Source organism: Streptomyces sp. NBC_01433, assembly GCF_026340105.1.
Lineage (GTDB): Bacteria > Actinomycetota > Actinomycetes > Streptomycetales > Streptomycetaceae > Streptomyces.
The window spans coordinates 227,740-319,762 of record NZ_JAPEPM010000006.1 but is presented as its reverse complement, the minus strand read 5'-3'; the positions used below and the strand labels follow the sequence as shown (position 1 = coordinate 319,762).

Annotated in this window: 93 protein-coding genes and 1 tRNA gene (1 of these 94 cut by a window edge); 76 read left to right on the top strand and 18 right to left on the bottom strand. The window is 68.5% G+C overall.

All coding sequences use genetic code 11. From position 1 onward, the window contains the following. The first annotated feature begins 1,834 nt into the window (after positions 1-1,834). Positions 1,835-2,578 (top strand): hypothetical protein, encoded by a 744-nt coding sequence (locus OG413_RS45045; protein ID WP_266815840.1) that lies wholly within the window; start codon positions 1,835-1,837, stop codon positions 2,576-2,578. A gap of 115 nt (positions 2,579-2,693) precedes the next feature. Here OG413_RS45045 and OG413_RS45040 read toward each other — a convergent pair whose 3' ends face one another. Beyond that, positions 2,694-3,158: a hypothetical protein gene (locus OG413_RS45040; protein WP_266815839.1), complete on the bottom strand. Its 465-nt coding sequence runs from the start codon at positions 3,156-3,158 to the stop codon at positions 2,694-2,696. Between the two features lie 455 nt (positions 3,159-3,613). On the opposite strand from OG413_RS45040, the gene OG413_RS45035 reads away from it, so the two are divergent. The 14 genes from OG413_RS45035 to OG413_RS44970 all read left to right on the top strand — a co-directional run bounded on the left by OG413_RS45035 (position 3,614) and on the right by OG413_RS44970 (position 13,087). Then, positions 3,614-4,729, top strand: a complete 1,116-nt coding sequence (locus OG413_RS45035; protein WP_266815838.1) for an RNA ligase — start codon at positions 3,614-3,616, stop codon at positions 4,727-4,729. A 97-nt stretch (positions 4,730-4,826) separates the two neighbouring features. Continuing rightward, a complete protein-coding gene (locus tag OG413_RS45030; protein ID WP_266815837.1) occupies positions 4,827-5,732 on the top strand; it encodes an AAA family ATPase in 906 nt (301 codons plus the stop codon). Positions 5,733-6,249: 517 nt separating this feature from the next. Continuing rightward, the gene (locus OG413_RS45025) at positions 6,250-6,510 is read left to right on the top strand and encodes a hypothetical protein (RefSeq protein WP_266815836.1); all 261 of its coding nucleotides are present in this window, start codon (positions 6,250-6,252) and stop codon (positions 6,508-6,510) included. Continuing rightward, positions 6,507-6,788, top strand: a complete 282-nt coding sequence (locus tag OG413_RS45020) for a hypothetical protein (protein WP_266815835.1) — start codon at positions 6,507-6,509, stop codon at positions 6,786-6,788. Before OG413_RS45025 ends, OG413_RS45020 begins: the two co-directional genes overlap by 4 nt. A gap of 43 nt (positions 6,789-6,831) precedes the next feature. Next, complete coding sequence (locus OG413_RS45015) at positions 6,832-7,191, top strand: hypothetical protein (protein WP_266815834.1); 360 nt, start codon at positions 6,832-6,834, stop codon at positions 7,189-7,191. Between the two features lie 56 nt (positions 7,192-7,247). After that, entirely contained in the window at positions 7,248-7,700 is a 453-nt protein-coding gene (locus OG413_RS45010; RefSeq protein WP_266815833.1) for a hypothetical protein, read from the top strand. A 1-nt stretch (position 7,701) separates the two neighbouring features. Next, positions 7,702-7,971, top strand: a complete 270-nt coding sequence (locus OG413_RS45005) for a DUF3263 domain-containing protein (RefSeq protein ID WP_266815832.1) — start codon at positions 7,702-7,704, stop codon at positions 7,969-7,971. A 553-nt stretch (positions 7,972-8,524) separates the two neighbouring features. Beyond that, positions 8,525-8,686 (top strand): hypothetical protein, encoded by a 162-nt coding sequence (locus tag OG413_RS45000; RefSeq protein WP_266815831.1) that lies wholly within the window; start codon positions 8,525-8,527, stop codon positions 8,684-8,686. 89 nt (positions 8,687-8,775) lie between these two features. After that, positions 8,776-9,063 (top strand): hypothetical protein, encoded by a 288-nt coding sequence (locus tag OG413_RS44995; protein ID WP_266815830.1) that lies wholly within the window; start codon positions 8,776-8,778, stop codon positions 9,061-9,063. A gap of 123 nt (positions 9,064-9,186) precedes the next feature. Beyond that, positions 9,187-9,522: a hypothetical protein gene (locus OG413_RS44990; RefSeq protein ID WP_266815829.1), complete on the top strand. Its 336-nt coding sequence runs from the start codon at positions 9,187-9,189 to the stop codon at positions 9,520-9,522. 239 nt (positions 9,523-9,761) lie between these two features. Then, complete coding sequence (locus tag OG413_RS44985) at positions 9,762-10,604, top strand: hypothetical protein (RefSeq protein WP_266815828.1); 843 nt, start codon at positions 9,762-9,764, stop codon at positions 10,602-10,604. Positions 10,605-10,788: 184 nt separating this feature from the next. Continuing rightward, positions 10,789-11,556, top strand: a complete 768-nt coding sequence (locus tag OG413_RS44980) for an RNA ligase family protein (RefSeq protein WP_266815827.1) — start codon at positions 10,789-10,791, stop codon at positions 11,554-11,556. A 126-nt stretch (positions 11,557-11,682) separates the two neighbouring features. After that, positions 11,683-12,129, top strand: a complete 447-nt coding sequence (locus OG413_RS44975) for a hypothetical protein (RefSeq protein ID WP_266815826.1) — start codon at positions 11,683-11,685, stop codon at positions 12,127-12,129. A gap of 262 nt (positions 12,130-12,391) precedes the next feature. After that, the gene (locus OG413_RS44970; protein WP_266815825.1) at positions 12,392-13,087 is read left to right on the top strand and encodes a hypothetical protein; all 696 of its coding nucleotides are present in this window, start codon (positions 12,392-12,394) and stop codon (positions 13,085-13,087) included. A gap of 137 nt (positions 13,088-13,224) precedes the next feature. Here the strand turns inward: OG413_RS44970 and OG413_RS44965 are convergent, their stop codons facing one another. Continuing rightward, positions 13,225-13,863, bottom strand: coding sequence for a hypothetical protein (locus tag OG413_RS44965; RefSeq protein WP_266815824.1), 639 nt, complete (start codon positions 13,861-13,863; stop codon positions 13,225-13,227). 3 nt (positions 13,864-13,866) lie between these two features. Beyond that, positions 13,867-16,563 (bottom strand): DnaB-like helicase C-terminal domain-containing protein, encoded by a 2,697-nt coding sequence (locus tag OG413_RS44960; RefSeq protein ID WP_266815823.1) that lies wholly within the window; start codon positions 16,561-16,563, stop codon positions 13,867-13,869. Positions 16,564-17,052: 489 nt separating this feature from the next. Between OG413_RS44960 and OG413_RS44955 the strand changes: the two genes are divergently transcribed. The 3 genes from OG413_RS44955 (at position 17,053) to OG413_RS44945 (ending at position 18,847) form a co-directional block, all read left to right on the top strand. Continuing rightward, positions 17,053-17,493, top strand: coding sequence for a hypothetical protein (locus tag OG413_RS44955; RefSeq protein WP_266815822.1), 441 nt, complete (start codon positions 17,053-17,055; stop codon positions 17,491-17,493). Between the two features lie 357 nt (positions 17,494-17,850). Next, complete coding sequence (locus tag OG413_RS44950; protein WP_266815821.1) at positions 17,851-18,540, top strand: hypothetical protein; 690 nt, start codon at positions 17,851-17,853, stop codon at positions 18,538-18,540. Between the two features lie 106 nt (positions 18,541-18,646). Then, positions 18,647-18,847, top strand: a complete 201-nt coding sequence (locus OG413_RS44945; RefSeq protein WP_266815820.1) for a hypothetical protein — start codon at positions 18,647-18,649, stop codon at positions 18,845-18,847. 941 nt (positions 18,848-19,788) lie between these two features. On the opposite strand, the gene OG413_RS44940 is transcribed toward OG413_RS44945, so the two are convergent. The 12 genes from OG413_RS44940 to OG413_RS44885 all read right to left on the bottom strand — a co-directional run bounded on the left by OG413_RS44940 (position 19,789) and on the right by OG413_RS44885 (position 31,441). After that, positions 19,789-20,784, bottom strand: coding sequence for a hypothetical protein (locus OG413_RS44940; protein ID WP_266815819.1), 996 nt, complete (start codon positions 20,782-20,784; stop codon positions 19,789-19,791). A gap of 286 nt (positions 20,785-21,070) precedes the next feature. Next, the gene (locus OG413_RS44935; protein WP_266815818.1) at positions 21,071-21,586 is read right to left on the bottom strand and encodes a hypothetical protein; all 516 of its coding nucleotides are present in this window, start codon (positions 21,584-21,586) and stop codon (positions 21,071-21,073) included. 74 nt (positions 21,587-21,660) lie between these two features. Beyond that, positions 21,661-22,380, bottom strand: coding sequence for a VWA domain-containing protein (locus OG413_RS44930; RefSeq protein WP_266815817.1), 720 nt, complete (start codon positions 22,378-22,380; stop codon positions 21,661-21,663). A 139-nt stretch (positions 22,381-22,519) separates the two neighbouring features. Continuing rightward, positions 22,520-22,930, bottom strand: coding sequence for an SsgA family sporulation/cell division regulator (locus OG413_RS44925; RefSeq protein WP_266815816.1), 411 nt, complete (start codon positions 22,928-22,930; stop codon positions 22,520-22,522). A 355-nt stretch (positions 22,931-23,285) separates the two neighbouring features. Beyond that, positions 23,286-25,604: a hypothetical protein gene (locus OG413_RS44920; RefSeq protein ID WP_266815815.1), complete on the bottom strand. Its 2,319-nt coding sequence runs from the start codon at positions 25,602-25,604 to the stop codon at positions 23,286-23,288. Positions 25,605-25,656: 52 nt separating this feature from the next. Continuing rightward, entirely contained in the window at positions 25,657-26,175 is a 519-nt protein-coding gene (locus OG413_RS44915) for a hypothetical protein (RefSeq protein ID WP_266815814.1), read from the bottom strand. Between the two features lie 2 nt (positions 26,176-26,177). Further along, a complete protein-coding gene (locus OG413_RS44910) occupies positions 26,178-26,873 on the bottom strand; it encodes a hypothetical protein (RefSeq protein WP_266815813.1) in 696 nt (231 codons plus the stop codon). Beyond that, a complete protein-coding gene (locus OG413_RS44905; protein ID WP_266815812.1) occupies positions 26,873-27,454 on the bottom strand; it encodes a hypothetical protein in 582 nt (193 codons plus the stop codon). The genes OG413_RS44910 and OG413_RS44905 overlap by 1 nt, the downstream gene beginning before the upstream one ends. A gap of 105 nt (positions 27,455-27,559) precedes the next feature. Next, the gene (locus OG413_RS44900) at positions 27,560-29,773 is read right to left on the bottom strand and encodes a hypothetical protein (protein WP_266815811.1); all 2,214 of its coding nucleotides are present in this window, start codon (positions 29,771-29,773) and stop codon (positions 27,560-27,562) included. Between the two features lie 267 nt (positions 29,774-30,040). Next, entirely contained in the window at positions 30,041-30,241 is a 201-nt protein-coding gene (locus OG413_RS44895; protein ID WP_266815810.1) for a hypothetical protein, read from the bottom strand. A gap of 166 nt (positions 30,242-30,407) precedes the next feature. Further along, on the bottom strand, positions 30,408-30,794 hold the full coding sequence (locus OG413_RS44890) for a hypothetical protein (RefSeq protein WP_266815809.1): 387 nt from the start codon (positions 30,792-30,794) through the stop codon (positions 30,408-30,410). Continuing rightward, the gene (locus tag OG413_RS44885) at positions 30,791-31,441 is read right to left on the bottom strand and encodes a WhiB family transcriptional regulator (RefSeq protein ID WP_266815808.1); all 651 of its coding nucleotides are present in this window, start codon (positions 31,439-31,441) and stop codon (positions 30,791-30,793) included. Before OG413_RS44885 ends, OG413_RS44890 begins: the two co-directional genes overlap by 4 nt. Positions 31,442-31,578: 137 nt before the next feature. On the opposite strand from OG413_RS44885, the gene OG413_RS44880 reads away from it, so the two are divergent. The 11 genes from OG413_RS44880 to OG413_RS44830 all read left to right on the top strand — a co-directional run bounded on the left by OG413_RS44880 (position 31,579) and on the right by OG413_RS44830 (position 46,894). Continuing rightward, a complete protein-coding gene (locus OG413_RS44880; protein ID WP_266815807.1) occupies positions 31,579-32,418 on the top strand; it encodes a GntR family transcriptional regulator in 840 nt (279 codons plus the stop codon). A 1,140-nt stretch (positions 32,419-33,558) separates the two neighbouring features. Continuing rightward, positions 33,559-35,247 carry a hypothetical protein gene (locus OG413_RS44875; protein WP_266815806.1) on the top strand — a complete coding sequence of 563 codons (1,689 nt, stop codon included), beginning with the start codon at positions 33,559-33,561 and terminating at the stop codon, positions 35,245-35,247. Between the two features lie 1,131 nt (positions 35,248-36,378). Next, a complete protein-coding gene (locus OG413_RS44870) occupies positions 36,379-37,314 on the top strand; it encodes a hypothetical protein (protein ID WP_266815805.1) in 936 nt (311 codons plus the stop codon). Positions 37,315-37,422: 108 nt separating this feature from the next. Next, positions 37,423-37,707 (top strand): hypothetical protein, encoded by a 285-nt coding sequence (locus OG413_RS44865; protein ID WP_266815804.1) that lies wholly within the window; start codon positions 37,423-37,425, stop codon positions 37,705-37,707. Then, positions 37,704-38,813 carry a conjugal transfer protein gene (locus OG413_RS44860; protein WP_266815803.1) on the top strand — a complete coding sequence of 370 codons (1,110 nt, stop codon included), beginning with the start codon at positions 37,704-37,706 and terminating at the stop codon, positions 38,811-38,813. Before OG413_RS44865 ends, OG413_RS44860 begins: the two co-directional genes overlap by 4 nt. A gap of 34 nt (positions 38,814-38,847) precedes the next feature. After that, positions 38,848-39,168 (top strand): hypothetical protein, encoded by a 321-nt coding sequence (locus tag OG413_RS44855; RefSeq protein ID WP_266815802.1) that lies wholly within the window; start codon positions 38,848-38,850, stop codon positions 39,166-39,168. Beyond that, complete coding sequence (locus tag OG413_RS44850) at positions 39,165-39,776, top strand: hypothetical protein (RefSeq protein ID WP_266815801.1); 612 nt, start codon at positions 39,165-39,167, stop codon at positions 39,774-39,776. The genes OG413_RS44855 and OG413_RS44850 overlap by 4 nt, the downstream gene beginning before the upstream one ends. Before the next feature lie 30 nt (positions 39,777-39,806). Continuing rightward, positions 39,807-42,407 (top strand): ATP-binding protein, encoded by a 2,601-nt coding sequence (locus tag OG413_RS44845; RefSeq protein ID WP_266815800.1) that lies wholly within the window; start codon positions 39,807-39,809, stop codon positions 42,405-42,407. Next, a complete protein-coding gene (locus OG413_RS44840) occupies positions 42,404-45,094 on the top strand; it encodes a hypothetical protein (protein ID WP_266815799.1) in 2,691 nt (896 codons plus the stop codon). Before OG413_RS44845 ends, OG413_RS44840 begins: the two co-directional genes overlap by 4 nt. Positions 45,095-45,180: 86 nt before the next feature. Continuing rightward, positions 45,181-45,834, top strand: coding sequence for a hypothetical protein (locus OG413_RS44835; RefSeq protein ID WP_266815798.1), 654 nt, complete (start codon positions 45,181-45,183; stop codon positions 45,832-45,834). Between the two features lie 10 nt (positions 45,835-45,844). Continuing rightward, positions 45,845-46,894: a bifunctional lytic transglycosylase/C40 family peptidase gene (locus tag OG413_RS44830; RefSeq protein ID WP_266815797.1), complete on the top strand. Its 1,050-nt coding sequence runs from the start codon at positions 45,845-45,847 to the stop codon at positions 46,892-46,894. A gap of 287 nt (positions 46,895-47,181) precedes the next feature. Here OG413_RS44830 and OG413_RS44825 read toward each other — a convergent pair whose 3' ends face one another. Continuing rightward, positions 47,182-47,640 (bottom strand): hypothetical protein, encoded by a 459-nt coding sequence (locus OG413_RS44825; protein WP_266815796.1) that lies wholly within the window; start codon positions 47,638-47,640, stop codon positions 47,182-47,184. A gap of 259 nt (positions 47,641-47,899) precedes the next feature. On the opposite strand from OG413_RS44825, the gene OG413_RS44820 reads away from it, so the two are divergent. From OG413_RS44820 to OG413_RS44780, 9 genes are all read left to right on the top strand, one after another. Beyond that, positions 47,900-48,427: a hypothetical protein gene (locus OG413_RS44820; protein WP_266815795.1), complete on the top strand. Its 528-nt coding sequence runs from the start codon at positions 47,900-47,902 to the stop codon at positions 48,425-48,427. Between the two features lie 18 nt (positions 48,428-48,445). Next, positions 48,446-50,827 carry an ATP/GTP-binding protein gene (locus OG413_RS44815; protein WP_266815794.1) on the top strand — a complete coding sequence of 794 codons (2,382 nt, stop codon included), beginning with the start codon at positions 48,446-48,448 and terminating at the stop codon, positions 50,825-50,827. After that, the gene (locus OG413_RS44810) at positions 50,824-51,864 is read left to right on the top strand and encodes a replication-relaxation family protein (protein WP_266815793.1); all 1,041 of its coding nucleotides are present in this window, start codon (positions 50,824-50,826) and stop codon (positions 51,862-51,864) included. The genes OG413_RS44815 and OG413_RS44810 overlap by 4 nt, the downstream gene beginning before the upstream one ends. A 71-nt stretch (positions 51,865-51,935) precedes the next feature. Beyond that, positions 51,936-53,267: a ParB/RepB/Spo0J family partition protein gene (locus tag OG413_RS44805; protein WP_266815792.1), complete on the top strand. Its 1,332-nt coding sequence runs from the start codon at positions 51,936-51,938 to the stop codon at positions 53,265-53,267. Continuing rightward, a complete protein-coding gene (locus OG413_RS44800; protein WP_266815791.1) occupies positions 53,264-54,406 on the top strand; it encodes a DUF4417 domain-containing protein in 1,143 nt (380 codons plus the stop codon). The genes OG413_RS44805 and OG413_RS44800 overlap by 4 nt, the downstream gene beginning before the upstream one ends. Before the next feature lie 2 nt (positions 54,407-54,408). Continuing rightward, on the top strand, positions 54,409-55,887 hold the full coding sequence (locus OG413_RS44795; protein WP_266815790.1) for an amidoligase family protein: 1,479 nt from the start codon (positions 54,409-54,411) through the stop codon (positions 55,885-55,887). 62 nt (positions 55,888-55,949) lie between these two features. Next, entirely contained in the window at positions 55,950-57,479 is a 1,530-nt protein-coding gene (locus OG413_RS44790) for an amidoligase family protein (RefSeq protein WP_266815789.1), read from the top strand. Positions 57,480-57,494: 15 nt separating this feature from the next. After that, on the top strand, positions 57,495-58,037 hold the full coding sequence (locus OG413_RS44785; protein WP_266815788.1) for a hypothetical protein: 543 nt from the start codon (positions 57,495-57,497) through the stop codon (positions 58,035-58,037). A gap of 2 nt (positions 58,038-58,039) precedes the next feature. Then, positions 58,040-59,644 carry an amidoligase family protein gene (locus OG413_RS44780; RefSeq protein WP_266815787.1) on the top strand — a complete coding sequence of 535 codons (1,605 nt, stop codon included), beginning with the start codon at positions 58,040-58,042 and terminating at the stop codon, positions 59,642-59,644. Between the two features lie 85 nt (positions 59,645-59,729). Here the strand turns inward: OG413_RS44780 and OG413_RS44775 are convergent, their stop codons facing one another. Continuing rightward, complete coding sequence (locus OG413_RS44775; protein WP_266815786.1) at positions 59,730-60,665, bottom strand: hypothetical protein; 936 nt, start codon at positions 60,663-60,665, stop codon at positions 59,730-59,732. 151 nt (positions 60,666-60,816) lie between these two features. Next, positions 60,817-61,254: a gamma-glutamylcyclotransferase family protein gene (locus OG413_RS44770; RefSeq protein ID WP_266815785.1), complete on the bottom strand. Its 438-nt coding sequence runs from the start codon at positions 61,252-61,254 to the stop codon at positions 60,817-60,819. A 476-nt stretch (positions 61,255-61,730) separates the two neighbouring features. Here OG413_RS44770 and OG413_RS44765 point away from each other — a divergent pair, with 476 nt between their 5' ends. From OG413_RS44765 to OG413_RS44580, 38 genes are all read left to right on the top strand, one after another. Further along, positions 61,731-62,240, top strand: a complete 510-nt coding sequence (locus OG413_RS44765; RefSeq protein ID WP_266815784.1) for a hypothetical protein — start codon at positions 61,731-61,733, stop codon at positions 62,238-62,240. A 46-nt stretch (positions 62,241-62,286) separates the two neighbouring features. Beyond that, the gene (locus tag OG413_RS44760; RefSeq protein ID WP_266815783.1) at positions 62,287-62,718 is read left to right on the top strand and encodes a hypothetical protein; all 432 of its coding nucleotides are present in this window, start codon (positions 62,287-62,289) and stop codon (positions 62,716-62,718) included. Further along, positions 62,715-63,515: a hypothetical protein gene (locus tag OG413_RS44755; protein ID WP_266815782.1), complete on the top strand. Its 801-nt coding sequence runs from the start codon at positions 62,715-62,717 to the stop codon at positions 63,513-63,515. The genes OG413_RS44760 and OG413_RS44755 overlap by 4 nt, the downstream gene beginning before the upstream one ends. Before the next feature lie 314 nt (positions 63,516-63,829). Further along, complete coding sequence (locus tag OG413_RS44750) at positions 63,830-65,245, top strand: hypothetical protein (protein WP_266815781.1); 1,416 nt, start codon at positions 63,830-63,832, stop codon at positions 65,243-65,245. Between the two features lie 36 nt (positions 65,246-65,281). Then, complete coding sequence (locus tag OG413_RS44745) at positions 65,282-66,064, top strand: hypothetical protein (RefSeq protein WP_266815780.1); 783 nt, start codon at positions 65,282-65,284, stop codon at positions 66,062-66,064. Between the two features lie 587 nt (positions 66,065-66,651). Continuing rightward, positions 66,652-67,422: a hypothetical protein gene (locus OG413_RS44740; protein ID WP_266815779.1), complete on the top strand. Its 771-nt coding sequence runs from the start codon at positions 66,652-66,654 to the stop codon at positions 67,420-67,422. 72 nt (positions 67,423-67,494) lie between these two features. Next, positions 67,495-67,656, top strand: a complete 162-nt coding sequence (locus OG413_RS44735) for a hypothetical protein (RefSeq protein ID WP_266815778.1) — start codon at positions 67,495-67,497, stop codon at positions 67,654-67,656. 39 nt (positions 67,657-67,695) lie between these two features. Continuing rightward, the gene (locus tag OG413_RS44730) at positions 67,696-68,991 is read left to right on the top strand and encodes an N-6 DNA methylase (protein ID WP_266815777.1); all 1,296 of its coding nucleotides are present in this window, start codon (positions 67,696-67,698) and stop codon (positions 68,989-68,991) included. A gap of 222 nt (positions 68,992-69,213) precedes the next feature. After that, on the top strand, positions 69,214-69,792 hold the full coding sequence (locus OG413_RS44725) for a hypothetical protein (protein ID WP_266815776.1): 579 nt from the start codon (positions 69,214-69,216) through the stop codon (positions 69,790-69,792). A gap of 680 nt (positions 69,793-70,472) precedes the next feature. Then, positions 70,473-71,690: a hypothetical protein gene (locus OG413_RS44720; RefSeq protein WP_266815775.1), complete on the top strand. Its 1,218-nt coding sequence runs from the start codon at positions 70,473-70,475 to the stop codon at positions 71,688-71,690. Between the two features lie 84 nt (positions 71,691-71,774). Next, positions 71,775-72,137, top strand: coding sequence for a hypothetical protein (locus tag OG413_RS44715; RefSeq protein WP_266815774.1), 363 nt, complete (start codon positions 71,775-71,777; stop codon positions 72,135-72,137). 287 nt (positions 72,138-72,424) lie between these two features. Further along, complete coding sequence (locus OG413_RS44710; protein ID WP_266815773.1) at positions 72,425-73,234, top strand: YgjP-like metallopeptidase domain-containing protein; 810 nt, start codon at positions 72,425-72,427, stop codon at positions 73,232-73,234. Positions 73,235-73,371: 137 nt separating this feature from the next. Further along, positions 73,372-74,040: a hypothetical protein gene (locus OG413_RS44705; protein WP_266815772.1), complete on the top strand. Its 669-nt coding sequence runs from the start codon at positions 73,372-73,374 to the stop codon at positions 74,038-74,040. Between the two features lie 68 nt (positions 74,041-74,108). Then, positions 74,109-75,155, top strand: coding sequence for an N-6 DNA methylase (locus tag OG413_RS44700; protein WP_266815771.1), 1,047 nt, complete (start codon positions 74,109-74,111; stop codon positions 75,153-75,155). Then, on the top strand, positions 75,152-76,048 hold the full coding sequence (locus tag OG413_RS44695; RefSeq protein WP_266815770.1) for an N-6 DNA methylase: 897 nt from the start codon (positions 75,152-75,154) through the stop codon (positions 76,046-76,048). The genes OG413_RS44700 and OG413_RS44695 overlap by 4 nt, the downstream gene beginning before the upstream one ends. Before the next feature lie 112 nt (positions 76,049-76,160). Further along, complete coding sequence (locus OG413_RS44690; RefSeq protein ID WP_266815769.1) at positions 76,161-76,595, top strand: hypothetical protein; 435 nt, start codon at positions 76,161-76,163, stop codon at positions 76,593-76,595. 95 nt (positions 76,596-76,690) lie between these two features. Continuing rightward, entirely contained in the window at positions 76,691-76,927 is a 237-nt protein-coding gene (locus tag OG413_RS44685; protein WP_266815768.1) for a hypothetical protein, read from the top strand. A gap of 139 nt (positions 76,928-77,066) precedes the next feature. Beyond that, positions 77,067-77,774, top strand: coding sequence for a hypothetical protein (locus tag OG413_RS44680; RefSeq protein WP_266815767.1), 708 nt, complete (start codon positions 77,067-77,069; stop codon positions 77,772-77,774). 76 nt (positions 77,775-77,850) lie between these two features. After that, complete coding sequence (locus OG413_RS44675) at positions 77,851-78,720, top strand: hypothetical protein (protein WP_266815766.1); 870 nt, start codon at positions 77,851-77,853, stop codon at positions 78,718-78,720. After that, positions 78,717-79,706 carry a DUF4007 family protein gene (locus OG413_RS44670; protein WP_266815765.1) on the top strand — a complete coding sequence of 330 codons (990 nt, stop codon included), beginning with the start codon at positions 78,717-78,719 and terminating at the stop codon, positions 79,704-79,706. The genes OG413_RS44675 and OG413_RS44670 overlap by 4 nt, the downstream gene beginning before the upstream one ends. A 132-nt stretch (positions 79,707-79,838) precedes the next feature. Then, positions 79,839-80,207 (top strand): hypothetical protein, encoded by a 369-nt coding sequence (locus OG413_RS44665; protein WP_266815764.1) that lies wholly within the window; start codon positions 79,839-79,841, stop codon positions 80,205-80,207. Between the two features lie 38 nt (positions 80,208-80,245). Continuing rightward, positions 80,246-80,692, top strand: a complete 447-nt coding sequence (locus OG413_RS44660; protein WP_266815763.1) for a hypothetical protein — start codon at positions 80,246-80,248, stop codon at positions 80,690-80,692. Between the two features lie 412 nt (positions 80,693-81,104). Next, on the top strand, positions 81,105-82,319 hold the full coding sequence (locus tag OG413_RS44655) for an IS110 family transposase (protein WP_266815762.1): 1,215 nt from the start codon (positions 81,105-81,107) through the stop codon (positions 82,317-82,319). A 184-nt stretch (positions 82,320-82,503) separates the two neighbouring features. Then, a complete protein-coding gene (locus OG413_RS44650) occupies positions 82,504-82,998 on the top strand; it encodes a hypothetical protein (RefSeq protein ID WP_266815761.1) in 495 nt (164 codons plus the stop codon). Further along, complete coding sequence (locus OG413_RS44645; protein WP_266815760.1) at positions 82,995-83,366, top strand: hypothetical protein; 372 nt, start codon at positions 82,995-82,997, stop codon at positions 83,364-83,366. The genes OG413_RS44650 and OG413_RS44645 overlap by 4 nt, the downstream gene beginning before the upstream one ends. After that, on the top strand, positions 83,363-84,148 hold the full coding sequence (locus tag OG413_RS44640; protein WP_266815759.1) for a hypothetical protein: 786 nt from the start codon (positions 83,363-83,365) through the stop codon (positions 84,146-84,148). The genes OG413_RS44645 and OG413_RS44640 overlap by 4 nt, the downstream gene beginning before the upstream one ends. Then, a complete protein-coding gene (locus tag OG413_RS44635; protein WP_266815758.1) occupies positions 84,145-85,062 on the top strand; it encodes a hypothetical protein in 918 nt (305 codons plus the stop codon). Before OG413_RS44640 ends, OG413_RS44635 begins: the two co-directional genes overlap by 4 nt. A 63-nt stretch (positions 85,063-85,125) precedes the next feature. Then, entirely contained in the window at positions 85,126-85,794 is a 669-nt protein-coding gene (locus OG413_RS44630; protein WP_266815757.1) for a hypothetical protein, read from the top strand. Positions 85,795-86,102: 308 nt separating this feature from the next. Continuing rightward, positions 86,103-86,176, top strand: a tRNA-Ile gene (locus OG413_RS44625). A gap of 75 nt (positions 86,177-86,251) precedes the next feature. Further along, complete coding sequence (locus OG413_RS44620) at positions 86,252-86,533, top strand: hypothetical protein (protein WP_266815756.1); 282 nt, start codon at positions 86,252-86,254, stop codon at positions 86,531-86,533. Between the two features lie 198 nt (positions 86,534-86,731). Continuing rightward, complete coding sequence (locus OG413_RS44615) at positions 86,732-87,106, top strand: hypothetical protein (protein WP_266815755.1); 375 nt, start codon at positions 86,732-86,734, stop codon at positions 87,104-87,106. A 41-nt stretch (positions 87,107-87,147) separates the two neighbouring features. Continuing rightward, positions 87,148-87,591 carry a hypothetical protein gene (locus OG413_RS44610; protein ID WP_266815754.1) on the top strand — a complete coding sequence of 148 codons (444 nt, stop codon included), beginning with the start codon at positions 87,148-87,150 and terminating at the stop codon, positions 87,589-87,591. A 70-nt stretch (positions 87,592-87,661) separates the two neighbouring features. Next, positions 87,662-88,957, top strand: coding sequence for an ATP/GTP-binding protein (locus OG413_RS44605; RefSeq protein ID WP_266815753.1), 1,296 nt, complete (start codon positions 87,662-87,664; stop codon positions 88,955-88,957). Positions 88,958-89,077: 120 nt separating this feature from the next. Next, positions 89,078-89,587, top strand: a complete 510-nt coding sequence (locus OG413_RS44600; RefSeq protein ID WP_266815752.1) for a DUF6283 family protein — start codon at positions 89,078-89,080, stop codon at positions 89,585-89,587. Positions 89,588-89,641: 54 nt separating this feature from the next. Beyond that, entirely contained in the window at positions 89,642-89,866 is a 225-nt protein-coding gene (locus tag OG413_RS44595; protein ID WP_266815751.1) for a hypothetical protein, read from the top strand. 197 nt (positions 89,867-90,063) lie between these two features. Beyond that, positions 90,064-90,441 carry a hypothetical protein gene (locus tag OG413_RS44590; RefSeq protein ID WP_266815750.1) on the top strand — a complete coding sequence of 126 codons (378 nt, stop codon included), beginning with the start codon at positions 90,064-90,066 and terminating at the stop codon, positions 90,439-90,441. 290 nt (positions 90,442-90,731) lie between these two features. Next, positions 90,732-91,703: a hypothetical protein gene (locus tag OG413_RS44585; RefSeq protein ID WP_266815749.1), complete on the top strand. Its 972-nt coding sequence runs from the start codon at positions 90,732-90,734 to the stop codon at positions 91,701-91,703. After that, positions 91,700-92,023, top strand: partial view of a hypothetical protein gene (locus OG413_RS44580; protein WP_266815748.1) — the 5' portion only. Its footprint extends 396 nt past the window's final position; the window shows 324 of its 720 coding nt (coding positions 1-324); it begins with the start codon at positions 91,700-91,702; its stop codon lies off the right edge, out of view. The genes OG413_RS44585 and OG413_RS44580 overlap by 4 nt, the downstream gene beginning before the upstream one ends.

Here is a 92,023-nt window from a genome sequence, read left to right as displayed (position 1 = left end):
CCGGCAACATGACGCGCCGTCACTTCGCGACGGAATGTTGTTGCGTTGCTCCGCAACGCCGAGGAGAACGGTGGGCCGGAGTTCGTTACTCTCGATGGTTCTCTGTCGGCCGGCGGCGGGTCTCGGTTTCGGGGTCCGGGGTGCTGGCCGGTTTGGTCTGTGTGCCTCTGACGTGTGTTTTCGCTGGTCAGTGGCTGGCGTTGTTGTTCTCGGTGGGCCCCGCGTCGCCCTCCGGGCTCCTTGGTCCCGCTCTGTTGTGGTTACAGTATGGCAGCAACAAGAGTGGGTCCGCAACTTGCCGGGCGCCGATGCTTTCTGACGGTCCATCATAAACACACAATGCGGCGGATCACAAGTGGTCTACACCAAATTACTTACCGATGGGTTCGGATGGCACCTGAAAATACATTTCCAGACCCACGGCGAAGGAATCTGACGGGCATTCACGAAAAGCCAGCAATAAGCCGCAGTACGGCATCACTTATTCACCGTCATAACCCGTAACAGAAAGCGTAACGGATCGGGCCCGAAATGTGTTACGTAACGTCCCTCGAATTCGACACGTAACACCGGGCCAAAGCTGCGGAATTCACCTCCGCGCGCACCGCGGCCGAATTCCGGCCCGACGAACCACACCCGGCCCAGGACACGCACCGGACACCGAACGGACCCGAACACCCCACCACCCCCGCACGGCAGCAACCGCACCGCACCCCGGGCTCCGGCGGCAGCTCCAGCACCAGCGGACCACGCGGCGCGCACGACGGCCAGGACCGACAGCCGAGCGCAGGCCGCGGAGCAGCACGAGCAGGCACGGCCCCGGCGGCCGCCGGCCCGGCAGAGCCACCGCGCGAGCCGGGCCGGCGGGAAGCGACCTCGGGCGAGACCACAGCAGTCCACGACCCACCCGACGGCACAGAAGCCGGTGAGCACCACCGCACAACCAGCAGCCACCAACGACCCGGCACCGAACCGGCCAACCGGCCGACGGCGTCCCGGCCCTCACGCTCCAGGAGACCCGGCCGCCACCCGGCACCACAACCCGCAGGCAGACCCCCCAAAGCGACCCCAGCACCACCAGCACCACACCCTCGACAAGCCCCAGACCCCGGGCGTCCGGAGCCGGCGGTCGTCGTCGAGCCCACCAGTGTTCGGTGATGTTCGGTGAACGCCACCGAACATCACCGAACACCAGCAGGCACCAGGACAACAGCCCAGCACCACGACCGCGCGAGGGCGCGGCGGGCGGGGCGGCCCGGAGCGGCGCGGCGGGCCGGCGGCGCGCGGCGCGGCGGGCGCGGCGCGTCGGGGGTGTGGGGCGCGGAGCGGCGGGCTCGGACGGCGAGCAGGCGGGGCATCTGGCGGCTCGGGGCTCGGGGCGGAAGCACGGGGGCGGCGCGGGCGGGGCGGGGGCGACGCGCGGGGCGGGGGCGACGCGCGGGGCGGGAGTATGGGGAGCGGCGCGCACGGGGCGGGGACGGAGGGGACGGCGGGCGGAGCAGCGGAGGGGCGGCAGCCGCAGGCGGCGGACGCAGGGCGGCGGGCGGGGGACGGCTACCAGACTCAAAGCAAGTTGCTTAATTGATTTTATTCGGGTAGAGTCAACGCTGTTGGGGGCGAGTCCCCCAAGGGCGGCACGGCAGGTCGTAGCCTCGTTCGATTCGAGGCGTTCCCCTGGAGGGGAGTGGGGTTCGATTCCCCTTCACCACGGTGGCAAAAAGGGAGATATCCCGCGCAGAGAGGTTCGAATCCCCTCCCGCCCACAAACAAACCCGGCTCTCGGGCGGGCATGCATCTCGCAGGTATGACAGGAGACCCAATGGATCGCCGACCAATGACGCAAGCACCTACGGCAGCCCTGACGCACCGCCAGCCCCAGGAAGACAACACGCCTATCCAGACGATGCCCTTGAACGCCAACGGACACTCACTGCCAGGTGCGAGCGAGGTGACGGTTATTCAGCTCGAAGGTCACGAGCCCCTGGTCTCAGGCCCCAGCCGCTGCGCCATCTGTGGCATCTATCCGAAACTGCGCGTCACCGATGATTCCGTCGAGGTGCAGGACCCCTGCCCCTACCCGAACGGCATCACCACTGACATCACCCTCATTGTGCCGTCCGGGAAGCTCCTCGTCACCGACGACCTCCGCCCCGTCTACGACTGGCAGGACGACGCGGCGGCCGACTACAACACGGCCCTCGGTCAGGCGCAGGTGGTGGAAGCCATGGCCGCCATTGGTTGCGCCTACGGCCCAGTCCGCAACAGCTGCCCCGGCCTGTATCGAACGGGACCGGACAGTTACATCATCGCCAGTCCGAGGTGCGACGAGGACGACAACCCGTCGCTTCCCGAGGACACGTGCCTGGCGAGCATCTGCACCGACCTGTGGGCCTACTCCATCGCCGACTTCGAACACTGGAAGGCTCAAGGCGGCAACCCCGACGAGCTCGGCTGGTCCGACTCCGTCATTGACGTTGCGCCGGGGACGTACCGGTTCACCCACCACACCGGGGAGCACGGCTTCGATCACTATGCCGACGAAACCGTGATCTTCGCGCACATCAAACGCCTCACCTGACCAAGAGGCCAGCCTGCTGGTCTGCACGAAACTGACCTGGGGATTCGTCACGCGTGTCAAGGGCCGATCGGCGCCACGTGTCAGTGCGTCAGCAGACGCTCAGCAGTCGGGCTTGTCAGTAGTTGTGGGCGCGCGGACTCTGGGTCGGCGCCGCCAGCGGCACGCGCAGCACCTCAACGGTCGGGCAGGTCAAGCGAAGTCCACTCACGTCACCAACGCCACCACGTTCCCGTCCATAGGCCAAGAATGAACAACGCTCATCCATCTCAGATCCAGCGACAGCAAAACGACGAACGACCACTGACATTTCCGCGCAGCCCATCACGGCCTCACTGAGCGGGTCGAAGCTCACGACGTCCAGCTGGGCGACACCATCGGCTTCCGCTACACCCTCACCAAGACCCGTTACGGATTCCAGGGCATGGCGCCCCTGGGTACGGGCCCCGGCTCCGCGCGCACGATCCTGGTGCGCGGCACAGTCACGGGAGAGGACCGGATCATGACCCGCCACGGGAACAACCACGACGAATTCATGGATGGGCTGCGATTCCCCCTCGCAGGTGCCACGTGGATGGACCAAGACGGCAACTCTGGGATGCTCACCGCGGCCGTGACCACAAGCTGGCTCACTAGCGTGCGGCGCGCCCCCAGGAGCACCCGGTGCAGGGGGTGCGGCATGGCCCTCGCGCAGCACTGTCAGGACTGCCGCCGAGCTGTCTGCCCGGTCTGTGACGAATAGCCGCCCAGTTCATCCATGTGTGCTGCCGGCCGGCAGCCGGATCACCCCGCAGGCGCGCCAGCCAGGTCACCGGGTGCCCCGGAAGATGGTCGACCACGTCGCGGGACTGTCCCGGCGTTCGGCCTGCGCGCGGCGGGGCGGAGCCCGGAAGATGCCAACACCCCGAAATGTAAGTTGCTTAATTGCTTTTACTTGCGTAGTGTTGGCCTTGTTGCAGCAACACCAACCCCTTTTACGCGGACCTCAGATGGGTTCCACCTGGCCTTGGGCTGGGGAATGACTGGAGTGAAATCGCCGTGACCTACCTCGACATGCTGATACCGCCGGATGACCTCGCCTCGGCTCTTCGGGACCGCCACGTCACTCGGAAGCAGCACCCTCATCTGCCGCTGTCGATCCTCACCTACGCGCCGGTCTGCCAGTACGAGAACCTGTGGAATGACGTCACCATGCGGTGCCGAGGGCTCGTGGTTGATGATGAGAGCGGCGCGATCGTTGCGTTGCCCTTCCCGAAGATTTTCGTGACGACGATGCACAACCACGGGCTTGCGTTCGCCCCTCCGTTGCCCGCCGAGCCCTTCGAGGTGTTCGAGAAGGCCGACGGTTCCCTGGCGATCGTCTTCAACTACCGAGGCAAGTGGTACGCGGCGTCGAAGGGATCGTTCATCTCCGGCCAGGCCCAGTGGGCGCAGGCCGTTCTGGACCGATCCGACACCAGCCGTCTGGACCCGACTCTCACCTATCTCGCCGAGATGATCTTCCCGGGGAACCGCATCGTTATCGACTACGGCACGCGTGAAGACCTGGTTCTGCTCGCAGCCTTCCGCCCGGCGGACCTCGGGGAGGTTCCGCTGGAAGTCGCTGGCCGCCACTGGGAGCCGATCGGCCCCACGGTGCGCGCCTGGGGTCTGTCAGACTCGGTGGAGACTCTGGAGCAGCTCGTTGCGGCGAACAGCACGGTGGACGGCGACCTCGTGAGCGGCACCGAAGCCGAGGGCTACGTCATCCGCTTCGCTTCCGGGCTGAGGGCGAAGGTGAAGCTCGCCGACTACCTGAAGATCCACGCACTGTTCACCGGCACCAATGAGCGCACCGTGTGGGAGGTCCTCGCCGCCGGGAATGATCCCGCGGACCTCTTTGACCAGGTGCCTGACGAGTTCCGTGACTGGGCCCACCGAGTCGCCGACAAGATGCGTGCGCAGGTCTCCGATTGGATCGCCGAGGCCACTGCGGCGTACCAGGAGATCGGGCACTTGAACGAGCGGAAGGAGTTCGCTCTGCAAGCGGTCAACTCGCCCTACCGGGCGGCGCTGTTCCGCCTGTACGAGGGCCGGGACATCACCGCGCTGGCGTGGAAGGAGGTTCGCCCTCGCGGTGACGCTTCCCCGTACAGCAGCGGCGACGAGGGCTGAGCAGCCCTCCCCGAAGGCGGGCCATGGTGACCGCGCCGTGGCCCGCCCGGCACCCCCGCCTCCCCTTCTTCCTCTATCTCATCCAGGAGCTTTGGCTATGCCAACCGTCCACGTCATGTCCGGCCTCCCCGCCTCCGGCAAGAGCACCTTCGCACGGAAGCTCTCCGCCGATTCCGCTGGCCGCGTCCTTCGCATCAACCTCGACGATCTGAGGGCCATGATCGGCCACGACGGGTCCTGGACCGGGGCGCATGAGCGCACCGCCCTCGACATGCAGGACGCCGCCGTCAGCGCCGCCGTCGACGCGGGCTTCGACGTGGTCGTCGACAACACGCACCTCACACCGCGGATTCCCGCCCGTCTGAAGACCGTGGTCGCCGGACGGGCCACCTTCACCGTCCACGACTTCACCCACGTGCCGGTGGACGAGTGCATCCGTCGCGACGAAGCCCGCTCCAGCTCCGTAGGAGAGGCCGTCATCCGGCGTCTGGCAGGCACGCACGCCAAGGCCACGAAACGTGGCTGGCGGCTCACCGGGGACTGGCTCAACGACCGGCTGGCGCCCACGCCCTACGTTGCGGACCCGTCACTGCCCTCCGCAGTAATGTGCGACATCGACGGCACCCTCGCCCTCATGGAGGAACGAGGCCCGTACGACTTCACGCTCTGCGGCACGGACCGCCTCAACGCACCAGTCCGCAATGCCCTGGTAGCCCTGCAGGCCTTCAACAGTGACCGCATCGTCTTGCTATCGGGGCGCAGCGAGGACTTCCGCGAGCAGACCGAAGCGTGGCTCAACCGTCACTCGGTTCCGTACGACGAACTGTGGATGCGGGCTTCTGGGGATACCCGCCGCGATGACATCGTGAAGAACGAGCTCTTCGACGCTCACGTCCGGCGCAGGTTCAGCATCCGTGTCTCCCTCGACGACCGGGACCGTGTCGTTGCGCTGTGGCGGCGTATGGGCATCCCCACCTGGCAGGTCAACTACGGCAACTTCTGACCAGCGACCAACAGCCGCGCCGCCCCCATCCGCCTCCTGTGAAGTCCGCCCCGCCCCGGGCGGACTTCACAGGAGGCGCAGTGACCGGCGAACAGCGCCGAGCGATCCCGAACACCGCGCGCGGGCAGCGGGCAGGCACGGCCGGCGAGCGAGCTGCATCTTGATCATGGCTTCACCCCACCCCGTTCCGGAGCGTTTCGCAGGCCGGCCTCGCGCCGTCGGATCGGTAGTGCCCTAAATCTCCGTGGTCCATGGCGGGGCGGACGGCGGACAGGCGGGGACGCAAATACAAGTTGCTTAATTTGATCTATTGCAGTAGATTTGAAGTTACTGGATGGCGAGGCCGCCCGAAGGTGGCATGACAGGTCGTAGTCCCGTTCGATTCGGGGCGTTCCCCTGGCCGGGGAAGTGGGGTTCGATTCCCCTTCACCATGGTGGCAAAAAGGGAGAATTCCCGCGCAGAGGGGTTCGAGTCCCCACCCGCCCACAAGAAAACGATCTGGAGGATGGAGCAGTCATGGCAGTACTCAACTACCGCACCGGCCCCTGGTCCCCCGATGAGAATCGGCCGTTCCCGCGCCGTCGCGGCGAGAGCAGGCGCAACCAGCGCCGCTCCGCCCGCCGCATGGCCAAGCGCGCCGAGGCGCGCCTTGCCGCAATCGAGATCCGAGAGAACGCCTCCGAGACCGAAGCGTGGAACCCCCGTGCGGTAGCCGTCGCGACCCGGCTGGTGCAGAGCACTACCACCAGCACCGTGCTGACAGGAGGTCGGGTATGACTGGTCCGGATGGCCATGGACTCACCCCGGGCGGCGACGCCACGCCGGAGACGGTGTTCAACCTGAACGGCGTGGTGAGTCTCGACGACCACCCGTCGGGCGAGAGGCGGGTGATGTTCGAGGCCGATCAGATTTCGGCAGGGCTGCGGAACATCGCGGACCGTTGGGACTTGCAGCGGATGCTCGGCACCCCGGCCTCCGACCCGGTGGCCGATCTGCGCCGGATGGCGGATGCCCTTGACGCGAAGATCGCGCAGCTCAGGGGACTGGCGGACTGACGTGCCGAACACCCGGCACCATCACCGAACGGGAAAGATCACAATGGACAGCAGGGCGCAGCTCAGCCACGTGAGCTGGACACATACTCTGGGCATCTTGCGAGGTGCCGCCGAGGGCAACGATGCGAAGTACAACCACACGCTCGGGGGGTATGACAGGCACGTCCGGCCGCTCGTGGACGCGGGCCTGGTGGCCTGGCTGGCCGATGGCGAAGAGCCGGAGAACGACAGCTTCGTCCGAACCACCGAGGCGGGACAGGCCTTCTACGAGGAGTACCTGACCGGGTTGCCCGCGCACACGGTGTGCAGGTCCAACGCCTGGGTCGATATCCCGGAGATCGATCGCGCCACCACTGCCCTCGCCGCTGAGTATGAGCAGCGCGTCCAGGGCGGTGACGTGTGATGACCGGAGGAGCGCGCAGGCTGCTCATTGACCCGTACGCCTTCGTTGTCCGCCGCATGTTCCTGGAGTTCCTCCCCCTCGCTGCACCGGGTGAAGCGATGTGGGGCGAGGAAGGGCACGCGCCGGCCGAGCGCAGGTCTCTGGCGCAGTTGTTCAGCTTCGAATGGCTTGGGGACCCGGGAGTGAGGCTTACGGACCAGCTGTCGGCGATCTTCGCCGAGCTGGGATTCTGCCGCATCGGTGCCGCGGGCGATCAGCGGCAGATGTGGGGGGAGTCGAACGGCACCCCTGATGCCGCGGGGTCTCCTCTGGAGCGCGCGGTGCGTCAGCTGCACTGGGACATGGTGGTGGAGGGGACGCTGAACGAGACGAAATCGGTCAGCTTTTCCGGACCCGACCACTTCGTGCCAGATGTGCACCAGAAGCTCGCTGACTGGTTCGTATCCCTGGGCTATCCGGGTGCCCTCGACATCACGCAGGGCCGGCCCGAGCTCCGTGAGCTGCCCTGACATGAGCAAGAGCCAGTCTCCCCTGGAGTCCGTCGGCGGGCAGTCGCTGACTGAGCAGGAACGGCAAATCCTCGACGCCCAGGCTCGCCTGGCGGCACTGCCCGCCGGGCCGCGTGAGCGTCTCATCCGTGAGCAGCTCGGCATGAGCCCGACCCGGTATTTCCAGACGCTCAATGCTCTGCTCGACTCAGTGCAGGCACTGGAGTACGCCCCCGTAACGATCAACCGTCTGCGCCGTGCCCGTGAGGACAGTCGAAGGAAGTACTGGTGAGCTGCCTCAAAGACCATCTCCGCGCAGGCCGCGCTTCGTCCCGTACCTCTGAAAGACCTTGATCATGGCTTCACTTCGCCCCGTCCCTGTTCCTGAGCGTTGTGCAGGTCGGCCTCGCGCCGGCGGCCTGGTCGTCCCCTGGATCTCCGTGGTTCATGGCGGGTCAGCTCCGGCTTGGTTGCCGGGGGCCGACCGCGGACATGCCGTGTTCGGCAGTCTCGATCCGCATCGTGTGCGACGCGCCTTTCTAGAGCGGCTGTGCCAGACCTGCGGGCAGCCGCTGGAAGAGCGGTGTTTCCTGATCGTCAGGCCCGCCGACGTCGAGCGCGGCTACGCACCCGAACCCGCGCTGCACCCGGAATGTCAGCCCTACACGGCGTCTTCCTGTCCCATGCTGAACGGCACAGCGACGCAGTACCGTGAGCGTCCAGCTCTCGCCGGACATCCCGCAGGCCGGCGCTGCTCAGATCCGAGCTGCCCATGTCCCAGCCTCGCCCCCAACAGCGGTCACGCTGCGCGCAGCGGTCGACCGGCTGACCGGTACGAGGCGTGGATGATCTCGACCGCCAGGTACGAGGTTGTCCGTAGCGATGCGGTCGAGCCGCTGGGCATCCGGCTTGATGTTCCTGTCCTGCGCACGCGGCTGCTGCGGGAGGCGGCCCTGCCGCGCGAGGCAGTCAGATTTCTTGCGGCGCTCAGGGAACTAGACCTCTAGTCTAGTTGCTTAATTGGATTTACTGGCGTAGAGTCTCTCTTGTCAGGGAGAGCCGCCCGCCCGACATCCCCCCCTTTTCAGGAGCCACGATGACTGAGGTCACCCTTCCCGCGACCGCCACCCAGGCCATACCGAGCGTGTGGATCCTTGAGGCTGGCGAACGACAGGAGGGCGGCAGCATCAAAGGGGTGTACACCGACCGGGATCTTGCGCTCGACGACTTCCTCATGGAGGTTCGTGACCTTGCTCGTCGGTTCGGCCTGAACGTGGACCAGTCCGGAGAAGACCCTGACACCAAGTCCCTCTACGCCGAGGGCGGTTGCGACTGGATCTCTCTGACCCGCTACCCGGTCACGACCCGCCTTCAGCTCAGCTGACGTCGCCTGAAGGAGCAAGCCCCACCCGTCCGGGCACGGAGATCCCGGACACCATGCCCGTGGGGCCGAACAGCCCACACCCCCGGCAGCCGAACCACACTCCGCACTTTCCAGAGGTTTTTCGTGTACTACGAAGACGAAACGACCGCCGATGCGCTTCAGGCGTGGTCGGACAACCGACGAGAGGCCGACCTGGAGCAGGCCGCGATGGAAGCCCTGGGCGACCAGCTGGACGCCCACGAGCAGGCCGGGTTCTGCGTGCACCAGAGTGCCGTCGGCCACCTCGTCGTTCCCTTCTATGAGGAGCAACAGGGCCTCCGGCCTGGCCAGTACCGGTGTAGGGGTGGCTGCGGTTCCCTCTTCCGCGACTTTCACGAGTGGGCCGACGCGAGTCGTGACCCGTTCAGCTCCCCCGTCCGTATCCGTCCGGTAGGCCCCACAGCAGGTCTCGGCAGCTGACTCACCGGTCCCGACCGGAAAGAACCTCCCGCCGCACTTCCACCCTTGAGGAGTTGTCCATGCCCGCCATCCCTCCGCTTCCCCGCCACAAGAGCGACCCCCTGCCCCGCGACCGGTTATGACCACCCGGCCCTCCAGCACCGCGCCCCGGCGCTCCGGCTCTCGACAGCCTGGAGCTCCGGGGTGCGGTGCTGCCACTCCCTCCCCACCGCCCCCTCTTCTACCTGAGGACTCTTCTCATGATCACGCTTCATCAGTTTGTCGCTTCCGCTCTCGGGGAGGGTGCCTCGTTGCAACTCCCTGGCGGTGCGCAGGTCCCCGTGGCGCGCGCGGCGGTGCTGGAGCTGTACGCCACTGCGCTCCAGGACCACCGCGCCTATGGTCTCTACCGACACGGACACGTCGAGGACTGGACGGTGAGCGTCGATCTCGCACATGTCGACGTCGACGTCGCGGTCGTCATCGGTCCGGCCGGCCTGCGGTACATGCTGCCCAACACCCCTACCCATGAGGTCGAACGGCTCTGTCCCGTCCTCGGCTGCGACCAGGACCGGCCCAAGCACCCATCAGCCTCCTGCCCTGACCACGCGTGCGCGGGCCCCGAAGGAGACGGGCCGCTCTCGCAGGGCACGCCAGCCGGCGCAGCCTCTTCGGGAAAATGCGGCGTCGGAGGGGAGCCGGAGGGCGGGGCGTCGGGCGAGCAGCATGGTCTGCGCGAAGTCCGCCCCGCTGGACGCGGCCGGGAGGTGTCGCGCCTGCTGACCGAGGTGCGCACGGTCTTGTCGCGGGCCGTCTCTGCGCTTCCGGCCGGACCGACGGAACCTCTCTACGAGGCGGACGGCCGCCGCCCCTTGTACAACGACCGCGACCAGTGGGTGCGGGCCTACGACCCGGATCACGACGCGGTCCACGCCGCCCTGCGGGACGTCATCGCGCTGCTGGCACCGTGGCAACGCACTGGCCGACCCGAAGGCACCGAGCAGCAGCGTCAGGCCCGGCTGGAGGTCGTTCGATGCGCGTGCGGACGGATCTGGGCGGGACGCGTCGGCAACGGTCACGTGACGGGCCCGGCCACGCACTGACCGGCGGACCACCAAGTCCCGCGCCTGCATGCGGGGGTCACGGAACGGCTGCCTGAATCGTCTGGGCCGCCACATCAACACCCGAGAGATATTGCTTAATTGGATTTACTGACGTAGAGTTTGAGTTGTTGGAGCGCGGGAGTGCTTCAACACCCCCTACCGATCACGCCCCCTGGAGCACCCCATGCCCGTCGCGGACCTCGATCTCAACGCGCTCAACTCGGCGACCAAGTACCCGTCGATCTTCACCTACCACGAGCTCGCACAGGGGGGCAGGCTGATCGAGAAGGCCACCGCCTTCACCGGTGACGTCATCCTGACCGAGAAGGTGGACGGCACCAACGCGAGGATCATCAGCCTCCCCGGCGGCGACTACCTCCTGGGGAGCCGCGAGGAACTGTTCTACGCACGCGGTGACAGGGTCTGGAACCCCCGGCTCAGCATCGTCGATGCTCTCCGCCCGCTCGCCGAGCGGATCACTTCGCCCGACACCGGGGCCGTCGTGTACTACCTGGAGGTCTACGGCGGCCAGAACATCAGCCGCGCGAGCGGCGAGTACACCAGCGGGCAGACCGTCGGGCACCGCCTCTTCGACGTAGCCACCATCCAGCCCTCCACCATGGAGCAGCCGCGCGCTGCGATCGCCGCGTGGCGGGACAACGGCGGTCAGGACTTCCTCACGGAGGACGAACTCACCACGGTCGCGAAGACCGAGGGCATCGAGCTGACGCCGCGCCTGGCCACGGTCGCGGGGAGCGAACTGCCCACCGGCATCGAAGAGATGCAGGCCTTCCTCGACCGGCACATGCCGACCACTCTCGTGGCTCTGGACCCGGACGTCAGCGGCCGCTCCGAGGGCATCGTTCTGCGCACCTCGGACCGCTCCGTGATCGCCAAGGCCCGGTTCCAGAACTACGAGCGCACCCTCCAGGTCCGGAACAAGCGCCGCTGACCGCCCCGTGCCCGCCCCGCCCCGCCACTGGGGCGGGGCGGGCACGGCCCCGAACGCTCCAACGACCGCGCCCGGCTCACTGCGCGAAGCTCCGGTTTCCGCTCCAGAACACGGAAAGACCTCACCATGCCCAGCAACCCCGCACCCGAGTCGGCAGCGTCCACCGCAGGCGCGATGCTGCTCGACGCGCTCGCCGCGTACGACGTCAGGGCCCACTCCGATGCCATCGGCATGACCTACGCCGTGGCCTTCGAGCCTGACACCCCGTCGTGGAGGGTCCGCTCCAGTTTCCACCTGTCTGTGGGCGACCGGGCTTCCTCGGTGGAACACGCACCCGCCGCGCACACGGGATGGACCGTGTTCGTGCACGACGACCAGGGCGAGCCCCTCGGTGATCCGCTGTACATCGCAGGCGACGGTGACCTCGTGGACTGCGCCGCCGATTCAGCTGCTGCCGCGATGCTCATGGCCGACTACCTCACCGCGCCCGTCTCTCGACACTGCGACTGCTACTCGCAGGAGCGGTACGGGCAGCGGCACGACCGCGAGTGCAACCGGTACCGAAAGCCATGACCCCGCTCGCAGCGAACACGCTCCGCACACCGCGCGGAGGTACGGGCCATCGACGACAACACCCGGTTCCTGACCAGATCAACGAGTCTGGTCCAGTCGCGTGCAGGGCCGGCACCGCCGCCGGCGAGCGCGGCCACTCCGTATACGGCCGCTGCGCCCGGGGAGACTGTCCGGCGCGCGCCAGCGTGCATGAGCGAACGACCTGAGGCGCTTGTGCACGCCACCCTCCCCTCCCCCCATTTCGTCGTACCTGGAGACACCCATGGCCGCCCCCCTGCCTACCTTCACCTTCGCCGTGGAACTTCCGCTCGTCACCGAGGTCAAGGCTGCGAACGTCGTCGCCGCCAATGAGGTCAACGACCGGGCCTGCGCCCAAGTGCTGTCGGCCGTGCGGGACACGGCTAAGGCCGCCGCCCCGTCCGTCACGCTCAGCGTGGGCAGCGACGAGGACATCCTTGCCCCGCTCGACGACGCGGGTGGCCCCGTCCCTCACCGCACGGGCACCTACTCCCTCTACGGGCACATTCCTCTGCAAGCAGCGGTGTGCGCCCCGGACGCCGTCACAGCCCGCCGCAGGTACCAGCGGGTCCGGGCCCGCGTGTTGTCGGTCCTGCGCGCGGAGTTCGCCACCGCCAACCCTGGCATGTGGTTCTACGTCGGGCCCGAGCCCGCCCGGCTGACCCGCGTGAACGGCAGCACCGCTTTCACCAAGTGCGAGGACTGTCCGCTCGGCGAGGAGCCCGGCTACGTTGTCGACGGCCGGTGCACCCGGGACGACTGCCCCGGCTACTGCATCAACGAGTGGTGCCGCGGCAAGATGGGCGGCGGCTCGGAGGACAAAAAGTGCGGCGACTGCGCTGACCGCCGGTACTCCCACGAGGAAGACGACCGCGAAGCCCGCCAGCGCCACGCGGCGAGCGACCCCGGAAGCTGCCCCGTCTGCCGCAACGAGACCTGACTCATCCAGCGAGGGCATCTGAGCGACAGAACGGACGCGAGGCGGGGCGGGAGGCATGGCCTCCCGCCCCGCCTCGCCATGCCCTGCGCGTTACCGGGCCGGCAAGCCGACCTGCGGCGCCACGAGCACCAGGTCGGTCACGCGCCGAGGCCGACGTAGGAGACGTAGGTGTAAGCGCCCCAGTCGCTATCGAGATCGGCGATGACGTCGTCCCAGATCTCTTCCATTTTCTGCGTGTCGCCGTCCCTCATGGCGTCCACCGCCTCGTCCCAGATGTAGCGGACGTTCGGCAGGAAGCGGTGCGCCTGCTCGCCCTCAAGGTTCGGGCGCCGCGCGTTCTCCTCGACAAAATCCTGGTTGACGGGGTGGATCTCGATGGACGTACCGCGACCACGGTTGTTCAGGTGCTGCTTGAACGCCCCCAGGTTGTTCAGAAACCGATCGGTACGCAGGCCCCAATACGCGGTGTCGATCTTCTCCCTGTTCGAGGGCAAGGGCTGCTGCGTTCCGTCGAACCACTTCTTCATCGTGCGCGGCGTCACGTCGACGCCGGCGTCAGCCATGGCCTGCCGGCCTGCGTCACTGTCGAGGTAGTTCAGCCTCGCGTTCAGCCCGCGGTTCGTGGTGACAGGGGAACGGATGCCCCCCTCACGGATCTGACGTGACAGGGCCTCCTCCATTGCCGCGCCCAGAGCCGCCCCGCCGCGCACGTTCTCCGGGGATCGGTTCGCGCCGAGGCGACCGAAATTACGCCAGCCGCTGTCGTCGTACGGCATGGGTTAATTCCCTCCGAGGGTGTAGAGGCGCTTCATTTTAATCTCACCGGGCATCCGGCCTTCTTTCCAAATCTGTCGCCAGTCACCGGAGAGATGAATCTCGTCAACACCAGCGACCTGCACCAGAGTAAGGCCTTCCCGATAGGCTCGGTGGGCTTTCAGCCAGAGGCTTGCGAAGGCCTGCGACCGGATGATGTGAACCCAGTCGGCTCGGCGGAGTTCCTGGTTCTTTCCCGATTCACCGATCGTCGAAGTGAATCGGGAGTACATGGCCTTGACGTATTCCTCCGTGGCCTTGTCGTTGCTCTGGACGGCCTCGGTCCGGGACTCGTTCAGGATTCGGCGGAACTTTTCCAGTAGTGCCTCCGTACCACCCGAGGTCCACGACTCCAGGATGTGAGGCGGCTCGGAGAGACCAAGTTCGTGGCACCGGATCAGCAGTCGTACCGTGGCCTCGTCCAGCAGGTACGGGCCCGGCTCGACCCGGCCGCCCAGTGGGTTCGGGAGGTCCTCGTGATGCCATTCGAAGTGGTCAACGCGGTGGATGCCTGACTCGCCCGAGAGGTAGCCGCGCTCATGGTGACGCAGTGCACCGATCGGCAAGTACGTCTTGAACGCCGACAGATACGCACAGTTGGTGTCAAGGGCCGTCACATCGAGGGCGGCCTGCAGACCCTTCTTCACCGCGGTTCGCAGTGACTCATTGCGCCACTTGTGGCGCCCTTCCCAGATTTGATCCGATTCTTTCTGTGAGGGCTTAGAGAGGAATTCCAGAGGTTCCGGGTAAACGGAATGCTCGTAGGTGGCGCCCACACGGGAGAGTTTGAACAGCGCCATGGCGTCCGGCACCGCCTTGCGCTTGAGCAGCTTGACCGCTTCGTCGATGTCCCCGCCGGTCTCCTGGAGCGCCTGGTCCACGGCGGCCGCGATCTTGTTGGTGAAGAAGGTGTAGGTCCGGCCGCGCTTCACGTTCCCGCTGTCCTCCGGCGGGACCGTGTTGTCCTGAAACGCTTCCGAGACGTCCTCGGCCTCGGCCACAAGTTCGGGCTCGGGCTCGGGCTCAGTGCGTTCGGTCACGGTGGCCGATGCCGCGGGGGCTGGGGCGGCAGTCGGTGTGATGCCGGCCGGCGCCTGCGGGCTGGCCGGGGCAGTGCTTCGTCGGGCCTTGTCGAACGCGGCCAGAGCCGTGCCCAAACGCTGTCCCTCGTCCGTCTCGGGCATGTGGGGTCCCTGGGCGGCCAGAGCGGCGACCGTCTGGCGCAGCACTTCGAGATCCTGTTCGTCACCGGCTGCACGCGCCTGGGCGAGGGCAGCGAGCGTGCCGTTGAGACGCGCTGAGATTCCGGTGGAGGCGCCGGAGGTGAACGGCTTCGCCGCGGCCAGCAGGTCGGCCTCCTCGACGGAGTCGACAGGCGCGTCGGCAGAAGCCTCGGCGACCGGAGCCTGCGCGGTGGCGCCGGCCAAGGGGGTTGTGGTTGGGGCTTCCTCGGCCTCAGCGGGGGTGTCGGTGAAGCGGGCGCACGCGAGGTCGGCGCGCAGCTCCACGGTCGACAGAATGCCGAAGTCCCGTTCGGCGTAGGTCACCTCGGCTCGCTCATCCTGCCTGGTCACGGTCAGGGTTACGTCCGCATCCAGCGCGGTGAGCAGGGCTTCTTCGTCGGTGTCGACTGCGGCCACCACGGGCACCCGGAGGACTCGGGCGAGCTGGGCGAGGGCTTGGGCGGCCGCCGGCAGGTCGCTGCCGGAGAGCGGGACGAGAGGGTCGGGCAGGCGCTGCAACCGGTCCACGACGATCAGGGCCAGGCCCTCGATGTCCCTCGCGGCCTCTGAGATGTCAGCGGCCCGAAGTCCCGTGCCGTCGTCGATGTGCCACACGGTGCCGGCGAGTGCTTGCAGCTTCTCGGCGACCGCGGCCGCGGTCTGCTGCTCCTGGTCCGTGAGCTGGTTGAGGCGCAGCCTGCGGTAGTGCACGGGGCCTTCTGCCGCGATCACCCGCATCACGACGTCCGTGCGTGTCAGTCCTGACGCCGCGTACAGCACGGGAAGCTGACGGTGGAGTGCTGTGTGCCGGGCAGCTGCCGCGGGGAGCAGCGACGCCCCGGCGTTGGGGGCACCCGCCACCAGGGTCAGTTTGCCCGGCAGAAGCCCGCCCACGGCCGCGTCCAGGGTGGTGAGCCCGAACTGTGCCGCGTCCTGTGGCCGGCTTTCGGGCTGTCGCGCCGCCAGTACTTCCCCCAGCACGTCCCCGAACGCGGCCAGCGGCCGCTTCCCTTCGCTGCCTCCGGGTGCAGGGGCAGACTCGGGCGTGTCCGCGTCGTGGGCAGTGATCACCCCACCAGCGACCGAAGCGACTGACTGCTCGGCATCGTTGGGCTGTTGGTCGGGGACCTCGGCCGACGACACTGCCGTGTCGGCCCCAGGGGGTTCAGGCACCCGCACCGGGATGCCGTCGGAAGAGACGAGCCGGGCGTCGACCAGGACCGCGAGGGGCGTTGCGTCGGCCCGATCCAAAATCACCTGCGGCACGCCGGCGGCGCGACCGTCCCCGGCCGCGTCCCGGACCAGGTCGCCCAGCTTGGGCCGTGCTGCGGTACGCAGCCAGGCCGGCCAGTTCCGCAGGCGGGCGTGCGCAGACGTGTCCAGGCGTCCGATGGGGATAAGAGCGGCCCGGAAGAGGTGGCCACGGGCGCGTTTGGCCACCACCGTTACGACCCCGTTCTCCTGGGCCAGTTTGACCAGGTCGTAGAGGCGGACGCGTGCCGTCGACACCTGCAGCTCTTCAGGAGGGCCGGACGGGCAGGAAGCTGCGACAGGAACACGCGCTTCCGACTCCTCCGGCGCGGGAACAGACGCCATCACTACTCCAGACATAGAACCGGGGCGCGCCGACCTCATCGGGGCTTGTGCAGGGCCACACCCACTACTGGCAGCGCTCACAACGACCCGTACCGAATCGTGCACTGCATACGTAACAGTAGACCGTTCACCAAGAACTTCGCAGCGTAAACCCGTAACAAACTTCGATTGAGGGGCGAGACGGCGTCACGTGGACACGTAACGCTTAGACGATGAACACCATTCGCATATTGCTTAATTGGTTTATTGACAGTAGAGTTGAGACATGAGCCGGAGGGCAGGGGGAGAGCCCCCAGCCACTCCGTCAGAGCCCCGAACAAGAGGAGCAGGACCATGCAGATCACCATGCCGTGCGGACTCGGCATCGGCCCCGGCGGTCAGTGCAGCACCGGCATGTGCTTCAACGCGGCCACCCGTGTACTGGAGCACCACGAGGACACCGGCATCTTCCGGTCCGGCGCCTACTGTCTGCCGTGCCTGGGGAGCAAGGTCCGGCCCGCCGCCGAGGTTGAAGCGGCCGACGAGCGCGACATCCGGCACGGGGACACCGGCGGCATGAACGGTCTGCCCGACGATCGGTGGAAGATCCGAGGCTTCGCCCCCGACGAGCGGGCGGAGCTGGAGGCCATCCGCGACGGCAAGCTCCTCAGCCTGTACGTGAAGCCCGGCGTGTTCGTCTGGGCCACCGCAACGGAAGTAGAGGCGGACCGCGCACGCCGTCGCGCCGAAGAGGCAGCGGAGCAGGACCGGATGCGCAACCGCTTCCGCCGGTAGACGGCACGGCCGGAGGGGGCCCCGCCGCAGGGCGAGACCCCCTCCCGCGCACCGGCGGGGTGAATTCACCCCCACAATGTTAATTGCATAATTGTTTTTACTGGCGTAGACTGTTGCTGTAGCCGGCCGCGGCCACGTCAGCCACCCCACCACCAGGAGAGGAGCCGGGAAGTTGCGGAAGTGCCTTCACTGCGACACGAACAACGGCCCCCAGGACAAGCACTGCATGGTCTGCGACTCGCCCCTTCCCGCCTCCCGTGTCCGCATCAACCTGACGGCGCGCAGGTCGCCGGCCCGGCACGACCGCCCCGGACGCTGACCCAGCCGTCGCGGCACAGAATCAGGAGCTCACGCCACATGATCACCACCACCGAGACACTGCCCCTCCAGACCAACGGGCACAAATTCCCTGGGGTCAACGAGGCGGAGGTGATGTGGTTCGACGGCACACCGTTCGTACAGACCACGCTCAACTGCGTTGTCTGCGACATGTACCCCAAACGGCAGGTCGTCGACAAGGCCGTCCATGCGCTTGGCCCTTGCCCCTACCCGGACGGCATCACCACCAAGATCACCCTGAACGTGACGTCCGGGAGGATCATCGTCGCGGCCGACCTGCGCCCCGTCTACAACTGGGACAGCCACGCGGTCGCCAGCTACAACTCCGCTCTCGGGCAGGCCCAGGCATCGGAGGCCATGGCCGCGATCGGTTGCGCCTACGGCTTCGTTCTCCACGGAGCCGGTCTGTACCGGACCGGCCGGGACAGTTACATCATCGCCAACCCGGAACGTAACGAGTACGGCGAACCTGTGCTCCCTGAGGGCGACCGCCTTGCGGGAATCAGCGGCGCTCTGTGGGCCTACTCCATCGCAGACTTCGAACACTGGAAGGCCCGAGGCGGCGACCCCGCCACATTCGACCGGCCGCACACCGTCGTGGATGTGCCGCCGGGGACGTACCAGTTCGTCAACCACCAGGGGGAGCGCGACTTCGTGGCCGACTCTGCCGACACCGTCATCTTCACGCACGTCGAGCGCATCGGCTGAACCTGTCAGTGCCCCAGGGGAGGATTCTCCCTGGGGCGCAGCAGCAGGGCACCCTTGTACGGGCGGCGAATTCACCGCCCCGCCAGTGAGACCGGAGGTTCGCAGTATGCAGACGCTCAGCGCCGGCCCGTGGCGTCGATGGGCTTTGTTCTGGGGCGTGCCGTGCGCGGTCGTCGCGCTCGGAACCGTGTGGCTCGCCGTGGCGATAGGCGTTCGTTCGACGCCCGCGACCGCCGTGGTGATCGTCGTGTCCCTCGGTGCTCTCTTCGCCTTCGTCCTGTCCATGCCCCGGCGCGGCGGGGGGTGATCTCTCCTCCCCGCCCCTCCCGCCCCGCCTCGATCGGCCGCTCACTCTGAGCGGCCTTTCGCATGTCCGATTTGTCCGCGCGGGCTCAGCCCGCCCCACCCGCCCGGCGACGGGCGCCGCACCCACCACACCCGCCGACACCCCGTCCGCCATCGCCGCAACACCCGAAGCCCCTACCGAATCCAGCACCCACCCCAAGACCCTCACCCTCCACGACACCACTCCCAACCGCCTCACCTGACCACCTCTCCGTTCTCAACTCACCATGTCCCCTTCGTCAATCCGCTCTGCTCCACTCCGCTCCGCTGCTCTGCTCCGCTCTTCCTCTCCTCTTACTCCTCCTCTTCAACTCGCCGGCTTCGCTCACCCCTTCTCGCATTCTGTTCCTGGCCAACTAACCCTGTAGGGAAGTAGTCGGCGTCAGAGAAACCACGAAAAGGGCCCTCTGACCTGCGGTTTTGCCCTCTTGAGGAGGGGACGCCGACGCGACTCGGGATGCGACCCGGAGCGCGACCCGGGGCGCGACTCGGGATGCGACCCGGGGCGCGACCCGGGGCGCGACCTCCTCGTTGCTGCCCACGGGAGGCCCGTTCCGCTGGCGACTGCGCCACTGCTCGACGGTCCTTGACGGATAGAACGCCCTTCCTCGGGTCCTCCGGAGGCGAAACCTCCCCCCGGGGGCCGTGGCACAGCCAGGGGTGAAATCACCCTCGCGTCTGCTCTTGGGAGCTGGCGAGGAGGGGCGGGTGATTCCACCTCCCCCCTGGAACATGCGCCTGCCGTCCAGGGGGGTGATCCCGCCCCCGTGGTCGGCATGCCGGAATCGGGGGCGGAATCACCCTTCCTGCGGAGTCACCCTCCCTGGCGGGCGGGCCGCCGGCTCTCCGGAGCAGTGCGAGATCGGAGGGGTGAATCTTCCTCGGCGGACCGCTGAGGAACGCTCACTGAAGCCCGGGGTGCTCTGTCAGATCCTCTGGACGCAGGCAGAGGCAGAGGTTGCGCTCGCCGTGGCCGTAGGTGTAACCGTGGCCGAGACACTCAGAGCAGGCCGGGTCATGCGCCTGCGGGACACCTTCGGTGCAGTCGACCGGTTCAGCCCAGACGGGTACGAAGATGCCGTCTCCTTGATCATCCCAGGTGAGGGTGGCCATGACAACGCCGTCTCCGCCGCAGCCACCGGGGCAGTCCAGGTCGTGCTGCTGCCGGTCGTCGTCCTCGTGGTGCGCTGCGTGGTAGGCCTCCAGCAGGTAGCGGCGGGCACCCTCGTCACTCGTGCGCGGCCGCCCGTCGAGACCTCGTACGTGGTGGCCGGCAGATACTGCGGCCTGTGCAGCGCCACGGTCGGCGGGCGCGAGCGCGGCGGCGCTCCACAGCAGGAGGCCGCGGGCGATCTGGTATTCGCGCAGTTGGGCGCTCGCCTCCGCAAGCCTGCCTTGGTTCCGGCAGTCCTGGGCCACGGTGTACGCCCAGAGCATGGTGCGGATGAGTCGGGACTCCGGCGGGCCGTGGAAGTTCAGTCCGTCCGGCTCACTGGCCGGGGCCGCCGCGGGGCCGTCCGTCCGCGGCAGCGGTGCGATGTGGCCGTGCAGGGCGGCATAGGCGGTGCGCAGGTAGGCGATACCGGAGAGACGAGTGGTCGGCAGGTGGAAGCCGTCATGCGCGAGGAGGTTGGTTCCCAGCCCGCGTGCGGCCTCGTGGACCTCCGGGTCACGCGCTCCACGGGTGGCGAGGACGTCGTACAGGGCGCCGAGATGAATGAGGTGGGCACGCCCGATCCGGTGGACCTGGTCGTCTCGGAATGCGTCCGGGCGCTCGAATGTGGCGTCACGCTGCAGGTGGGCCCAGCGGGCTTCGAGGATCATGCGCTGGACGGAGGGCCGCTCCTGGGCGTACGCAGCGACGGCGTACTCCGGTAGATATGTCGGCAAGATGGCCATGGGTGTCGCTCCTGATCTGTCGGAGGGAGGTCGGCGGTGAGCAGGTGGGGGTGGCGATGCTGTCGAGTCGCCCGCGATCGTGGTGAGGGCGACTCGCGTTCGGGGCGTTGGTGGTTCGTGTGCGGCTGCCCGCGCCGGGCGCAGGTCGTGCGTGCGAAGTGGTCGCCGGCGCGTCGGCGGAGGTGCCTGCGATCGAGCGCCAGGAGGGTGGGCCTGATGTGTGTGCCGAAACGGCCGGCCCGGTCGGCGAAGGGCGCGGCCGTGCCGCGCCCTTCGCCGACTCGATTCAGAAGGAGTCGCCGACGGCGACGCTGTTGTACTCCTCGTACGTCACGGTCTCCCAGTCGGTTTCCTTGCCGTCCTGGAGCTTCAGCTCCCACTTCCCCGGGGTCTTGTAGCCCTTGAGCACAGGGATCGTGACCGTTCCGCACGGCCTGCGGCCATCGCCCTTCTCCGGTGTGCGCGGGGTGGTCTTGTCCTTGCTCTGGGGCCCGTCCGGAACCGGGGCGGGCTTCACCGGAGCCGGCTTCACCGGAGCGGGCTTCGGTGGAGCGGGCTTCGGTGGAGCGGGCTTCGGTGGAGCGGGCTTGGTGAGGCTGCTGCGAAGGGTCTGCGTGCGCGTGGCGCGGCATGGAGCCGGTCGTTGGACCTTCTCGTAGATCGGGCCCTGCGCGGATCGGCTGCGCTTCTCGATGACCTTGCCGTGGTCCAGGTCGACGTCGTCGGCGCATCCGATGAGGGTGAAAGCGGCGGTGACGGCAGCAGCGGTCGCGATGACCGCCCGTACGGTGGTGGAGTGCAAGGGATGTCCTTAAGGGGTTGCTGCGGTGGGGGCGGGGCGGCCGTGTGGTCGGCGCTCGGCCGCCCCTGCATGTGTCAGGCCCGGGGAAGACCGGTGACGAGGCGGCTGTAGAGCTCGGCGTTGGAGAGATCCAACGGGTTGTAGCCCACGGCGCTGACGCCGACGTTGCCCGGGAGGCTGGAGAGGACGCCGAACTGCCGCTCCTCACCGAACGGGACGAACTGCCAGCGAATGTTCTCGTCCTGCGTGGACTCGAGAAACTCCCGGGTTGCGCGCTCGTCGTGAGGCGCTCCGTCCGTCTGAAAGGCGACGAAGGCGGGGATGGAGGCCTTGAAGGCGCTAGACGCGCGGTAGTGCTTGCGGACCGCTTCCATCGCCGGGCGGTACTTCGTGCCGCCCATGGTGCCCAGGGAGTTGTGGAGTTCGGCGATGCGGCCCTGATGGCCGCCGAGCTGCACGTCGACGAATGCCTGCGGGCGCCGGAACATGCCGCCTCGCCCCAGGGAGTGCATCGTGTCGGAGAAGAAGCCGACCGGGACCTTACCGTCGTCGTCGAGGTGCGCGGAGAAGCTGAGGATCTGGTCGCTCAGCCTCTGCACGGCCCCGTTCTTGAAGAATTCCAGCATGGAGTACGAGCGGTCGACCACGAGATAGACGGCGGCGCGCCTGCCGATGAGGTCGACTTTGCGGAGGCTGGTTCCGGCGTCCTTGTACATGTCGATGAGGTCGGGCGCGGTACCGGCGACCTTCTCGAGGCTGATGGCCGAAGTCTTGTGGAGAGAGTGGATGGTCATGAGTGGACTCCTTGCTGGAGACAGTGGCGATGTGTCACGCGTAGAGGTGCGTTGTGCGGCCCCCGTGTGACATGGCGACGCGAAGTTTCTTGAGCGGAAGCCGATGTTGGCTTTCGTCGGCCCGAGGTGTGGCGCGCCGTCAGTGGGCCAGCAGCTCGTCGAGAAGGCTGTCGATGTCGACGGCGGAGGACTCGTGGCCCGCCGGGACTTCCTTGTAGGTCGAGTCGAGCCATGCCTTGAGGGGCGCGGTAGCTCCCTCAAGGCATGCGAGGCCTTCGGGGGACTCCAGCACGATGCGGGTCCGGGCGTGGTTGTCGCCAATCGGGGTGATCTTCACATCCCCCATCCCGGCGGGGCCCACCATGCCCTGGGCCAGCAGTTCGCGGGCGAATGTCCACCGGACCACCTCGTCGGGTGAAACGTCGAAGGTGAACTGAACGGCATAGGGGTCGGTGGTGAGGTAGTAGAGCCGGACGGGGACGGGAACCGTCGTGTCCGGCCCGGCCACGAGCATCATGTGGGTCTTGGTTTCCAGGCCGGGAAAGCCCATGGGAAGTCCTGTTCTTCGGCAGAAAGCCCGCCAGGTGACGGGTGGGCGGCAGAGAAGGCCACGCCCAGCGATATTCAAAGACTACATACTCATTTCCAATTAAGCAATATGCATTACGGGTTGGTTCATCTGCTTCCCTCCCGCGACAGGCTGCTCAGGCACTCGCCCGTCCCATCTGGCCGGCCGCCCCCGACGGGTGCCGCCGGCGTGACGCAGGCGGGGGTAGACCTTGAACGGTCTGAACGGTCCTTGCAGGTCAACTACGGTTTCCGATCGCACCGACCATCGGCCTTGATCGGTCCTTCCAGCCGATCAAGGCCATTCATGAGCCGATGGCGGCCGATCCTCCGGCCGATCACCTCAGGTCCTCGACCGCCTCCTCCAGGGCCGACAGGTAGAAGCCGCGGGGAGCGCCGTCCAGCTCCCTGATCCGCTCGGACGACAACTCGACCTGCGCCGCGTCCAGCTCGCGCCGCACGGCCTTGCCGAGTTCCCGGATCCGGTCGATGTCGCTCTTGTCGTCCCAGCGCCCCCAGCGGTCCGCGTCGTGGGCCCGCAGGTGGGGGTGGAGCTGGTCATAGGTGAGGAAGGCAGGGTCCTTCTCCCGCGTGAAGGCCTCGCGCAGGACGCGGACGAAGTCCGGGAGCCCGACGGAACGGTGCTGGCCCTCGGCGGGGGCGTCCGCGGCGAGGAAGTCGATGAGCCCCTGCCACTCGTCGACGAGCCCAGCCTCCGTCAGGGTGTACGTGAGGTCTGGCAGACCTGCTGCGGCGCGTTCGGCGCCGATCTGCGCCGCGTACGCGGCAGTGACTTCGCGGACCTTGTAGCGCACTGGACGGTCGGGTACTCCGGGCAGGCCCTGCGCGTAGAGCTGGCCGGCGTCGTTGACTTCCGTGTGCGTGGCCGCCCGCAGGAGGTCGGCTCGGTAGCCCTCGGCGAGCGCGCCGCCGCCCAGGAGTTCGGTGACGTCCACGCGGCGGCAGGAACCCAGGAGTTTGCCGGACAGCTTGGGGCCGACCGCTTCGCCGAGCCAGTCCTTCGTGCCGAACTGGCTTCCGCCGATCACCCAGATCGCCTCTTTGCGGCCGACCAGGAGCAGCCGGATGAGCAGGGCTTTCGCCTGGGCCGAGAGCTGGGCCCATTCGTCGACGAACACGACGATGGCGGGGTGTTCGGGCGAGACCCGCCACTTGTTGCCCCATCCGTAGCGGGCGCGGAGCCGTGCGCGGGCGGAGCACAGCGTGAGGAGGAACTGCAGTGTCGCGACGATCTTCTCGTCGTCCATGCAGGCGTTGAGAGTGATCGCCTCGCCGAGATCGCCGACGCCCGTTCCGACCGGATCGAGGTTGAAGGCAGCGGCGTCCCGGCAGGCCGTGACGACTTCGGCCATGGCCAGCATGACGCCGGACTTGCCGGCGCCGGAGTCGGCGACCATCAGCAGCATCAGCCCTGCGAGGGCGAAGAAGAGCGGCTTGGCGTCCATCGAGACGCCGTAGTCGGCCGGCTCGGTGATCGACATGGAAAGCGGTGCCCGGTACGGCACGTCGCCGACCAGTTCCGGGCTGAACGGCGAGCGCTGCATCATGCGGACGGTGCAGGCTTCGCCCGCATCCGGGTCGCCCTCGATGAGCAGGCCGTTGCGGCGCAGCCTGAGGAGGGTGATCAGCCCCTTGTAGGTGTCGTCCTTGTTGAGGTCGTCGGGGGTGCCGGTGTTGAACGTGGCGCGGGCGGACCACCCCCACGCTTCCTTGGTGACTTCCGTGACCTGGTCGACGTCCTGGCGCTCGTGCAGCAGGGCGCGGCGGAGCGCTTCGCCGGCCTCCTCGGGAGTGGTGGCCTGGGCGATCGGGAACGGGGTGAGGTCCTCCTGCGGGTCGTTACCACCGGGGGTGCCGGAGGTCACGGTGCTCTCCAGGGCGGGCGGGGCCAGCTCGGGCAGCAGCAGGTCCTCGGGGATGGGGCGTTCGACGAGTTCGAGCGGGTGATACGTCAGCCACCAGCCGCCCGCGGCCAGCAGCGGGGCAGCGCCGAGGAGGCTTGACGGCGCACTGGCGGCAACGGCGCCAGCGGCGCCGAGGATCGGAACAAGGGTGCTGAAGCGGCCGAACGCCCTGAGGGAGCGGGCCCTGCGGATCTGCTCGTCGGTGGGTTGCTCGGCGGTGAAAGGGACCGACTGCAGTGCGGCGAGTCCGTTGCGGCGCCGACGGAGCTCCAGGCTGAGGTTGCGGATGGTCTGCTTCTCCGAGGCGTCGAGGCCGTACGCCGCGGCGTCCTCGAGCCTGTGTCGCATCCTGTTCTCCAGGCGGCGGACCGCGGTGCGGGCTTCATGCCGGCGGGCAAGGTCGGCTTCGAGGGGCTTGTTGATGATGCGGCGTCGGATCTCGTCATCGGACATGTAGCCGGCGCGCAGCCAGTGCCGGGCCGCGGACAGGGCGTGCCGCAGGCCGGGTAGGACGTGTCCGGCAATGGCGCACGCGGCCGTGCGGGCGCAATGAGCGACCCGGCGGGCTGCGGCCCGGAGTTGCCGCAGCCGGGGGGTGTTCGGGGCGGTTCGCGGCGCCTGCTCCCCTTGCTGGGGGCCCGGGTCGTCATCGTCGACGAGCTCGGCGAACACGAGCTCGCCGAACGGAGCCAGCTCGGTGCTGTCCGGGGGATTGCGGGGGCGTCGGGGCATGGGACGCAGGGCTCCTTGAGGGCGTGGGTAGCAGTGTCCGTGAGGCGGGTGGTCAGCCGCCGAAGGCCCACAGACCCAGGTTGTTGCCGGTCAGGGTGGTCGCGCTGACGACCATCCCCATGAAGCCGAGCGAAGTGCCGAAGCTGATGGCGATGAGGCTGCCCCCGAGCATCTCCTTCCAGTCGACGGGCTTCCAGTTGGCCGCGTACAGGGTCACGAGGTAGTAGGTGATTCCGCACAGGCCGATCGCGGCCCCTCCTGCGGACACGGGTGTGACGGCCGTTCGTGGCGGGCGGGCGTTCACCGTCGCGCCGGCGCCCTCCTCGGCGGCGGTCTGGCCAAGGAAGTTCATGCCGGCGCGCAGGGCTCCGGCGGCCTCGCCGAAGAGCCCGCGGGAGTTGACCGTCACCAGCAGGACGAAGAAGAAGACCAGCACGAACGTCTTCTTCTTGCGCAGCACCTTCTTCTTGAATCCGGCGAAGACTGCCGTCAGGGCCATCGCGCCGAACAGGAGCGCGCCGAAGCCGGCGTTGGCGGGCTGGTTGTCGAAAATGTCGATGGCGAGGTACATGATCAGGCTCCGGTAAGAAGGCGCACGAGGGCACGCCAGGTGATGATCAGCAGGCCGGAGACTCCGGCCCAGATCAGCGGGCGGGTGATGATCCAGCCGAGACGGGAGCAGATGAGGCGCCAGGTCAGCTGACCTGCTCCTTTGGCCACCGTCAGGGCCGCACTGCACAACAGCCCGATCGGGCCGCCGACGAGCGTGCCGATGCAGACCGCGCCGGCGACCGTCAGGACCGCGCCCGTGGGGATCAGGAGTGCTGCGAGGCCGTAGCCGGTGAAGGCGTCTGCGGCCCAGCGTGAGGCGGGAGCGCCCTGGATGGGGACGATGTTGGCGACGGCCAGGCACAGGAGATTGCGCGGCAGTTGCAGTCGGCCCCAGTCGACCGGGTTGCCTTCGGAATCGACGCTATTCGTGCGCTCGATCACTGCGGCCAGCAGGTCTGTCCAGCCCAGGCCGAACGCCGCGCCGACGGCCTTCTCGACTCCGCGGCTGACCACCTCGGTGAGATCGAGGTCCGTGCCTGCGGTGACGGAAGGGGGGTCGTGCGGTGGCTCAGGCGGAGGGACCGCCCCGGTGACGGCGCAGCGGGCCAGTACGGGGTCGGCCAGGCTGCAGGTATCGCTGAGCGGGCAACCGGCGCAGCAGCCGTCAGCGGCCGGGCCCGACGGCTCCTTGCCTCGGTGGATGCGCGAGGAGGACATCACTGTCCCCCGGCCTTGGTGCCCGTGGAGGCGGGCCGGCCGTCGGGACGGCGAAGCCCGGTGGCCTGCGGTGTCGGCGCCCGGCCCCCGACGAGGTACAGCGCCGGCCTGCTGCGCTCTCGCTGCGCGCTGGCGGTGGCACCAGCCGCGGCGTCGGACCGGGGCGGAGCGTCGGCCCGCTGATGGTGGTTGCCGACTGCGGGAGCAAATCCCGGGGGCAGCGCGGGCAGAGAACCGCCGTGCGGGGAAACGGTCCTGCTGGTGGCGCTACTCGTAAGTGTCTCCTCGGCGAGCGGCGTGGGGGCGGAAGCCGAAAGCAGGTGGTCCCTCCAGGACGCGTAGACGGAGTCTTCCCACTGCTGGCCCTCGCGCGAGGCGCGCCGCGCATCCCGCTGGCGGCGCGCGAGGCGTGCACGGCGTGCGGTCTCCTCCAGGCGGTCGGCGCGCTCGGAAGCTGATTCCCGGACTCCATAGCGGGTCTGCGCGAGCTGGTGGTCGTCGCCGGCGATCAGCCATTGCAGGCTGTTCAGAAGCCGCCGGCTGTGCAGCTGCCTTCGCCGGAGGCGGTGGTGGGTCATCATGTGCGGACTCCCGTGTGTGGAGGAGGGAGACCCGGCCGGGCCCTGGAAAGCGGGCCGGGTCTCCCGGTCTTGGTGCTCCGAGCCAGCAGGCGGCTGGAGCAGCGGTCAGACGCCTGCGAGCTGCTGGGCGGCGACCTTCGCCTTGGCGTTGAGGTAGTTGGCGATCTTCAGCGCGCGGTCGTCGGCGATCGTTTCTCCGTTGGAGCGCACCTCCTCCGAGATGCTCCGTTTGCTCAGTGGCTGCTTCTTGGTGCGGAGGCGTTCCACCGCGGCGCGTTCCTTGTCGTCGAGCACCACCTCGTCCTCGTCTCGTTCCGCACCACTGGTGCGCTCGCGCTCGTTCCGGGCGTTCGTGCCATTCCGTTCCGGGTGCTCCGGCGTGCCACCCGGCGCGTTCCGTGCCGGTGCGGTGGGTGTTCCGCCGCGTTCCGCGGTGCGGCCTCCAGGTGTCGAGGCCATCGGCGCCCGTTCCGTTCCAGTGCCGCCCGGAACGGCACCAGGGGGTGCGGAGCGGAACGGAACGCCGGGAAAGTCCTGCTCAACGGAGGGGTGCCCGAGCGGAACGAATGCTTCGGACCGCCCCGTTCCACCCGGGGTCGCGCTCATCGCAGGGTCTGGGGCGTGTTCCGTTCCATTCCGGTCCTCCCACGCTCCGCCGGGCGGCACGTACGGCGCGTTCCAGATGGTGTGGAACGCGGGAATGGCCGTCGGACCGGCGCCGTGGTGCAGGCCGGCGGTCACAACGCGAGGGATCACGATGCGGTGCCGTGCCAGACCGGAACGGACCGCTTTCCGGTCCGTCAGGGCGACGCCGGCGGCGTTCCAAGCTCGTTCCAGTGTGGACAGCGAGCCGTTCTCGATCGTCAGCGACCAGGCTGTCCAGGCCCGGACCGGGAAGCGGATCCAGCGGATCAGGCCGATCTTCGGCCGTGCCCGGGAGACCAACCCCTGCTCTCGCAGGTACTGGCGGTGGACCAGGGAGGCGTACAGCTCCCACAGCACCATGCCGACGATGCTCATCGTCGCAAACGCGACGGAGGCCTGCGTCGGCTTTCCCCCGGGGCCGCAGTGGTGGGCGTAGTTCATCGCGGCCGCGCCGGACGCGAATACCCACGTCATGATCCGGTAGATGGTTCCGGAGTCGCCCTGCTGCCTGGCCTGGTGGTACATCCAGCCGGTGAAGGCCGTCGTCAGCTCCCACGCAGCGGCGAACCCGAGGGCGAAGACGGTCCACCAGCCGAAGGCCTCCTTGGCGTAGTCGGTCTGGGACCACCAGGCCACTGCCATCGGGGCGAGGATCGGGCCGGCGACGAGGACGCGGCGTGCCTGGTTGCGTACGAGTTCCCGTGCCCACTGGCGTACCTGGCCCAGGCGGTGGGCGAGGGTCGGGCGCCCCTTGGCCTGCTTGTGCTCACGCCGAGCCGTCGATCGCTGCTGACGGCCCTGCTGACGCCTGTCCTTGCGCTCCTGCCGGCGCGCCGTGCGCGAATGGGCCCGCTTCCAGGCGTCTTGGGCTTCGGTGAGCAGCCGGTGGGCCTCTTCCTCCATTTCCTTCGCTGCTGTCTCACGGCTGGTCGCCTGCTCAGATACCTCGGTGGCCCGCTTCTCGGCCGACGCGACGGTCGCGGCCGCGGTCTTGCTCAGCTCCTCGGCATCACGGACGGATCGCTCCCGGTCCGCCCTGATGTCCGCGGCCGCCTGCCGGCGCAGCCCGGCCGCGGCCTCGGCCGCTACCTGGCGGATACGTTTCGCCTCCTCGTCGGCGGCACGCAGGCGGGCACTGGCTTCTTCGGCGTCACGGCGGGCTGAACGCTGAAGCTGCTCGGCCTGGAGCCGGGCACCTGCGAGCTCCTTGCCGGCGCGCTCCTGCGCTGTCTCACACACCGTCCGCGCCTGGGCGGTCGCCTCTTCGACGAGGCGCCTTCCGTCCGCTTCCGCGGCGGTTCGGATGTCGGTTGCTGCGCGACGGGCTGCTTCCTTGGCTGCTTCCGCCTGGGCGGCGGCGTCGGCCGCGACAGCCGAACTGGCCTGCCGGGTGCGCTCCTGGAGCTCATTGGCTCGGTGTTCCGCGTCCTCGCGCACACGGCCAGCCTGTTCCTCGGCAGCTGCCACGAGGGCCTTGGCCTGCGCTGCCGCAGCGGCCTTGGCGTCGCTGGACGTCTCCTTCGCCAGTCCGACGATGTCGGCTGACCGGTCACGTGCGTCGGCGTAGAGGGCCAGGATCTCGAAGGTGTCGACGGCGTCCAGGGCGCCGCTGGGGCTGTCCGCAGGCTGTGGCGGGGGAGCCTGGCGGCGTCGACGACGGGAATTCTTGCTCACCGTCGGACTCCTTCTTCATGTCGTCGCGTGTGCCCGCGACCGGATCGGGCGGGCACCGCGTCGGGGCGGTGGTCGTGGTGGTGGGGCGTTGGCGAGGCGACGGTGGTCTCCGGTCCGCGGTGGAGCTGGCCGACCGTTGCGGTCGCGTGGGCTGCTGCATCTCGTTCAGGTCCTGCGGGTCTGCGGCCCGGGGGTAGTCGAAGAGCGCGCGGTCCAGGTCCTCCTCGTTGGCCATCGGGCTGTCCAACGGCGGGTACGTCGGGCTGCTCATAGGGCGGCCGTCCTGCGTCCGAGGGCGTACAGACGGGCGCACATCCCGTTGTTGTGGGCGTCGGCCTGGTCCTTGTATCCGTAGCGGGCCAGCAGGCTGGCAGCGATGCTCAACTGGCAGGTGGACGGGCGGCGTAGCCGTCCGCTGTGGATTCCACGCTTGTGCTGGCGGCTGCTCTGGTTCTCGGTGGGAGTCATGGCGGCTACTCGCAGAAGTGCTGGAAGGGGTAGTGGCCTCCGTATGAGGCGCAGTAGTACAGCGGTTGCTGCTCGTGTCCGAAGAGGATCGGGACCACGGGGGGTTGTCCTCACTGCGGCGTGGTGGGAGCGCGAGCGCCCGGAACAGGTGGCGTGTGCGAGGTCGTCAGCCGGTTCCGTTCGCGTCGGGGTGGTGCTCGGCCGCCTCGTTCTCCGGCGCAGCCGGGAGGGAGTGCCGGCGGCCCGGGCGGTTGCCGGGGTGAGCCTGCGCCGCTTCGGCGTTGCGGGCGGTTGCGTCCGTGGCCGGCGAAGCGGCCGGCTGGCGGATCCAGTCCTGGTAGGCATCGGCCTCGATGCGGGCCTGGCGCCACAGGACGAGGAGGATGCCGACGAGCGCGGCCGGTGCGGGCTCTGTTCCGGTCTGCGGGATGGGCACGAGGACCATCGGCATCTCGGACTTCGCTTGCAGGGCCTGCACCAGGCGCAGGTTGAGGGCGCGAAGCTGGGCGATCTCGGAGGGGGCGCCGCCATGCGGTGTGGTGTGGTCCGTCATGCGGCCCACCCCGTCGCGCGCCGGTGCTGGCCCTGCAGTTCCTTGAGACGGCTGACCGCGGCCCGGGTGTCGGCGTGGTTCTTGTTCCGGTACTTCGGTTCGACGGAGAGGCCGATGTGGGTGCGGGCCAGGGTCTGGACCTCGCGGGCCGCAGTCAGCCGCTCGGCACGCTGCTCGCCCGGCGCACGGTCTCGGCCGCGAGCCGCGGACAGCCTCATGGTCTCGGCGGCCACGCGGGCCAGCTGGCTCTCCTCGGTGGTTCCGCCGCGTACGGCCAGGTCCCGGGGCTCCTCGGGGTAGCGCAGTGCGAGCTCGAGGCAGGCTGCGGCAATCGGGCAGGGCGCGCAGTACTGGGCGATGGTGCGCTCGCGGCGCTCGCGCCACTCCTCGTCCTGCTCCTCCTCGCGCTGGTAGAAGGCGTTCACGTCGTTCGTGTCGCTGCAGCGCCCGAACTGCCGGACGGCGTCGTTCAGCTGCGGCTCGCGCATCTGGCCGGCGACGGCGTGTCCGTCGGGCCCGGCGAGGTAGCCGGCGCCGGCGAGCTCGGCGACCGGGTAGGAGGAGGCGAGTTCGCGGGCGACATCGTCGGTGAGGCGGATCTGGTCGGTGGCGCCCTGCGTGGGGCGGGCGGCTGTCATGCTGGTCATTGCGTCGTCTGTCCTTCGTGACGGAAAAAGGGAAGGGGCGGCGTGCTCCACCACGGCCTTCGAGGGCTCTATCCCTCGGAGGCCGTTTGCGTGGAACACACAGATTTGGACTCCCTGGGGTACTCCAGGTAGTCCAGATGGTGCATTGCTTTGCGGATCTCGTCAAGAGGCAACCGGCGAAAGCAGTCCAGGCCTGCTCATCCCGGCCCTTGCCCGTGCGGCAGTATGTGCGCATGGCCTTGACCCCAACCGACAGGCGCAGCCTCGCTGACAGCCTGCGTGCCGAGATCTACAGCGGCGAACCCGACCGCTCGCCCGGCACGGTCCTGTCCGGGCGCAAGCTCGCTGAACACCTGGGCTGCGCGCGCAAGACTCTGATCGGGGCCATGGAGATCCTGGAGCAGGAGGGTCTGATCAGGCGGCTCCCCAAGGTCGGCTACATGATCCTGACCCCTGCCGCCGCCTTCGAGGCCCGCATCGACGAGCACGGCCACGTCCACCCCGTCCTCGAGCAGGCCGGCGACACTGTCGAGGTGGTGACCACCGCGGTACAGAAGGCGCCCGACCATGTGGCGGCGGCACTGGGTGTGCCGCCGGAGACGAGCGTGGTGCTGCGGCAGAGCGTCCTGAGCAGGTCCGGTTCCCCCTGGGCGATCCGCGAGATGTACATCCCCCGCGGCATCGCCGACGTCGCCCGGCGTCTCCTGGAGGCGGATCTCGTCGACGAGGCAGCGGTCATGACCGAGGCCGGCCTGGCGGAGACGGCACACCAGCACACCACCTCGGCGCGCCTGGCCACGGACATCGAGTCGGCGCTGCTCAAGTCACGCACCGCCGTGGCGCTTTCGGTCCGCCGGGTGAGCTACAGCGGAGAACAGGCGCGGAGTTGTGATTTCATGAATATTCGCGCAGATAGAGTGGCTTTGACCGATTGGTCCGGTCATGTACCCAACTGTGGTGAGTCTGACGTGAAGTGACCGCTGATCAGCGCGACGCGCGGTCTGTACCGGTCCGCCGACAGGCTGTGCACTTCCGTTGCCGTTGGGGATAGGGTGACCATCGATTGATCTACTGCTAGCCCTGACAACACGATGCCCCCGGACCTTGAGCAAGTCCGAGGGCGTATATCGAGTTCGAGAACCGAGTAAGGCGGTGTCTCGTGGTGGAGCGTACCCGCACCCACACGCAATTGCACAGTCAGCCCGGCTTCCGCGCTGCGTCCAAGACGCCGACGGACCGGGGCTTTTTGCTGTGCGGACACCGCTTTTCGCGCCCATCGCTCATCGCCCTCATCAAGGAGGGCGGCATGTCGTAGAGAGTCCGGGCGGGCGCCCCCTTAGCAGGGAGCGCTCCTCGCCCTTCCGCGCCGGTTCGGAGTTAGCAGCTCCTCTGCCGGCCTTCACCGCTCTCTCGGAGTATCCAGCTCCGTTCGAGCGAAGAGCCAGACCGCTTGGTCTGGATGATCACTGCCTCCCAGCAGCAACGGCCCCGAAAGGCCTCAGGCCCGAAGGCCCTCATTCATCTCTGGAGCGAACCAGAGTGAACGGAGTACATCTTGCAGTACCGCCATGGCTTTTGTCAGCTCAGCAGCCCTCCAAGGGCACCGTTCTCGGCCATTCGCCCCGCAACTGTCACCTCGGCGTCACATGTCGTGACAGCTTTTTCTCCTGATAGGTCAGGTGTGGCCCGTTTGTGCGGTTCTGTGCCGTGGGTGACGGCGGCTCGCAGCCGCAGCCTGCTGACAGCAGCTGATCCGCTGTGCCTGTCGCCGGGCCGCGCCAGCTGAATCCGCCCCCTCGGCCACAGATCCGGACAAGGGGCTCTGCCCCTGCATTCCGCATCTCAGCCAAGGGCTGTTCGCGCTCTGCTGCACGGCACACGCCGACTGTCAGCAGGCGGGCTTCGGCACATCGCGTGCCTTGAACCCCGCCGGGGTCGACACCCCTCTGACCGCAGCCGAGCCCCTGGTCCTATCTGCAAGGCCGTCCTCTCCGCGTCCCGGAGGGGACGGCAACTCGAAGCGCGTCGTCGACGGGTCGTCACCCCGCCGGCTGCGCGCCGGGGGAAGCGTGTCCAGTTCTCTGCTTTTCGCCACAACCGATCCACCCGGTCCGGCAGTGCCGGAGCAGGCCCCGGGAACGGCCTGCCTACCCGGCGGCAACAGGGCCGTACGACGCCAGCGCGTCAAGGTGCCGATGCGCCTGGTGGAATCCGCGCACTACGAGGACGTGGCGCTCACCGTCTACATGAAGATCAAAGCGCTCGGGCAGCGTCCGGAAGGCTGCACCGCGGGAGCGACCGTTCTCGCCTCTTACCTCGGCCTGTCGTGTTCCTCCGTCGAGCGTGGCATCGCGCAGCTGCGCAGGCCGGGACCGGATGGGGTGGTCGAACTTCCCTTCAACCAGCGGCGGTCGCTGCCGGGCGGGTCCGGGACGACAGCCCGGCGTCGGGTGCGCCCGATGCACCGGGACGAACTCTTCATCTGGCTGCCTGTCGCCGCCTGCGAAGACCTGTCCCCGCGGCAACTGCGGGCGTTCGCGGTGCTCTGCTTCGCCCAGGTCCAGCGCATTCCGCTCACCGAGCCAGAGCTCGCCGGCTACCTGCACCACCACTCCGGTGCGCGCGCGGGAGCTGCATTGTCCGTGACGGCCACGGGCAAGGTCATCGACGCGCTCGAGGCTGCAGGCTGGGTAACGGTTCAGCGCCGGGCAGGGGCGCACGGGCGGCATCAGTTCATCGCTCACGACGTCCCCCCGGCGCCGAAGGCCGACGTCTCTTCCGCCGCGGAGGCCGAAGCCGCGGCCGATCCCTCTTCGTCGTTTGATGAGGGATCGGGTCCGCAACTTGGTGAAGGATCGCTCGCGACTAGGGAAGACCAGAGTACTGACCGACCTGATGACGAACGCCGCCTTGTCTCACCCGCCGTAGGCGAAGTACAGGTGGGTAAGGGCGCTTCGGCTGTGGATAACTCGCCCCAGAAGCCTGCGGATGAAGGACTCGGGGCAGGTTTCGCGCTGCGCGCGGGCCAGGAACGAACCGGCTCCCCCACGCAGAACGACCAAGCGCACCGGAATCGCTACGACGGCCCAGCTCTGACACTGCACCCGCGGATCACCGGGGTCCTCGAGCCCGTTCGGGTGCTCTACGAACGCGCCAACACGTTCATGCAGCGGCGGATCGCCCGCGAGGTCGGACGCCAGCTCGATCTCGGATACGAACCCGACCGGCTCCGCCAGCGTCTGAACAACCGCTTCGCGGGTGTGCTGATGTCCGAGATCGGAGACCCCGCCCGGTGGTTGATGGGCGTCGCGCTGCCGCGCTGGGGCTGCGGTCATCAATCCTGCGAGACCGGTGTGATGTGGCCGAGCGGGGAGCGGTGCGCGGCATGCGCCGACGTACTGGCCACGCGGCGGTATCAGCGTCAGCAGGACCGACGGATCGAGCTGGGACTGTGCCTCGATCACGGACTGGGCGGGCCTGGAGCAGCGTGCCCCTGGTGCGCTCCGCCTGTGCCGAGTCGCCCGGTATCCGAGCTTGCTCCGGCGGCGGCCCCGTCCGCTTCGGTCCGCGCGGACTGCCGGACCTGCGGCTGCAGGATCAACTTGGTGGGCCCAGCCCTCGTTGATCGTTTGTGCATGCCGTGCCGGGAGTCGCACTCCCCGAGCGCCGAGGAGCCGGAGAGCGCCGGCCCTTCTGCGCAGTGCATCGGGTGGCGCGGGGAGTCCTGCGATCGGCTGGCGATCCCCACCCGCCCGGTGTGCGCGCGGCACCGGGCAAAGGAACTGAGCGTCGAGGTGGCCGGGTGATCAGGCAGCCGCGCGCGGGGCGGAGCGGGAGGCGCGCACCGGGGTTCGGTCGTGCGCTCTTCGTTCGCCGTCTGGTGCGGTGCCGCGCACGGTGCGCGGCGAAGTGCGCTTGTGTCAGGTGCGAGGTGCGCGCACGGCCGGCAGAGGTGCGCGCACGGCCGGCACGCGCGCGCACCGGATGCCCGGGAAGGGGCGCACCCGGTGCGCGCTGACACGCGCACCGGCCGGGCGCACTTCCTGCTCGGCGTACCGCGCGCACCGACAGATCCAGCGATGCGGACGAGGAGAGGGAAGGCTTCTGGGCTACGGCTCGGCGACGTCCCGATGGTGACTTAACGTCACGTCCGAGGGAATTCCGGAGGGTCTGATCCTGATTCGGAGACGGTGCGACACCCCTTGTCCAGCATCTGAATCGCTCGGCACCCACCCCTTGTCCACCTCCCGGGGTCTCTCCTCCCACCCCTTGTCCACCTCTGCTGCCTGTCGCGTTCTTCCTTGACCAGGTTGGCAACCGGCCGAATCTGCCCCTTGTCCAGCTAGGAAGGCAGCCGGACGGCGGTCGCTCTCCGAACAGCCGCCGGCGCTGCGCGCGCATCCCAGTTCGTCACGTCGTGTTATCAATCAGCGGCGCACTTTCACGCTGTGGCTGCGCTGGCTGTTCGTGCCGCGGTGTGGGACAGGCGGGGTTCCGACCGGTGGGCGCGGGTCATCGTCCGGCACCGTGCGCCTACCGCGCGCGCTTGCGGTGCGCGAGGCGCGCGCACAGATTCCGCACCGCCCTGCACCAACGCGCACTGATGCGCGGCAAGCGCACCGCACCGCGCGCCATGGCCGGGGCCCTGTGCGCGCACGGCGCGCACCCCCTTGTCCACCTCGCGCACTCGTGCGCGCACGTCCACCGCACCGCACCGCGCGCCATCGCCCGGTGCGCGCGCGGCGCGCACCCCCTTGTCCACCTCGCGCACCCGTGCGCGCACGGCCACCGCACCCCTTGTCCGGGTGCGCTCCGCGGCATCCTCCGACCGTGTTCTTCCTTGACCACCGTCGTCCGCGCTCGTGATCAGACCGCGGACAAGAGGGGTCAAAAGATCGTCAGCGGCATCCCCATCGGATGACTAAGGACGGTCACGGATGTCGCACTACAGCAGCCCCCTCAGCACCATTTCCGCCTCGGCTACGGACGAGGGCTCCAGCACCCTGCGGAGCCTGAACGCCGACTGGGCATCCCTCTCCGACGATGTCCGCGCCAGCGACCAGGTCGCCGGCTGGGCGTCCGAGCACCCCCAGTTCGCCGGCGCCCAGACGCCGCAGGACGTGGTCCGGCAGATCTCCGGTCTCTACCGCCGTGGCGCCTGGGAGCAGCACGACCAGTCGATGCTCTTCCTGCTGCAGCGCGCGAAGGAGGCCGGGGCCGATCGCGATCTGGCCTGGCGGACCGCGGCGCGCGTGATGCTGCCGAAGGCCGTGTCCATGGCGAAGACGCAGCAGCACGACGGGATTCTCTGGGACGACATCGTCTCGTCGATGTTCAGCGCCCTGTTCGAGGTCATCGGCACCTACCCGATCGCACGCCGTCCGCGGGGCGTCTTCGCCAACATCGCGATGGACACACTCGTCCTGGCGCAGAAGACCCTGGCCGCCGACTACGACAACCGCTCGGCCCTGCGGGAAATAGGGGACGCGCTGCTGCCGCTGGCCGGCGACCGGTCGGCGGCACTGCTGCCCTCCGAGGACCCGGACCCCGCGACGCAGGCCCAGCTGGCCGACTGCCTCGTGCGCGCTGTCGAACTGGAGCTCGTCAGCCGCGACGAGCCGGAACTCAGTGCCGACGACCCGCGTGCCGAACTGCTCGCCCTGGTGATGTGGGCGGTCGACATCCAGGCGTTGACGATCTCTGACGCCCGGCGGATCTCGAGCTACTACCTCGACGCCTCCTCGACTCCCGGCCACAGCGCCCGCACCCGGCGGTCGATGGGCAACGAGGGAGCGCGCCTGCGGCAGCGGGCCAGCCGCGCCGTCCGCCCGCTGCGCGAGGCCGCGCTCCGTACGACCCGGTCGGCGGCCTGAAGTTTTTTCGCCCCGGCTGTCACACGGCGGCCCAAAAACACACCTCTACGGGCGATCCGCATTCGGCCTCTTCTTCGCCTTCGACCACCCACTTCACGGGAGCACCCCATGACTGCCGCCCGCATCACCGGCCCCGACCGCTCTGCTGACTCGCTCGCGGACGAGGACGAGACCCGCGTCGCCTCGGCCCGCATCACCGCCACCCGCCTGGGGACCGCCCTGGTGCGCGACCCGCTCGACCGCACGGTGCACGAGCAGATGCGCCACTTCCTCGACCACGACTCGGAACCCGCGCTCAAGTCATGGGACGTACTGGTGTCGCGCACCCCCGAGCAGCTGAAGTCGCGCATCGTCGAGCTCCTTACGGCTCGGGCCGAGCGGAGCGTGTCGTGAAGCGATCACGTAGCAAGGCCCGTCGCGCGCAGCGGGAGCGGCTCGAGGACACCACCGTCGACGCCATGGAGCCGGCGCCGGCGCCGGCTGAGCAGGACGACTACGAAGCAACGGATGCCGCCGGGTGGAAGACCAGCACCGCGGGGCTCGCCGGCGTCGCGCGCCTGGCCCGCGTGGCCACGTGGGCACTCATCGCCTCCGGTCCGCTCATCGGAGTCATGGCCCTGCTCGGCTCGTCCGCTCCTGCGCAGAGCGCACCCAAGTCGGCGCCCGAGGTCCAGTCCGGTGCCTCCACGGGGCCTGCCGGGTTCGCGCAGCTGTTCATCGGCGCCTACCTGGAGGCCGGAGAGGGGAGCGAGAAGAACCTGGCCCCGTACTACGCAGGCAGCGTCGCGCTCACACACCCGGCCGGCACCCGCAGTGCCCTGCGCACCCAGGTGATGGAGGCACGCGAGGTCTCCTCCGGCTACTGGTCCGTCACCGTCGCGGTCAATGTCGCGGCGAAGGCCAAGAAGGGCGGCTACAGCGACGCCGGCGTGCAGTACTTCCGCGTCGCCGTGCAATCGACCGGCTCGGGCGACACGACCGGGTACACCGCCGTTTCCCTGCCCGCGCAGGTCGCGGCACCGACTGCGCTCAAGCCCGGGGACCTCGGCTACCCCACCTCCCGCGGCGGCGGAACCTCCGACCCCGCGTCCGACACCGCGGCCTCGTTCCTCACGGCATACGTGGCCGGACAGGGCGAGCTGGACCGCTACACCTCCCCCGGCGTCCGTGTCTCCCCCGTCGTGCCGACCCCGTACGCCTCGATCAAGGTCACCGGCATCCGGGACAACTCCAGCGACAGCGCCTCCACGAAGGTCCCCGGTGACGGCGAGCACCGACGTCTTCTGGTCTCCGTCGACGCCATCGACGTGGACGGCAACAGCTTCCCGCTCACCTACGCGCTCGGCCTGACCTCGCGTGCCGGGCGGTGGGAGGTCTCCTCCCTCGACGACGCCCCGGCCACCGCCGCGACAAGCAAGCCGTCCAGCGCCCCGAAGCCGCCCTCTGCTCCCCCGGCTCCCACCACGCCCAGTGGCTCGGCATCGCCCGCCGGCAGCTGACCCACGTCGCCACCACCGAAAAGAGGAAACGTTCATGCACACGCTCACGGCCGACCCGAACACCGTCGTCCTCGCCGGTGACCTGCTCGACTGGGCCACCCTCAAGACGAACCAGATCGGAACGTTGATCAAGCTGGCCGTCGGCGTGATGGTGCTCGCCGCCGTCGCGACGGCGTACTGGAAGACCAAGTCCTGGGTCGCCACGCTCGTTGCCTTCCTCCTCGGCGCCCTCGTCATGTGGGGCATCGCCAACCTGCCGTCCCTGCAGACAAAGGTCGGCTCGGAGATCGAGGACACGGCCAGCGTCGCCCCGCAGGTGCCCGGCGCCGACGCTGACGTCACGGCGCTGTTGTGAGTGCGTCCGAGGAAGACCTCGTCGGTCACTCCTACACGCGCGCCCGCAGGCACCCGCTCGTCATCGGCAAACTCCCGGGGGCCGGTCGGCTCCCGGGAGGCCCGTACACGATCACCCAGATCGTCACCATGGTCGTCGTCTTCGGCGGCCTGGCCCTGACCCAGACCCTGTGGGCGCACTTCGGCCTCGCGAACATCCTGATCATGATCGCGCTCCCGTGGGGGCTGGCCTGGGTGCTGCGTTACGCGCGCATCGACGGCCGGGACCCGGCGCGCGCTCTGCGCTCCCTGCTCATCTACGCCTCGGCTCCGGCCGGGGGCCGGCTTGCCGGCCATCCGCAGCGACAACCGCGTCCCCAGTGGGCGCGGACCACCTGCACCGTCCGGGTCGCCGGGGACCAGGCCTCCGGCGAGGCAGCTCCCGCGGCGACGCCACGCCTCCAGCCCGCGGCGGTCCGGTTGGAACGCCGGCCGGCCCCGACCATCACGCAGTCGGCCGCATCGGCCGCTGCGGCTCCCTCCGTGCAGGCCGCACCGGCGCGCACCGGCGGCCGCAGCCAGTTGCAGAGCCTCCTCGCCTCGCTCGAGGACCAGCACCCCCGCTCGTAGCGGCGCCTCACCCGCAAAGGACTTCAAGCCATGCGTCTCCCCGTCCGGCACATCAGCGGCCACCTCATCTGGACGACCAACGCCGCCACGTGGGGCGTATGGAAGGTCGACACCGAGAACTACACCCACGCCTCGAAGTCCACCAAGCGCGAGCGCCTCGACGCGCTCGAAGCGCTCTTCAAGTCCTTGCGGGGGGAGGCCCTGCTCCTGAGCTTGTGCCCGCAGGTCGATGCGGCGGCGGTCGTGCAGCGCATGACTGCCGGCGTGGACTGGGACAAGAGCCCGGAGTACGTAGACCTGTCCCTGAAGGTCCTCGACCAACTGGAAGGACTCGAGCTCACCGGCCGCGTCGACTTCCTGGCGATACCCCTGCCGCATCTCGACCTCAAGCAGACCGCCCGGGCCGTCGTCTCCTCCACCCAGGCCGAGGTGATGTCCGCGCTCGGCCTCGCGGTCCCGCCCGTCACCGCAGGCGAGGAATCCGACCGACTGCAGCAGGCGAACCGGATCGCCGCCGCGTGGCCGTCCGGCATCAAGCTCAAGGCCGCCACAGAAGCGGAGATCCTGTGGATCTACGGCCACGCGGCACGCCGCGGACTCGACGAGCCGCTGCTCCCGGAAGAGGGGACACCCCGCAGCCTGCGCGGACGCGGTCACACCGTCGCCGCCCACACCCAGGTCATCCTGGACGAGGGCGGCCGCGGAGGCCAGAGCCGCAAAGGCCCCTCCAACCCGTTCGCCCGCCGCTACGCCAAGGTGACCACCGAACACGGCAGCAGCTACCAGGCGTTCAGCGTCCTGGCAGAGATGCCCGAGTCGTTCCGTTTCCCCGGCTCGGAGTACCTCGCCGCATTGGATGACTTCGGCTTCCCCGTCGACTGGGCGGTCCGGCTGAACATCGAGGCCGGCTCGAAGGCGGAGCCCAAGTCACGCAGGCAGCAGCGGGAACTCGCCCACCAGCGCGGCGAGTACGACGGCGAGACCGCCGGCGTGCCCGCCAGCCTGGACAAGGCCTCCTTCTCACTGGACGAGTACCGCGACCGGCTGACCTCCTCAGCCACGGAGGTCGAGATCCGCGCGTCCGTCGTCACCTGCGTCTGGGGCGCCACACCGGACGAGGCCAACGAGCGGGCCTCGTCCCTGCAGCACCACTTCGGTGGCAACGACTACACCCTCACCCGCCCCGTCGGCGACCAGGTGCCGCTCTTCCACGCCATGCTGCCGGGCACCAAAACCCCCAAGCCGCTCCTCGACTTCACCCAGTACCTGCTGGCCAGGGACTTCGCCATGGCACTCCCCTTCAGCGGCGCCAGCCTCGGCGACGACACCGGCTCGCTGTACGGTCTGCAGCTCTCCGGCGGTGGCGTGCGGCCCGTCCTGATCGACTTCAGCCACGGCCCCCGCGTCAACGCCTCGGCCAGCGCGGCTTTCGTCGGCGAGCTCGGCTCGGGCAAGAGCGTGGGCCTCAAGACGGCGATGTACTCCATCCTGTCCACCGGCCACCGTGCCGGCCACGCCCAGAGCCGTGGTCGCGCCCTCGTCATCGACCGAACCCCGCAGCAGGAATGGACCCGCTTCGCCCTGGCCTGCCCGGGTGAAACGCAGATCATCCGCGTCGACGAAACCGCCGGGGTCTCCCTCGACCCGCTCAGGATCTTCCGCGGCCCGCGCGCCGCACGGTACTGCGAGTCCTTCCTCACCCCACTGCTGGACATCGCCAGCATGTCGGTCGAGGGCGTCACCCTGTCCGAGTCGATTGCGACCACCCGCACGGGCCCGAACCCGTCCATGACCACGCTCATCACCAACCTCGCCCTGCGAGCGAAGACCCCCGACCCGGAAGAGCCGAACGATGCGGCGGTACGCGCGGCCGCCTCCGAGCTCGTCCGCAAGATGCGGGCCTTGGCCAAGAAGGACCTCGGCCGCACCATCTTCGACCCGAGCCTCCCGGTCGTGAGAATCACCAACGCCGACTCGATCGTCTTCGCCGTCGACCGCCTGGGCCTGCCGACCAAGGAGGAGCTCAGTGAGCACCGCCTGCGCAGCCTGGAGGTAGAGAAGAGGTTCGGGTGGCGCCTGATGTACCTGATCACCGCGCTCTGCCGGGAAGTCGCCTTCGCCAACTCCAATGAGTTCACCGGGGTGTTCCTGGACGAGTGCTGGTGGCTCACCTCGTCGGCGGAGGGCTCCAACCTGCTGCTCGAGATCATCGCCGACGGCCGCAAGCACGGTGCGGGCGCCTTCGCGGGCAGCCACGACCCGTACGACATCGGGCCTAAGAACGAGCTCGGCGACAAGATCCGCGCCCTGCTCAGCCACATCTTCGTCTTCCGCCACCGCTCCAAGACCCTCGCCGCCCGGTGCCTGGAGTTCATCGATCTCGACCCCACCGACGAAGAGATGATCAAACTGATCACGGAGAATCTGAGCCCCCTCAACGTCTCCGACGCCGAGCGCGGCCTCCGAGCCGGCGAATGCCTCTACCGCGACCTGCGCAAGCGCATCGCGGGCATGAAGGTGCTCATCCCGGCCGACGACGATGCCGCGGACGCCATCCACACCACCCCCGGCGGCCAGATGGGCGAGGACGAGCCGGCCGTCGAAGTGCCGCTCGAAGGGGCACTGGCATGAAAGCCGACCCCCGCGCCGCGCCACGCCGGCGCGCCCTGCGGATCTGGTTCATCGCTGTGCCCCTGGCACTACTGCTGAGCCTGACCGCCACGGCCGCGTCCGCTGACCCAGTCCCCAATCCGCAGCCCGGCCCTGCACCCACCGCCCCGGACGCCAAGCCGACGCCCAAGCCGACGCCGAAGCCGTCGCCGAATCCAGAGCCGAAGCCGGGCAACGAGAAGGAAGGGGACAAAGCCGACCCGTGCGACCAACTGCCCAAGGGCAGTGCCCAGTACAAGTACTGCAAGGAGGGCGACGACAGCGATGCCGGTGGCGGCAATGACGACAAGCCGGCCGCGAAGCCGAAGCCCGAGGACTCCTACAACCCCATGGAGCCGCGGCCCGGGCTGATGCCTCCTGCCCCGCAGCCCGGGGATGAAGACAGGCCGATCAAGGACCTCACCAAGTCACCTGCGGACGGTTCCAACGGACTGCTGCAGCCCTTCAACGTCAAGGACAAGGACGGCGTCCCGATCTCCGCGTACAGCGTCGACGCGGACACCGGCGACTGGAGCGACATCGATCTCAAGATTTGGAATCTGCTGTCTCAGCTCTTTTTCGGGATCGCCAAGTGGTTTGTCGGATTCGCCAGTTGGCTGATCGACTGGGCGTTGGACTTCGGCCTCGCCAAGATTCTCGTCGAGCCTGCCGACAACATTGCCACCAGCCTGCGGGACCAGGTCATCAACCGCCTGGGCCTTCCTGGTCTCTTCCTGCTCTTCTCGGGTCTGTACGCGGCCTGGCACATCTTGTTCAAGAACCGCAGCCGCGGCTTCGCCGAAGCGGGCATGTCCCTGGTCGTGGCCGCCATCGCCACCACCGTCCTGCTCTCGCCCGCGCAGGTCCTGCTCGGCACTCATGACCGGCCGTCGCCCGGCGGCTCGACCATGCTGCTGAGCGATGAGGGCCTGATCGGCCAGGCCAAAGACCTCTCGCTCGAGGTCAGCGCGGTTGTGCTGTCACAGGACCCTGGGGGCGACGCCAAGCCGGAAGACGTGTCCAAGCCGATCACCGACGCCCTGGTCGACGCCTTCATCGTCAAGCCGACGCAGCTGATGCTCTACGGCAAGACGTTCAAGGACCCCAAGTGCTCGAAGGCGTTCGCCGAAGCGTCACTGGTCAAATACAACTACGAGCAGATGGGCATCGACTTCTTCGAAGCCAATCGAGTCAACCCCACCGGTGCAGCCACCTACTCAGCCCAGCTCAAGAACGCGGGCGAGCACTTCACCAAGGTCTGCAAGGTCGAGGACGGCGACGCGAAGAAGGCGTCCGCCGACATGACTTTCTCGGCCGCCTTCGTCGCTCTCGCAGCGATCATCGTCTCCGTCCTCATGGTGCTGGTCACCGGTACCTTCCTGGTCTCGCAGGGCTGGCTGGCCTTCGAAGCGATGAAGGGCCACTGGGCCCTGGCGGCCGGCATCCTGCCCGGCGGAGGCCGCAGCGTGCTGTGGCGCTGGGTCTCCGCCATCATCAAAGCCATCCTCGGCGTGATCCTCGCCATCTCGTTCCTCGCGATCTTCATCGTCGTCATCGTCGCGCTGCTCGACGCGAACACGGGCGAGATCCTCGCCGTCAAGTTCATCTGCCTCGATCTGGCCGCAGTCGCAGGACTCGTCGGCCAGAAGAAGATCAAGGAGACGGCGAAGCAGGTCAGCGTCAACCTGAACCGGCGCCTGGCCAACGCCCGTGTCGGCGGCAGCCGTCAGAGCGTGTTCAACTCCTTCGGCCGGTACGCCGAGACCGCCCCGGGGGTTAAGCAGCTGTTCGGCGGGGCCCGCGGCGAGGCCCGCAAGGTCACCAAGCCCCTCGGCCAGGCCGGGCGCACCGCCAAGCAGATGTGGATGGGCAAGCCCCAGCGCGGCGGTAAGGCAGGGGGGCGCCTGCGCTCCGCCGCCCGCCTGGCTACCAACGCCGCGGCTGCGGTGGGCACCGGTGGCGCCGCCACCGCGGCGAAGGTCGCCGCCCAGGGTGCCGCCAAGCAGGCCCTTCGCCGTCGGCTCGCCACGGCCGCGGCGAACAAGATGTCTCAGTCCCGCGGCGGGCGCGCCACCCTCATGGCCGGCAAGGGTGCGGCCGCGACCGCACGATTCGGCTGGAAGGCAACGAAGTTCGCGACGCTCGCGACCGTGGGCGCACCGGTCGGGATTCCCCGGGGCATCGCAGCCGCCAAGCGCGGTGGCGCCGCGGCGACCGCACGCGCAGGTGCCGTCAGACGGCAGCTGGCCGCCTCGTCGAGCCGGGCCGGCGCCCGGGTGACTGCCAGGGTCGACAGCGCCTCCGCGTTCCGCCAGGAGTACGCCCGGAATGTGGCGACGGCAGGCCGGTTTGTGGGCCGTCACGCGGCCAGTGCGCAGCTCGGAATGGCTCAGCCGATGGGTGCCGCACCGCGCCCGTCGAACCCTCCCGGTACGCGAGCGGCTGCCAGCGCACCCCCGGTCCCCGGACGGGGCCCGTCATCCGCGACTAGGTCGTCCTCTCCTTCGGCACCGGGGCCGGCATCCATCCCCACGTCGTTGGTGAGTGCCTCCCCGAGTCCCGGCGGGGGCGCTGCGCCGGCCGTGTCGTCGACGCCGCCCGCGCCGTCGGGTCCCCGGGCCGTCCGCAGGGCGACGCGGCCGGCGGGACCACCCCGTCGACGGCCCTGACCCGGCGGGGATGAGCTGCCCCAGCTCATCCCCGCCCTCCGGCCCTTTCCCCCACTTTTCCCGGTCGCGACTGCAGGAGGTGTCGGATGTCCGCGCTCAAGAACCCCAGCACCTGGAAGGTCCCTGTGCTCTTTGCGGCGGCGGCCCTCCTGGCGGTCACCGGAGTTCTGCTCCTGGCCGTCGATCCGGGACGTACCGCTCCGCGCGCCGATCGGCCTGCGCCCTCGGCCCCGCCGGCCGAGCCGTCCACACCGGAGGCCGAGCCGACCAGACCTTCAGCTCCTGCCGCGCAGGACACCACGGCGCCGGACGAGGAACTGTCCGCCTCACAGGCCGTGCCGCCGAAGGCAGCAGAGACAGCACGCAGCTTCGTAACGGCGTGGGCCTCGCACGATGCGCGCCCAGGCCGTGACGCCTCCTTCAGCGACGCCGGCCGCCGTGCGGCGGCCTACGCAACGGACGGCTTCGCCGACCGACTGCGTGACCCCGGAGACCGATCCATCCGGCTGTGGCAGCAGTGGGTCACCGACAAGACACACGTGACCTGCGCCATCGACCGCGTGGCAACACCCGACGGCGCCCCTGCTGCAACCGCGGCACGGGCCTACGTGCGAGTCCTCTACACCTGCACCACCCACTCGGCCGGCCAACAGCCCGCCCGCTCACACGAACAGATCGCGCTCGAACTGCACCACGTGCCCACGGGCGCGTGGCGGGTCGGCGCACTCGTCAACGCCTGAGGAGACCGTGGTGAAGAAGATACTCATGAGCCTCGGGATCACCTGGCTGTGCGTCTGCGCCGTCCTCATCGCCGCCGTGATGGCCGTCGCGACGAAGCTCGGCAGCGACAACACAGGCGACGGCATACAGAACGCCGGGTTCGGCGGTGGCATCTCCAAGGGCGCCAACGTCCCGGAATGGCTGAGGACGCTGATCGACAAGGCCATCAACGACTACGGATGCCCCGAAGTCACACCCGCCCTGCTCGCAGCGCAGCTGTACCAGGAGAGCAAATTCGACCCGAAAATCCAGTCCTTCAAGGAAGTGAACAAGAACGGCAAGATCGTGAAAGTACCGGTCGCCAGCGGCATCTCACAGTTCATCCCCGGGACGTGGAAGAGCCACGGCAAGGACGGTGACAACGACGGCGACAAGGACGTCCTCGACCCCGTCGATGCGGTTCCGGCCGCCGTCGACTACGACTGCGACATCGCCGACGAGGTCAGCGGCGTCCCCGGCGACAAGGCCGACAACATGCTGGCCGCCTACAACGCAGGGCCGTACGCGGTGCAGAAGCACAACGGCATTCCGCCCTATCCGGAGACCCAGAACTACGTCAAGATCATTCGGAGTCTCGCCGAAAAGTGGACCGACGAGCTGACGGAAGGTGCCCCGGTCGCCGCCGGCAGCGGGCGCACCGGCCAAGTAGTGGCCGCGGCGCAGACGGCGCTGAAGACCTACTACCAGTGGGGCGGCAACTGCCGCAGGCCCTTCAGCCTCAAAGAGGGCAACGGCTGCGACTGCTCAAGCCTCATGAAAATGGCATGGGCCAGCGTCGGCGTGAACCTCCCCCGCACTACGTACGACCAGGTCAACAAGGGGACGCGAGTGCGCTCTACCGCCGATCTGCAGCCCGGTGACCTGCTCTTCAGCCGCGGCAGCGCCTCCCGCCCCGAGCATGTCGGCATGTTCATCGGCAACGGTCAGGTCATCGACGCCCCCAAGACCGGGCTCCAGGTGCGGATCAAGCCTCTCTCGTACTGGGAATCCCAGATTCTGATCATGAAACGAGTGGGCTGATCAGTTCCGTTGTAGGTTCCGAATAGAGATGTCGGTGTCCGGCCATCTTGTCGTCGGCATGTCGGCTGCTGGGACAAACCCGCAAGTCGACCGTCCGAGACATCTGTCGGCGCGGCCCGATCGGGCCCTCCTGGCTGAAGAATCCGACAAGTTCGCTGGACGAGTCCGCCGACAAATGTCTCGGACGGTCCCCAAAGACTCAGGTCATCCAGGCGTCAGACGACAAGTCGAACCGGACCCTACACCGTAGGTTCCGATTTCCGCTTGTCTCTGTTGCGGACCGCGTTCTACTCCTGAACCGCGAGTGCGATCGGGTCAAGGCCCGCGAAGTGGTAGTTGAGCCAGCTGGCCAGGACGGACAGGAGGGCCGCGCGCCGTGCGGGCGGATACTGCTGGACCTGAGCCCATGCCTGCTCCGGCTCACCGTTCAGGCTGCTTTGCACGATGCCGGCCGCCAACAGCATCATCGGGTTGCCTGAGGCGTTGCCGACGGAGACGACCTGACTGTCCGGCCGCGTGTCGCCGGCCAGCATCCGGCCTGCGACCTCGAAGGCGGCGCGCAGGACGGCCTCGTCGCCTTTCAACAGGGCGAGGAGCTCGACGGTGTTGGCCGCCCGGCCTGTGACCGGATCCAGAGCCGCCATGCGGCACGGCGCCGGGACTGCGGCGCGCTGCGATGGAAGCACGGCGGCAGCATCGGCGGCTGCGGCCAGCTCGCTCGCCTGCGGGGCAGTCAGATCGGGCATGCCGGACAGCTTAGGTCCCAGCGTCCGCGGCCCGAAGCGAAGTCCCGGAGTTCGCCCCCAGGGGTGACGCCCCCCGCAGGCGGCATCTTCGTGGAGCCGGCCGGCTGCGGCCGAGATCAGAAAGTTCGGCCTGGCATGTCACACGGATCGCCAAAAACACACCTCTATAGGCATCCGCACGCACTCCCTTCGCCCCCCGGAGTTCCGACATGCCTTCTCGCCCCTTGTTCCCCGATGCTTCGTGCTCCGGAGCCGCCCGATGACCACGAACGATGTCATCGACCGTGTGATCGACTTCGGCCAGGAGCTGCCCGCGTACGGCGAGGCCGCCTATGAGTGGATATCCGGCAACGTGTGGCTGCTGTTCCTCGTGCCCGCGGTCTTCATAGCTTTCGCCCTGGTCATCTCCGTGGCGCGCCGGCGCTTCGGTCTCGGCCCGCTGAAGGGCCGGCAGGCCTTCGAGGTTCTGCCGACCACTGGCTTCGACCCCGTGCTCGAGGACGTGCTGCGCTTCGCCAAGCATCTGGCTCAGGCCCAGCGCAGTGTCTCGCGCTGGGCGTTCACCCCGGTACGCGGGACTGCGGTCCGCGTGCGGCTGCTGTCGCAGAACGGGCTGCTGACTATGCGCGTCGAGGGGCCGGCCCGGGCTGCAGAGGTCCTGCGCCACCAGGGCTACCGGCAGTGCGAGATGCGTGCCGTCGGTGCCGCGATGGCCGACGCCGAGCGCCCGGAGATCCGCCTTGGTGTCGGCCTCGACACCGACACCCAGACCGCCCTTGCGGCATGACCCTCGAAGGAAGTCGTGATGAGTAAGAACTCGAAGTCCCCGAAGGGCCACGGACGCGGGCCGCGCAGGCCCAAGCCCCGCAAGGACAAGCCCACGCAGCACTTCGCCCGTGCCGAACTCGCCCTCGCGCTCCCCGACCACCTCGCCCTGCGAGAGGTGCCGCTCAAGCCCGACCCGCTGGAAGCGCTCGCCGCGGCCGTCGCGGACGTGCGCGAGGACCTGGGCGAACGGGCGGACATCGTCTTGGACCTGGTACCGATCTCACCCTCCAAGGTCGGCCGTCGCCGAAGCCGACTGCTGGCGCAGGCGCGCCGCAACCCGAGCAACATGCCCTCGATACCGGGCCTTCCCCAGCAGGGGTCGGGCGGTTCCGGCTTCGGTCAGCTCGCCTCCGTGGGCAGCCAGATCGCCGCGGAGCTGCGCGGTCAGCACGGCGGTGGCGGTCAGCGGCCGGCCCAGCGGCAGCGTATGCCGAACCACACCGACATCAAGGCGGCCATGGGCAAGTTCGGGCCGGGTGCGGATCCCGTTTTCGCTCTGCAGCTGCTGATCCGGACCTGCTCCTCCGACCCGTCGCGGCCGCGGATGCTGCTGGAGCAGATCATGGCAACGCTCGAGGGCTGGGCCGGGGACAACCACCTGCGTCCGGTCGGGCTGAACCTGCTCGTGACGCGGCTTCGGGCGGACTCGAAGCTGTACCGCCGCAGTTTCGACCGGCGATTCACCACCGGGGAGTTCTCCCCGCGCCGGCCCAGCTGGGTGACCGGCGCCGAGCTCGCCGGGCTGCTCAAGCCGGCCACGAAGCACAACATGGCGGCGAACGTTGCCCGTTCCGGCGGCGTGGTGCCCCCGCCGCCGACGAATCTGCCCACCTGGACCGGCCAGCCGGATCTGCTGCCCCTGGGGTGGGTGTCCAAGCCCGGAGGCGGCGAGCGCCTGGCGGGCCTGCCCTTGGCGTACCTCCTGTTCGGCCTCTTCCTGGGAAAGGCCGGCTACGGCAAGACCGAGATGAGCTTGATCCAGGCGATCGCGCTCGCTCACAACGGCCACGGAACCATGTTTTTGGACCCGCACGGTGACGGGTGGCAGCGGGCACGCCCGTATCTCGCGCACCCGCAGATCGCCCCGCGCATGTGGGAGATCGACCTGACCTCGCCGGACCTCGACGCCATGGTCGGCTCCTGGAACCCGCTGTCCATGGAGAACCGCGGGGAATCGGATATCCCCGACATTGTCAACGCGATCGTCACCGGTTTCGCCAGCGCCCTCAACTGGTCCGACAGCGCCGGCCGAGCCAAGACCATCCTCACAAGGTCCGTCGAGACCCTCGCGCGTCTCTCCTGGATCCTCTCGCAGGCAGGCAAGCCGGAGCTGGCACCGACCATCTTCCAGATCCGCACCCTGCTCAACGACGAGGAATGGCGCGAGGCCATCGTGCCGTACCTGCCCAAGACGTTGCGCGACTTCTGGGTGCACACCTACCCGAAATACTCGAACGAGGCGACTCCTGTCGTCACGAACATCATCGAGCGGCTCGACAGCTCCAACAGTCTGAAGGGCTTTCTGGGTTCGTCGCTCAGCACGTACGACATCCGGCGTGCGATGGACACCGGGAAGATCGTCTTCGTGTGCCCGTCGGGCACTGGTGACACCGACCGGATCGTCTCCTGCCTGCTGATCTACGACCTCTTCCGCGCCGGCCTCTCGCGGCGCACCCAGCCCGTGGCGGACCGCAAGGACTTCTACGTGTTCATCGACGAGCTCACCGCGGTGGACGGTGCGAGCAAGGGAACCCTCGCCGCGATCGCCGAGCAGCTTCGGAAGTACAAGGTCAAGCTGCTGGCGATGACGCAGATGTCGCAGCGTCTTTCGCCGACGACGCGGCAGGGGCTGATGCAGAACCTGTCGATCCTGTCGACGACGGCCAGCGACATCGACGAGGCGCAGCTGGTCACGCGCAGGTGGGGCAAGAAGGTCGAAGCCGACACGATCTCGCAGTTGCAGCGCTACCACTACGTCATGTCGGTCACCCTCGACGGCGGGCAGTCCAACCCCTTCCGGGTGCGCGGCGCGAGTGTCGAGGAACTGTACGGCGACTACCTGCGCGAGGACGACGTCGAGGGCCTGGACACGGCGGTGAACAAGAACCTGCGCAGGCGCCGGGTGCGGGACATCCTCGACGATCTCGGCAAGCTCGACACCCGCCTCCGGCTGTTCCTGGCCACGCTCCCGCCCCCGCCGCCGGACGACGAGGACCCGGGCACGGGTCCGGATGAGCCGCCGGTCGACGACGCGGGGCCGGGGCCGTCGGGTGACACCCCTGACCCGCCGGCGGAGCAGGAGCCGGCCCCCGACAACGTCACTTTCCTCATCAAGAACAAGGGGTCACGAGTCGGATGAGCACGCTGACCGATCACGAGCCGCTGCACCGGCCGCAGCGGACCCGCAGCTTCCATGCCGTCGCCAAAACGGCCCTCGACCTGCTCTACCAGCACCGCATCATGACCACGGGCCAGCTTCACCGGCTGCTCACCCCTGCCGCCCGCGGATCCTCCTACCTGCGCAGGCAGCTCGCAGATCTCGAAGAGAGCGGACTTGTCCAGCGTCTTCGGGCCCAGGGCCAGGCCGGTGGAGGTCACCATTTCAACAGGCCCTACGTATGGTTCCTGACGGAGTCGGGCGCGGACGCCGTGGAACAGGCGACAGAGGTGTTCTCCCGCCGCTACCGGGTCACGCCCGAATCAGCGGCCAGCACGCGTCAGGCTCACACTCTGGCCGTCAACGAGGTCGGGTGTGCGTTCGTTGCGCACGCACACCGGCTCGGCCATGACTGCACACCGCTGTCATGGACGCCGGAGGTCGCCCACCGTATCCGCGACGGGCAGCGGAGGTTCGAGGACGACCACGTCATCTCCGACGCCGTCCTGCACTACGTGCACGTCCACCGCCAGGCGCGCACGATGCTGAACCTGTTCATCGAGCTCGACCGGGCCACCATGACCACGGCCGAGCTCGCCAAGAAGGTGTCCGCGTACGGGCGGCTGTACGAGTTCGTGCCCCAGCACCCCGATCGTGCGAAGCGCTCCGCGGCATCGACCCGGCCTGCGTGGCAGCACACCTATCCGGCCTTCCCGCGCCTGCTGATCATCCTGGACGGCGTGCCCGGCCCCACCCTGGCCAAGCGACTCGCCGACCGCACCGAGGACCTGTACACGCTCACGCGGGTCGACCCACGCCTGGCCCGGATCGCCCGTCAGCTCTCGGTCGGAGTCACCACTCTCCAACAGCTGCGCGAGCGCGGGCCGTTCGGGCAGATCTTCACCCCGCTGCTGCGCGGGACGCCCGAAGAGCGGCATCCCCTGACCGACATGCTCCTTCGCCAACCGAGCTCCGCGGCGCCCGCTCGGCACCCGCCGGCTTCGCCCGCACCCCGCTGACCTGCTACGCGACAACCCTCGGGGCCGGGCCACCCCGCCTGACGACCGACCTGTGAAAGGAGGCTCCGCTGATGAGCATCGCTGTTGAAGAATCCCTGGCCCCCACACGCGCGACCGCGGGTCTGGCTAAAGCCCTGGAGAGTTCTGAGCAACTGCGCCAGCGGCGCTTCGAGCTGCTGCCGATGCGCGGCTCGGTCTACACCGACGTGCAGGGGCGCGGCCCCGGACCGAGCACCAGCCCCGAGGGCCTCGCCGACCTGATCACCTCGATCTCGGCCGTCGGGGTTCTCCACCCGGTCCTGGTGGAAGAGCTGCCCGGCCCGGAGGGCCGCGTCCAGCGGCGCCTGGTGATCGGCGAGCGCCGCTACCGGGCCTGCCGCTGGGGTGCGGTCAACCAGCCGGACAACCCCCGGTTCGAGAAGCTGCCCGCAGTCATCTGCCCCGGGCCGATCAGCGATGAGGACCGCCGCACGTGGCAGCTGGTGGAGAACCTGGCGCGGGAGGACCTCCAGCCCGGCGAGCTCGCCAACGCCCTGCTGCTCGAGCGCAGCGCGATCCTGCGCACCCAGCTCGACAACGCCGGCATCGAGGTGAGCGAGGACATCCAGCGGCTCGAAGACCCTGTCGCCCGTTTCGAGGCCCTGGAGAAGCTGCGCGGCAGCGACGCCAACCTGGCCGCACCGTGGAATCTCGTGCTGCGCCGCCTCGGCCTGCAGATCACCTCGCGGCGCGCCCGTGAGGTCGTGGCCGCCTTCCGGACCCTGCCGCGCGAACTGTCCGCGGACATGGACCAGCACCAGGTCGCACTGGCCGCGCGGACGAACTTGGCCCGTCTCAGCCGCGGCCGCCGTGAGGCCGCCTCCGAGCTGTGGCAGGCCGTCAAGCGGCTGGGGCGCACCGATCTGCTCTCGGCGGCCACCCGAGCGCAGGCCACGAACCCGGAGATGCCGGCCGAGATCGCGGTCAGCACCGCGGTCACTGCCCACGAGCAGGCCAACGCGGAACGTGCCGCGACGCTTTCCCGCAGCACTGCCCAGAGGGAGGAAAGCGGGAGCGAGGACTTCGCGGAGTCGGCCGACGGCGAAGCGCAGGAATCGGCTGTCTCCGGCAACGAAGAGGCCGCGTCCCCGAGCGGCCACGCCGGGCCGACAGGACCCCAGAGCTCTTCGCTGGGACTGGCCGCCTCGGACGGCGAGCAGTCCCTGCCAGCCGATGAGTGGGATGAGACCCCTGAGCCTGTCGACCCGCCGGTACTCGCCGCTGCCTTGGAGGGACTGCGCGGCCTCAACGCGCAGCTGGCCGAAGGCCGCAGCCTGCACCGATTCGATGCGGGCTCGCTCCGCATGCTCCTGACCGATCTCCAGCGCCACACCAGCGCCGGCACTGAAAGGACCGTCGCATGACCGTCTCCCTGCCGATGCCCGGAATCGGGCAACCCGCTCCCTCCGCTCCCGCACCCGCGTCCGGGTGCGACTGCAACAACTGCCCGTTCTTCATGGACAACCCTCGGGCCGTCGAACCCGTCTGCTCGGGCTGCACTTCCAGCTGCGAGTACTGCGGCTGCGCGCGCGCCGAGGACCCGGTTCCCGGCAGCGAGCCGGGCCTGGCCTGCACCCGCTGCCCCATCCGCTGCGGCACCCGGCCCGACCGGGATGCCTGGATGAAGGACATCGGCAACACCATGCACTTCACCGGTCTGCGCGTACCGGGCGCGCTCCCCGACCTGCCCCTGTTCACCCCCCAGGTCGACGGGCACGACGTGCGCACGCTCGACGCCCAGCTCGACTGGCCCGCCTACGCGCTCGGGCTGCGCCGGGTCATCAGCCCCAGGACCCACAAGCTGTTCCCGCGCTGGGAGGGCAAGACCGCCCGCCAGTTCCTGGACCTGCGTGGCGAGCAGAAGGCCATCCTCAGCGGGTACGCGGAGGACCCGCTCGTGGAGGCCTACTGGACTCGGCGTAAGGCCGACGGCTTCGCCGACATGCTCGCCGCCCAGGAGTGGGACCTCGTTCTCACGCCGAACGCCAGCATGTACTTCAACCAGCCCCGCGCCGAGAACCTGATCAACATGCGCCGCAACTTGATGCTCGCGCAGGAACTCTCCGCGGCCGGCGTCACCGCGGTCCCCAACATCTACTGGCTGCGGCTGGAGGACCTCGACCGCTACCTCGACTGGCTCGACGAGTCCCCCACGCTCCCGCCCGCCCTCGCCATGAACCTGCAGACCTTCCGCACCCAGGCCGACTGGGAGGAGATGGCGATTCCCGGTCTGACCTACCTGGCCGCCACGCTCCCACCGGACCTGCCCATGGTCCTCACCGGGGCGAGCCGGGCCGACCGCATCGCCACGCTCCAGGCGCTTTTCCCCGGGCGCCTCTACCTGATCAGCCAGAACCCGCTGCAGTACGCCCGTCACGGCGCGGTCATGACGGCGGAGGGACGCGTCGACACCCAGGCCCGCACCGAAGACCTGTTCACCGCCAACGTCCGCTTCTACGCCGGGCTCGCCGACGGGACGATCACCGCACGGAACGGGGCCTGATCATGGGCTCGGGCAGCAGGATCGACCACCAGCACCACCTCGTCGCCACCACCACGGCGGGGCTGACGATCGAGGCCCCGGCCGGTGGCGTCGACCTCATGCCCGAGCGTCAGCGTGACCTCATCGACCAGTGCCTGCAGCTCCAGACCCGCTGGGAGGAGAACAACGGCCAAGCCACGCTCGAGGAATCCATTGAGTACTGGGGCCTGCGTGACCGGCTTCGACACGAGCACGACCTGTGGAACGCGCCCGGCCTCATTGAGGACGTCGAGCGTGAGGACGCCGAAGAGCAGCAGAACCCAGGCTTTCCTCCCCGGGCCAGCGAGCCGCCGGCCAGTGTTCCCGTGCAGCGTGCCGCCGCGCAACTGGTTCTGGACGAGGTCCTGGAGGAGCACCAGACAGCTGCCGCCCTGGCGGTGCAGGCCCGCGACCGGTGGCCCAGTGAGCCGGAGATCAGCTTCGTAGAGGACTTCGAAGCATTCCGTGAGATCCACGATGCCGCCTGGAACCGAGAAGTCCGCGGTGAGGCAGCAGTGCCCTTCCTGCTCGAAGACGCCACAGGAGGCCTGGGGGCCCGCGAGGGAGGGCGCGGCTTCGGAGTGGAGATCGAGTTCGACACCGACGGCGACTATGACGACCGCGACGAGGCCATGCGCGCCATCGGCCGGGACCTGTACGAGGCCGGCCTGGCCCGCGACAGCCGCCAGCACGGCTACCACGCGCAGCAGAACGCGGGGTACACCGACGCCCCCAACGCGTGGCGCCTGGAGGACGACTGCACCGTCGCGGGCGAGATCGTCTCACCGATCCTCTACGACGACCGGCAGTCCTGGCAGAACCTGGCCACGGTCTGCGAGATCGTCCAGCGGCACGGGGGCGGCGCCAGCGAGCGGACCGGCGGGCACGTCCACGTCGGTCTGCACGACTACGACCACGACATCGCCAACCACCACCGGCTGATGCAGATGTACGGCGACTACGAGGACGTCCTGTTCCGGCTCGCGGCCAACCGGAACGCCCCGGACTCCGCACACCGCGGGACGGAGTGGTGCGAGCCCAACCGCGTCCCCTCAGCAGGCTTCCGCTCCCTGCCCGACGTCCGAAGCCGCGCACGACACGGCATGGCCGTCAACCTCACGGCGGCGCGCGGCGAACGCAGCGACCACGGCGAATTTCGACTGTGGGACGGCTCGGTCGATCCCGCCGTCATCCAGACGCAGGTCAATCTCTCCCTGGGCATGGTGGCCGCAGCCGTTCGAGGAGGCCCCTCACATTCCCGGCACAACGAGCCGATGTCGTTGGGGCGCCACCGCCAGGAATGGGGGCCCGACCAGCGGCTTTCCATCCCGGATCTGGAGGCCAACTCCCTCAACTTCCGGCGGTTCACGGACGAGATCTTCAACCGCCGCAGCCAGATGGAGCAGGCCGCTGCGCTCTATGCCGTCACCCGCTGGCAACAGCCCGACTCAGCGGGCTGGTAGCGCCCGCCGCGCAAGTCCGCACACCGCCCCGTCCGCCCAGAGCAACGAAAGGAGCCATCACGATGGGTTCCGGCAGCAGGATCGACCACCAGCACCACCTCGTAGCCACCACCGCGTCGAATGCCACCATCACGGCGTCAGACGAGGAAGCCCACCTGCAGTTGATCAGCCGGGCACTTCAACTTCGCGAACGCCTTGACCTTCTGGGCTTGACCCCCGTCGAGCAGGAGGAGTACGCCCAAGTCCGTCAGCGCCTGCAAGACGAGTACGGGGAGGTCCCGGCGGCATTCGATGAAAACGATGACGAGGACCGCGATTTTCCAGTGCAGGGTGAAAGCTCAAGGCCGGATCTGACGGGCCTGGCATCCCAAGAGGCGATAGATGCTCTCCGTTCGGCGATGAATGGCAACGTGCCGGCACAGCGGGGCAGCTCCACGGAGGGGCACCTCGGCGTTGATGAGCGAGCGGTTCAGCGTGCTGCCGCCCAGCAGGTCCTGGACGAGGTCGCGGCCGAGCACCAGGCGGCCACCGCCCTTCAGGAACAGGCCCGGGAACAGTGGCCGGCGGACCGGCCGGTCAACTACACCGACGACTTCGACGCTTTTCAGCGTGACTTCGAAGCCGCCCGTGACCGTGCGGAACGCGGTGAACAGGTCATCCCGTACATGACGGAGAACGCCACCGGTGGTCTCGGCGCCCGCGAGGGCGGCCGTGGGTTCGGCGTCGAGATCGAGTTCGACATCCAGCCCGGCGTCGACCGACGTACGGCGCTCCGGAACATCGGCCGTGAGATGCACGAAGCGGGTCTGGCCCGCGACAGCCACCAGCACGGGTACCACGCGCAGCAGCAGGCGGGGTACACCGATGCCCCCAACGCGTGGCGTCTGGAGGACGACTGCACCGTCGCGGGCGAGATCGTCTCACCGATCCTCTACGACGAGCCGCAGACCTGGAACAACCTGGCGCAGGTGTGCGAGATCGTCGAACGCAACGGCGGTCGCGCCTCGTTCGGTACAGGCGGTCATGTCCACGTGGGCATGCACGACTATGACCACGACGTCGCCAACCACACCCGGCTCATGCAGACCTACGCTCAGCATGAGGACGTCCTGTACCGGCTCGCCCAGAATCCGTCGTCCGAAGGCAACCGTCACCGCGGCACGCGCTGGTGCCGACCCAACCCCGTTCCGTCCCAGGGGTACACGGCCCTCTCGCAGGTCCAGTCGTACCACGGCATGGCCGTGAACCTGAGCGGGGCAATGCGCGGCGGGCAGAGCGCCCATGGTGAGTTCCGGCTGTGGGACGGCTCGCTCAGCCCCTCGGTGATCCAGACGCAGGTCAAGCTGTCCTTGGGCTTGGCAGCTGCAGCTGTCCGCCAGGACAGCGCCCCTGCCGGTTCACGCATGGCGTTGGGAAGCCACCGGGAGCAGCGCAGCCAAGCCGGTGTCGGACAGCGGCGCCGGCTCTCCGGTGACGATTGGCGCACGAACACCGCCGACTTCCGGCAGATGGTCGACTCGCTTTTCCAGCGCCCCGAGGATAAGGCGCAGGCAACCTCTCTGTTCCAGCAAACTCGCTGGCAGGGCCGCTAATCCATGGGAGATGTCATGACTTTCATCCGTACCCGCAACGCCTCGTCCGCCGCTACGCCGCTGGACCCGCCCACCAAGGAGGACGGGGGCAACTACGTCTTCGAGATGATCTACGACGGGGGGAGCTGGCGCGGCTACGCCGACACCCCGACCGAGCTCGTGGAAGGTCTGATTCCGGAGTACCCCGAACTGGTCAGCCCGAAGGAGAAGGCAGCAGCCCGCATCCGGCTCGCCCTGCGCCTTCAGGTCCAGATGCAGGCGGTGCTCGCGGCATCGGAGGAATTCGGGCAGTGCACACCCGAGCAGCAGCAGGCGATCCTCGCCCCGCGGGACACGCCGCCTGTGGTCAGCCGCTGGGACGCCCCGGTACCGCTCGTCCTGGTGACCACGTTCTACAAGCCGGCTGGTCGGCTGGCCCGGCCCGAGGGGCCGGATGGGGCGCTGGTCTGGATCGAGCCGGATGACGAATGGAGCCTGCTGGTCTCGCTCCACGAGGCCGGCGTGATCCAGGTGGCTGCTGCAGAGGGCGCGCTGCCGCCCAATGTCCGAGGGGAATGACCGTGGGTTCGGGAAGCCGTATAGATCACCAGCACCACAGCGTCGCGCCGACGCGCGGCACCGACACGCTCGTTGCCGAGGCCGCGCCGCTGACCATTGAGGAACGGGCAGAACGCGCCGAGGTTCGCATCATTGACACCAGTGCGGAGGATGCACCTCTTAATCAGTTCTATGTGACCAGCAGTGATGACCACATGGTGTTTCTGCCACGGCGTCCAGACGTCATTCTGGGCCAAGTGACTGACGAGCAGGACGCCCTGGTCCAAGTAGGCGGCAACATCGAAAGTCATCACGTCTACGGTGACGTCCGGGTCACCCGTGGCCCCTCCGGCCAGCCGGAGGTGACGTCAGAGGATCTTCAGTGCTTGTGCCCCGACTTGCACGACGGCGGTGACGCCAGCACGTGCGACCGTCGGGCTGCGATGGCCAACCTGATTCAGGAAACGCTCAGCTCCCGTGGCCACACGGCAGTCGACCGGGCGGCGGCCCAGGAAGTTCTCAACGAGGTCGCCGCCGAGCATGCCGCCTCGATCGCAGCACAGGACCAAGCACGTGCCGAAAGAGCGTCGCAACCCGCGGTGCGCTCCTACTCGGACGACATGGACGCCTTCCAGGAGGCGTACGACCAGGCCCGGGCGCGCAGGAACGCGGGCGAAGCGCTGGTGCCGTACATGACGGAGAACGCCACCGGGGGCCTCGGCGCGCGCGAAAGCGGGCGTGCTTTCGGTGTCGAGATCGAGTTCGACTACCCCCCGTCGATGCCGCAGTCCGAGCGGCAGGCAGCTAACCAGCGGATCGCTCGCGACCTTCACGCCGCCGGCATCGCACCAGACCCGTACATGCACGGCTGGCACGCCTCGGCGCGCGAGGGGTATACCGACGCCCCGAATGCCTGGCGCCTGGAGAGGGACGGGACCGTCGCGGGTGAGATCGTCTCGCCGATCCTGTACGACGAGCCGCAGACCTGGAACAACCTGGCGCAGGTGTGCGAGATCGTCCAGCGCAACGGAGGTATCGCCAGCGCGCGAACTGGTGGTCACGTCCATGTGGCCGTTCCTGACTACGACCACACCGTCGCCAACCACAATCAGCTGATCAACACCGTGGCCGGGTACGAGGACGTCATATACCGAGTCGCCCAGAATCCGGGAGCCGACCGGCACCGTGGCCTGGAGTGGTGCACCCCGAACAGCGAGCCATCACGCCCATACACCTCGGTCTCGTCCGTGCAGAGCTACAACAACAGCCACCACATCGGGCTGAACTTCCAGTCCGTCAGCGGGCGGGAGAGCGATCATGCCGAGTTCCGGATGTGGGACGGCTCGTTGGACCCCGGAACCATCCAGGCGCAGGTCAACGTGTCGCTCGGCCTGACGAACGCGGCTTTGCGAGAGGCCGGAACTACCCCTGCGCCGCCCCCTCAGCGTGTCGGGCATCACCGCCGGGCCCGGGCCGCAGCCGGCCAGCGTGGTCCGCTGACCGGCGAGGCGTGGACCAACACCACGCGCTCGTTCCGCAGCATGGTGGACAGGATCTTCAGCCGGGAGGAGAACCGGGCGCAGGTCGCCGCGCTGTTCGCCGGCACCCGCTGGCACGACGGGCGCTGAACTCCGACAGGGCGAGGGACAGGAAGAAAAAGGGGCCGGGCACCGCATGATGCGGTGCCCGGCCCCTACTTCGGGATCGCTGGGTTCACTTGCTGGGTGAGAGCCACAGCGTCGGCGGAACGGACCGCGAGCGCTGGGGCTCACGGAGCGTCCGGTGGCCGCACACCTCCTCGTCTGCCGCCTGGTCCTTGATGCTGAAGCCCCGGTATGCGACGAGGTGGGCCAGCCGGTCGTCCTTGGCACGCGCCGTGGCGGTGAACTGACGGTCGCCCGCGAGAACTGGCGCGCCCTTGGAGTAGTCCACCATCATCAGCGTTCCCTCCGGCACCATCAGGATCGTCGCGATGGTGACGTCCGCTGCCCGAGCGGCCTTGCGGAACCAGCCCGGGTTGGACGCCCAGTACAGGTTCCCGTCCGTGTCGACAGCGATGGAGAGCGGGCTCACCGCTGTACGTGCCAGCATGACGAGCTGCGGCCAGCGCCGGTCGGTCCACGCCAGCGCGGCTCGGCCCACAGTGGCCTTCAGGACGTCGAGGGTGGGCAGGATGACCCCGCCCGCCTGGTCGAGTGCCTGGTACAGGACCTCGGTGTCAGTGTCACCGGTCGGCCGCTGGAGATCGAACTCCGCCCTGAGCGGCCACGCGTCAACGTCTCCGTTGTGCGTGCCGATGAGCTGACCCACCTGGAGCGGGCTGGAGTTGACCAGCGTGGTCCCACCCTGCGTCTTCCATCGGGTGTGCCCGAGAGCGACGGGTGCCGCGTCGAGGGCGCTCCTGTACGTGGGCTTCCACACGTCACGGAACCGGCCCGGTCCCTTGATGATGCGCCAGCCGCCCGCCGTCACGTCGCGCCGGTTGGTGACCGGGCGCCGGTCGAGCTTCTTGGTCGCGGAGGTGGCGATTGCCAGCCCCGCTGAGTCCTTACCCCGCTCTTCGGCCAACTGGCCGAGGGCAACGCACATGATGGTTGCGCGAGTGGGGTCACAGGTCTGGTTGCGGATAACTCCGAACAGACCGCACATGGTTGTTCCTTACTTCGCCTCGGACGCCCAGAAGGGGCCCGGGTGTACTGCTCAAGCCGTCAGGCCGCGCGGCACGCGGCCTGACGGGTGTTTCGTGATGGGTTGTGCCATCCGCCGCCCGGTATCGGGGTTCATGCGGTGGCGATGCGGACTACCAGGAGTACCCGTACTGGGATTCCGCCTTGACGAAGTCCCCGCCGGGAATCTCCTCGGAGTCGATGAACCAGCGGCGGGACGACTTGCCCGCGAGGTAGACGTACGCCTCGACCGTGCTGCCGTCGTCAAGAGTGACCGTACGAACCTCGCGGTCGTACATGTTGGTGCATCCCTCACCGTGGTAGCCCTCAAGGCGGTCGAGATTACGGAGCACGCCGGGCCACAGCTCGGTGTCGACGTCCATGACCTCACCTACGACGATCCGGTCCTCACGCTGAACAGCGAAGGGGACTCCGCGACCGAAGAGGGTGTAGCCGTTCAGGATCGCCGGGCGCTCCTGAACCGTGGTGCCCTTGAGGATGCCAAAGTAGTTGCCCTGTCCGGCACGGAGCGTGCCGTAGACGAAAACGGGCTTCTGGTCAGTGGTGAACAAGTCGTCCGCCACCTTTCTGCTTAATGCTCGCCGGTCACGTTCTCCGGCGTCGATGACACAACTCTACAGCATCACTTCTGATTAAGCAACTAGCAGATTCAGAGCGCCCACCTCGCGCCCGCCCCACCTCCCCCCGAGTCGATCGAGGCGGCGAACGCCAGGCAGTCGCGACCCTCCCGACCCCACGGGCCGCCCGCCGGGGCGCCCGGACGCCGACCGAGGGTCCACGGCCGACGCGAGCTAGGTGCATCGGCTGGAATATTGCTTAAATGGTTTTACTGACGTACTCTTGAGGTGTCGGTGGGCGTGGCTCATCGTCCGCACGCCACCTCGAAGGAGCCGCTTCGTGCGGCTCAGCCTCCCCCGTCCCCTCCCAGCGCGGCGGAGGCTCCGGGCCCGGGCGTGCCCTTGCCGCCCGGGCCCGTCATTCCTTCCAATAGGCCGTCTTTTACGTGGAGTTGACTATGTCGTTCATCATGAGGACGCGCTCTCTCGCTCAGCTCGACCAAGCAGCGCTCCGCGCGGCTGGGCAGCGGGCCGAAAGCGGTGCCGCAGGCTGCGTCGGTGCAGCGACTACAGCTCCGTACGCTGTCTTCGCCACCACCGACTGCGCACGGCGCATGCTGCGCCGCGTGCTCTGCCTCAAGCGTTGGGTTGCCATCTCCTGCCAGGCCGATGAAGTGCATCCCGTGGCCGAGGGGGCGGTCGGCCAGGCCCTACGGCTGCGGATATCGGGCGGGGACTCTCCCCGCGAGTTTCTCGCCGCGTACGACGAGGACCGGCGCTTCGCCCTCAGTCCCATCGCTCCGTGTCCGCACTGCGCGGCGCAGGTCCCCACGGTGTGCGTCACCAGCCTCGCCGACTACGGCGACTGGCTGCACAGCACCCGTGAACTTGCCGAGTTCCCGCTCTACCGCACGTCGCCCGCCCATCGAGACGACTGCCCGATCCCGCACCAACTGCCCGGCACGCGCCCGTGCAGCTAGCCAGAACCCGCGCCCCCACGTACCCGACCAGATCGAAGTAGCACCGATGCCCTCCCAGACTCCCCAGTCCCAGCCGAGCGCCCAGCCCCCGCAGGCCAAACCGCGCATCACCGTCGTGTCAGTTCCGACTCCCCGCCGGCTCACCGAGAAGGAACAGATCTTCCACGACGGGCTCGCCGAGCACCTGCTGTGGGCACTGCCGGTAGCGATGCTCGAGTTGCACCGCAGGCCTGAATACGCGCTGGAGCAGCATCGAGAGTCCGCCGCCAAAGCGATCGGCAGCCGCGGCGACGCCATCCAGTTCCCGACCAAGAAGCACACCGCGCAGGCCGGCCAGCAACTCGACATCGGCCTCGCCTACCTGGCGCTGATGTCGCCGGACGGCGTCACCAAGTTCGGGGTGCACGCGTGTGCCGCACCTCACGACAACTGCCCGGCCGATGCCCGGGACTCCCACCAGCCGGAAAGCACGACATGAGCGACACCACGACCACCGACAAGACCCGTACGAACACCCAGAAGCCGCGCCGGCTCCTTACTCAGAACAGCCAGCTGCGGGCAGAAGGGATCTTCAACTTTTCACTTCCCGCCTGGGCAGGACGATTCGCGGACGGATCGACGTACAACGCCTGCCCTGAGGCCGGGGCGTGCGCCAAGCTGTGCTACGCCCGAGTTGGAACGTATCGTTTTCCGGTGGTACTGGCCGCACATGAGCGCAATATGTGGATGACGATGTACGCACTCGCCGACTGGGAAGCACAGATGGCCGAGGAGATCCGCCATAAGCGATTCCGGGGAAAATGGATCAGGCTTCACGATTCCGGAGATTTCCATTCGGATGAATACCTTGAGGCGTGGCTTCGCATTATGCGCGACGCACCGGAAGACACCTGGTTCTACTGCTACACGAAATCCGTTTCAATGTTTCGCAGGCTGGTCGAGCCGAATCCACCCAAGAACTTCCTCTGGTGCTACAGCCTGGGCGGGATGGAAGACCATCTACTCGTCCTCGAAGGCGACCGTCCGGACCGTCACGCCGAAGTGTTCCCCAGTGCCGAGGAGGTAGAGGCGGCGGGCTACACCGACCAGACGGAGTCCGATCTACTGTCGGTCCTGAGCGAGTCGCCAAAGGTCGGAATTCCAGCAAATCGGATCCCGGCGCTGCTCAAACGCCAGGGCAGCGAGACCTTCGGCAGCTTGCAGCGGGCGCTGGACAAGAAGATCGCCGAGAAGCGGAAGCGGGCCGCCACGCGCGCCCTCCATCTCGCTTCCTGACTGTCGCGCGACGCCGTCGGTAGCGGGGCCGGCATTTAGTAGTGGGCGAACTCCTGGGGCGGGCCCGGGGAGCACAGGCTCCCCGGGCCCGCCCGCGCGCCGTCGCGTCTGAGCCGGAGCCGCTCTCGAAACGCACCACGAATTGCTTAATTGCACGAATCGCTGTACGTTGTGAGCGTGGTTTCTCCCTGCGTCCTTCCGTCCCACGCGGAAACACAGGGGAAGGGGCCGCTGGCCACGTACAACAGCATCACCCCGCTGGCGCATCACCGCGCCCTGCAGGAAACGATCAGGCCACGCAGGCCCTGGAGCAGATGATGATCCCCGCAAACTCAACCATCAAGCAGACCACCCTCGAGAAGATCGCAAAGCGATACAAGGTGGGTTACTCGACCGCCGCGTCCTGGCCGGACGAGCCGGCCTTCCCGTCCCCCGTCGACCAGGGATGGGGCAGGACCCAGCTGTACGACGAGGCGGCCGTCGATGAGTGGGTCTGGGAGAACAAGCCGGAGGCCTGGGTCAAGGCCCACCCCAAGCAGAAGGACAAGTTGTCGCTGCCTGCCGGCGCCCCGAAGGACCTTATGCCTCTCCAGCGGATCGGAGAGCTCGAAGGCCGTTTCCTCTCCCGCGAGGCCACGCCCGTTGCGACCCTGCGCACCTACATCTCCCGGGGCGTCCTCGCCCGGCCCGACCGGCGTGCCGGCGACGGGGGCCAGCCCAAGGTCGAGCAGGACATGTGGTTCCGTGAGACGGCATACGCCTACATCACCCGCCCGCGCAGCATCCGGCGGAAGGTTCAGAAGGGCGATGGCGAGCCGCGGGAGCCGAGCGCATTCCTGACGCAGTACTTCGAGGAGAACCCGGGCCTGCTCACCCTCGAGAAGATCGCCGAACTCGACGGGAAGGAACACGGTCGCGAGCCGACCGCAATGACTACGCTCAAGATCTACATCTCTCAGGGCAAGCTGGCACGTCCCGACCGCAAGCCGCGGGACGGCAAGACACCTGCGGTCGACGAGCGGATGTGGGAGCCGGCGAGTGTCCTGCCCTTCTTCTGCCGGCCGGCCAGCCGGCGCCGCACGGTGCAGCCCCGAGAGGACCAAGCTGCATCTGTGGAGCCGAGCGCGTTCCTGACGCAGTACTTCGAGGAGAACCCGGGCCTGCTCACCCTCGAGAAGATCGCCGAGCTCGACGGCCGGGAACAGGGCCGCAAGCAGCCGACGGCGGAGTCTTCCCTGAAGGTCTATATCTCGCAGGGCAAACTGGCGCGCGCCGACCGGCTGCCCAACGACGGCAAGACACCCGCGGTCGACGAGCCCATGTGGACGCCGGCCGCCGCCCTGCCGTTCCTCGCGACACCGCGCCAGGCCTCCCGGGGGAAGAGGGATTCCGCGATGCCCGCCGACGGTGAGCTGCGGGAGCCGAGCGCGTCCCTGCAGCGGTACTTCGCAAAGCACCCGGGCCTGCTCAGTCTGGAGACGATCGCCGAGCTCGATGGTCGCGAACTTGGCCGCAAGCCGACGGCGCTGACGACGCTGAGGTCGTACATCTCCCAGGGCAGGCTGGTGCGCGCCGACCGGCTGCCCAATGACGGCAGGACGCCCGCGGTCGACGAGCCCATGTGGACGCCGGCCGCCGCCCTGCCGTACCTGCTGCGCCCTGTCGGCCGCGGTGGCGCTGCAGCGAAGAAGACAGCCGCAGACGGCGACCCGCAGGGTGCCGGCCAGTAGGTTTGCGACCACCCGCCCCTACCTTCAAGGACATCCATGACAAGCAGCCGCATCGACCAAGCGGGAATCAGTGCCCGGTATGGCGTTACGTCCAAGGACGCCACCGCCTGGATCAAGCTGGTCAACTTTCCGGCTGCGGATGACCGTGGACTGCGGGACGTCGCCCGAGTCGACTCCTGGGTGCAGGCCATGCGGCCGCAGTACTGGCCGCCCAAGCCCGAGCCCGAGCCCGATGCTTCCAGTGCCCAGGGTTCATCGCCGGACAAGCCGACGAAGGCCGCCGCCGCTGCACCTGCGGCGGCGCCCGTACTGGTCACCGAGACTCGGGCCGAGATGGCTAAGCGGTTCCGCGTGAGCTACAACACCGCGAGCGCGTGGACGAAGGCCGCGGCGCGGCGAAACACGGATGGCGACGTCGTGGCGAAGGCCTTCCCCGCGCCCGGGCCGGACGGGCAGTGGGACACGAATGCCGTGGACGCATGGGTGCGCTCATTCAGGCCCCGCGTATGGGCGTCATACTCCGGTGGCGAGCCTCAGTTCGCAAAGCCCCTTCCTGAAGGACATCCGAAGGACCTGCTGGATATCGGCGAATACGGTGTCATCCGCGGCAACGCGTTGAGCGGCAAGCCAGCATTGCGGAGCACGATGCAAACCTATTTGCTGCGAAATCAGATTGCGCAACCGGACCGCGTCCCGAAGGACCGAAAGCGCCCCGAGGTATTCGAGCCGATGTGGTTCCGCGAGACGATCTACCGGGAGATCCGCAGGCGCCTCACGCGGGGAATGTCGGAGGTAGACGAATCCTCTGCGAAGGATTAACGGGCGACTTCTGAGTTCCTCACGCGATTACCTCCTTGGGCGGAGGTGTCGGGCTGCACCCAAGATTAGTAGGCGCCCTGGCCTGGATGCTGAAATCTTGGGTGCAGCGGAATTGGCCTTCGGGCTTCCAGCCGATCCTCTGGGCTGTCGTCCGCTACGCGGGCACCTGAGTAGAGCGCGCCCGCGGCGAGCCGGGGCGCGGCGTCGGGGCGGCTGCACAGGTCGGACGTTGGGGATGACCTCGCCCGACCCGGGACTTCAGTACGTCCCGCAGTGCCGCACCTGGCGCGTTCCGAGTCCCTCATGCCGGCCCTCCCTGACAGCTGTTGAGGAGATCCGCCTGGCCCTGACGGAAGTCGGCGTCCCGCACAGCTTCGCACGCAGGGCCACCCCTGGGAGCTGACCTGACCAAGGATGGGACCACCGTCTATATTGCTTAATTGACGCTATGCGTGTAGCTTTGGGTTCCGGGTGAGATTCTTCCACCCGCCAATGGAAACCGCCGAAGTCGCAGCGCCCGACAGCCTCCGAGCCGGACTATCCGGCAACGAAAGCTGTCGGGCGCTGCCCCATCACCAAGGAGATCCGTGATGCAGACGGAGTCTCACCCGCCCGAAGCCGAAGCACTGGAGTTCCTGGAGCTCCTCGAAGGCGCCCCCTTCGCCGCGCCGTACACGAGCCAGGTCATAGACTGGCTCATCCGGGACAGTTCACCGCCTCCAGAGGAATCCGCCGCGTCCCCGGCTGGGCGGGCTGTCGCCACACTGCGGCGCTACGGCGACGGTCACGATCTGGGAGCCGGCGAAATCGCTCAGCGCGTGCGGGACGTCTCGCATGCGATGGCCCTGGCGCAGGCCGATCACTACGCGGCAGACCCAGGAAGCCCATCCGCCTACAGCGCCAGCCGTACCGTTCGCGGACGGGACCTTCGCAAGCTCTGCGTTGTCGTGGGCTGCGGCCGGAGTTTGGCAGGCCCCGGACGCTCGGTTGTGATCGTCGACCACGCTTGCGACCCCATCGTCTTCCGCCCCCTCAACGCCGTGGGCGCCACCAGGCACCGGCCCGCCCGCAAGGGCGCCAAGAACGGCGAGAGGCTCGGGCGAGAGGTGCTGGCGGTACTGGCTCCGCACGTCCGCCTTGCTGATCGGCGATCCTTCGAGGGGAGCGGGGTCTGGGTCGAAGCGCGGCGTGATGCAGTCGAAGTCGGATGGTGGTCACCGGACATGACAGCCGAAACCACACCTGGCCTTCTCGGCCCCTGGGTCACGGGCGGGGTGCGTTCTCTGTGCGCCACGCTCCTTCGCGGTGAAGGTCTGGCCATCTCGCAGGACGACACAGCACTGCTCGTCTCACGTTGAGCCGGAGTCGCCTTCCTGGACGGAACGACCCGCACACTCAGCACTCACATCGCCACCACCTCGGAGCACCTCATGTCTTCTGCCCAGCGTTTCCTCCTCGGTCTGGCCCTGGGCACGGCCGCCGCCGTCATCACCTGGATCGTCACCGGCACCGCCGAGCTCGCGCTCGCGCTGGGGCTGACGGTCCTGTTCCTGGTCTGGCTCGGCAAGTTCATCCTCGACGAACTTCTCTGACTTGGCCATGCCCGCCTCAGCACTGGATCGCACACCTTCATGACCACACCCCGCCCTTCCGCCCGTGCCCACGAACGCCTCATCCAACGGCTCGCCGAACAGGTCGGCGTCCCCGCAGCGGTCTCGTGGGCCCACGCGGCCGCCGTCACACACCACTGCGTCCGGCACCGCCTGGTGTCCGCACCCGAACCACCGAACTCACCCGACTCCGTGCGCCGTGTGCTCACGGAACTGGCCTCTGCCCAACCCGACTTGGCCGGATTCCTCGACCCGCAGATCGTGCCGTTGTGGACGGCACCTCTCTCCATGGATTCCTGGGCAGAGCTACACGATTTCTGGGGCCCCGGAGACCTCCTGGACGACGGGCCGCACCGCGTCGACGGCTACCCGCTCGGCGACGCCTACCAGGCACTCTCCGCGGACGCACGCAAGTCACGAGCCTTGTGCCAGACACCACCGTGGATCGCCAAGCTGCTCCTGGAGCTCTCGCTGGAGCCGGCGACCGACGAGGTCGGGCCGCAAAACGTCCGCATGACCGACCCAGCCTGCGGCACCGGCCACATCCTCCTCCAGGCCTTCCACGACGCACGGGTCTACCGTCGCCGCGGCCGCACGCCCGGGCCCCACCTCGGCCGCGAAGCGTCGATCGAGCGCGCCCTGCAAACCGTCAGCGGCTGCGACCTGGACCCCTACGCCGCACTGCTCGCCAGATACCGACTGCTAGCCACCAGCGCCTCGATCCGTCAGGGCCGTATCGACCAGCTGCCGCGTACCTGGACTGCACAGGTGGCCTGCGCCGACTCACTGCTGGACCGAAACGAGCCGCTGCTCGAACGAGGCCGCTACCACGCGGTCGTCAGCAACCCGCCCTACATCACGGTGGCCGATGCCCAGCAGCGTGATCTGATCCGCAAGGCCTACCCGCGCGTGGCAGCAGGCAAGTTTTCACTGGCCCTGCCGTTCTGCGAGCTCATGTTCTCCCTCGCGACTCCCGGCGGGCACGTGGCTCAGCTGACCTCCAACTCCTTCATGAAAAGGGAGTTCGGTCGCAGGTTCATCGAAGAGTTCCTCCCCGAGTTCGACATGCGGTGGGTAATCGACACTTCGGGTGCGTACATCCCAGGTCACGGCACCCCGACGGTGATTTTGGTACATCGTGTCCGCCCGCCGCAGGGCGACACGGTGATCACGATCCGGGGAGCGAAGGGCGAACCGTTCATCCCAGAGGACCCGGCCCGAGGGAAGGTGTGGACCGCCATCGCCGAAGCAGTCCACACTCGACTTGCCATGGACCGGCTGAAGGACGCCCTCACATCCCTTCACGATGTTGCTTAATTGGATTTAGGCGCGTAGTCTCAATCGAAGTCGCTGGCGCCGACGCGCATGCAGCGGATTTTCCGAAGCCACGCACGGCCGGCGGCGCATGCCCTTGCGTAGCCAGGTATCGCAGCCGAGCGGAACCCCGTTCCACGAGGGACGCACTCGCCTCTGATGGCGTGGCCCCGTCGCCTCCCGGCAGCCCCAACGACCCCTCCCGCCTCTTCCAAGGAGTAGCTCGTGACCGATGACTGTGTCCCCGTCCCGCTCGCCGAGTCTGACTGGCTGGACCGCACGGTGACGGACCTCGACGGCCGGCGGGGCGTGGTACGCCGCGTCTATCAGGTCGGCGCCGTACAGGTAGCGATCCTCACCACCGCCGACCAGTCCCCGGACCTCTGCCCGATCTGGGATATGCCGCTCGACCTACTGGCCCGCGAGGGCCAGAAGGCAGCCTTCCCCGCCTACCGGCAGCAGGTCAGTGAAGTTGGCCGACTCGAATTCCTCGTGCTGTACGGCAAGGCCTCGGAAGCCGAGACCAGTCGATACCGCTCGATGCGCGACCGCCTCGCTCCGTACTCCCAAGCACAGAGCAGCCTTCACGTCGCGCTGATCGGCCAGATCCAGGCTGGTGACCGGGTGGTCGACTACCTCCAGAACTGGCACGGGACGGTCCTCAACCCCGATCCGCTCCCAGAGATGCCCTTCCGCCACACGATGACCGTCCGCCTCGACGAGGCACATCGCGAGGAGAGGTGGCCCGACGGCATCGTCGATCTCTTCACGGTCACCCTCTACCCCACCCTGGGGCTCCTATGAACGTCGCCTAGAAACACGCCCCTTGCGGCAGGTCGTGTCGCAGCCCGTCACGCGGGCACCCCGATCGGGGACTCGGGGACGGCAGCAGTCCTTACCGGCCACGGGATGAACAGCTCAGACCGTGATCGGAACAGCCGCGACGCCAAGGCCCCGCCCTTGTCTTCGCGATCAGCTCTCCGGCCGGCAGGACGACGTATCCGGCATGTGGCATCGCGATCGCCGCCGCGGCATCACCCAGCAACAGAAACCAGGAAGTGAAATGACCAGCGCACCCATCACTCCACACGTCCCGTCCCGGTCCCCAGAGGCAGGCCCCCGAGGGGCAGGCCGCGGCTCCATACGCAAGGCCCTGGACGCCGGCGTCCACCCGGCGACCGGGCTCCCGCTCGCGGCCGGGAGGGACTGCGGGGGCTGCGCCCACCTTCAGCTCAAAGTGCTTGCCGACAAATCTCGGCACATGAAGTGCGGCCTGCTCGCCGGCAAGGGCCGCCGCAACGGCGGCCCCGATCTCCGCAGCGAGACACCGGCATGTCTCGAATTCAAGAGCAGCGTCATTCCCAGCGGGGCGGCACGAACAGACCCTGTTGCATAATTGCTTAATCGAGATTACTTCGGTAATCTTTGAAGGGTCGCTGGGTGTCCCAGCGGCCCTTCACGCTCCACCATGACGAGGTCGTCCTGTGATTCCCCCAGTTACCGCCCCTGGCCGAGGCATATTCTCGCGCCCCGCTCCGGCCCCTTCCACGGCCTTCGCGCTCCCCACCGTCTCCTCACGGCTCCTCGCGCCGACCGATGAGCGCGCCTCGGCCGAACTGATCCCGCTCCTGACCCGCGCCCGCAGCGGCAACGGACCCGAGGGCGAGAATCACCGCTACACACGGGCCGACCTCCGCTCTGCGTCCTCACTGGCGGACCGGATCACCACAGAACTCGAGGCCTCCCACACTGACGCGCTGCGCGCGGCCGGACTGATGGGCCTGGTGCCCATGGTGCTCAGCGAGGACATCGACACCTCGCGCATGCCTCGCCCGCGCGGCGGCCTCCGGGACGAGATGATGATCGGGCGCGCCGAGATGGTCGCCGCTGTCCGGCAGTGGCGTCACCACAAGGTCGCCTACGACGTCGATCCCGATCTCTCGGAAAGCCTGGTCAACATGGAGATCGACACGGAGTTCCCCGGTGAGGTCCTGAGGCAACTTCCGCACCCCGACCCGCTGTTCATGCTGAGGAAACCGGCCGTGATCGTCGATGGTTCCGGCGCTCCCTCGGAGGTTCTGGGTTTCATCGTGGTTGGCCGCCCGGCTGTGCGCGGGGTGTGCAGCACGACCGAGATCACGGACGACAATCCCCTGTACCTGGTGAGCGCACTGGTGCGCCCCGCGCACGGCCAGCTCGGTTCGGTACTGCTGTTCGCCAGCGCGGCCGCAGGGACAACGACGGCACGCAAGATGGTCGACGACAGCGTGAGCATGACCGAACTGGCCGAAGGCGGACCCCGCTCCGCAGCCGCAGCCACGCTCGACTACGTGCGGCGCCTGGCGGTGCTTGCCATCTCGCACATGCTCTACCTGTGCAGCGACCGGCCTGATGTGACGCCGACGGCGTCCGCGACGCCGAATTCCGGGCACCGCATGAGCAACCGTCGCACGACGGTCTACCAGGTGGGTTGGCGGATGGGGCCCGCCATCTCGGCGTTCAACCGGAAGGTCCAGCGGCTGCGTGAGCACACCATCGCGCTCGGCGGCTCTGTGCTGCCCCACATCCGGCGCGGGCATCCGCACACCTTCCTTCACGGGCCGCGCAAGGCCTGGCGAAAGGTCCGGTGGGTTGCCCCCACGCTGGTCAACGCGGCCGCCTTCGGCGAAGACGCGCAAGGGGTGGTCATCCCGGTCCTCTGACCCTCCGCCTCTGAACTGCCCCACCATGCCCTGGCGGCGGAGACCTGAACGGACTCCGCCGCCCTACTGATAAGGCCCCGAACGATGACCATCAGCACCCGACGCCGCGAGCAGCAACCCACGCCCGATCTGACCAGCCAGCGCCGCGACGTGATCGTCAAACTCGCCGACGCCGGCCTCTCAGAAGCGCAGGCCGCCGCAGAAGTGGACGCACTGTGCAAGGCCGCGTGCGCGTGCATCGCTCAGGACCTGGCCGTGCAGGTCACCGCACTGCGAGAGCGGCGGGACGCGGCCGGAGACTGGATCACCCGTGACAGCCTCAGCTACCAGCTCCGCGCACTCGTGAAGGCGTTGGCCACCGCGCTGGGCAACCCGCAGGACACCAAGGCGGCCCACGGATATGTGCTCGACACAGCCAAGAGGAACACAGATATGGGGATTGCTTAATTGGATTTATGCGTGTAGCTTCCCCCGTACGGTCGCACCATGCCGGACGCCTCATTGCAGGCGACCGGAACCGCACGAAGGAGCACGCCCTCATCCCGCCATGGACATCGTCCGCGACGGATTCGTAACTCTCGACTCCCAGCACCCACCTCGGCACCCCTCACCTGCACGGCCCCGGCGAAGAGTTTCCCCGCCGGGGCCGCGCGTGTTGCCCGGCCCTTCATCCGCAGGCCGCCGGCGCCGGCCGACACCAGCCTCCGCAACACCCCCAACAGGAGACCCCTTCCATGACACCGACCACCGCCCCGAACGGCGCCGAGGCCACTGCCCTCATTCATGAGATCGCCGTCGCCCTGGAGGCCGACGGCACCCTCGCCCCCGGCAGCTTCGACGTCGTCATGTCGCACCGGCGGACCCGGCACGCCTTGACGACACTGCTGGACGGCCGGCACGTTGTCCGCATCCTGCCGACATCGACGGCCTTCGAGATCGTGCGGTTCGTCCGGCAGAACGCATCCCGACTGGAAAGCAACGCCCGGCGGCTGGCCGAGCGCGCACCGCTGCACCCCACCAAGCACCTGACCGACGGCTGCAAGCTGACCTGGCTGGGCAACGCCATGCGTCTGCGTCTGGTCGACACTCCCGTAGAAGTGCATCTGCGGCCACAGGCCGAGGGGGCCGATCTGCTCGTCGCCTATCGCGGCGACATCACACGCTTGGGCGCGCAGCCGGTCATCGACTGGTATTGCCGGGCCGGCCTCGACTGGCTGCAGGCTGCGGCACCGGCACACTGGTCTCGACTCCGCACCCGCCGCCAGCTGCCGGCGCTCGCCGTGTGCGATGTCGGCAGCCGCTACGGGGGCGGCTACGCAGAGCGAACTCATCAGCTGACGCTGCACTGGGCGGTCTTCCAGCTTCCCCCCGCCCTCCTGGAGTACGCCCTGGTGCACGAGCTGGTACACGGCACGCGGCCGGGGGGCCGCTCCCACGGCCCGACCTTCCGGGCCCGTCTGCTGCGGGCGCTGCCCGACGCGCCGGCTCGCCACCGCCAGTTCAAGGCGGCATTCCGGGTCCTGTGGATCGGCAACGTCAACTAATTGCTTAATTGGAACTTGGCATGTAGAGTCACGTAACGGTTCGAGGTGGTGCCCAAGATCCGCACAACCCGCGCCAACGACCGAAGTCCGCACATCGCCGCGCTTCAACCCGCGCAACCTCGATATTGAGACACAGCATGAATTCCCAGCCCTCCGGCCGCCGGGACGAGTGGTTCCCCTCGTCGGTCGCACTTGAGGATCTCGGACCGTACCCAGCTGAAGTTCTCGGCTACCGGCACGACGGAATGATCCTTCCCCGCTTCACCGCAGACACCGTTCTCCGCATCGTCGACGACGCCCAGGCCGCGGCGCCGGGCGCGCCGAGGATCCGGTTCACCGACGGGAGCGTCGAAGTCCTCAGCCGCGGCCGTGCGCAGGCTGTCCTCGAACGCTGCGCCCCCGACCCGGCCGGCTGGTATGCCTTCGGCCACGGGTCCTTGTCCTGGCAGGAGCACACCACCACGGACCGCGCAGGCTTCATCCGGGCCCTCGACGAGGCGCAGGCCGGCGGGTACCCGCCCGAAAGCCTCACCGCATGGACGATCGCCTTCGCCGACCACGGCCACCGCATGACGCTGCTCGCCGTCTTCCGCACCCCGCACGAGAACGCCGCCGCCTACGACGCGCTCTACAACGCTCTCTATGCCAGTGGCCTGTCGTCCTACGAGACCACGGCCGCACGCGCCGACGACGCCGAACTCGCCGCGCGACGGCACTTCAACGGCGAGCGCGCGCACGTCGCGCCCGGCGCAGTCGTCTGGCCGACAGTCGCCCCCGCCACGCGGATCCCCGCAGGCCCGCGCTGACACTGCGACACCCGTCGCCCAGGGCGCTACGCCCCTTCCATCAGAACCGCACGAAAGACAGCTCGCTCATGGCACATTCCGACCTGGCCGCCCGCCTCACGGCAGCTCTCAGCCCCGCCCGCCGAACCGCTCCCGCGGCCTCGCACGCCGACAGCACCGAATGCGGCGATCCCGGATGCGCCCGGCACGCTGGGGTCAGCAACTGGCCGCACTTTCCCATTGCCCGGCGCAACGGCGCCGACCTGGGGGAAGCAGTCGCCAACGCCTGGTACAGCAGTTGCGGCAGCAGCCGCATAGACATCCCGGTGGGCGTCGTCGCCGCCCTGGCCCTGTGGCCCACCAAGACCGAGGGCGCGGTCCACGCACGTTCCCTCTCCAGCTACATCGCGGCCCAGCCCCCGCGAGTCCTCGTCAAGGGCTACGCCGACGTGTACGCCGCGACCTGGATGCTGAGGCCCGATCTCATGGACGTTGCCGCACCGATCTTCCGCTGGACGGAGGAAGACCTCGACGAGCAGGAGCTACGCGGCGTCGCCGCCGTCACCCGGGCCGCGCTGCGGGCGGGCGTACTGCACTACACCGGCGACAGTGACCCGCGCTTCCGCACCGACATTGACCTCATGTCGTGGACCATCACGAACGTGCGCCATCACAGTTCCCGCAAGGGCCTGGGCGAGTACCACACCCCTCCGGAGATCACAGATCTGATGGCCAGGATGCTCATGGACGCCACGGAGAACCCGCACGCCGTCAAGAGCGGTGGGCACTCGTTCAACGAACCGACGGCCGGCACCGGCGGCATGTTCCGCTCCGCGGTGCAGGACATGCGCGATCGAGGACTCAACCCGCACGAGCACAGGTGGGTCATGCAGGAGCTCAACCCGATCGCAGCCGCAGGCGCCGCCGTCAACACTGTCGTCTGGGATCTGGGCCCGAAAGCGGTAGTGGTGGTGGGCGACACTCTGGCCGAGGGTGACCTGAGCCGGGAGGCCTACGCCCACCAGCGCGCGATGTTCGCCCACCGCGACACGATCCGGCATGCCACCGCCTTCGCCCTGGCCACGCGGAGCGCCTCCCGGATGCTCAATGCGCTCACTGCGGACCTCGCAGCGTGAGCGGCGCCCCCAAGAGGTCCGGCCTCTCCGAGGGAACGCGTCCAAGGGATCCGACCTGGCTTCCCTCGGCGCATGCCCGAAGGGCCTTTCTGCCCGAACCGCAGGATCAGGCGCAGCGTCTGATCAGTTCCGTTACGGCGCTGTGGCCGTCCGGCTCGTCGCTGGAGGTCCCCCTGGGAACCACGGCGACGCTGGCGCTGCTGCCGCTCGCCGACCCCGCGAGTCCCGAATTCGGCCATGATGTCGCCGTGTTGGAGCCCTCCGACCTGATGGTTGTGCTCCGGCACCTGTGGGGACACCTGTGGCTGGGCCGGCCGTATCTGGTTGAGCGGGCACAACTGCTGTGGCGGTGGCTTGCCGATCCTTCGCCGCAGACCGCCGAAGCCGTGACCGAGCTGACGCATCACCTGTTCAGGGGCGGCATCCTCGAGTTCGGAGCCGACCCCAGGCGCTACCTGGCGACCGACCTGCTGGGCCGGCTGATGCAGCAGCTGAACAGCCGGGGGGAGAAGAGCCGTCGCGGGGCCTTTCACACGCCCGATGTCGTCACGGACCATATGGTCGAGTACTTCACCGACGATCTCGCGCCTGGCACGGTGCTCGGCGAACCAGCGGCCGGGTCGGGCGCCATCTGGCGGGCGCAGGCCCGCCTGCTGCACGACACGAGCCGGGACCCCGCGGTGTACCGGTGGATCGCCGCCGAGGTCGATCCGCTCGCAGCGGCCGTTCTGGGTGCCAACGCTCTTCTGTGGCGGCTGGGACCGGATGTGCTGATCGCCTGCGCCGATGCGCTGGCCGGCGACAGCGGACTGGCGCAGGCACAGCGCGAGCGTGACAGCGCGACGGCCCGCCGCGATGAGGTTCGGAGGAACCCCCCTAACAGTATTGCTTAATTCGATTTATTCGCGTAGCGTGAGGGGTGTGTTCGGGGGTGCAGCCCTCCACACGTCACCCGAACGTGCAGCACTGCCACCGAGCACGTTCGTGAGCCCAGGAAGGCCCCCGATGACCGCCCAGCCCCACTCCGCCGAAGCCCGCTCCATCATCGACCAGATCAAGAGCCTCGGGGACGACAGCGCCCTCTATGGAGTTCTCGATGCAGCCCACCAGCGGCTCACCCGTCGGAACCTCACGCGGCTCGCCCGGCTTCTCGCACCCGTCATTGACGAGGTTCTGGCGAGGGAAGACGCACGCACCAGGCAACTCGTCATCCGCGCAGCTACGTTCACGCCGACGCGCGCCCAGCCGCGTCCGGTCCGATACAGCGTGGACTCGCTGTATCTGCCCCTCGCGGCCCGGAGCGGCCGGGAGTGGCAGGAGAAGCTGACGGTGCCCGCGCCCCTCGCGCAGGAGGCAGACGGCATCCTCCGGATCCCCACTGGCAACGCCCTTGGCGGCCTCCTGCCCGGCGAGGAGCTCTACCTCCAGCTCCCTGAGTAGTCCGTGGGGCCGTGCTCCTGCCCGGCCCCACCCCGGGCAGTCCACTCCGCAGGAGCAGCCGCGTGCGTGTACGAACCAGCCGGAAGAGAGTCCCGATGAAAGATGACCCGAACCGCGATCCTTCCGACGAAGGGACGCCTCCACCCAAGATGCTCATGGTCAGCAGTACCAAGTACCGCATGGTCTTCCGCGCCTGGAGGCGCGCCCAGGACGGCCGCAACCGGCTGGCTGAGGCGTTCGAAAAGCAGAGCGCGGAAAACTACGAGCTCAAGCAGGAACTGGCCCAGTTGCGTAGCCAGCCCGGGACGGAAACGGAAGGCCATCCGCACTGACGCCGTCACACCCCGAGCGGCTGCTGCCTTCACCTCGGCACGCCGCTCCTTCCCCCCGACCCCTCACAGCCCAGCCCCACGGACGGGACCGCCGCAGCAGCGCGGACCAGGCCCGTCTCCTTCACCCACGTAGGACCACATGACTTCCCGTCACACTCTCGTCTGCCTTCCGCCTCTCGACGACCCGCAGCAGTGGGCGGAGGCGATCGACGACGCCGTTGAGCCGTACCCCGACGACATCTACACCTGGAGCGCTTTCGAGCGGTACGACTCCCATTTCGTCACCCGACCGGATGCGAAGCCCGGCCCCGGTGCCCTTGTCCAGAGCCCACGCGCGCGCCAGGTCTCTCCCCTCAGGTGCAGCGGCAGCCGCAGGGACCTCCTGGACTTCGACACGATGCGCGCCGAGCGCGCCGGGCAGGCCTCCCGGCTCTACAGCGCGTGGGAATCGGCCACGGCGACCATGCCCGCCGCCCACCCCCTCAGCGTCTTCCGGCACCGCCATCCCGAGAATCCCTACCGGGCGCGGCAGGAGTTTCACGCCCAACCCCAGCTCCAGGTCCTCGCCGACCTTGGCGCGCCCCCCGCGCAGGGCCGCCACGACGTAACGGATGCTCTGGTCACGCTGGACCAGGAGGCGTTCGTCGAACGCGCCCGACAGCGCGCCGTTCCCGGGGATCTGCTGCTGACGGATGACGGCGTCCTCCACATCAATCCGGCCTTCCTCAACGCCGACGACGACGCCGGGACCGGCAGCGCACGCTACCTGGCCCTGGCGAACAGCTACCTCGACGGGCTTCCCCCCGACTACCTGGTGTTCAGCCTCAACGTCCGCCTCGCTGGATAGACGTCGCCCGCCCGGCCCATGCCGGGCGGGCGACTCCCCCTCCACCTCGACCGTCCACGCCTCGCAAGGACCACCCATGCACATCCGACTGACCACTCCATCCCCGGCCGCCCTCGCCCCCAGACGCGGCCACTGCACACGCTACGAGCGCGACGGCAGCCAATGCCGCCGTCCGACTGATCGGAACGACCAGTGGTGCGGGACGTGCGCAGGATTCCACCGCCCGCATCGCGCAAAGACGACCTCCGGCCAGCAGCAGGGACCTCGTACGCGGCGGCCGGTCGCGCCGATCATTGCCCACACCGAGCCGCTGCCGCTGGACCCGGATGAAGCGCACGACCCGCAACTGCACATCACCCGCTCTGCAATCGAGCAGTACCGTGCAAAGCACGGGAGCGACGCCCCCACGGCGGAAGCCGAGATCCGTTCGCTGCTGGAGAACCTCATCACCGCCGGCGAGCACCAGCGCTTCGAGAACGGCACCTGGCGGCTGCTGGCCCCGGAGGCGTTCGTCCTCCTGCTCTCCGCCGACGCCGCCCGCGTCATCAGTTACAGCACCCCGCACCGCGAAAGGACGTACGCCCAGGTACAAGCCGCTGTACCCAGCCGGAGCCGTAGCCGGGAGAAGGGCTGGGTTCGCGCGCTGCAGGACGACCTGCCGGTGCGCTTCACGAAGCTGGTGCTGCGCCGCTTCGCCCGGGACGTTCTCGGTATCGAGTTCACGCGATCGACGGGCCAGAGTGTCGTCGAAGCCGCGTACGCCCGGAGCCAGCAGGCGCAGCCCGTGCACCCGTCGCACCGTGCAGGACGGTGCCGGGCGACGGACGCGGGCGGGCTGAGGTGGCACTTCGCGTATGAGCCCGGTGAGCGCCCGGTGGTCGTTCATCTGTCCTGGGAACCCGGCCGCGGCCCCGACCTCGCCCCGGCACAGGCGGAGAGCGCATGACGGCCGAGAGGCGTCCGCTGGAGACCTGTCTGCCGCACTTCGCCCGGCACGGCTCCTATCCGCCGCGATGGGGTTGGTTGCCCAAGGTTCACGCCGCTGTCCGGCAGGACCCCCACGTCTTCTCGCGTCCCGACGCGACGGTGCTGCTCGCCGTGGGGTCCTCGATGGTGCCCGCGATGCGGTTCTGGGCGCTGGCGTTCGGCCTCATCGAGCCCGAGGACGAAGGCCGCGGCTCCGGATACATGACCACCGCGCGCGGCCGGTGGCTGCTCGACGAGGACGGCGCCGACACCTGGATTGAAGAGCCGGGGACCCTCTGGCTTCTGCACTGGTGGCTGCTGAGCGCCCGTCCCTGCCGCGTGCCCACGTTCTGGCACCTGTTCGCGAACTGGGGGCTGAGCCGCGTCAGCCGGGCCGAGCTGCGGACCTCCGTGCGGCGGGCAGCAGAGCAAACCGGTTGGAAGGCGCCCAGCGACAACACCCTGGACCGGGACCTGACCGCGCTACTTGCCATGTACGCCCCGCCCATTCCGACCGAACGGGCCCCACGGGTGAGCGTGGAGGAACTCCTGTCCAGTCCATTCCGGGAACTGAACATCCTTACGTTCGACGACGTCGAGGCCGTCGAGGCCGTCTCGGCATACCGCGCGGCGGCCGTGCGGGGCCGGCAGATCCACCTGCAGCGCATCCGCCCCGACGGTGCCCCGGCGGCCATCATGGCCTACGCCTGTCTCGACTACGCCCGAGCCCAAGGGCACACGGGGCCCGGGACCATGTCCCTGGCGGCCCTTGCATCGGCCCCCGGCGGCCCGGGGCGCCTCCTGCTCGCCAACGAGACCCTGGTGCGAAGAGCCATCGAGCGGACCGCCGGCAAGCGCGGGAACAGTCTGGCCATCGTGGAGTCAGCGGACGGGCAGGCCCTGCTGTCGTTCGGCGAGGACCCGCGGGCACTCGCTGCGGGCATCCTCGCCGACCACTACAGCTAATTGCTTAATTGTGGTTACATGTGTAGGGTTGGAGTCGTTGGTGCGGGCGCTGTCCAACCGTCGCCCGCACCTCGCAGTTCGCTGGACCACGAACCCCGGAGCCTCATGGAAACCGCCGATGCCATCACGGAGATGGATGCAGCCCGACAGGCGCTGAAGGACAAGGCCGACACCGCCCTCGAAGCGTTCTGCGCCGTCCTCGCCGGCCTGTACCCCGACGGGCAGTACTTCCGCGTCGACACCAGGGGAATCTTCGACACACACGGCCGACGGGCGGAGGGCCCCTACCGCCAAGGAGAGTCGCGCTTCCCCTCTCGCCTGGTGTTCGACTGGCCCCTCGACCGACTGCCCAAGCGCGTGACCCGGCCGCACCTCGGCAAGCACGCGGACTCCCGAAAGCGGACCCTCGGGGGGCTGTTGAGGCAGATACAGCGTGCCGGGGTGGAGATTCCTTACGGCAGTATCGGCCGCCACTACGTCCAACGGCTCGCCATCCGCTGACAGCCGTTCCCTGTTCCAGAACCGAGTTGGAGTCACCCATGCGAACCCCCTCGCTCTCCGATACCGCCATCGCCCATCTGCGGAAGGCGTCCGTCCACCCGGACGGCCACTTGCCGACGAACGTCAGCAGGAAGCTGCTGAACCTCTTCCTTGAGGAGAAGTACGCATACCGCAACGACAGCGACGGCTTCGTTCGTGAGGGCAAGGAAGCCCTTACGGACCTGACCTCCTCCGGAGCGTCGGCCCAGCCGAGCATCATCACCCTCGAAGGGCGGCGAGCCGCTCTCACAGAGGGGCAGCTCACGGCCCTGGACGAGGGAGTTGAATCCGACGGCCGAATGGCACGGACCGTGCCGTGGCCCACCGCCCACGCGCTGGCCCGTCTGCTGCTCGTCGAGTTCCGCGACGAACTGGGCGAACCGAGCCCTGGTGACGGAATTCCGTACCGGACGGCTCTCGGCAAGGCCGTCACCGAAACCCGCTAGTAGGATTGCGCAATTGAATTTAATGCGGTAAGGGTGCACTGGGCCCCACGAACCCAGCGCGCACCCCCGGCTGACCACTCCCGCGTGCACTGGTCGACAACGGCCCTTACCGCCTTCTCCGGATTCTCCGACACCCGGCCTCCGGGAGCCCCCGTTATGTTTTTCGCGGTCCTGCAAGAGGGCCGCTGGCCTCCGGGCCCGGCATGACTGTGTCCCCCTGTCGAACGGATGACCTGGGGGGTGGTGTCACCGGGCCCGGGAGGTGCCGTCGGAGACGCTGATGAGAGGTCCGGCCGCTGCCCGGTCCGGCGCAATGCCGGACAGCTCGCGGGCAGCAGGTCTGCATAACGTGGATGCGCGCGTACGACACCACTGCCGAGGCCGGCGCCGTCAACTCGTATGGAGAGGTGCGATGTTCGACACCGAAGACGTGGGCGTGTTCCTCGGCCTGGACGTCGGTAAGAGTGCTCACCACGGCCATGGACTCACCCCGGCCGGGAAGAAGGTCTTCGACAAGCAGCTGCCCAACAGCGAGCCGAAGCTGCGGGCCGTGTTCGAGAAACTGACCGCGAAGTTCGGCACCGTTCTGGTGATCGTGGACCAGCCCGCCTCCATCGGCGCTCTCCCGCTGGCCGTGGCCCGGGACGCGGGCTGCCAGGTCGCCTACCTGCCCGGCCTGGCGATGCGCCGGATCGCCGACCTGTATCCGGGCGAGGCGAAGACCGACGCGCGTGACGCGGCGGTGATCGCGGACGCGGCCCGCACCCTGCCGCACACCCTGCGCTCTCTGGAACTGACCGACGAGATCACCGCCGAACTGACCGTCCTGGTGGGCTTCGATCAGGACCTCGCCGCCGAGGCCACCCGCACATCCAACCGGATACGCGGCCTGCTCACCCAGTTCCACCCCAGCCTCGAACGCGTCCTGGGACCACGCCTGGACCACCAGGCCGTCACCTGGCTGCTCGAACGCCACGGATCCCCGGCCGCACTGCGAAAGGCCGGACGCCGCCGCCTCGTCGAACTCATCCGGCCCAAGGCCCCACGCATGGCCACCCGGCTGATCGACGACGTCTTCGACGCACTCGACGAGCAGACCGTCGTCGTGCCAGGGACCGGCACCCTCGACATCGTTGTGCCCTCCCTGGCCCGCTCGCTCGCGGCCGTCCAGGAACAGCGCCGGGCCCTGGAAGCCCAGATCAACACCCTTTTGGAGGCTCACCCTCTTTCCCCGGTCCTGACGTCGATGCCCGGCGTCGGAGTCAGGACCGCCGCAGTCCTGCTGGTCACCGTCGGCGACGGCACCAACTTCCCCACCGCCGCCCACCTCGCTTCCTACGCCGGCCTCGCCCCCACCACGAAATCCTCCGGCACATCGATCCACGGCGAGCACGCACCCCGAGGCGGAAACCGGCAGCTCAAACGCGCCATGTTCCTCTCCGCCTTCGCCTGCATGAACGCCGATCCCGCCTCCCGCGCCTACTACGACAAGCAACGCGCCCGCGGCAAAACCCACACCCAGGCCCTCCTCCGCCTCGCCCGCCAACGCACCAGCGTCCTGTTCGCCATGCTCCGAGACGGCACCTTCTACGAATCCCGAACCCCCACCATCACCCTCGCCGCATAACCAAGACACACAGCACAAATGCGGCAGCACCGCCTTGACGAAGAACATAGAGGCACCCCCCTCTGCGGTGCCCGCGCACCCCGCACACGATCTTCTGTGCAACCGGTCCCCTCCCCGCGTACCGGCCCGGCGCCTGACCCTGATCCGGCAACGGACCGGTCCACCACGCCTCGATTGGCTCTCCATGCTCGCCACCCTCGCTTCGCCCAAGGCCACCCACGACCCGCGGATCGGGCCGCTCGCGCGGCACACACGGTCCGTCCCCGTTCCCTTCACCCGCCCCTTCCGCCCCCACCCCGGCTTCAAGGGCGCGCCACAGGACGCCGAGGCGGAGCGGCTGCTGCACCTCTTCCACGATCACTTCGCCGCCCTCGGGCACGAACTGATGCGCTGTCAACTGGAGTTGCCCGCCGAGCCGCATCCACTGGCCGTCGACCTCCTCGACCTCACGACGCGTCGGCTCATCGTCGGCCGGGGCACCGCCGAGCGCTCGGCGATCCACGAGGCCATCGGCGAGCTCCTCGACCTGAGCGGCCTCTTCCTCGACGCTTTCACCAAGACCCTCCTCCTGCCCCAACTCCCCGATCCCGACCTGGGACCCCTGCTGAAGAATCTGGGCATCACCGTCACCTGGCCCACGCCCGCAGGATGGCGCGACAGCGGAGGCCGTACGGCGTGAACCAGCCCGCCGCCCCCCGGGTCCAGCCCGTGCCCCGTCCCGTGCTCATGGCCGAATTCCGAGCGCTCCTGGCCAGCGGCGTCCTCACCGACCGGGCTGGGGCGCCGCTGGGGGCACCGTGCGGGTGCGGTGGCCTGACCGACGGCTACACCTGCCCTCTGTCCCTCAGATGCCCCAGCTGCGCCGAGCCCGCGGGCCGGCCGTGCCGCAGGCCCAGCGGCCACCAGGCCGCCGAGACGCATGCCCCCCGCCTGCGGGCCGCCGGCTCACTGGACAAGGCCCGCGAGCGCGACGGCGATCCCACGCTGCCCGCGCCGTGGCCCGACCACGACCCCACCGACCAGATCCTTCCGAAAGATCGCACGTGATCACCACCGCACCAGAAACCGCACCGCCCTTCGACTTCTTCCTGGGCGCTCACCACCCGGGATGGCTGGAGACCGCCGACGTCCCGCTGTGCGTCTCCCACGCCCGTCTCTCGGGCCGGCGGTCCCTGCCCCGTGCCCGGCACGGCTGGTTCCTCGACAGCGGCGGATTCAGCGAACTGTCGCTCCACGGCGGATGGCGCCAGTCAGCCCGCGACTACGCCGCCGCGGTGCGCCGGTACCACGACGAGGTGGGCAAACTCCGTGCAGCAGCCCAGCAGGACTGGATGTGCGAATGGGAGGTCCTCCGCAAGACGGGCAAGACGCTCAAGGAACATCTCGCGCTGACCGTGGCGAACTTCGTCGAGCTGAGGTCGATCGCCCCCGACCTGCCGATCATCCCCGTGATCCAGGGGTGGACCTATCCCAGCTACTTCAAGTGCATCGACATGTACGAGAAGGCGGGCGTGGACCTCACCCAAGAACCCCTGGTCGGTGTGGGCAGTATCTGCCGGCGTCCGAGCCTGCACCTTCCCACGATGCTGCTGGCGGACCTCGCGCAGGCCGGCGTCCGGATCCACGCCTTCGGCTTCAAGAAGGCGGGCCTGAGGATCGCGCACAAGAGCGTGGTCTCGGCCGACAGCCTCGCCTGGTCCTACGGAGGCCGCCACGAGCCGGGATGCAGCGACACCCACCAGCACGAGAACAACTGCATGCGGCACGCACTGTGGTGGCGGCGGGACCTGCTCGACCACATCGCCGACGACCAGCGGCGGCAGCGATGACGGGTCCTCTCACGCCGACCGCGGCCGACCGGAGCGCCATGCAGACGGGCGACTCCCGCGGCTTCACCCAACGCTGGCGATACGGCACGCCCACATGGAGACATGTCTCCGAGGGCGGGTTCCGTGCCGACCGGTACGAGGTGACCGGGATCAATGAGGCGGACGCGAAGGCGTTCGTCCAACGGCATCATTACCTGTCCGGATGGCCTGCTGTTCTGCACCGTTTTGGCCTCCTGGACCGGGAAGCCGCGCTCCACGACGACGACATCGCCGTCGACGGCTCACCGCTGGTCGGCGTCCTGGTGCTCGCCGTCCCCATGAACATGCGGGTGCTCACCAACCCCTTCCCGCACCTGGTCCCGCTGCGCGAGAGCGCCGAGATCGCCCGCCTGGTCCTGACGGAGGCCGTCCCCAGCAACGGGGAGAGCTTCTTCACCGCCGCCGCGTTGCGTCGCGTCGCCGCCGACGGGCTGAAGGGCGCCGTCATGTTCAGCGATCCGGTTCCTCGCTGGCGCCTGACCGAGAAAGGCAAAATCATCCAAACACGGGGCCATCTGGGCATCGTGTACCAGTCGTTGTCCGCCGTGTACACGGGCAGAGGCACCGCGCGCACGCTCACCGTCCTCCCGGACGGAACCACGTTGACAGCGCGAGCCCGCTCGAAGCTGCTGCGCCAGGAATCCGGGGCGCTTGGTGTCGCCCGCCGTCTCGAACGGTTGGGCGCACCGCCCCGGCCTGCCGGCCAGCCGCTCGCCGTGTGGCTGGACCACAGTCTCGCGCAGATCGGTGCCGAGCGCCTGCCACACCCGGGAAATCACAGGTACATCCTCCGGGTGGGCCGTACGCGAGCGGAACGGACGCGGACCGTCATCGGGCTCAAACCGCAGCCTTACCCCAAGAACGTCCCTGCCTGACCGGGTGCCCATCACCTCGCGCATGGCCATCCCTGCCCCTCTGACCAGCCCAGGAGCATCCTCATGAACATCACTCCGCTGAACGCCGATCAGCGTGGCCGGATCGCCGACCTGCTCGGCGCCGCAAAGCCCGCACAGGACACCCTGGTTGAAGTGCTCGCCGAGTCTGTCCGTGACTGCGCTCAGCACGATCACGCCTCGCAGCGGGAGGACTGGTACTGCCTGAACCTTCGCTCCTTCTGCGGAGAGCGCATGGGGCCCGTACTGCGCCGGCTGCTGGAGGCGGAGACCGAGGTGGAGCGTCTGACCGCCGAGGTCGGCGAGCTACGCCGAGGCGGCACCCACGCGGTGGGTGCCGCCGTTCGCAGCGTGCACCAGCGGGGGCACGACATCGCGTTGCCGTCGGAGATCATGGAGTTCCTCACCGGCGGGGCGGAGACCGCCGCGGCCGCTCCCTCACGCGCACTGCCTCGTGACAACTTCGAGGTCGTCGTCTCTGCCCCCGGCGCCACCCCTCCCGTCGTCGCCGAAGAGGTCCGCTGCAAGCAGTGCAGCGCCATCACGACGCAGGCCGGGTTCGACGGGCAGGGGTGGACGCTGGACCGCCTCGACCGCATGGCCGACCGACACGAATGCCTTCCCCGGGTAAGCGCCGACGATGGTGCGCGCCCGCAGGCCCTGGTCCCAGAGGAGCCACAAGGGAGTTTCCCCCAGCGGACGTTGGGCCGATGAGCCAGGAAGCTGGCCCCCGCGCTGCACGATGCACTGACCGCGCTCGCGGACAGGACGCCGACGAGCCCCCGCGGGTCCCCGACAGCCGCAACGGGCGAGCCGGCCGGACCGCTTCTGGCTGGGCGCCGAACGCTGAGCGTCCCGGCCTCCCGCGCGCGGTGGCGAAGAATCACACAGGGCCGACGCAACAGAAATTGCTTAATTGAATGTTCTGCTGTAGAGTTGCATCAACGGCAAGCGAGAAGCGGCCGTTCGCACGGGCCGTACCCGGTACCCCCCCCCATCGGGTACGGCCCGTCCAACCACGCAGCGCTGTAGCTCAGTTGGTAGAGCGCGGATCTTATAAGTCCTGGGTCGCTGGGTTCGAGTCCCGCCAGCGCTACTTACGTCCCACCCACCTCCTATGCGATCCGTGAATTCCCGGACCGCCCCGTCACGCCCCGGAGGCGCACCACCCATGCAAATCCCCTACGTCTCGCGGGATGCCGCCACCGGCGGTCTCCTGCACGGCCTCTTCTCGTCCATTAAGGCGGTGGAGTTCGAGGGAATTCTGGAGGACCCCGACGGTCTGGAGCTGACTCCGTACCTCTACTGGGCTCCCCGGGAGCGGATGTGGTTTCTGGCGCACAACAACTGCACGCCCGCACAGCTCGTATACGAGGCCATCGACCCCGAGGCCGCGCGCGCCTGGCTGATCGAACACGAACACCCCGCCGCCGTACGGAAGCACTTCGGATAGTGCTCCCGAAGCGGGCCCGCGCGGCCTCCGCCACCAAGCAGTCGAGGGCCGCCAAGTACCGCCGGATCCGGCACCCCGACAACCGCACCCCGAGACTCGCAGGAGTCCCCTCGGCAGCCATCACATCTGCTGGTGCGGCCAACCGTTCGGGCACCCATGGTCCGGCGCCGAGGAAGGCTCGGCACACCCGCGCCCCTCATGATCACCTTTCTGGAGAACGCCGTGCTGCGCTTCCGCTTCCGCCCCCGCCACGAGGGGGAGGACTTCGACGACTATGAGCAGGCCTTCATGGACGCCTGGAGGAGCTTCTGCTCCCGGCGCGGAATCACCCCCTTCCCGAAGCTCGCCACCGGCGACGCGTACCTGGACGCCTGGAACGCGTCGTGCGAGTACGCCGAGCGCCCCCTGAGCAGGATCGTTCCGCTGCCGCTCCCGGCACGGTTGGGGCAGTTGCGACCTGGGCGGTACCGGTTCCTGGCCGTGAAGTACTGGCGAAAGAACCCGGCCCGGATGTGGTGGCTGGGGCACGTATGGGACGAGGTGCGAGCCGACTGGCGCGGCCCGGCCACCTGAAGTCCCTATTCCGCAGAACCCAACGATTCGAGGAGACAGGCATGACGATGAGCCGCGCCGACGGGCGCACGAACAGGAGCGTGGAGTTCCTCCACGTGACGGCGGAAACCGTCGCTCTCCGCGATCTGCGGTGGTTCTGCGACCACTGGTCGCGCGATTCGAGCTACAGCAGGTGGCGCCGCCTGCCGCCGGCGAGCCTGCTCATCCTGGAGAGCGGGAAGAACTACCCGGAACTCTTCACCGTCAGCGGCGGCCAGCGGGGCCACTTCGGCTACCGGGACGGGCGACGCTTCGTCCGGTGCCACGGCGTGATCATCCCGGCGTCGACCTGCCCCGATGAGACCCTGACCAACTACCCCTTCGAGTACTGGGAGCATGAACCCATGGAGGACGAACTGCCCGTGGATGACGTGGAGAGCGTACGGTTCCCGCTCCCGGAGGAACCTGCCCCGGTGCAGCACACACAACCCAACAGTATTGCTTAATTGAAATTACTTTCGTACAGTTGGGGCGTCGCCCAGGGTGTGAGCCCGCCCCCGCTACGGAAGGTCTGAGATGACCGTCTCCACAACAGCAAGCACCACGGACTTCGGTCTCCCCCGCCCCGGGACGCACCTGGCCGCCTTCAGGATCACCAACGTCGGTTCGGCGCGGCACACCGAGGAGCTGGACCTGACCGTCGACAAGACGGAGGAGACGGGCACCTTCCCCATGAACGCCCCGCACGGCCCGCTTGCCGTCATCGCTGTCGCCGCACTGTTCGGGGCCAACGCGTCCGGGACCTCGACCGTCCTCGGCGCGATGGCGAACATGCGTGCCGCCGTGCTGACCTCCTACATCCGCCGGACTGTTCCCGCCTCACCGGCTCATCGTCCCTTCGCGTTGAGCCCGGACGACGCCGCGGAGCCCAGCACGTACGAGATTGAGCTCGTCCGCGACGGCGAACAGTGGACGTACGGCTTCGCCGTCAGTGCCCGGGGTATCGAGCGGGAGTGGCTGCACAGCGTCACGGCCGCCGACGGACTGCGGACCTGGATCGACCGGGACGCCGCGCGGGCCGACCGGGGTGGCTGCGCCTATCGGTGGCACGGCCTTACGCCAGACTCTGGGCGGCTGGAACACCTCGGCAGCGACCGTAGCCTGACCCTCTCCCTGGGCGGGCTACTCCAGGTCGGCCCCTTCCGGACGGTCTACGACTTCTTCCGCACCGAGCTGCTGTGCATCACTCCCCGCGATGCGCAGCAGCAGGAGCGGGCCCGGGCCCGGCTCGCGGAGTCGGCCGAACTGCGCCGCCGGCTCGGCCCGTTGCTCATGGCTGCCGACCTCGGTGTAGACGCCGTGGAGATAGACCCGGCCGATGGCCAGGTCAAGCTCGCCCACACCGCCGCCGGTGGCCGATCCGTACTGCTGGACTGGGCGATGGAGTCCTCCGGCACCCGCGCCCTGGTGCTCGTCCTGGAACGCGTCCTATGGGCATTGGAGCACGGCAGCGTCCTTCTCATCGACGGCCTCGGAAGCCCACTCCACCCGCTGCTCACTGCCGAGATCACTACGCTCTTCGTCGCCTGGTGGTCCAACGGCCAGCAGGCTCAGCTGCTGTGCACGTCCCACGCGGTCGCCCTTCTCGGCGGTGCGCGCCATGGTCAGAGCCTGGAGCCCCACCATGTGTGGCTCGCCGAGCGGGGCCGGGACGGCTCGACCGAGGTCTACCCCCTCACCGACGCGAAGCCGGGCAGGGATGAGGATCTGGCCGACAGCTACCTCGCTGGGGCCTTCGGCGGCGTACCCGGCATCAGCGAGGGCCGAGTCGGGCGTGCGCTTCTCGCCGCCGGGGCCCTCACCCAGAGCTGAGGCGCTGCGGCCGGGTCCGTCCCGGTCCCAGGTCGCTGGATAGTTCGAGCGCGCGCGAGTGCGCCCTGGCAGACTTTTGACAGCCAGACGGTACGCCACCATCACGATCAAGGAGAGCCCGTGAACCGCCCTTCCTGCGAAGAGCTCGACGAGGCGGAACATGTGCCAGCCGCACCAGCCGGGGCCGAGCCGACGTCCGAGCTGAGCGCGCGGAGCGTCTTGCTGGAACCCGGGAGGGAGCGCGAGCACCGGAAACGTCCCTGCACGAAATGCCCCTGGCTGACCTGCACCGACCTGACCGAGTTCAGCGACGAGGACATGGACATGCTGCGACAGGCCAACGGGCGCCCCGGCGCGGAGGCACCCGTGGACGCGCCCATCGTCGCCTGCCACCGAGACCAGCCCGGCACGGCGCACGCCATGCGGTGGTGCGCCGGATTCCTCGCCGTGGTCGGCGAACAGCACCTTGGCGTCCGTCTCGCACTCGCCTTCGGGGCGCTGCCCCCGCAGGCAGTGCGCCCGCCCGCCAGCTGGCCGCAGCTGTATCGGGACCTCGACGCGCTCATTGCGGCCCGGGCCGAACAACTCGGTCCGCCGGCCTGCGAGGCGGGCACCGACAAGGCCCAATGACTACGCCGACTGCGCTCGATGCGGTCGGCCTACCTGTTCTGGGAGGTACACACCATGACGACCAGTGAGCCCGGCGAACTCCGCATCAAGGAGCTCGAAGAGACTCTGGCGGAAGTCCTGACCCACATCCGGGCGCAGGGGCACCGAAGCTGGGAGCTCAACACCTGTCTCGTAACCAACGAGCAGGTCACCCGATGGGCGAAAGTCGTCGGACTCACCCCGCGGTGGGAAGCCGCCGAGGACGCACGCGCGACAGTAAGCGGTCGGGCCCCAAGCTAGGGTTCACCGTCCCGCTTGCGGGGTTTCGCCCTGAAGGGCGCAGATGGTCGAGTCCCGCGGGTGACAGGGCAGGGCCCGACATTCTTATATTGCATAATTGGAATTACTGATGTATGCTGTACTCATCAGCCGGCCCGAGCCAGAGCGCAACCATCGCCCGCTGCGCACCAACTGGCCGCCGACAACGGAGGATTGCGTTGCCCACGTCGATTGACACCGCTGTTCACTTCCACCCCCCGGGGACTCCCGGGCGGCTGTGTAACAACCACAACCGCCAGCTCCTCGCCGTCAACACGTGCCAGCTCGCCCGGTTCCGCGGCTACGACGACACGATCAGCGACGAGGAGATCATCGCGACCATCACCGAGGTGAAGGGCGGGCGATACCGATACCGGCCCCAGCCCGCGACCTACGAGGCGGTCCGCTCCGGGCTCAAGGCCCCTCTCACCACTGCCGACCGTGCAGATGACCTCAAGGATCGCGTGTTCGCCTCGGTCGACCAGGGCCACCCGGTTCTCGTGTCGGATGACGACGGCAACGAGTTCTACCTCGTTGCCATCCCCGCCACCCCCTGACCCACGCCAACACCCGGAATGGTGCGGGGGGAGGCTGCGCAGCTGCGCAGCCTCCCCCCGCAGCCGTTCACGGAACCGGATCACTCGCACCGCAGGAGTCACCATCTCCAGTCAGTCCTCCGGCACCCCGTCCGACGGGCTCCCCCTCCCTGCCCGCGTCCCCTAGGCCAAATCCGGCCACATCTCCGGGCGCGGACTGATGCAGGGCGAGTGGGCCTGTCGAGCGGATCCCATGCTTTGGCATGATCCCTACTGCAGCCACAATTCAGCCCTCATCAACGGAGTTTGTAATGAAGACCGCCCCTCTGGTCGGCACGTGCGCCGCGGCGCTCCTGGCCTTCGTCCTCACCGGATGCAGCCAGGACGATGCGCCGGGGTCCGCAGGCCCCGCCGGGGCCCCGCGGCAGGCCGCGTCCAGCCCGGCGGGCCTCCCCGACGGGATCGCGCCCCTCGGTACGGAGCAGCAGCTCGCCGACGGCGCGTGGAAGGCGACCGTACGTCCGCTGCAGGCGGCAACCCCGCCGGCCGGCGACTCCGTGCCCGCCGGCTGGTCCGCCGCTCGTATGCAGGTGGACCTCACCAACACCGGCACCGACATCGCTCTGCTGCCCGAGACCGCGGCGACCGTCCGCGTGGGCGAGCTCGGGCTCGCAACAGTGCCGTTCACCGACGAGTCCCTGGCCGGCTTCCCCGAGCCGGACGCCGGCACCAAGGTCAAGCCGGGAGCGACGTTCACCGCCGACCTGGGGGTGGCCGTTCCACCGCAGAGTGCAGGCCAGCGGGCCACCGTCACGCTCGAGGCCACTCAGGCTGGCCTGGCCGAGGCCGACGCCGTGTTCTTCGAGGGGCTCCTGCCTGGCTCCCGGGCCGGCACCGCGCCCACACCCGCGGCCACCGCGGCCGCCGACTCAGCCATCGAGCTCGGCCAGTGGTCGCCGGACGGCGTGAGGGTCTCCCCGCTGCAGCTGGCCGCGGACAAGGGCGGCCGACGTGAGGCGACTCTCGAGCTGTCGGTGCGCAACGCTGACGACGAGCCCCGTTCAGGCATGGGGGTGACGCTGCGGGTCCTGGTCGGCGCCGACCTCGCCACTGCGGACACCGCGTCCGCCGGACTCGGCTACGGGGACGCGCCCATCGCACCGCGCCGCACTGCCACGGAGACCGTCCGCGTCTCGGTGCCCTCGCGTACCGTTCCAGGCGCCGTGACCGTCGAGGCGGAGCAGCGCGGCGCCCGCCTCATCTTCGAGGGGACCCTTAAGTGATCACCACACCGCAGTACGCGGCCGCGGCCCCTCACCGGGCCGAGCAGCGGCACGACGAGGGGCCCCGCCCGAGAGCGTGCGGTGATGACCAGGCCGTCAGCGATCTCGGGAGAGTGAACTCCGTTCTGTTCGGCGTCCAGGCCTCCGCTCAGATCACCGTCAATGTCGACCCGGTGAAGTGGACGCAGGCGTCGGGCACGAAAGCCTCCGAGTCCGCGGTGCGCGCGGACCTGGTCGGTGTGGTGCGGCGGGCCCTGGAGAGCGATGTCGTCCTTACGAAGTCGGGCGCAAGCATCGCGGTGAAGCCGGTCGCGCTCCTC

Coding starts and splice junctions, on each gene's coding strand:
- OG413_RS45045 (WP_266815840.1), top strand. CDS start 1,835: ATGACGCAAGCACCTACGGCAGCCCTGACGCACCGCCAGCCCCAGGAA.
- OG413_RS45030 (WP_266815837.1), top strand. CDS start 4,827: ATGCCAACCGTCCACGTCATGTCCGGCCTCCCCGCCTCCGGCAAGAGC.
- OG413_RS45025 (WP_266815836.1), top strand. CDS start 6,250: ATGGCAGTACTCAACTACCGCACCGGCCCCTGGTCCCCCGATGAGAAT.
- OG413_RS45020 (WP_266815835.1), top strand. CDS start 6,507: ATGACTGGTCCGGATGGCCATGGACTCACCCCGGGCGGCGACGCCACG.
- OG413_RS45015 (WP_266815834.1), top strand. CDS start 6,832: ATGGACAGCAGGGCGCAGCTCAGCCACGTGAGCTGGACACATACTCTG.
- OG413_RS45010 (WP_266815833.1), top strand. CDS start 7,248: ATGTTCCTGGAGTTCCTCCCCCTCGCTGCACCGGGTGAAGCGATGTGG.
- OG413_RS45005 (WP_266815832.1), top strand. CDS start 7,702: ATGAGCAAGAGCCAGTCTCCCCTGGAGTCCGTCGGCGGGCAGTCGCTG.
- OG413_RS45000 (WP_266815831.1), top strand. CDS start 8,525: ATGATCTCGACCGCCAGGTACGAGGTTGTCCGTAGCGATGCGGTCGAG.
- OG413_RS44995 (WP_266815830.1), top strand. CDS start 8,776: ATGACTGAGGTCACCCTTCCCGCGACCGCCACCCAGGCCATACCGAGC.
- OG413_RS44985 (WP_266815828.1), top strand. CDS start 9,762: ATGATCACGCTTCATCAGTTTGTCGCTTCCGCTCTCGGGGAGGGTGCC.
- OG413_RS44980 (WP_266815827.1), top strand. CDS start 10,789: ATGCCCGTCGCGGACCTCGATCTCAACGCGCTCAACTCGGCGACCAAG.
- OG413_RS44975 (WP_266815826.1), top strand. CDS start 11,683: ATGCCCAGCAACCCCGCACCCGAGTCGGCAGCGTCCACCGCAGGCGCG.
- OG413_RS44970 (WP_266815825.1), top strand. CDS start 12,392: ATGGCCGCCCCCCTGCCTACCTTCACCTTCGCCGTGGAACTTCCGCTC.
- OG413_RS44965 (WP_266815824.1), bottom strand. CDS start 13,863: ATGCCGTACGACGACAGCGGCTGGCGTAATTTCGGTCGCCTCGGCGCG.
- OG413_RS44955 (WP_266815822.1), top strand. CDS start 17,053: ATGCAGATCACCATGCCGTGCGGACTCGGCATCGGCCCCGGCGGTCAG.
- OG413_RS44950 (WP_266815821.1), top strand. CDS start 17,851: ATGATCACCACCACCGAGACACTGCCCCTCCAGACCAACGGGCACAAA.
- OG413_RS44945 (WP_266815820.1), top strand. CDS start 18,647: ATGCAGACGCTCAGCGCCGGCCCGTGGCGTCGATGGGCTTTGTTCTGG.
- OG413_RS44940 (WP_266815819.1), bottom strand. CDS start 20,784: ATGGCCATCTTGCCGACATATCTACCGGAGTACGCCGTCGCTGCGTAC.
- OG413_RS44930 (WP_266815817.1), bottom strand. CDS start 22,380: ATGACCATCCACTCTCTCCACAAGACTTCGGCCATCAGCCTCGAGAAG.
- OG413_RS44925 (WP_266815816.1), bottom strand. CDS start 22,930: ATGGGCTTTCCCGGCCTGGAAACCAAGACCCACATGATGCTCGTGGCC.
- OG413_RS44920 (WP_266815815.1), bottom strand. CDS start 25,604: ATGCCCCGACGCCCCCGCAATCCCCCGGACAGCACCGAGCTGGCTCCG.
- OG413_RS44915 (WP_266815814.1), bottom strand. CDS start 26,175: ATGTACCTCGCCATCGACATTTTCGACAACCAGCCCGCCAACGCCGGC.
- OG413_RS44910 (WP_266815813.1), bottom strand. CDS start 26,873: ATGTCCTCCTCGCGCATCCACCGAGGCAAGGAGCCGTCGGGCCCGGCC.
- OG413_RS44905 (WP_266815812.1), bottom strand. CDS start 27,454: ATGATGACCCACCACCGCCTCCGGCGAAGGCAGCTGCACAGCCGGCGG.
- OG413_RS44895 (WP_266815810.1), bottom strand. CDS start 30,241: ATGACTCCCACCGAGAACCAGAGCAGCCGCCAGCACAAGCGTGGAATC.
- OG413_RS44890 (WP_266815809.1), bottom strand. CDS start 30,794: ATGACGGACCACACCACACCGCATGGCGGCGCCCCCTCCGAGATCGCC.
- OG413_RS44885 (WP_266815808.1), bottom strand. CDS start 31,441: ATGACCAGCATGACAGCCGCCCGCCCCACGCAGGGCGCCACCGACCAG.
- OG413_RS44880 (WP_266815807.1), top strand. CDS start 31,579: ATGGTGCATTGCTTTGCGGATCTCGTCAAGAGGCAACCGGCGAAAGCA.
- OG413_RS44870 (WP_266815805.1), top strand. CDS start 36,379: ATGTCGCACTACAGCAGCCCCCTCAGCACCATTTCCGCCTCGGCTACG.
- OG413_RS44865 (WP_266815804.1), top strand. CDS start 37,423: ATGACTGCCGCCCGCATCACCGGCCCCGACCGCTCTGCTGACTCGCTC.
- OG413_RS44855 (WP_266815802.1), top strand. CDS start 38,848: ATGCACACGCTCACGGCCGACCCGAACACCGTCGTCCTCGCCGGTGAC.
- OG413_RS44845 (WP_266815800.1), top strand. CDS start 39,807: ATGCGTCTCCCCGTCCGGCACATCAGCGGCCACCTCATCTGGACGACC.
- OG413_RS44840 (WP_266815799.1), top strand. CDS start 42,404: ATGAAAGCCGACCCCCGCGCCGCGCCACGCCGGCGCGCCCTGCGGATC.
- OG413_RS44835 (WP_266815798.1), top strand. CDS start 45,181: ATGTCCGCGCTCAAGAACCCCAGCACCTGGAAGGTCCCTGTGCTCTTT.
- OG413_RS44825 (WP_266815796.1), bottom strand. CDS start 47,640: ATGCCCGATCTGACTGCCCCGCAGGCGAGCGAGCTGGCCGCAGCCGCC.
- OG413_RS44820 (WP_266815795.1), top strand. CDS start 47,900: ATGACCACGAACGATGTCATCGACCGTGTGATCGACTTCGGCCAGGAG.
- OG413_RS44815 (WP_266815794.1), top strand. CDS start 48,446: ATGAGTAAGAACTCGAAGTCCCCGAAGGGCCACGGACGCGGGCCGCGC.
- OG413_RS44810 (WP_266815793.1), top strand. CDS start 50,824: ATGAGCACGCTGACCGATCACGAGCCGCTGCACCGGCCGCAGCGGACC.
- OG413_RS44805 (WP_266815792.1), top strand. CDS start 51,936: ATGAGCATCGCTGTTGAAGAATCCCTGGCCCCCACACGCGCGACCGCG.
- OG413_RS44800 (WP_266815791.1), top strand. CDS start 53,264: ATGACCGTCTCCCTGCCGATGCCCGGAATCGGGCAACCCGCTCCCTCC.
- OG413_RS44795 (WP_266815790.1), top strand. CDS start 54,409: ATGGGCTCGGGCAGCAGGATCGACCACCAGCACCACCTCGTCGCCACC.
- OG413_RS44790 (WP_266815789.1), top strand. CDS start 55,950: ATGGGTTCCGGCAGCAGGATCGACCACCAGCACCACCTCGTAGCCACC.
- OG413_RS44785 (WP_266815788.1), top strand. CDS start 57,495: ATGACTTTCATCCGTACCCGCAACGCCTCGTCCGCCGCTACGCCGCTG.
- OG413_RS44775 (WP_266815786.1), bottom strand. CDS start 60,665: ATGTGCGGTCTGTTCGGAGTTATCCGCAACCAGACCTGTGACCCCACT.
- OG413_RS44765 (WP_266815784.1), top strand. CDS start 61,731: ATGAGGACGCGCTCTCTCGCTCAGCTCGACCAAGCAGCGCTCCGCGCG.
- OG413_RS44760 (WP_266815783.1), top strand. CDS start 62,287: ATGCCCTCCCAGACTCCCCAGTCCCAGCCGAGCGCCCAGCCCCCGCAG.
- OG413_RS44755 (WP_266815782.1), top strand. CDS start 62,715: ATGAGCGACACCACGACCACCGACAAGACCCGTACGAACACCCAGAAG.
- OG413_RS44750 (WP_266815781.1), top strand. CDS start 63,830: ATGATGATCCCCGCAAACTCAACCATCAAGCAGACCACCCTCGAGAAG.
- OG413_RS44745 (WP_266815780.1), top strand. CDS start 65,282: ATGACAAGCAGCCGCATCGACCAAGCGGGAATCAGTGCCCGGTATGGC.
- OG413_RS44735 (WP_266815778.1), top strand. CDS start 67,495: ATGTCTTCTGCCCAGCGTTTCCTCCTCGGTCTGGCCCTGGGCACGGCC.
- OG413_RS44730 (WP_266815777.1), top strand. CDS start 67,696: ATGACCACACCCCGCCCTTCCGCCCGTGCCCACGAACGCCTCATCCAA.
- OG413_RS44715 (WP_266815774.1), top strand. CDS start 71,775: ATGACCATCAGCACCCGACGCCGCGAGCAGCAACCCACGCCCGATCTG.
- OG413_RS44710 (WP_266815773.1), top strand. CDS start 72,425: ATGACACCGACCACCGCCCCGAACGGCGCCGAGGCCACTGCCCTCATT.
- OG413_RS44705 (WP_266815772.1), top strand. CDS start 73,372: ATGAATTCCCAGCCCTCCGGCCGCCGGGACGAGTGGTTCCCCTCGTCG.
- OG413_RS44700 (WP_266815771.1), top strand. CDS start 74,109: ATGGCACATTCCGACCTGGCCGCCCGCCTCACGGCAGCTCTCAGCCCC.
- OG413_RS44690 (WP_266815769.1), top strand. CDS start 76,161: ATGACCGCCCAGCCCCACTCCGCCGAAGCCCGCTCCATCATCGACCAG.
- OG413_RS44685 (WP_266815768.1), top strand. CDS start 76,691: ATGAAAGATGACCCGAACCGCGATCCTTCCGACGAAGGGACGCCTCCA.
- OG413_RS44680 (WP_266815767.1), top strand. CDS start 77,067: ATGACTTCCCGTCACACTCTCGTCTGCCTTCCGCCTCTCGACGACCCG.
- OG413_RS44675 (WP_266815766.1), top strand. CDS start 77,851: ATGCACATCCGACTGACCACTCCATCCCCGGCCGCCCTCGCCCCCAGA.
- OG413_RS44670 (WP_266815765.1), top strand. CDS start 78,717: ATGACGGCCGAGAGGCGTCCGCTGGAGACCTGTCTGCCGCACTTCGCC.
- OG413_RS44665 (WP_266815764.1), top strand. CDS start 79,839: ATGGATGCAGCCCGACAGGCGCTGAAGGACAAGGCCGACACCGCCCTC.
- OG413_RS44660 (WP_266815763.1), top strand. CDS start 80,246: ATGCGAACCCCCTCGCTCTCCGATACCGCCATCGCCCATCTGCGGAAG.
- OG413_RS44655 (WP_266815762.1), top strand. CDS start 81,105: ATGTTCGACACCGAAGACGTGGGCGTGTTCCTCGGCCTGGACGTCGGT.
- OG413_RS44650 (WP_266815761.1), top strand. CDS start 82,504: ATGCTCGCCACCCTCGCTTCGCCCAAGGCCACCCACGACCCGCGGATC.
- OG413_RS44635 (WP_266815758.1), top strand. CDS start 84,145: ATGACGGGTCCTCTCACGCCGACCGCGGCCGACCGGAGCGCCATGCAG.
- OG413_RS44630 (WP_266815757.1), top strand. CDS start 85,126: ATGAACATCACTCCGCTGAACGCCGATCAGCGTGGCCGGATCGCCGAC.
- OG413_RS44620 (WP_266815756.1), top strand. CDS start 86,252: ATGCAAATCCCCTACGTCTCGCGGGATGCCGCCACCGGCGGTCTCCTG.
- OG413_RS44615 (WP_266815755.1), top strand. CDS start 86,732: ATGATCACCTTTCTGGAGAACGCCGTGCTGCGCTTCCGCTTCCGCCCC.
- OG413_RS44610 (WP_266815754.1), top strand. CDS start 87,148: ATGACGATGAGCCGCGCCGACGGGCGCACGAACAGGAGCGTGGAGTTC.
- OG413_RS44605 (WP_266815753.1), top strand. CDS start 87,662: ATGACCGTCTCCACAACAGCAAGCACCACGGACTTCGGTCTCCCCCGC.
- OG413_RS44595 (WP_266815751.1), top strand. CDS start 89,642: ATGACGACCAGTGAGCCCGGCGAACTCCGCATCAAGGAGCTCGAAGAG.
- OG413_RS44585 (WP_266815749.1), top strand. CDS start 90,732: ATGAAGACCGCCCCTCTGGTCGGCACGTGCGCCGCGGCGCTCCTGGCC.